The organism is Arthrobacter sp. NPDC092385 (genome assembly GCF_044755105.1).
Taxonomy (GTDB): domain Bacteria; phylum Actinomycetota; class Actinomycetes; order Actinomycetales; family Micrococcaceae; genus Arthrobacter_D.
Window position 1 is genome coordinate 112,976 of record NZ_JBIVQL010000009.1, and the last position, 84,156, is coordinate 197,131.

Genomic DNA, 84,156 nt, shown 5'->3' on the forward strand with positions numbered 1-84,156 from the left:
ACACACCTTCACCCACCAGCTGCGCGACTTCCTCACCTCCATCGGCACGGGCGAGGCTCCCCGGCCCTCCTTCGAGGACGGCCTGCAGATCCAGCGCGTCCTCGCCGCCGTCGAGGAGAGCGCGGCGGCCAAGAGTGCCGTCGTGCAGGTTCCCTCAGCCACCCACGACCAGCACTAGCCACACCTTCCAAGGAGCCTGAATGACCCGCAACTTCACCCTGTTCACCGGCCAGTGGGCCGATCTCCCCTTCGAGAAGGTCGCCGAGCTCGCCGGCCAGTGGGGCTACGACGGCCTGGAGATCACCGTTTCCGGCGACCACCTCGATGCGTGGCGGTGGGATGACGACGCCTACATCCAGGACCGGCTCGACATCCTCGAGCGCAACGGGCTCAAGGTCTGGGCCATCTCCAACCACCTGAAGGGCCAGGCCGTCTGCGACAACCCGATCGACTTCCGCCACCAGGCGATTGTCGGCCCGAAGGTCTGGGGCGACGGCGATCCCGAGGGCGTGCGCCAGCGTGCTGCGGAGGAGATGAAGCTGACCGCTCGCCTCGCCAGGAAGCTGGGCGTCGACACCGTCATCGGCTTCACCGGATCCTCCATCTGGCAGTACGTCGCCATGTTCCCGCCCGTGCCGTCAGCAGTGATCGACGCCGGTTACCAGGACTTCGCGGACCGCTGGAACCCGATCCTCGACGTCTTCGACGAATGCGGGGTCCGCTTCGCCCATGAGGTCCACCCCTCCGAGATCGCCTACGACTACTGGTCCACGCAGCGCACCCTCGAGGCCATCGGCCACCGCCCCGCCTTCGGGCTCAACTGGGATCCGAGCCACTTTATGTGGCAGCAGATCGACCCGGTGGCCTTCATCTCCGACTTCAAGGACCGGATCTACCACGTGGACTGCAAGGACACGAAGATGCGCATGGGCGGAGGCCGCAACGGCATCCTCTCCTCGCACCTGGCGTGGGGCGACCCCCGACGCGGCTGGGATTTCGTCTCGACCGGCCGCGGCGACGTGCCCTGGGAGGACAGCTTCCGCGCCCTGACGGCGATCGGCTACACCGGTCCCATCTCCGTGGAATGGGAGGACGCCGGCATGGACCGGCTGCAGGGGGCACCGGAGGCCCTGGCTTTCCTGAAGAAGTTCGACTTCGCGCCGTCGGACACCTCGTTCGACGCTGCGTTCAGCCAGTAGCTCGGGGGTGGGCGGACCGGACCGGCTGTGTGGTCCCGGTCCGCCGGCCGCCGGCCGGCCGATTTCGTAACCTTGTAGAAATGCAACGGGGGTAGCCTAGGGGCATGCGTGAACTCCAGGCACAGATCATCGAGGAAATGGGCGTCAAGCCGAGCATCGACCCGGCCGCGGAGGTCCGCCGGAGGGTCGGTTTCCTGAAGGACTATGTGAGGTCCACGGGCACCCGCGGCTTCGTGCTGGGTATCAGCGGCGGGCTCGATTCCACGCTGGCGGGCAAGCTCGCCCAGCTCGCGTGCGACGAGCTCCGGTCCGAGGGCGTCGACGCCGATTTCATCGCCGTGCGCCTGCCCTACAACGTCCAGAAGGACGAGGAGGACGCCCAGGCGGCCCTCGCCTTCATCCAGCCGCGGACGTCCAGGGTGTTCAACGTGGCTCCTGCCGTGGACGGCATCCAGCAGGAGTACGCGGCCACCACGGGCGAGCCCATCTCCGACTTCACCAAGGGCAACACGAAGGCGCGGGCCCGCATGGTGGCCCAGTACGCGATCGCAGGCCAGCACAACCTGCTCGTCGTCGGCACGGACCACGGCGCAGAGTCGGTGACGGGATTCTTCACGAAGTTCGGGGACGGCGGCGCGGACATCCTGCCGCTCTTCGGCCTGAACAAGCGCCAGAACCGCGCCCTGCTGAAGGAACTCGGAGCACCCGCTGCGCTCTACGACAAGATCCCGACGGCGGACCTGCTCGACGACCGCCCCGGCCAGGCCGACGAGCAGGAGCTGGGCATCACCTACGAGCAGATCGACGACTACCTCGAGGGCCGCGAGGTGGATCCGGACGCGGCGAAGTCGATCGAGCACCGCTACTGGATCACACGGCACAAGCGCACGGTGCCCGTGACGCTCTTCGATTCCTGGTGGCGGGAGTAAACACCGCCGTTGGTAACGTAGGGTCCGTGAAGATCGCCACCTGGAACGTCAACTCCCTCCGTGCCCGAGCCGACCGCGTCGAGGCCTGGCTGAACAGGTCCGACGTCGACGTCCTGGCCATCCAGGAGACCAAGTGCAAGGACGACAACTTCCCGTGGGAGCTGTTCGAGAACAGCGGTTTCGAGGTGGCGCACTTCGGTCTCAGCCAGTGGAACGGCGTCGCCATCGCCTCTCGCGTGGGGCTCGACGACGTCGAGCGCACCTTCCCCGACCAGCCGACGTTCGGCAAGCCCGGGACCGAGGCGGTGCAGGAGGCGCGGGCCATCGCTGCCACCTGCGGGGGCGTGCGCGTCTGGAGCCTGTACGTGCCGAACGGCCGCGCCCTCGACGATCCGCACATGCCCTACAAGATCGAGTGGCTCGAAACCCTGCGCGGTCACGCCGAGCAGTGGATCACCGAGGACCCCGAGGCGCAGATCGCGCTCATGGGTGACTGGAACATCGCTCCGCAGGACGAGGACGTCTGGGATATCGAGCTCTTCGTCAACGGCGGTTACACGCACGTGAGCCCTCCCGAGCGCGCCGCCTTCCAGTCCTTCCTCGACTCCGGCTTCGCCGACCTCGCGCGCCCCTTCACGCCCGGTCCCGGCCTCTACACCTACTGGGACTACAAGCAGCTGCGGTTCCCCAAGAAGGAGGGCATGCGGATCGACTTCGTCCTCGGCTCCCCCGCCCTGGCGGCGCGCGCGACCCACGCCTTCGTGGACCGCGAGGAACGCAAGGGCAAGGGCGCCTCGGACCACGCTCCCGTCATCGTGGAACTCAGCGGACCGTGAGCCGGATGGGCGGTGGCGCCCGGCCGTTCCCCTACGTCTCCTACCTCCGCGTCTACGAGCCCCTCGAGGCGTTCTCCGATGCGCAGCAGCTGGCGATCCTCGAGCAGCGGGCGCGTGAGCGGGAACTGACCGAGAGCATCGAGCACGAACAGTCGCTGCGACGCGTCCTGCGCTCGGTGTCCGATCCTTTCCCGCACCACGAACCCGACCTCGTCCGCGTCACACACTTCCCCAGCCTGAACGGCACGACGGCGCCCTACTACTGCCCCAACCAGCTCGCCGTCCGCACCACGCTGGCCGCGGAGTCCCTCGACCAGAGCCTGCGCGGACCCCTGATCGACGTCCTCGTGCCCGAGGTGGCCCGCGAGGCGCACCAGGCGCGGCTGGATCCGGACACGTTCGCCGACTCGGTCGCCAAGCTGTACACCCGGTCAGCCACGTGGGGCGTGCCGTTCGCCTGGTTCGCCCTGATCCACGAGGACGATCTCACCGAGGTGGTCGAGGACGACGGCCGGGTCACCACCGTCCGGATCACGGCGAGGATCGGCGACTGCATCGACCGCGGGCGGCGTTCGGTCGCCCAGCTCGCCATCGGGGCACCGGAGATGGACCTGCTCGACGAGCTCACCGAGATCGTCGAGTGGCTCGAGATCTTCCGCCGGGACGCCGTGGTCGAGGTCGACTACGGCCCGGTGGCGGACCGCGTCTTCCCGGACGACTCCCCGATGGACGTGCGCCTCGGCATCGAGAGCCTGGCCGAAGCCGACATGATGGGGGCGGCGGCGTCCTACCGGCGCCTCGCCTCCCGCTGGATCCCGATCCGCCAGCTCGCCCGGGCCTCCTGACGAGCCGGCCCCGCACTTCTCAGTCCCTGACGCGTCCCGTCGAAGCCCGTTCGACGAGCAGGTGGGGGCGCGACGGCGGATAGTCCGCCGGCTCGTTCCGCAGCAGCTCCCCGAGCAGGAGGTCCGCCGCAAAGGCGCCCTGGTCCTCGGGATCCTGGCGGATGGTCGTCAGGCCCATGGGCTCGGCGAACTCGTGGTCGTCGATCCCGATCACGGACAGGTCCCCCGGCACATCGATGCCGAGCTCCGCGGCGGCCCTGAGCACCCCGAACGCCATCTCGTCCGCGGAACAGAACACCGCCGTCGGCCGGTCCCCCGGATCGGCGAGCAGGGTGAGCGCGGAGACGCGGGACGTCGCGAACCGGAAGTCGCCGAAGGCCGACCAGTCCTCCCGTACCGGGAGTCCGTGGTCCTCCATCGTCTGCTTGAACGCCTGTTCCCGGAGCCGCGGCACCTCGAAATCGATGTCGAAGGACCCGCCGCCGCGCATGTGCGCGATTTTCGTGTGGCCGAGCCGGATGAGGTGCTCGACGGCGTCGCGGACGGCCTGGGAGTCGTCGATCCCGACATGGCGCACGCCCTCGACCGCCCCACCGACGACGATGTTGGGATATTCGAGTTGCTGCACCGCCTTCCGCTCCTCCTCGGTCAGGTGCATGCACATGACCAGCAGGGCATCGATGCGCTTGCGCAGGATGGAACGGTGGAAGACGCGGTCCCGGTTCACGCCCGCACCACCGAGGCTGAACACGATGAGGTCGTAGCCCGCCGCGCGCAGCTGGCGGTCGACGCCTTCGAGCACCGCGGAGAAGTACCACCGATCGATCACCGGGACGAGGACGCCCATCGCCATCGTGCGGCCGGACGCGAGCCCCGAGGCGGACGACGACGGGACGTAGCCGAGCTCCCTGGCGGTCGTGGTGACGCGCGCCCGCGTCTCCTCCGCGACGCCGGGGAGCCCGCGCAGTGCCCGGGACACCGTGGCCGTGGACACCCCGAGGGAAGCGGCGACGTCGTCGATGCTCGTCATCGGTCAGCCCTTCAGGCCGCCCGCCAGCAGCCCGCGGACGAAGTACCTCTGCAGCCCGAAGAACACGGCGAGGGGAACGATGATGGAGACGAAGGCACCTGCCGTCAGGCGCTGCCACTCGCCGCCCCTCGAACCCTGGATCTCGGCGAGGCGCTGGGTGATGGGTGCGACGTCGGCGCCGCCGCCCGAGAACACGAGGGCCACGAGGAGGTCGTTCCAGAGCCACAGGAACTGGAAGATGCCGAACGAGGCCAGGGCCGGGGTCGCCAGCGGGACGATGATCCGCCAGAAGATGGTGCTGTGGCCGGCTCCGTCCACGCGGGCCGCCTCGATGACCTCACCGGGGATCTCCGCGATGAAGTTGTGCAGGAGGAAGATGGCCAGCGGCAGCCCGAAGATGGTGTGTGCCACCCAGAGCTGGGCGTAGGTCCCACTCGGCAGGACCTGGAAGTCCCCGAACTTGAGCACCTGCGTGAAGAGCTGCAGGAGCGGGATCAGTGCCATCTGGAGGGGGACGATCTGCAGGGCGAAGACGAAGATGAAGAGGTTGTCCTTGCCCTTGAAGCGGCCCCACGCGAACATGTACGCGGCCATGGCCCCGAGCACCAGCGTGAAGATGGTGCCGGGTATGACGATCGCGAGGGAGTTCACGAAGTAGGACAGCAGGTTGGGAGACTGGCTCCCGCCCGGGCTCAGCACGTCGGCGTAGTTCTCGAGCGTGAACTGGCGGTCGGTGATGGCGTTCCACCAGCCGTTGCCCTTGATGTTGTCCTCAGGACGGAAGGACGAGATCAGGAGGCCGAACGTCGGGATGGTCCAGACGACGGCGATGATGACGGCGGCCGCCGTGGCGGTGCGGGACGTCAGCCTCTGCTTCACCCGCTTCTGCAGGGCGGGACGGGCCTCGGCGGCGTCGTCGTCGACGTCCGGAAGGAGGCTCTTGTTGTTCTCGAGGGGAACGGTGCTCATCGGATTTCCTTCTGCTTGCGGAGCAGCCGGGCGTTGTAGACGACCACGGGCAGCACCATCAGGAACAGGACCAGGGCCAGGGCGGCACCCCGTCCGGGCTCTCCTGCCCTGAAGGCCTGGGTGTACATCTCGTTGGCGACCACCGACGTCTCGTACTGGCCCGCGGTCATGGTCCGGACGATGTCGAAGACCTTGAGCGTGCCGATCGTGATGGTGGTGATCACCACGATCAGGGAGCCGCGGATCGTCGGGATGGTGACATTGCGGAACTGCTGCCAGGCACTCGCGCCGTCCAGCCTCGCGGCCTCGACGATCTCCGTGGGGATGCCCTTGATGGCAGCCGAGAGCACCACCATGGCGAAACCGGTCTGGATCCAGATCATGACGGCGATCAGGAAGAAGGTGTTCTCGGGCGCGTCGAGCAGGAACTGCTTGGGTTCCTGGCCCAGCCACACGAGGATCTGGTTGAGGAGCCCGATCTGGTCCTGCTCCGCGCCCTTGTAGGCGTAGACGAAGCGCCAGATCACGCCGGCACCGACGAAGGAGATGGCCATGGGCATGAACACGAGGGCCTTCAGCGCCTTCTCGCCGCGCGCGCGGTCGATGAACACCGCGTAGGCGAGGCCGATCGAGGATGCGAGCAACGGGACGAGGACGACCCAGATCAGGGTGTTCCTCAGGGTGACCAGTGCCTCCGGCTGCGTGAACATCCAGACGAAGTTGTCCAGCCCGATGAACTCGCCGTTGCGGTCCGTGAAGGAGAGGTACGAGGTCTGGAGTGCGGGGAAGACCAGCCCGACCGTCAGCAGGATGAGGGCCGGCGCCAGGAAACCGGCGACCTGGAGCTTCTCCCGCCCGGACTTCGGTGCCCGGTCCACCACCAGCATGATGAGGCCGATGATGGCGGCGAAGATGGCAAGCCCCACCACCACCTGTAAACCTTTTCCAGCAAAATCTTCCACAGCCCAGCCTCCTTGGTGTGCGTGATGAAAGTGATCTAGGGGAAGGGCGGCCCGAGGGGCCACGCCGCACCGCGCGGTGTGGCCCCTCGGCCGACGGCGGCCGGTGCCGTCACCCTCGAGGGGCGCCGGCACCAGCCGTCACTGCATCAGGACGCGGGCCAGCTGTCCTCGACGGTCTGCGTGACTTCCTCGGTGGAGGAGCCGTTGATCCAGTTCACGATGCCGCTCCAGAAGGAGTTGGCGCCGACGGCACCGGGCATCAGGTCCGAGCCGTCGAAGCGGAACACCGTATTGGGGTCCTGCAGCAGCTCGATGGACTGGCGGTCGAGGTCCGAGCCTGCGAGCTCCGGGTCCAGGCCCTTGTTGGCACTGATAGCACCACCCTGCTCCACGCGGGCGTTGGCGAACTCGGCGCTCGCCAGGAAGGACTGCAGCGCGACGACCTCGGGACGGTCCGAGTAGGCACCGACCATCTCGCCGCCACCGGTGATGGCCGTACCCGAGGCGGGGTCGACGGGAGGCGTCATGAACGCCCACACATCGCCGTCCTCGGCGACCTCGGTCCCCTCGGGCCAGTTGGCCGCCTGGAAGGATGCCTGGTGGTGCATGGCGCACTGGCCGTCGAGCACGGGCTGGCCTGCCTCAGCGAAGGCAGTGGACAGGATGGAACGAGAGTCGCCGAAGCCGCCGTTGACGTAGTCGTCGTTCTTGAGGATCTCGCCGACGCGGTCGAAGGATTCGACGATGCGCGGGTCGTTGAACGGGATCTCGTGGGCAACCCACTGGTCGTAGACCTCAGGGCCGTGGTCGCGGAGCACGGCATCCTCGACCCAGTCGGTTCCCGGCCAGCCGGTCGCCTCGCCGGATTCGAAGCCTGCACACCACGGCTTCATCTCTTCTTCCTCGCTGGCGATCTTCTCCGTCAGCTCGGTCATCTCGTCCCAGGTGGCCGGGACCTCCCAGCCCTTCTCCTCGAAGGTCGCGGGGACGTACCAGACGTAGCCCTTGATGTTCGCGAGCATCGGTGCCGCGTAGAAGGTGCCGTCGACCGTGCCGTACTTCTTCCAGTCAGGGGACCAGCCCTCGTCGACGAGGTCCGAGACGGCCTGCGGCGCCGGCTTCAGGTTCTCCGCCTGGGCGGCGAGCAGGCCCGGCTGCGGGAAGATCGCGAGATCGGGAGCGGTGCCACCCTGGGCACGCACGCCGATCTGGGTCTCGAACTCCTTGGACCCCTCGTAGGCCACCTCGACGCCGGTGCACTCCGAGAAATCGGCCCATGAGTTCTCGAGCAGCTCGGCCTCGACGTCGACGATGGTCGAGTAGACGCTGACCTCGGCGTCCTCGAACGTCCCGTAGGACTCGTAGGCCGCACAGTCGGCGTCGCCCGAGCCGCCTGCACTGTCGGATCCTTCGGACCCGCAGCCGGCGAGGGCGAAGAGGGAAACGCTGAGTGCTGCAGTGGGAAGCAGAAACTTCCGTGAGCGAATATTCGCCATTGAAACAGACTCCTTTGTCTTGCGGTACTTCCGTGGACCGGACGCACAGCCTCAAGAGCCGCTCGCCGGGGTTGTGCCGCCTCACTGAATGATGAAGTCAGCGTAAGCGCTTACAACGCCACTCGACAACCTCCCCGTCGCACCGCCGGGCTTTGATGCCCAATCGTGACCTGCTTCACAGGGCTAGCTGACGCGATCCGCCCTGGTGAAGCGGACGCGGGCCCCTGAACCGATACTGATGAGCACCGGCGCACGGTAGCCCGTCACGGCGTCGAGGGCTTCGACGAGGCGCGAGACCTCGTCGGCGACCGCATAGGGCGGAACGCCCTTCCGCGGGAACACGCGCACGCGCAGACCAGGCACGCCGCCGACCTGCCACGTGCTCACCGAGGCGCCCGCGAGGTCGGAGCGCTCGAGCAGCGCGGCCTTCAGGGCCTGCTCGGCGGCCGCCGCGGTGATCGTCACCGCCCCGGAGGCCATGCCGCCGTCGCCCCTGCGTACGGACGGTCCACCATCTCCTCCGCCGACTGCGGCGAAGAGCCCTGTGCGCCCCCTCCCCTGGGCGGCGATCCACAGGCAGAGCAGCACGATCAGGAGCAACAGGACTGCCGCGAGCACGATCCACAGCCAGGTGTCGGCCTGGCCCTCCAGGGTGGTCCGGTTCCGGAGGCCGTCGATGGCAGCAGCTGCCCGCGGCGCCGCTGCCCCCCACCACGAGGCGACGGCGGGCAGCATGAGGAGTGCGAGTCCGGCGCTTCCCGCGGCGAGGAGGAGGAGGCCGACGACGGCCAGGACGAGCCGGTTGAGCAGGCGCGGCGTGGTGTTCACTGCCCGATCACCCCCGACTCGGCGACCACGACGACGATCCTCGGTCCGGGTTCCACGCTGGAGCGCCGGAGATCGTCCGCGACGGCAGCACGCACGGCATCGGCGTCCACCGGGATGCCGGACGTCGGCCTGATCTGGACGGTGACGGAAGCACGGCCCACCGTGACGAGGACCTGCTCGGGAGCCACCCCGGCCACGATCCGCGCCCTCCGCGCCAGCGATGACGCCACCACTTCCGCATCGACGACGACCGCGGCGCGCCCGTTCGGGATGGTGTAGCGGGCCCGCCGCCCGGGCAGGACCGCGAGGAGGATGAGCAACACGCCGAGAACCAGCAGCAGGGCGGACGCGGAGCCGAGCAGGGAAGCGGGAGCCGCGCCGGGGAGGGCTCCGATCCAGGCGGCCGCAGCCTCGACATCGAGCAGGAACGGCTGGTCCCCCACGGCCTTCAGGACGGCTTCGAACAGCAGGAGCAGGCACCCTGCGATCAGGAGGACACCGGTGACCACCGAGGCGATGGCCCTCGACGAGTGCAGTTCCCGGCGCACGAGGCGGGCTGTGGAGACCGCTCCCGAACGGTCGCGCAGGTCGGCGCTCACAGTACCCTCGCACCCCTGGTGACGGTACTGCCGATGATCCGGATGTCGACCCGGCTCAGCCGTGCCCCGCTGAGCTCCTGCACCCGCGCGAGGATCGGCGTGCGTGCAGCCTCCGCACGGTCCAGGAGCGGACCGCCGAACGACGCGACGATCCCGGGTTCGTCGAGCACCCGGGACAGCGGTGGGACCGGCAGGGGCAGGGCGAGGAGCAGGGCGAGGAGGCCGTGGTCGTCCGAGAACGTCGCCCGGATCTTGGCGGGCTGCACACCGAGGATCTCGGCGGCGGCTGCTCGCGCCGTACTGGTCAGCGCCTGGGTGGTGATGCGGTTGTGCCCCGCGACGGGGACAGTGCTCCGGGTCTCGGAGACGCCGGCCATCGCGCGGATCGGTGCGGCCGGGACGGACTCGGTGGTCACGAGGACGAGCGTCGGCCGGACAGGGCGTCGAGGACACCGCGCAGGTCGAGCTTGCCCTCGACGATCCGCCCGGCGACGGCACCGCACAGCACCAGTACGAGGGTGAGCAGGAAGCCCCAGAACCCGAAGATCAGCGCTGCGAACGCGAGCACGGCGCCGGTGGCCATGCCGAGGGAGGTGGGGGTCATGGGGTCCTCACTCGACGGGTTGCCCGAGCTGGGTCGACCCCGCCGCAACCGGCCGGATGCGCTCCACGGTCTTCGACTCGGCCGGCTGCGGCAGGTGCACGTCGAGGATCTCGACGTTCACCTCGATGACCTCGAGCCCCACCAGCTCGGTGAGGGCGTCATAGACGGCCGCTCGCACGGAGTCTGCGAGGGCATTCAGGGCGAACCCGTAATCCGCGACGAGGCTGACATCGACGGCGAGCTGGGTCTGGCCCACTTCCACCTTCACGCCATGGGCCGGGTCGTTGGCCCCGACGGCGTCACGGATGGCCCCGAGGGCGCGTCCGGCACCCGGCCCCAGCGCATGCACGCCGGGCACGGCCCGGGCGGCGATGGCAGCGATCTTCACCGCGGCGGGGTCCCCGATCACGGTCCTTCCCGCAGGTGCGCCCTGGAGGACGGGCACCGGCCGCCCCGTGGGTTGCTCGATCATCGACGTCCCCTTTCGCTTGTGCCCAGCCTAAGCCACCTCGGCGGCAACCGGGCGGCACGGCGGGTGGAACGCCACCCGTGGTGGGCGCGGCGGTGCCGCAGGCGTCAGGAGCGGGTGCAGTGCTGTGCGAGCCACTCCTGCACCGGCACCATGGCGTGCCGGAAGGCCTTCTCATCGAAGGTGCCGGACCCCTTGGGCGGTGCTTCGACGGAATAGGCGAGCGTGGTGAAGTCGTCGTGCAGGTCCGCGGGCACCTTGTCCCGCAGATCCAGGATCTGCTGCTCCAGGGCGACGAGCTCGGCGGGATCGGAGTTGGAGCGGAGGCTCAGCGGCGCGAGCATGGCGGTGGTGACACCACCTGCGACGATCACGCAGTGCTCGGACGGTTCCGCGGCAGGCGCCTCGCCTGGCGCCCCACTGCCCAGGACGCCCCCTTCGGGATCCGCAGGCAGGGGCTCCTCGGACGGACCGCCGAGGCTGGTGGGTTCCACGGACGGGTTGACCGGCATGGTGAGCATGGGCTCCACGGGGGCGGAGGATCCCTGGCTGCATCCTGCGAGGACGGCCGTGAGCGCACAGAGGCCGGCAGCGGAATGCAGGAGTCTCACTGATGCCCTCTCGTCTCGGTACGGTGCCTCTGCCGTGATGCTACGGGCCGAACCACGGCATTGGCTGTGAGGCCGACTGCGGGCACACGGAAAAACCCCGCGCTCCGTGGGGAACTGCGGGGTTTTCGGTGGTGGCTCCGACCGGCGTCGATCCGGTGACCTTTCGATTTTCAGTCGAACGCTCTACCAACTGAGCTACAGAGCCTTGCGACCATCTCGAGGATGATCACCGTATCCAGCCTGACCGGAATTCCTGAGGGAATCCAGCCGCCTGAGCGACCCTGACGGGACTTGAACCCGCGACCTCCGCCGTGACAGGGCGGCGCGCTAACCAACTGCGCTACAGGGCCTTGCTAACTTTCCTTGCCTTTTGCAAGAGTTCCAGCCTACCAGCACTTTTCGCTCCGGTTGACCGCCCGTGAGGGCTTCTCCTGCGTACCCCCAACGGGATTCGAACCCGTGCCGCCGCCGTGAAAGGGCGGTGTCCTAGGCCGCTAGACGATGGGGGCCTGGACCACAGTTCGGGTTCCTGCGACCCTCCGGAAGGCAAGCATTTCCGGTGGATCATTCCCTGGCGTGGACCTATAAAACTATAGGGGCAGTTTCTCGATTACACAAAATCGTAGGCGGCGGGCTTCCCTCCGGGCAGCGGAGGATCGGAGGGGACCCCGACGGCCGGCACGGCACCGGCCAGCACGGCACCGGTCGATATGCCACCGGTCGGTACGATCAGGGCGTGCCATTCGAGATCACGCGCGAAGAGTTCGAGGAAGCCGTCGACGATGCGATCGACAGGATCCCCGACGACCTCGCCCGCGCCATGGACAATGTGGCGATCTTCGTGGTCGAGGAGTACGAGCCCGCTCCGGGCGAGGCTGCCGACACCGAGCTGCTGGGACTCTATGAAGGAACACCGCTCACCGAGCGGGACTCGTGGTGGGGCGCCGGCTCCCTGCCGGATCGCATCAGCATCTTCCGCGGCCCACTCATGCGACTGTGCGGATCCCGCGACGAACTGGTGGAGGAGATCCTCGTGACGGTGGTCCATGAGGTCGCCCACCATTTCGGGATCGACGACGACCGGCTGCATGAGCTCGGCTGGAGCTGAGGCGACGGACCGCGCGCCTAGCGGGTCGGCGCGATCATCGGCCCGAACGAACTCCGGTCCTCGAGCCGCGGATCCGCCTTGTCGGGCACGATCAGCACCGGCCCGCGGGCGTGGTGCAGGACGCCCTGGCTCGTCGAACCCATCAGCATCCCGGCGAACCCGCCGCGGCCGCGCGTCCCCACCACGAGCAGCTCCGATGTCGCCGACGCCTCGATGAGGATCTCGGCCGGGGGTCCGTCGACGAGGTCCACGCGGATATCCACATCCGGGAAATGGCTCTGGAGCCAGTCACGACCGGCTGCGAGCTGCACGGCGAGGTCTGCATGGAGCGCCTCCCGGTCGACGGGCGCCGGCACCCACGCGAGCGAGCCGTTGAAGGGCGCGACCGAGCAGATGACGCGGAGGGCGAGCCCGCGGGAGCGTGCCTCCTCGGCTGCCGCGAGGGAAGCCATCCGTGCCTGCTCCGAACCGTCGACGCCGACCACCACCACCGGTTCGACCGCGGCGGCGGGCCTGTCCTTGCCCTGCTTCCTGCCCAGTTCCGGATGACCGAGGCGCGCGCCCGTGCAGACGGGGATGACCGCCGTCGGGCACTTGGCGTGTGCGGGCAGGGCGCTGCTCACCGATCCGAGCAGGCGGCCGACGAATCCACCCCGACCCCGGGAGCCCACGACCATGAGTTCTGCCTCCTCGGAGAAATCCAGGAGCACGCCCGCGGCATCACCTGTCTCGACCCGGGGGTGCACGTCCACCGACATGCCCTCGAGCCGTGCCAGCGACTCGTTCAGCACCGACTGCGCGCTCTCACGCATGACGTCGTCGTCCACGGTGGCATACCCAGCATCCATGCTCGACGCCGCGAAGACCGGCACGGTGTAGGCGGTCACGACGTACAGCGGAGCACGCCGCCGCTCCGCCTCCCGCGCTGCCCACAGCAGGGCACACGTGCTCTGGTCGGACCCGTCCACGCCGACCACGATGCCGTGCTGTGCCAGTCCCTGCGACGAACCCTCTGCGTGTCCACTGCCCACGGCAGGCCTCCCTCGGTCGCGTGTCCAACCGCCTGAAGCGGCCGGTCCACCATTTGTAGCGCACCCACGGTCCCCGGTCCATCCGCGGCCTATCCATGGTCTGAAAAGTTATATAGGCTTCGATGACCCGTAGCGGGGGCAGGCCCCATGGGCTGGCTGCCCCTGTGCGTAGTGCTCTTGGCTGACCCGTTCGCAACCAAGAGTCCGTACGGCCCGGAAGAGGCGCCGGGCCGTACGGGACCAATGCTTCGTGTGGAGGTAACTCGGTGGATTCCTTGCCGCTCGACCCGGTCCGCTCTGCGTCCGTGGTGCCCGCATCCGCAGAGCATACGAGCACCGTGGTCATCGGTTCGGGGCTGTCCGGACTCGCCGTCGCCAGCGAACTGAGCCGCCGCGGCATCGACTCGATCGTCGTCGAGAGCCTGGAGTGCTTCGACTCGGGAGCGATGCGAACGGTCATGACGGACTCCGTCTCCCTCTCGGAACGCACCGAACTCATGCGGCTCCTCCGCGGCTACGCCGCGGCGCATCACCTCGACGTACGCCAGTCCACGGTGGCGGAGCACCTCAGCATCATCGGGCACCCCAAGCTCATCAAGGGTCTCGTGGGGCACAAGAAGTGGGCGGTGCAGACGGCCGACGGTGTCCTCCTGGCCGATCACGTGGTCCTCACGAAGTATCCGCAGAACGAGCTGCGGAAGTTCCTCCGCTCCATGGGCATCGCGATCGGACGGGACTTCAAGGCCGCGCTTCGCGCGATCGGCCTGCACCTCGTCGGCGTCGGGGAACTGCTCACCCCCACAACGCGCGAGATCGTGCGGCAGGCGAAGCTGGTCAGTGACGCTATCGTCGCCCAGGGACCTGCCGCCCTCAACCGCATCGCACCGCCCCACGCAGCCGTCTCGCCGCTCGGGACGTAACCGCGGCGGTAACCCGCTACTTGCCCGCGAGCCGCTTGCGCGCAGTGAGGGCGAGTGCGACGGCGATGGCCACCAGGGCCGCGATCATCAGCACGATGCTCCAGGGGAAATCACTCACGCCGGCCGCCTGGGTCTCGCTGGAGGGCGCTTCCTGCGTATCGACCGGGCCTGCGGTGCTCACCGAGTCGGGGACCGTCGTCGAGCCCTGCAGCGTGGTGAAGGCGAAGGTGCCCTCGATGGGATGCGAGTCCGAACTCACGACGCGCCAGTTGACGGTGTACTCCCCCGCCGGGGCGCCGACGCGCAAGGGTTGGGTCGCGGTGCGGTCGACGATCCCGACCGGCCCGTCCGCCCAGTCCGCTCCGGATTCGTCGAGGACCTGCACCTGGGCGCCGATCCCGGAGGGCACGTTCGTGAAGGTGAGCTCGAGGCTCGGCGGCAGCACCTCGATCTCGGCGCCCTCTGCCGGGTTGGTCCCGGTCAGTGCATCGTGCGCGTTCGCGGCACCACCTGCGCCGAGGAGCATGGCGAGCGCCAGCAGGACGGCGGTGAGGACGGCGACGCCAGGACGGGCCGGACGACGTCGGCGCGTGGTGGACGTGCGCTGTGCGAGCGGAAGGGGAAGGGCAGCCATGTCCCCAACCCTACGCGGAGACCCTGACGGGGCGCTGGGATGGGAGGGTCCGCGCCGGGGCACCGGGACGAACGTCACGAACCACTCCCCGCGGGCCACCGGGATAGAATCGCTGCGACTGCTCCCCGCCCCTTCCGCCCTAGGACCTCCCATGCTCAAAACCGGTTCCGTGCTGGATCGCTACTTCGACATCACGACACGGGGGTCGACGTTCTCCCGCGAGATCCGCGGCGGCCTCGCGACCTTCTTCGCCATGAGCTACATCGTGGTGCTCAATCCGCTCATCCTCGCCGGCGCGGATTCGTCGGGAGCCGAGCTCGGCTTCGAACGCGTCGCCGCCGTGACCGCCCTCGTCGCCGGCATCCTGACCATCGCCATGGGTGCGTGGGCCAAATACCCCTTCGCCCTCGCCACGGGCCTCGGCGTCAACGCCTTCGTGGCCATCACCGTGGCGACGAACCCCGGACTGACCTGGCCGGACATCATGGGACTGGTCATGCTCGCCGGCCTCACGATGCTCGTGCTGGTGCTGACCGGCTTCCGGACCGCGGTCTTCAACGCCGTGCCCGAGAGCCTCAAGACCGCGATCGTCGTGGGGATCGGCCTGTTCATCGCCCTGATCGGCCTGGTCAACGCGGGCTTCGTGCGCCGCGTGCCGGATGTCGCCAACACCACCGTGCCCGTGGGTCTCGGATTCGGCGGCGTCCTGATCGGCTGGCCCACCCTGGTCTTCGTCTTCGGCCTGATCCTGACTATCGCCCTGGTGGTCCGCAAGGTGCGCGGGGCCATCCTCATCGGTGTCCTCGCCGCGACCGTGCTCGCCGTCGTCCTCGAAGCCGTCGTCAACGTGGGCCCCAGCGTCTCCCCGGGCCAGGAACCGAACCCCGCGGGCTGGTCCCTGGTGGTTCCGGAGCTGCCCAGCGGCTCCTGGATCGGCGTGCCCGACCTCAGCCTCGTGGGCAACGTCAGCCTCTTCGGCGCCTTCGGTCACCTCGGCGGGACCGCCGCCGTCCTGCTGACCTTCACGATCCTCCTCAGCATCTTCTTCGACGCCATGGGCACCATGGTGGGCCTCGCCAACGAGGCGAAGCTCGTGGACGCCAAGGGCAACATCCCCGGCGTCAACCGCGTCCTCGTGGTGGACGCCCTCGGGGCTGTCGCCGGTGGGGCCGGTTCCGTGTCGTCCAACCAGATCTACGTCGAGTCGGGCGCGGGCATCGGCGAGGGCGCCCGGACGGGCCTCGCGAACGTGGTGACGGGACTGCTGTTCCTCCTCGCGATGTTCTTCACGCCGCTCATCAGCCTCGTACCCTTCGAAGCCGTGGCGCCGGCCCTCGTGGTGGTCGGCTTCATGATGGTGGCCCAGGTGGGACGCATCGACTTCGACGACTGGGGAGTCGCCATCCCGGCCTTCCTCACCTTCACGCTCATGCCGTTCACCTACTCGATCGCCAACGGCCTCGGCGCCGGCTTCATCGCCTTCGTGCTGATCCGTGCTATCCAGGGCCGCGGACGTGAGGTGCACCCCCTCATGTGGGCCGTGGCCGCGGCGTTCGTGGTCTTCTTCGGCATCGGGCCCATCGAGGAGCTCCTCGGGATCTGATCCGGCACAGCCCGCGGGGGCCGAGGGACGCTAGGACGAGCCGCCCCGCGGGCGGAGGCGGGTCTCCTCCACGTCGAGGATGCGCTGCGCCTTCGCCAGCACGCGCGAGGAGTAGGTGCCGCGCCCCCTGGCCGCCAGCAGTGCCTGCCGCTCGGCCTCGAGCACGGCCAGTCGGAGATCGCGGTACTGGCGGTGCGGTGAGCGCACCAGCTTCTGCTCGGGCAGGCGGGCCTTCTCCCATTCGAACTCGGACCGCATGCCCGTGTCCGTGCGCACGCGGTCCAGTACGTCCTGATCCACGTCGATGTCCTCGCCCACCACGGACTGCGGATCATCGAGCACCCGCAGCCCTTCGGTCCGGAGTTCGTCGAACAGCGTTGCCGACTCCTCGCGGTCGCTGTCGACGTCGGCTCCCTCGATCCTGAGGACCCGGATCAGGGCGGGCAGGGTGCTGCCCTGCACCAGGAGCGTGGTGACGGCGACGGTGAACGCGATCAGCACCAGCTGCTCACGGTAGGCGAATGATTCCGGCAGGGACTGCGCCGCCGCCAGTGTCACCACGCCGCGCATCCCGGACCAGCCGAGGACCGTTGCGCCCTTCCAGCCGAATCCCTCGCGCCGCTCGAGGTCGAGGTCCGCCTGGCGGCGCTGGTACATCCTCGTCAGCGCGCGTTTCCGCCGCTCCTGCCGCGCATCGAGGGTGTGCAGTTTCTTCAGGCGACCGAGCCCACGGCGCAGTTGCAGCGACCGGCGTTCCGCCCTGCTGGGCAGCCGTCGCATGAGCAGCACGAGGGGGAACACCCAGAGGAAGCGCAGCACGATCAGCACGAGGGTCGCGAGGAGGCCGATCAGCACCGTCCGGCCGACCGTCAGCAGCGACTCGTCGATGTTCTGCAGCAGGCCCCGGAGCTCCAGTCCGATCAGCAGGAAGACACCGTTCTCCAGCAGGAACTGCACCGTCCGCCAGTTCACGTTGTCGCTGATGCGTGCCCGTGCGTCGAAGTGGCTCGCGCTGCGGTGGCCGGTGTAGATGCCCGCCACCACCACGGCCAGCACACCCGAGGCGCCCAGTTCCTCCGCGGGGATGAAGGCGACGAAGGGCACGGCGAGCGACAGCGCGGTGTCCAGCACGGGGTCGTCGAGCTTGGAGCGGAGAAAGACCGTCACCACCCCGACGGCGTAGCCGACGAGCACTGCGCCCGCGACGGCGAAGGCGAAGTCGCCCACTGCCGAACCGAAGCCCGTCAGGGCTCCGGCCGACGCCGCGATGGCGCTGCGGAGCAGCACGAGCGCCGTGGCGTCGTTGACCAGCCCCTCGCCCTCGAGCACCGTGAGCAGCCGGGGCGGGAGGCCGAGCCGGCGCCCGATCGAGGTGGCCGCGACGGCGTCGGGCGGACTGATGACCGCGCCCAGCGCGACCGCCGCTGCGAGGCCGAGACCGGGCAGCAGGGCGTGGAGGAGCAGTCCCGTGACGAGGGCCGAGACGACGACGAGCGCGACCGACAGGCTCGCGATGGGGGTGAAGTTCCGGCGGAAGTCGGTCACGGGCGTCTTGATCGCCGCCGCGTAGAGCAGGGGCGGCAGGATGCCCGTCAGGATCCACTCGTCCGGGATGCTGAAGCTCGGCACCCCGGGCACGAAGGAGAGCCCGATGCCGACGACGACGAGGATCAGCGGGGCCGCGACCCCGACCCGCCTGGAGAGCACGGCGACGCCCACGAGGACCGCGATCCCGATGATGCCCAGCAGTCCCAGTTCCACGCTGCAAGCCTAGTGGCGGCCCGTGGCGCGGGCCGCTCCCGGTCCGCACCGGGTGCGCGGGTTGACGCGGGTTGACGCGGGCACCCGTTCGGACCGGCGGAGGGTACCGGCTCGGCGCCGTCAGTCCGTGAGGAGCTGGGCGCCCGCCGCGAAGGTCCGCACGCGGGCGTCCTGCCAGAGCTGCGCCGGGACGCCCCCGCCCAGCAGTTCGCGGGCCAGTCCCGGGTCCTGGCCCAGGGGCGCATCACTCCCGGCGATGATGACGTTGCCGTAGCGCCGGCCCTTGAGCATGGCGGGGTCGGCGATGATCGCGGTGTGGGCGAACTCCGCCCCGATCGTGGCGGCTTCACGCTTGGCCATCGCGAGGTTCGGGCTGTCGCCGCAGTTGACCACGTACACGCCGTCGGCCGCGAGGACACGCTTGGCTGCCTGGGTGAAGTCCCGCGTCGTCAGGGGTGCCGGGGTCACGGCTCCTGCAAAGACATCCCGGATGATGAGGTCGCGGCTGTCCTCGCTGAGCGACTCCGTCACGGCGCGGGCCTCGCCCACGCGGATGCGGACGAGCGGCGCGCGCGGGAGGTCGAACCACGTCCGCACCAGCTCGGCCAGCCGCCCGTCGAGTTCGACGACGACCTGGCGCGCCAGCGGATGGGAGGCGGCGAAGCGGCGTGCGAGCGAGCAGGCCCCTCCGCCGAGGTGCAGCACCCGGAGCCTGTCCGACGCCGACCAGCGGGAGTCGACAAGCGAGGCGATCCAGCGCATGTACTCGAAATCGAGCTGCAGCGGGTCCGCCAGGTCGATATGGGAGCTCGGCACGCCGTTGATGCGCAGGACCCAGCCGTTCGGGTTGTACGGATCGGGTTCGAGTTCGCACGTCCCGGTGTCGATGGGGAACTCTCCGATCTCGGGGCGCGGCCCCGCCGGCTTCGCCATCAGGTGTGTCCCCTCATCCCTGATCGCGGCGGTGCATGCGGAACATGGGCCGATGGTGCCACGTGGGACCGCAGAGCATCGAGGTGCCGTCCGGTTCGAAGCCGTTGCGGACATAGAAGCGCTGGGCCCGCGGGTTGTCGTCCAGGATCCAGAGGTAGGCGGCACGGGTGCCGATCGCGGTATCCAGGAGGCGCTGCCCGAGGCCCGTGCCCTGCGTGGAGCGCAGGGTGTAGATGTGGTGGAGTTCGAAGTCGGGACGGTCCTCGTCACGTCCCGGGCCGGACGTCGCGACGGCCACGGGTGCCCCGCCACCGTCGAACGCCAGCCAGCTCCGCGCACTGCCGGGCGTCCGTTCCGCTTCCTCGAAGGCCGCTCGCCGCCGCGCGATCATGCTGGGCAGCTCGGCGTCGTAGTACGCGTGGTACTCCGGCGGCATGATGTGCTCATAGGTCTCGTGCAGCCCGGCGACGTGCGTGCACGCGTACGCCTCGGCGTCGTCGGCCGTGGCCCGCCGGATCAGGTAGGGCAGCGTCAGCAGGGGCTGTGTCACCACGCCAGTTTAGTGTCCCGAGGCCACCGAGTGCGCTCGAGTGCGTCAGGAGTGGCCCTCGAACTGCTCCTGCTCGGCGAGCGCGGCTTCGAGCCGGTCCACCTTGCCGGTCAGTTCGCCGGTGCGGCCCGGGCGGATGTCCGCCTTGAGCACGAGGGAGACCCGGCTCCCGTAACGGCCGACGGCCTCGGTGGCGTTCTTGACGACGGCCATGACCTCGTCCCACTCGCCCTCGATGGTGGTGAACATGGAGTCGGTATGGTTCGGCAGTCCCGATTCACGCACGACGGCGACCGCGGCGGCGACGGCGTCGTGCACCGACCCGTCGGGGTTCTCGCGGGACAGATCGGAGGATCCGGACGGGGCGACGCTGAAGGCTACGAGCATGCCCCCAGTCTGGCATGAGCGCCCACCGCGGGTCAGCCTCCGGCAACCGCCTTGACGAGCTCGTTCGCGCCGAGGACGAGGAACACGATGGTCGTGATGGCGAGGAACACGTTCGACAGCCACTTGTTCCGCCACTGGCTCGCGAGGCGGGTGCTGTTCAGCAGGACGAGCAGCGTGATGGCGAGGAACGGCATGAAGAAGGAACCGAGGACCCCGTAGAGCAGGATCAGGAAGAAAGGGCGTCCGATGAGCAGCAGGACCATGGGCGGGATGGTCAGCCACAGCATGTAGGCACGGGCCGGCTTGCTGGTGGCACCGGGGGCGTCGTCGTCGGAGAGGTCGTCAGCCTTCTTGCGGAAGTTCGCCCAGAAGTCCGCGAACATGAGGCTCACGCCGTGCCAGACGCCCAGCAGCGAGGAGAACGACGACGCCCAGAAACCAACCAGGAAGACCTTCGCCCAGACGACGCCGTAGCGGTCCTCGAGCACCGCGCCCATGTCGAGCAGTCCGCGGTCACCCGTCTGGAGGGAGATGTTGGCGGTGTAGAGCAGTTCGGCGCCCAGGATGAGCATGCAGATCACGAAGATGCCGGTCACGGTATATGCCACGGCGTTGTCCACCCGCATGACGTTCATCCACTTGGGCCTGTTCCACCCTTTCTCCCGCAGCCAGTAGCCGTAGGCCGCGAGGGTGATGGTTCCTCCGACCCCGCCGGCGAGTCCCAGGACGTAGAACACGGAACCCGCGGGCAGGGTGGGCACCAGTCCGGTGAGCATCGCCGGGATGTTCGGCAGGGCAAGGACGGCGGACCCGACCACCGAGACGAACATGATGGCGATCATCACCGTCATGATCTTCTCGAAGAGCCCGTACCGGCCGAACCACACCAGGGCCAGGCCGATCAGGCCCGACGCCACCGCGAATACGTTGAGCGGGACCGCAGGGAAGAGGGCCTGGAGGGGCAACGCCGTCGAGCTCATCGCCGTCGCGCCGTACACGAAGCCCCAGATGACGATGTACGGGCCGAAGTACCAGCTGGTCCAGACACCGAGGGTCCGCCAGCCCTGGAAGATGGTCTTGCCCGTGGCAAGGTACCAGCGGCCGACGCCCTCGACGAGGATGATCTTGAGGACGCAGCCGATCACCGCCGCCCACAGGAGTGCGTACCCGTACTGGCTGCCCGCGATCAGGGTGGCGACGAGGTCGCCCGCGCCGACGCCGGTCGCCGCCGCCAGCAGCCCGGGCCCGACGATCCGCCATTTCGGCTTCTCGAGACCCTCCACGTCCGCCCGCACACCCTCAGCCACTGCCTGCCCCCTCGAAGTCGGAATGGTTCCGTCGGAAGCTTAGCAAGGGCCCTGAGCAGTTCCGGGCCGGTCGGCGGACACGACCACCCCGTCCTCCGCGGGCCGGAGGACGCACTAGGTTCTTTAGGGGGCGCACCAGGGCGGCCGCCCGTGGGGAGGGAGAACGGATGCTCGGACTGCTGGGCGGATTCGCCGTCGTCGGTGCCGTGATCCTCGTCGGGTACATCGCCGGGCGCCTCGTGATCGGTGGGCCGCAGGCCGGCTTCGCGCTCAACCAGGTGGCGTTCTTCGTGACCAACCCGGCCCTGCTCTTCACCGTCCTGGCGGATGCGGACCTCGCGGCGGTGTTCTCCGAGTACGTGCCGATCGCGCTCCTCTCCTCACTCGCCATCGCCGGGCTCTACGTCCTGGTCGGCAGGCTCCTGTTCCGCAGGGCCGCCGCCGAGACGGCGATCGGCGCCATGGCGTCGTCCTACGTGAACGCGAACAACATCGGCATCCCCATCACCGTCTACGCGCTCGGCGACGCCACGCTGATCGCACCCGTACTCCTGGTGCAGCTGCTGCTGCTGGCTCCGCTCTACCTCACGGTCCTCGACCTCACGTCCAGCCGGAAACCCTCGGTGCGCGCCGTCCTGACACAGCCCTTCCGGAACCCGATGATCATCGCGTCCCTGCTGGGCGTCGCAGTCTCCGCCACCGGGTTCCGCCCCCCGGCCCCGGTCTGGGACTCCCTGGCGCTCATCGGCGGCGCGGCCGTCCCCATGGTGCTGATCTCCTTCGGGATGTCCCTGCCCGGCAGCCGCCCGCTCAAGCCCAGCCCTGACCGGCTGCAGGTCCTCGCGGCCACGGCCCTCAAGACCGCCCTCATGCCGGTGGCCACCTACCTGATCGCCCGCTTCCTCTTCGGGCTCGACGGCGAGAGGCTGCTCGGCGCCGTCGTCGTGTCCGCCCTGCCTACGGCGCAGAACGTCTTCATGTTCGCCAGCAGATACGGGCGCGGAATCACCCTCGCCCGGGACACCGTACTGCTCTCCTCGGTGCTCGCCATCCCGGCGCTCATCGTGGTCGCGGCCCTTCTCGCCTGATCGGCCTGCGCCTCCACGGACAGGGCCATAAGCACCCTGCTTGTCACCACCGCCGCGGGCACCTACCATTCAGACCGTCGCCGTGCAGTTCACGGCCCCTAGATTGGATGGCCATGAACAGCAGGATCTCCCCCGAAGAACCCTTCCCCGCGGACCTCGGCCGGCTCCGGGACCAGGACGTCGAGGTCCTCAACAGCAAGGTCCACCGGGAGATCGACCACGAGTTCACGACCACCGGGGAGATCGACGCCGAGACGGCGTTCCGCAAGGACGAACTCGCCGACGAACTCGATGACCGCGACGCCGGGCCCCGCCTCTCGCTCGTCCCGCAGCAGGACGACAGCGGGGATGACACCGAGGAAGCCCCTGCCGGGAACGACGACGCCGGGGAGTCCGGCCTCCACGCGGGCGGGCACGGGCAGGCCCGCAGCTGAGGCGGAGGATCCGCACGGCAGGAATGTCATCGGGAGCCGCGGTGTTGAGGCAGTAGTCGAAGCCTTCACTAGGCTTGACCTCAGCACGCCCTTTCGGTCTCCAACGGTGCAGCCGGGGCTACGACCGCCGGAATCCCCATGATTGGTACCCCTTGTCTGTTTCCTCCCTGCCGGTGAAGACTGCCGCACCGTTTCCCTACGTCGGACTCCTGGCCCTCGCGGGGGCGATCTTCGTCTCCGTCACCAGCGAGTTCCTGCCGACGGGCCTCCTGCCGGCCATGGCCCGGGACCTCGACGTCGGCCTCTCGACGGCCGGCTACCTCGTCACGATCTTCGCGGGCACCGTCGTCGTCGCGACCACCCCGCTCGCCGCCATCACCCAGCGGTTCTCGCGGAAGTCGCTGATCGTCGTCGTGCTGCTGGTGATCGCGGTGGCGAACATCATCGCAGCCGTCGCCCCGACCTACGGCGTGCTCGTCGCAGCGCGCATCCTCGGCGGACTCGCGCACGGCCTGTTCTGGGCCGTGGTTGCCGCCTACGCCGCGCACCTCGTCCCGGCCCACCAGCTGGGCAAGGCCGTGTCCATCACGGCCGGCGGCGGTACGGCGGCGTTCGTGCTCGGCGTCCCGGTGGGAACGGCGATCGGCAACGCGCTCGGGTGGCGTGCCGCCTTCACCATCATCGGAGTGGTGGTCGCCGTCCTCGCCCTGGTGATCGTGAAGTTCCTTCCACCGGTCAACCACCACGTGGAACGGAAGGCCGGCGAGGAGCGCGTCCCGCTGCACCGGGATCCGAGCCTCAAGGCCGTCCTCCTGCTGTGCACCGTGATCCTCATCATCCTCACCGGACAGAACACGTTCTACACCTACATCGCCCCCTGGCTGACGGACGTCTCGTCCTTCGCGCCGGGCGGGATCGCGCTGGTCCTCTTCCTCTACGGCGGTGCAGGCATCATCGGTCTCGTCGGAGCCGGCTACGCCGCCGACCGTTTTCCCCGCAAGGCGTTCGTCGGCGTGGTCCTGGTGGTCATGGCCGCCGTCCTCACGCTCGCCCTCGCCACCACCAACACCGTCGTGGTCCTCATCGCCGTGATCGTGTGGGGGGCGGCCTTCGGCGGCATCCCTGCCATGCTGCAGACCCGCATGCTCCGGACGGCATCCTTCCGGATGCGTGACCTCTCCGCCGCACTGCAGACGACGGCGTTCAACGTGGGCATCGGCGGCGGCGCCCTCCTCGGCGGGCTCCTGCTCGACGGGATAGGCCTCGACGTCCTCCCGTTCGTGATGATCCTGCTCGTCGCCGTCGGGCTCGGGCTGAGCCTCGCCACCGACACGGTGAAGGATCGCAGGGAGCGCCACCGGCTCCGGGCCGGCTGACCCCGGGCGGCGTCGTTCCCGCGCCGTCCGGGCCCGAGAAGTGCGGGATTTGTCACATCGGGATCAGTTGACAGGCGGCCTGCGGGTCCGCAGGGCGGCTCCTCCGTCGGCGTCGGGCGCCGTGCCCCGCAGGGGAGGTCCGGACCCGCTGCGACACGGCGGGATCGCCGGAGGCGCGCGGAACAGGGGCAGTCACCGTGGTTGCGCATCCTCGGGTTCACGGCACCGAAGGCGGAAGCGCGACCCACCTGCAGCGAGCTTCGACAAGGACTCCTCGGGCCGGAATTCACCCGAACCCGGCCGGCGCCGCCCGCGTACCCTAAGCCATATGTCTAATTCCACCGAGCCCATTCAAGGATCACCGCCCAGCGAGGACACGCCCTTCGAGGCCCCTCCAGGAGAGGCGCCCGTGAAAGCTGCGCTGGACAAGCCTGTCCTCTTCATCTCACTCTCGATCGTCATCCTGCTGATGCTGGTGGCCGTCATCTTCCCCACGGGCTTCTCGAACATCACCACCTCCGTGTTGAACGGCCTCGTGAAGAACTTCGGCTGGGCGTTCGTGCTGACGGCCACCGGCTTCGTGGTCTTCGCGCTCTTCCTCGCCTTCAGCAAGTACGGGCGGATCCCCCTCGGCAAGGACGGCGAGAAGCCGGAGTACTCCAGGGCGTCCTGGATCGCGATGATGTTCAGCGCCGGCATGGGCATCGGGCTCATGTTCTACGGCGTCACCGAGCCCATCTCCCACTACCTGACGCCGCCGGTCGACGGCATCGCACCGGGCACCCCTGAGGCGGCGCGGCAGGCGATGAACTACACGCTGTTCCACTGGGCCATCCACCCGTGGGCCATCTACGCCGTCGTCGGCCTGGCGCTCGCCTACTCGGCGTTCCGCAAGGGCCGCGGCACCGGCTTCAGCGGCGCCTTCACCGCGCTCTTCCGCGGCCGTCCCACACCCAAGGCCCTGCGCGCCATCGACGTCTTCGCGATCTTCGCGACCCTCTTCGGTTCGGCGACGTCCCTCGGACTCGGCGTCCTGCAGATCAACGGCGGGCTCACGGAGGTCTTCGGCATGGGCAGCAGCCTGGCCCTGCAGGTCACCCTGATCGCCATCCTCACCGTCTGCTTCATCGTCTCCGCCGTCAGCGGCGTCAGCCGCGGCATCAAGTGGCTTTCCAACGGCAACATGATCCTGGCCCTGGCCCTGCTGTTCTTCCTGTTCGTCGTGGGACCCACCGTCTTCATCCTCGAGCTCATCCCGGCCTCGGCGGGCAGCTACCTGATCGGCCTCCCGCAGATGTCCTCCCGCACCGGCGCCTTCGGCGGCCACGAATGGCTCGCGGCGTGGACCATCTTCTACTGGGCGTGGTGGGTGTCATGGACGCCGTTCGTCGGGTCCTTCCTCGCGAAGATCTCGCGCGGGCGCACCATCCGGGAATTCATCATCGGCGTCGTCGGCGTCCCCAGCGTCATCAGCGTGATCTGGTTCGGCGTGTGGGGCGGTTCGGCCCTCAGCCTGCAGGACAACGGGGTGGACATCGCGGCAGCGAACGCGGAGAGCCAGGAGTCGGCGATGTTCGCGCTCCTCGCCGAGTATCCGCTGGCCTCGGTGACCTCGATCCTCGTGGTCATCCTCGTGGCCGTCTTCTTCATCTCCGGTGCTGACGCCTCGTCGATCGTGCTCGGATCGCTGTCCTCCTTCGGTGCAGCCGTCCCGCGCAAGTGGCTCACCATCATGTGGGGCGCGCTGACCGGCGGTGTCGCGGCGATCCTGCTGTCCGTGGGCAGCCTCGAGGCCCTGCAGACGCTGACCATCATCGCCGCCGCCCCGTTCCTGCTGGTGATGATAGGACTCTGCGTGGCCCTCATGATGGACCTTTCCAAGGACCCGCTGATCACCGGCGCACGGCGCACGGGCTCCCGCGTGGTGCGAAGGGCGGCCCAGCCGAGGTCCTGACACCGAGTGGCTGTGCCGGGCGGGGAACCCGCGGGGCAGAATGGTGCGATGCGCGCTGTCTGGTTCGACGAGTTCTCCGCCCGTCCCGTCCTCCGGGACGTTCCCGATCCCGTTCCGTCGCCCCGCGGCGTCGTCGTCCGCGTCGAGGCGACGGGCCTGTGCCGCAGCGACGTGCACGGGTGGCTGGGGCACGACGACGGCATCTCCCTCCCGCACGTGCCCGGCCACGAGCTCGTGGGCACCATCACGGTGCTCGGTGACGACGTGCACCGCTTCCGCGTGGGGGACCGCGTCACGACTCCCTTCGTCTGCGCGTGCGGCCACTGCCCCGAGTGCGTCTCGGGCAACGGCCAGGTGTGCCGGAACCAGACCCAGCCCGGCTTCACGCACTGGGGCTCGTTCGCGGACCTCGTGGCCCTCCACGACGCCGACACCAACCTCATCCCCGTGCCGGCTTCCCTCGATGCGGGTGCCGCCGCACTCCTCGGGTGCCGGTTCGCCACGTCCTACCGCGGGCTCGTGCACCAGGCGCACCTCGTTGCCGGGGAGTCGCTCGTGGTGGTCGGGTGCGGCGGCGTGGGGCTGAGCGCCATCATGATCGGCGCCGCCCTGGGAGCGGACGTGGTGGCAGTCGACATCGACGCTACGGCGCTGCGGCGCGCCGCCCGCTTCGGCGCCACCACGACGATCGACTCGTCGGGCCTGACCCGGGCCGCGGTCCTCGAGGCGGTGCGCGGAGCAGCGCCGTCGGGCGCCCATGTGTCCGTCGACGCCCTCGGGCGTGAGGAGACGGCCGCCGTCGGCATCCTGTCGCTGCGCCCCCGCGGCCGGCACGTGCAGATCGGACTCTTCCCCTCGGATCCGGTGATCCCCATGGGTACGGTCATCGGTAAGGAGCTCGCCGTCCTCGGCAGCCACGGCATGCCGGCGCAGGACTACCCTGGCCTGCTGGACCTCGTGGCCGCGGGCGAACTCCGCCCGCAGGAGCTCATCGAGCGGAGGATTCCACTCGAGGAGGTGCCGGACGCCCTCCTGGCGATGGCCGATGACCGCTCGGCGGGCGGAGTGACCGTCGTCGACGTCACGTCGTGCTGACCGCTGGATCGAGAAGACGGTCGGATCGAGAGGACGGGTCGGGGGCCGCGCTACCGGTTGCGCCGCCGGCATGGTGATACTGGGTCATGGAAGCTTCCTCCTCCCCCGCTGACACGGCGTCGAATTCGGTCACCCTGAGGTTCCTCGCCTCGCCCACCGACCTCGGGCACAGCGGGTCGGTGGACGCCGGGACCGTGCTCGAGTGGGTGGACAAGGCCGCCTATGCCGCCGCCGTCGGCTGGGCCAAGACCTACTGCGTGACGGCCTACGTCGGGAACATCCACTTCGCGGACCCGGTGGTCGTCGGCGACCTGGTGGAGGTGGAAGCCACGATCGTCCACACCGGCACGTCCTCCATGCACATCCGCACCGTGGTCTCCTCAGGCTCGGTGTCGGGGAACGACGGCGGGAAGCGCAGTGAGTGCCTCGTGATCTTCGTGGCGGTGGCGCCCGACGGCAAACCGGTGCCCGTCCCCGCCTTCGAACCACGGACCGATGCCGAGCGGCTGGAGAGCGATCATGCCGTGGCGCGCATCGACGTCCGGAAGCGGATCGTCGAAGAGATGCGTCGCCAGGAATACACGGACGCGGGGACCGCGGACCGTACGGTCCTCCGGTTCCTCGCCGCTCCCACCGACGTGAACTGGGGTGGGAAGGTGCACGGCGGGACGGTGATGGACTGGATCGACGAGGCCGCGTACGTCTGCTCCGCGCGCTACTGCGGGCTCGACACGGTCGCCGTGTTCTCGGGCGGCGTCCGGTTCCTCAAGCCGCTGCGCATCGGCGATGTCGTCGAGGTGGAGGCGCGCCTCGTCTACACGGGGCACAAGGGCATGCACGTGGCGGTCCACGTGCGCTCCGGCAGCCCCAGATCACGGGAGATGGACCTCACCACGACGTGCCTCACGGTGATGGTGGCGCGGGACGAGGAGGGGACGGCCGTCCCGGTGCCGCCCTGGGTGCCGCGCTCGGAGGAGGACCAGCGCCTGCACGAGCACGCCCGCAACCTGCAGCTCATCCGCAGCGGCGCTCCCGGGAGCGTCCTGCCCACCCACCTCAGGGCGGTTCCGGACGGCGGATGAGGCAGCTACGGGTCCCTGCGGATCCGCCCCGGGATCATTCCGTCCGGGCCCGCGCGCCTGCGATCCGGTAGGACTCCTCGACGAGTTCCGTCAGCTCGTCATGGCCGATACGGCCGAGTCGCACGAGCACCAGCGATTCGTACTGCTCGTGGTGCGGGTGGATCAGGAAGGCGCCGGGCTGCGCCGCGAGGAGCGCGTCCCGCTCGGTGGTCTTGACCGTCAGGACGGTGTCGTCCCACATGCGCGCGAAGAGGGTCCGCGCGAACCAGGCGGGCCGGTTCCAGCTCAGCCGTTCGGAGGTACCGGGCAGGGCGAGGCACACGGACCGTACGTCGTCTTCGGTGACCATCAACCAACCATGGCACCGGGCACGGAGGCCGTCCAGCGGTTTCGGTCAGCCCCGGAAGAGCCGCTCGAGCAGGTCGACGGCGATGACCAGGGCGTCCTCGTCGATATCGAACCGGCGGTGGTGGTGCGGGGCCGGGTTGGCCGCCCCCACGAAGATGTACGTGCCGAGCCCTCCGGCCTCCTGCACGTCGCGGATGAGCAGGTGCGCGTCGTCGCTGCCGCCCCCGGAGGCGCCCTTGGGCGTGAAGGTGCTGATGGCCGGCACACCGTCCGCCGCGCGGGCCACGTCGGTGAGCAGCGCCTCGTCGGGCTGGGACACGGCCGCCCGCCCATAGACCTTCGTGGCGGCCGTGACGCCGTACATCTGCGCCGCCCCCTGCACCGCGGCCTCCGCCCGGCGGTTGAGGTCCTCGAGGACCTCGTTCGACGTCGACCGCGTCTCGTAGGTGATCGTGGCGAGCGCGGGGATGATGTTGGCGCTGCCGTCGGCGTGGAAGGTCCCCACATTGACCCGGGTGTCCGCCGCGGCGAAGCGCGTGAGCCCGAGGATCGCGAGGGTTGCCTGCGCGGCGGCCGCGAGCGCGTGCCGTCCCTTCTCCGGGGCGGCCGCCGCGTGGGCGGCCTCCCCCTCGAACCGCGCCGTCCACTTCGTGGTGGCCATCGCATCCGTGACCCCGCCGACGACGGTCCCGGTGGGCAGGTCACCGCCGAGGTGGACGGCGAGCATGCGGTCGACGCCGCGCGTGACCCCGGCATCGATCATCGGCTGCGCACCGCGGACACCCTCCTCCGCCGGCTGGAACATGATGCGCACGCGGCCGGGGAAGTCCCGGTCCCGCAGCCGGTCCGCGAGCGCCAGCCCGATCGCCGCGTGCCCGTCGTGTCCGCACGCGTGCATGAACGGCGTCGTGGACCGGAACCCGCCGGCCACGGGCGCGTGGCCGGCGTCTGTCTCCTCGTCGACGGGCAGGGCGTCGATGTCCACCCGGAGCCCCCACGTGGGGCCGTCCCGGTTCCCGTCGAGCTCCGCGATGACGGCGGTCCCGTGCTCCTGGAAGTAGGCGACGTCGTCGGGCGCCGCGCCCGCCTCGACGGCCCGCCGGCCCCACTCGTCCTTCTCGGCCTGCGTGGGTGGAAGGGCGATGCGCCCGACGTCGATGGCGTCCGCCCCGGTGGTGGCCCGCACGCCCCGTTCGGCCAGTTCGGCGAGGATCACGGACGCCGTCCGGTACTCGAGGAACCCGGGTTCGGCATGGGCATGGAAGCGGCGGCGGAGGGCGATGATCTGATCGGGCTGCATCCTCCGACCCTACGCATACCCGTGCGCCGCGCACCATGCCTGCCCTGCTTCGGGGAGGGCGGACCGGGGGAAGCCCGGGGCCGCAGCGTCACGATCCCATCACCACGCGGTCACGGTGTGCGCACGGATCAGCAACGATGCGAGGGCTCTACAACGATCCTGTTGCGACGCTGGTGCGTCCCGTACGCGGGCGCCACCATGGAGCGTCGACCCACGCTACGAAGGAGTAACCATGGGTACCTCAGCCACCCCGGCACTGGTGTCAACAGGGGCACTGTGCCTCGCTGTCCTGCTGTCCTCCTGCGCCGGCACCGATGCCGGCGGCTCCAGCACGCAGGAGGCCCGGCCCGCGGCCGCCACGTCCCCGGCGGAATCCGCCGCCCCGGCGGCGCCCACTCCCGCCGCTACGCCCACGCCGTCCACCGCACCGGCCACGGAGTCCCCTGCCCCACCGGCCGCACCAACTGCGGACGGCATCTGGACCACGTACACGACGACGGACGGGACGTTGGCCTTCGATCATCCGGCGGACTGGACGGTCGCCGACGCACCGGAGACTCCGCCCGACGGCATCTTCGTCGTCGTCGAAGACCCGGCCGGCAGGCGGCTCGCAACCCTCCGGACGAACCTGGTCACGGGGGCCGTCTGCCCCGCGGAACTCCCGTACGCGCTCCTCGACTCCCAGGCCCTTCCGGCGCTGGCGCAGGATTCGGGCACACCGAGGTTCACCTTCGAGGGGCGAACCGACCCGGCCGTTTCTGATCCGGTCGCGGCGTCCATCCTCGCCTACGGCATCACGTCCGCGCCGGAGCCCACGGGAGAGTCGGCCTGCCCGATCTCGCACTTCTTCACGTGGCCACCGTCGGGAGCGGCCTTCGGCGGCGTCTACGATCCCTTCGAGATCTACCCCGGGAAGCCCCAGCACGTCGACACTCCCGAGGCCTACATGGAGACGGAGGAGTACCAGGACCTCAGGACGATGATCACGTCGCTGCGTCCCGCAGGCTAGCTGCCTGCGATGACGGACGATCGCCGCACGCCGGGATCGGGTAGGAGGAACGCGCGGATCGCCGCGGCGATCTTGACCCCGCCCTGCACGGAGGGCTCGATCGGGTTCGCGTAGTCGCCGTCGTCGTCGCACACCAGGCGGAGGTCGACGACGGACACGCCGCGGGCGAAGGCTGCGCGCGTGATGCAGTCGTTGAAGAACGAAAGCGCTGTGCGGATGACGGCATAGCCCGGCTCCGAGGACGGCGTGTCGTAGATCGTGCAGACGGCGAGGGGCAGGCCTGCCGCTGCGACGCCGTCGATCATCGCCTCGTAGCCCTGCGCGAAGTCCTGCTGTGCGGCGGAGAAGGCCAGCAGCGCTTCGGCGGCGCCGCGCACCGGCCGCTGCAGCAGGTGCTGGTAGCCGAGGGCGTCGTTCCCTCCCACGCTGACCACCAGGTGGGTGGCGTCCGCCGGCAGCGAGTGCAGCTGGCGGGCCACGCCGGAGGTGACGTCGCCGTCGACCGCCAGCAGCGTGGCCCTCCAGCCCTCCGGCAGGGCCCCGCGCACCTGCCGGACGACGTCCGGCCCGTCGACGTACCGTCCATTGTCGAAGATGGAATCCCCGAGCAGCACCACGTGTCCCATGCACCCTCCTGGTCAGGTCGATCCCACCATCGTCACCGGGAGCTCGCCCGTGAAGCCAGTCCTCCATCCGGTGGCAGGGGAGGGCAGGATGGAGTACAAGGACAGGGCCACGAGCGGCCCTGGAGGAACGGACAGGACGGACATCACGTGAGGCCGATCGTCGCCACCGGAGTGCGGGACCTCGTGTCCCTCCTGCCTCCCCCACCGCCTGACGGGCGCCGGCTGATCGGGATCACCGGCACACCCGGCTCGGGCAAGTCCACCGTTGCGGCAGCGCTCGCCGCGCTCGATCCGGCGGCGTGGGCACAGGTACCCATGGACGGATTCCACCTCGCCGACCGGGAACTCGTGCGCCGGGGCCTCCTGCAGCGGAAGGGCGCCCCCGACACGTTCGACGCCCACGGGTACGCGGCGCTGCTGGCTCGCGTGCGGAGCCGTCCGGACCACACCGTCTACGCGCCGGCCTTCGAACGCGACCTCGAGCAGCCCCTCGCGAACGCGCTGCCCGTCCCTCCCTCCGTATCGACGGTCGTCACGGAGGGCAACTACCTGCTGGTCGACGGGCCCGGCTGGCGGGATGCGCGCCGGCAGCTCGACGAGGTCTGGTTCATCGACGTCGACCCGGTGCTGCGGCGCAGCCGGCTCGTGGCGCGGCACATCGAGTTCGGCAAGTCACCCGCTGCCGCCGAGGAGTGGGTGCTCCGGGTCGACGGGGCGAACGCCTCCCTCGTCGAGGCCACGAGGGAGGCCGCGGACCGGATCCTCGACTGCTCCTCGTGGGTACTCCCCTAGTCCGCCAGGAACCAGTCCCGCGCGGGATTTCCGACGTCGGGCGCGGCGCGGGCCACGCCGGGCTGCGCCACCCAGTCCACCCCGTTGGCGAGCACGCGCTGGATCTGCGGGTGGTGGTAGACCGGGTATTCCTGGTCGCCGGGGCTGAAGTAGAAGATCCGGCCCTTGCCACGGGAGAAGGTCACGCCCGAGCGGAACACCTCGCCGCCGGCGAAGGAGCTGATGAAGATGAGATCGTCCGGCTCGGGGATGTCGAAGAGTTCGCCGTACATCTCCTGCTCCGGGATGACGATGGGGCTCTCGATGCCCGCGGCGATCGGGTGTGACGGCTTGACCGTCCAGACCAGCTCGCGTTCGCCGTCGTTCCGCCATTTGAGGGAACACGTGGTGCCGAGGAGCCGCGTGAGGATCTTCGAGAAATGGCCCGAGTGCAGCACCACGAGGCCCATGCCTCCGAGGACGTGGCGCTGCACGCGCTCGACCACCTCGTCCGAGACCTCCCCATGGGCGATGTGCCCCCACCACAGCAGCACGTCTGTCCCGGCGAGGCGCTCCTCCGTGAGCCCGTGCTCGGGATCGGCGAGGGTCGCCGTCGTGATGTCCGAGCCGGGGAAGTACCCGGCGAGGGCCTCCGCGACAGCCCCGTGGATACCGCGCGGATACATCTCCCCGATGGTCGCCGGTTCGTTGCGGGCCTCATGGACGCCCTCGTTCCAGACGAGGATGGTGGGCTTGGTGTCGAATGCCATCAGAGATGGACCTCCCGGTGCTGGGCTGCGGATGCGTAACAGGCGTCGATGATGCGGGCCCGGTCGAGCGCGAGCGAGCCGTCATGCCGTCCCCACTCGGCTGCGCCCGCGCGGATGGCTGCGAGGAAGTCGTCGACGACGCCACGGTGGCCGAGGGACGGGCCGACCTCCGGCTCGTGGTCGCCCTTCTCGGTGAAGACGCGCAGCGTCTCGACGGCGTCCTGCGGCCCGCCGACCCGGCTCAGCGCAGCACCGCCGTCGGTCCCGTAGACCCGGAAGTCCATCAGGTCCTCGGGTTCCCGGTAGGCGGCCCAGCCCGCCTCGACGAGGAGGGTTGCACCGCCCTCGAGGCGCATGAACGCGGAGGCGAAGTCCTCCACCTCGAAGGCCGAGCCCGCGGCCTGGGCCCCGTAGGTCCCGCCGCCACGGCCCTGCGGACCGAGTTCCGAATAGGCCGACGCCGAGACCGAGAGGACCTTGGGCTCGCCGAGCAGGTGCAGTGCGTAGTCGATCACGTGCACGCCGATGTCCGCGAGGGGGCCGCCGCCGGCCATGTCCCGGTTGGTGAACCAGCTGCCGAGGGACGGGATGCCGGAGCGGCGCAGCCAGGAAGCCTTCGCGTAGTAGGGGCGGCCGAGTTCGCCGTCGTCGATGACCCGCTTGAGCGCCGTGATGTCGCCGCGGCGGCGATGGTTGAAGGCGATCTCGAGGACGCGCCCGGCCCTGCGTGCGGCGTCGACCATCAGCTGGGCCTCGTCGCCGTTGCGCGCGATCGGCTTCTCGCTGAGGACATGGAGGCCTCTGGCCAGGGCCGCGACGGTGATCGGGGCGTGGAGGAACGTGGGGACGGCGACGCTGACGGCGTCGAGCCCCTCGAGTGCGATCAGGTCCTCCCAGCGGGCCACCGCGTGCGGGACGCCGTACTCGTCGCGGAGTTCGGCGAGGAGGTCCGGCTCCATGCCGGCCACCCCGATGATCTCGACGTCGTCCCTGCCCGCGTACGCGTCCAGGTGCTGGCGCCCGGCCCAGCCGATCCCCACCACACCCACCTTCAGGCGGGACCGGCCACCTGCCGGGGTCACGTCGCCCACCTGCCCGCTCGTCGAAGGCGGGTCGCCCGCCTTCTCGTGGCTCACGTGCTCATCCAAGGGTGCGGTCCTTCGCTGTCGGGTCCGGCGGCTACGGTGTGAGCCCCTCCAGCAGTCCTACCGCCTTGATGCGCGTCCTGTCCACGGGTTCCCCGCCGCCCCGCGATTCCTCCTGGCCGGGAAGTATCCCGGCACGGCCCGGGTTACCGCCTGTAGCCGCACCGCACGGGTGCCCGAACAGGAGGACACACATGACCATCGTCATCACGGGAGCCACAGGCCACCTCGGCCGCCAGGTCATCGAACAGTTGCTGGCCCGCGGCGTCGACCCGTCCACCATCGTTGCCGGCGGCCGCAACGAGGACGCCCTGGCCCAGCTCGCCGGGAAAGGGATCCGCACGGCGCGCGTCGACTACTCCGACCCGTCCACCCTGGACGACGCCTTCGTCGGCGCCGAGAAGGTCCTCCTCATCTCCGGCAACGAGATGGGCAAGCGCTCGGTGCAGCACAAGGCCGTGATCGACGCGGCCCGCAAGGCGGGAGCTTCCCTCGTGTACACGAGCGCGCCCAAGGCCTCGACCTCCGCCCTCGTCCTGGCCCCGGAGCACAAGGCCACCGAAGGGCTGCTCGAAGGATCGGGCCTCACCTACACCGTGCTGCGGAACAACTGGTACACCGAGAACTACGACGACACCATCCGCCAGGCGGCCACCACGGGATCCATCCTGACGAGCACGGGCCGCGGGAAGATCGCGAGTGCGACGCGCAGGGACTACGCCGAGGCCGCCGCCGTCGTCCTGCTCTCGGACGAGTACGCTGGCGAGATCCTCGAACTCGGCGGCGACGAGCCGTGGGACTTCGACGAGCTGGCCGCGACCGTCTCCGAGGTCGCGGGAAACCACGTGACCGTGAACCAGGTCTCTACCGAGGAGCACATCGCCGCGCTGAAGGGCTTCGGGCTCGACGACGGCACCGCCGGTTTCGTCGCGGCGCTCGATGCGAACATCGCCGAGGGCCTCCTCGCCGAGAGCGACGGCACGCTCTCGCGCATCATCGGCCGCCCCACGACGCCGCTCCGGCAGTACGTCGGCGACCTGCTCGGCGCGTAGCCTCCAGTGGCGCTGTGCCCCTGCTGCGGGCTGCGGGGCGGCGGGGCGGCGGCCCCTGCTGCGGCTTCGTGCACGCGCTTGACGCGGAAGAACCGTGTCGCAGCGCAACACGCCGAGGAATCGGGCCGACCGAGAACCAAGGCCGTGCAGGAAGCCGCAGCACTGCGTCCCATGCCGCGCAGGGAACGACGGCGCCCGCGCGCCCGCAGCTACGCTGGCACGACGACGGCGGCATGCGCCGGGAAGGAGCACCCGTGCCGAATGACCAGGACCTCTCGGTCGGACAGCTCGCTGCACGCAGCGGCATGAGCGTCTCCGCCCTGCACTTCTACGAGCGGCAGGGCCTCATCTTCAGCCGCCGGACCTCCGGGAACCAGCGCCGGTACGACCGTTCGATCCTGCGGCGGGTCGCCGTCATCCGGGCCGCCCAGCGCGCGGGCATCCCCCTCGCCACGGTGGCCGGGGCCTTCGCGGAGCTGCCGAAGGACGGCGTCCCGGACCAGGAGGACTGGCAGCGACTGTCGGCTGCCTGGCAGCAGGAGATCGAGAAACGCATCGCGCAGCTCGAGCACCTCCGGGACCGGTTGGGCGGCTGCATCGGGTGCGGATGCCTGTCGCTGGCCACGTGCGGCTTCGTCAATCCGGACGACGCCGCCGGGCGCCGCGGCATCCCTTCGACCCTCCTCGACCCGTGAGGAGCCGATTTGACCTCAAGCTTTGTTGAGGTTCTAGCGTTGAGGGCATGACAGTCCCAACGGGTCACGCAGCACCCACCGCCGAGCTCTTCAAGGACGCCTTCCGCGCACACCCCGCGGGGATCGCCGTGATCACGGCGCAGGGACCCGACGGCCCTGTCGGCCTGACGGCGTCGTCCGTCTCCTCGGTCTCGGCGGAGCCCCCCGTCCTCGCCTTCTCCGTGTCGACGGCATCGCCATCGGCGGCCGCCCTCGTCCAGGCGGACACGCTCGTGGTGCACCTGCTCGGCGCGGACCAGCTCGGCATCGCCCGGCTGTTCGCGGCGCGCGGCGCCGACCGGTTCGGTGGCGCCGCGGACTGGCACCCGCTCCCCTCGGGCGAGCCCCTCCTGGCCGATGCACCGTGGGCGCTGCGCTGCCGCATCCTGCACCGGCTGCCGGTCGGCGGTTCCATGATCATCGCCGCCGAGGTCCTTTCCATCGAGCAGGGAACGCACGACGACGTCGCGCCGCTCGTCTACCACAACCGTTCCTACCATCGGCTGGGCGACCAGTCGCTGCTGGGATGACACCACCACAACGAGGAGCATTCGATGAGCGAATACGTACTGCCGGATCTTGACTACGACTACGCGGCCCTGGAGCCGCACATCTCGGGCCGGATCATGGAGCTGCACCACTCCAAGCACCAGGCCACCTACGTCAAGGGCGCCAATGACGCCCTCGCGCAGCTCGCCGAGGCCCGCGCCACAGGCCAGTTCGGGACCATCCCGAAGCTCTCCAAGGACCTCGCGTTCCACGTCGGCGGCGTGATCAACCACAGCATCTTCTGGAAGAACATGTCCCCCGAGGGAGGCGACAAGCCCGAGGGTGAACTCGCCGCGGCCCTGGATGACGCGTTCGGGTCCTTCGACGCGTTCCGCGCCCACTTCACCGCTGCCGCGACGTCCCTGCAGGGCTCGGGCTGGGCGGTGCTGGCGTACGAGCCGCTGGGGAAAAACATCGTGATCGAGCAGCTCTACGACCAGCAGGGCAACGTGCCCGTGGGTACCGTGCCGCTGTTGATGCTGGACATGTGGGAGCACGCGTTCTACCTGGACTACGTCAACGTCAAGCCCGACTACGTCAAGGCGTGGTGGAACCTGGTGAACTGGGCCGACGTCCAGACCCGCTTCCAGGCCGCCCGCACCGGGGCCTCCACCCTCATCACCCCCGGCCTCTGACACCCGGCCCCTGACAACCGAATGCGAAGGGCGGCCCTCCTCGAGGGCCGCCCTTCTGCGCGTGACTCAAGGCACCAGCACCAGCCGGAGTGCGTCATGCCTCCGTCCATCAGGATTAGTTGCTTAGGCAACCTAAGGAGTAGGCTGGATCGTCATCGTCAGAAGGAGCAACGTCGTGCGTGAGGCCCTGCAGCGGCTCGGATCCTTCACGATCGTCGGCACGGTCGCCTTTCTCGTGGACATCTCGGTCTACAACATCCTGGCCTCGGGATTCGGGATCGGCCCCATCACCTCGAAGGTCGCCTCCGTGACGCTCGCGACCGGCGTTTCCTGGCTCGGCAGCCATTACGTCACCTTCCGGGAGTTCGCAGGCCGGCCCAAACGCGAGGAGGCCATCCTGTTCGGCCTCACGAACCTGGTGGGGCTCGGCATCGCCGCCGCCTGCCTCGTCGTGTCGCACTACCTCCTCGGCCTGACGAGCCCCCTGGCGAACAACATCTCGGCCAACGTGGTCGGTGTCCTCCTGGGCAACGTCTTCCGCTACGCCGCCTACCGGTTCTTCGTCTTCCGCCCCGCACCGCCCGCGGCAACCGCCGCACCCGCGGTGCCCGCCGCACCCGCGGTACCGACCCGCGAGCCCTGCGTCGCCGGGTCCTGACCGGCGAGCCGCGCCCACGCAAGGGCTGCCGGGACAGCGCCAGGGGCTCGGCACAGCCTGCGTCCCCCACGTAGGATGAGTATCGATCATCAGCACGCTTCCGAGCTGCCGCACGCTTCCCCGGAAAGACTCCGCCATGCGCGTCCCCGCCGCCCTCACAGCCCTGGCCCTCAGCAGCGGACTCTTGCTTGCCGCGTCCGGACCTGCCACCGCCAACTCCCCCCAGCCGGCGACGCGAACGACCGGACAGGTGACCCCGGTCCTGCCCGAGCCTGAAGAAGCGATCGTTTCGCCGTCAACCACCCCGGATGCACCCGTCACCCCTCCAGAGCAGACCGACCCGGCTACGCAACCCGGCACCCTGCCTCCGGACACTCCCACCGAACCGGGTACCCTCCCTGCCGAGCCCGAACCGTCCGATACGGCAGGCGTCACACCCGATCCGGCCCCCTCGTCACCCACCGCCACGACGGACGCCGATCCCGGCACGGCCTCCCCCACCCCCTCACCGACTGCATCGCCCTCCGAGACCGGCCCGCAGTCGTCGGAGCCGTCGGATCCGTCGGAGTCACCGGCCGCTCCCGCGGGCGTGCCGGCCGGGAACAGCGCCGTCAGGATGGGCGGTGCCGCGGTGCCCGCACCCGTGCCGCCGTCGGCTGTTCCGTCTTCCCGCGGCGCCAGGACTGTGCCCACGGACGCCGCTACGCTGCAACCCCAGGCCGACGAGGTGATCGCGGCTCCTAAGGTTCTGACCAGCGAGGGACTCTCCGCGCGCTACGTCGCGGCCGGCATCCTGAGCCTTGTCGCCGTCGCACTCACCCTCGCGATCGCCGTCGTCTCCCAGCCGCGGCGCAGGCGGCGCACGCACTAGGACCCGCAACAGACGCTGAACGCAGAAGGAGCCGGGAGTTTCCTCCCGGCTCCTTCTGCGGTCTGGGCTAGCGGACCTGCAGGGTCAGCATGCCCGTCGAGTTGGACTGCACGACCTCGATCTTCGTGCCCGTGCCGGCGACGACGACGGAGCCCTGCGGGTTCGCGGCGTCGTAGTAGGCGTTGGGGTTCGTGTCATCGAAGACGGCGACGCCGGGCTGCGACGGCGCGGTGAGCGTCGCCATGCCGGCCGCAGTCTCGCGGTGGAGGCTGAGCGCATCCGTCGCCTGCTTGCCGAAGGTGGCGTCGAAGCTCTGGATGCGGTTGCGGACCATCGTGCCGTCGGACCAGGTGAGGGCCTTCGGGTGTGCGTCCACGGGCAGGGCCAGGCCGGCGCCGGGGTGCTGGCGCGTGTTGTTGTTGCGCTGCGCGGTGTTCCAATAGGTGATGCTCAGGCCGTCCTGGTAGGCGTAGTGCTCGACGGCGTCGGGTGCGGTGACGCCCCAGCCGAAGTTGTACGGGCCGGTCGCGAGCGTCGCGTCGTAGCCGCCGTACACGCGGTTCTCCGCGATGTAGAAACGCCCGTTGCCGGCGGCGTCCTTCGGCAGGTTCACCACGACGGCCTGCGGGGCCTTCGTGGCATGGAACGACGGGCCGATCTTGTGGGTCGACTTCACGCCGGCGATGGCGACATCGTAATCCAGCCAGCCGAGCTGAAGCTTCTCCCAGGCGCCCATGTGGTTCGGGGTGGTGCCGATGGAGCCGTCCCCGTGGCCGAGCCATGAGCCGGAGCTCATGAGTGTCCAGAAGCCCGTGCCGTTCTCGCCGCCGCTCGTGTCGTACAGGTCGGGCAGGCCCAGGTCGTGGCCGTACTCGTGCGCGAAGACGCCGAGGCCGCCGTTCTCGGGTTCCGTGGTGTAGTCGCGGATCCAGATGTCGGAATCACCGATCTTGATGCCACCGTAGGGGTTGGCTGCGGGACCGGACGTGCCGCGCCCGGCCTGGCCGACGGCCCAGCGGTGCGACCAGATGGCCGACGACGCCGCGCCGGCCTCCTCGCCCTCGCCCGCGTGGATGGCCTGGAAGTGGTCGATGTAGCCGTCGGCCTCGTCGAAGTCGCCGTCCTTGTCGAAGTCGTAGCGGTCCCACTGGTCGAAGCTCGCGAGGTACGCGTCGATCTCCGCGGCGGTCTTGCCCGCCGCGACCTGCGAGTCGTACCAGGCGTCCGCCGTGTCCTGCACGAAGCGGGTCATGTCCGCCTGGCTCTCGGTCTCGCCGTAGCTCGCCGAGTTGTAGGGGATGGTGACCCAGTCGCTGACGTCTCCGTCGACCGTGTACCGGCCGCTGGACATCTCCTCGTACACGCCCTTCAGCGATTCGCCCTCCTCGCTGAAGAACATGTCGAGGTAGTGCTCGCGGTCGAAGGTGTCCGACCAGTAGGTGGAGTTGTCCACCGCGCGGTTCGGCTCCTTGATGGTGTTGTGCGTGGGGCCGGCCGTGGAGGTCGGGAACCGCGGGTCCACCTGGTCCCCGAAGTCCACGAGGAAGGACAGGATCTGGTCGCTGTCCTGCAGGCCGTACTGCGCCCACTGGCCGGGGGCGACCTTGACGGCCTTGGAGCCGCCGCGCTCCTCGACCGTCGCCTCGCCCGAGAGGACCTTCGCCACGGCCTGCTGGTTCAGGTCGCGGCGCGCTTCGGCGGCGGGATCGGAGCGGTCGTCGAGCTTCTCCGCCGCGCCGTCGGCGCTGGGTGAGGAGGTGGAGGACGACGGCGTGGCGGTGGCCGAGCCCGGCGCGGTGCCGGTGGTGGCCTGTGCGCTCACGGGAGCGAGCACGACGGCGCTGGTCACGGCGAGCGCCATCGCGCACCGCAGCCCCCGTGTACGTGGAGTGAGATTCAAGGGTTCTCCTTAGTTCAAATATCCCAGCGGATGCAGAGCACCCTCAGGTTAGGTGCCTGAGGTTACGAACATGTTGCCTGAGTCACACGTTCTGGCTCGCACGCTAGCACCGGCCACGGACACTCGGGGAGACGGTTGCGTTCTGTGAACCACCTTCCGCCCGGCCTCTGGCGCACCCTGGGGAGGAGACCTATAGTGGGCCCCTGCACCCAGGAGCGGGGCGCGACTACACGAACCGCGCCAGCACGCCCGCAGCTTCCCCCAGCACGTCGGACCGGGTGGTCGCGTGGACGGAGAGCCGGATGCGGTCCTCGCCGTGCACGGTCGCGGAGATGTCCGCGGCCGTCAGCGCCTCGTGTGCCTCCGCCGCCCGCCCGGGAAGTCCCGCCACCACGATTCCCGCCCGCCGCTCGCGTTCCCGGGGCGAGAGGACCGGCACCCCGACGGCGTCGAACTCCTCGGTCAGGGCTGCGGCATGCGTCGCGACGATGCCGTCGATCGCCGCGACCCCTACCGATTCGACCAGTTCGAGCGCCTCCGCGAAGGCTCCGGTCGCGTAGGGCGAGAGGTTCGAGACGGAGAAACGCTGGGCGCCGGGCAGCGGCGGGTGCTCCTCGCCGTCGTACCGGCGGGAATCCGTGACGCCCGTCCACCCGGTGAGCAGCGGTTCGATCCGGCCGATGCCCTGCGGCGAGAAGGCGAGCGCCGCGACGCCCCATCCGCCGCGGACCCACTTCTGCGCGCCGGCGATCAGGACGTCGGCCGCGGTCCAGTCCTGGTCCACGATGCCGAACCCCTGGATCCCGTCCACCACGAGGAGGCGATCGGGCCCGATGGCGTCGCGGATACCCGCGAGATCCGCCCGGTAGCCGGTGCGGAAGTCCACGGCGCTGACGCTCACCGCGACGGTGTCCTCCGTCAGCCCGCGGGCGACGACGTCGGGGGTGACCAGCGTGCCGGGCCCTCCGACGAGCTCGACGCGGGCCCGTCCGAGGTCGCGGGTGCGCAGCCAGGGGTAGGTGTTCGAGGGGAACTCGCCGGCGCTGACGAGGACGGTTCCAGCGCCCAGGCCGAAGGCGACCTGGAACAGCCCGAGGGAGGTGCTGCCCGTCAGCCCCACGTTGTCGAGCGGGAAGCCGCTCAGCCGGGAGAAGGCTTCCCGTGCGCGGGAAGCCTCGCCCTCGAGCGTGGCGCCCGCCCCGGTCTCCGCCGCGCCGGCCGTCTGCATGAGGTGTGCCACCCGGTCGCGGACCCTGCTCGACGGCGGCCCGTAACTGGCGAAGTTCAGGTACCCGGGAGACTCGGAGAAAGCGTCCTGGTAGGACGCGAAGGCGGCTGCGTCGTCGTTCTCCGGACAGGTCATGCCACCCTCCATGCTTCGCGCTCCTGCTTTCGGCCATGCCTCGGTCTGGCCATCTTCTGGCAAGGGTAGTCAAGGTTTCGCACTGAGGCCCGCGCGGAGGCATTCGGCCGCGGAAGGAAGATCCCGCGACAAGCGGCCCTGGCGTCCGAGCCGCCAGAGGTCAGCGCCGCTTGTTCCTGCCCTTGATGATCGCATTCGCACTGTTCCGCTTGATGTTCCCGGAGCGCTGGCCTGCGCTCCGGACTCGACCGCCGGGCGTACCGCCGGCACCGACGCCGGGATCATCCGTGGACGTGCCGGCACCGGTCGTGTTTCCGCCGAGATCCGGGATCTCCCGGACGTTCGTCGCAATACGTTCTTTCCGCACCTCCTCGGTGACCGTCGCCCTCCCGGTCACCGTGGCCGTACCCAACCGCACCCGCTCGACGGGCACCGTCTCCTTCCGCACCACCGCGCGCTCCTCGCGGCCCACGAACTCGATGACCTCCTCCTGGAAGAGCGAGTCCCGTGCCGCACTGTCGAGCGTCGTCGTCGTGATCGGCTCGCGCTCGATCCGCAGCTCGTCCCGTGTGAGGGGCACCGTCTGCGTGGCCTCCTCGGTGATGACGTACTTGCGCAACCGGACGCGAGCGGCCTCGTAGCGCTCCGTTCCGACCCGGAGCCGCTCCTCCGAGCGAATCATCCAGGGTTCGCCGCCGTCGGGCTCGCGGGTCGCTGCCGCGTCCGTGTCGGCGACGGCCGAGTCGGTGTGGGTGTCCGCCACCGTGTCAGTGACGGCCGAGTCGGCGTCGCGGGTCACCGCCGCGTCAGTGACTGCCGCCGCCGAGTCAGAGTCGGCGACCGCCGCCGAGCGGACCAGGCCGTAGTGGGCGTACAGCCCACTTTCATCCTCGGGACGGAGGTGGCCGTCGCGCTCCGTCGAGGGAGCATGCTTGATCAGCTCGCGGGGGTACGTCACGACGAGGTGACCGCCCTCCACCGAGGCTCCCAGGAGCGGGACGAAGGACTCCTTGGTACCGAACAGTCCGGTGTGGACGGTGACCCAGGTCGGCTCTTCGGTGACGTCATGCAGGTACACCTCACCGATCGATCCCACCTTGTCCCCCTCGCTCGTGACGACCGCGCTGCGGCGGCGGAGAAGGGGAGCGAGATCGTGCATGGTGAGCATGGGGAGTCCTGTCATCGGTTCCGTCCACGGGAAACAGTGGGATGACGTCACAGTAGGGCGACACCCCGCCGAATGACAAGTGTGCTTACTATTTCGGGGCCACTAGCCATCAGGCGGATTGACTGCTGCTCCCGGCAGCAGCCTATGGCGCCGCCAGTTCCGCGAGCAGCTCATCCGAACGGGCCTGCGCCTCGAGGTCGAACGCCCCGCCGCTGACCAGCAGTTCGTCGGCGCCCGTCCTCGCCTGCAGCTCGGCGAGCTGCCGCCCGACGTCGGCAGCGGTCCCGTGGACCGCGGTGGCGAGCGATTCCTCGACGTAGCCCTCCTCCCGCGCGGACAGCGGCTGGTCCCCGACGGCCTCGAGTGGCGGGAAGGAGCCCCTGGTCCGCGAGACGGCCATCGCCCGTGCTTCCGGGAGGAGGAGCTGACGCGCCTCCGCCGTCGTTCCTGCGACGGCGACGTTCAGCGAAGCGGTGACGTGGGGACGGTCCCACCACGGTGAGGGGCGGAAGGACGAGCGGTAGCGCTCGAGCGCGGGATTCCGGTCCCGGAACAGGGCGGGCCCGCCGAGCACGACGGCGAGGCCGGCCTGCGCCGCGATGTCCACGCCGTGACCCGTGGCGAGGACGAAGACGGGCGTCCGCCCGGCATCCTGCGGCCGGGCGGTGATCGGGGCCGTGCCGCCGAGGAAGGCGAGCAGTTCGGCGATGTCCTCACCGAACCGGTCCGCCTCCTCCTTCCCCGTCCGCAGCGCCGACCGCACGGCCTGCGTGAACCCGAGGGAACGCCCGAGCCCGAGGTCGAAACGGCCGTCGAACAGCGCTGCCAGGGTAGCCGCCTGCTCGGCGACCACGAGGGGCTGGTGGTTCGGCAGCATGATGCCGCCCGTCCCCACCCGGATGGTCGCCGTCCGCGAGGCGACGGCCGCCGCGAGCACCGCCGGCACGGACCCCGCGATGCCCGGCACGCCGTGGTGCTCGGCCACCCAGAAGCGCCGGTAGCCCAGCCGTTCGGCCCGCTGCGCGCGTTCGATCACGTGCTGCAGCGTCTCCGCCTCGGAGGAGCCGAGCCGGGACTGCGCGCGGTCGAGGATGGACACGCCGGAGAAGGGAAGGGTCATATCGATGGAACCGGCGACGGTCCGGTGTGATTCCGCCCGGCCGCCGCGCCGACGCGGGAAGGGCGCTCAGCCGCCGAGCACGAGGGTCCCGTCGATCCGACGCGGGATCCCGAGCGGATTCGATTCCTTGAGGGCGTCGGGCAGCACGTGCTCCGGCGCGTCCTGGTACGCGACCGGGCGCAGGAAACGCCGCACCGCCGTCGCCCCCACGGAGGTGAACTGCGTGTTCGTGGCGGGCCACGGGCCGCCGTGATGCTGGGACCACGCCACCGCGACACCCGTGGGCCACCCGTCGAAGAGGACCCGACCCGCCAGTACCTCGAGCCGCTGGACGAGAGGAGCCACATCCTCGCCCGGCTCCGCATGCACGGTCGCCGTGAGGCTTCCGTCCAGGTGGTCGAGGGCCCTGGCCAGCTCGTCGTCGCTGCCGTACCGCACCAGCAGGGTCACGGGCCCGAAGACTTCCGCGAGCAGTTCCTCCGGGTGACGCACGAGGGTTTCGACGTCGGTGGCCAGGACCACGGCCGGCACGCCGTCCTGGACCGGCGTGGTGGACCCGGCGACCTGCTCGACGCCGGAGACCGACAGCAGCCTGGAGATCCCCTGTCCGAATCCGGAGGCGATGGATTCCGAGAGCATGGGGGTGGCCTGGGGACCGACCAGCGACGGCAGCGCTTCTTCCAGCCTGGCCCCCCGGGGGAGGAAGACCACACCCGGTTTCGTGCAGAACTGGCCGGTACCGAGCGTGAAGGACCCCACGAGCCCCTGTGCGAGATCCGTGCCCCTCGCGGCGTCCGCGGCCGCACTGACCACCACGGGGTTGATGCTGCCGAGCTCCCCGTAGAACGGGATCGGCACGGGCCGGGCCGCCACGAGGTCGGCGAGCGCCCGCCCGCCGGCCACCGAGCCGGTGAAGGCGACGGCGGCGATCTCGGGATGCTGCACGAGCTCGATACCGGCGTCGTATCCCTCGACGAGGGCGAAGAGCCCCCGCGGAGCATCCACCGAGCGGAGGGCCCCCGCCACGATCTCGGCGGTTCGCCGCGAGAGTCGCGCGTGCGCGGGATGGGCCTTCACGATCACCGGACATCCGACGGCGAGTGCGGACGCCGTGTCCCCTCCCGCCACCGAGAACGCGAACGGGAAGTTCGAGGCCGCGAACACCGCCACCGGACCGATGGGGCGGAGCATCCTGCGGAGGTCCGGTTGGGGAGGTGCTGCATGGTCGATGGTGGCTTCCAGGTAGGAGCCCTCCCCGACCACCGTGGCGAACAGGCGCAGTTGCGCCGTCGTACGCGCCACTTCGCCGACGAGTCGCTGCTCGGGCAGGTGCGTCTCCTCCATCGCCGTCTGCACGAGTTCGGTGACGGCGGCATCGAGGGCGTCCGCGATCGCCGTCAGCCACCGCCCCCGCTGGGCCTCCGGGGTCCGCGCCGAAGCGGCGAATGCCTCCCGCGCACGGCGGGCGACGCCGTCGATTTCCTGCGTCGTCGTGTCGGCGGTCAAGGTCTCATTCATCGTCGTCCTCCGTTGTGTTCCGCATTATGCAAAATCGAAGCCGAGCCCGGGGCGGGTCACGCCGCTGATGCGCCCGTCGCTGATCGTCATCCCCGTCGGACGCCGGAGGGCGCCGAGGTCCTCGAACCCGGCGTCTTCGACGTCCTCGACCCATGTCGTCTCCGGAAGGGCGAGTGCTAGCTGCCCGGACAGTTCAGGAAGCAGGTGCGGCGCGAGTTCGGCGCCGTACTCCCTGGCCAGTGCCACGATCCGGAGGAACGGCGTGATGCCGCCTACCCGGACGACGTTTGGCTGCACGATGTCGCAGGCACCCGTCTCGAGGAGATCGCGGAACCGGTGGACCGTGTGGGCGTTCTCGCCCAGGGCGACCGGGATGTCCGTCTGCCTGCGCAGGGCAGCATGTCCCTGCGTGTCATCGGCCCGCAGCGGCTCCTCGAGCCAGCGGAGGCCGAACGGGCTCAGACCCTCCGCCGCCGTGACGGCGCGCCCGAGATCCCAGCGTTGGTTCGCGTCGACCATGAGATCCACGTCCGGCCCGATCAGGTCCCGCACCATGGCCACCCGGTCGATGTCCTCCGCGAGCTCGGGCTTGCCCACCTTGATCTTGACCGCACGGTGACCGGCCGAGAGCCAACGTTGCACCTGCTGTCCCAGCTCGCGCTCGGAGTAGTGCAGGTTGACTCCGCTGCCGTAGGTGGGCTGCGAGCCGTGCGCCCGGCCGAGGACGTCGGTCAGCGAGCTGTCCCGGCTCCGGCAGACCAGGTCCCAGAGCGCGAGGTCGAGACCGGCGAGCGCGATGGTGGAGATCCCGCCGCCCCCCGCCTCGTGCACCCTCTCCCACACCTGCTGCCATACCTCGGGGTAGGCGGGCATGCCGATGACGAAGGGCGCGATATCGTACCGGAGGAAGGCCTCGACGGCTTCGGCTCCGATGGTCGGGGTCCAGGAGAAGCCCTTGCCGACGGACCCGTCCGCCGCTGTCACGACCACCTCGATGATCCCGACATCGACCACGTCGACGGCCCAGGGCCGTTTCAGCGGAACACGGAGGAGACGCGTGTCCACCGACCCGATCAGGGGTCCGGTCATGAGGCCAGTTCCTGCCCCCGGTCGATCAGCTGCCGCAACCGCTCCAGCTGCTCCGGGTCGGGGTCGACGAGCGGCGCCCGGACCGACCCCACGGGCAGTCCCTCCAACTGCACGCCAGCCTTGACCAGTGACACCGCGAAACCGGGGACCTCGTCCCGCAACTGGACCAGCGGTGCGTAGAACTCGCGCAGGAGCTTGCGCTGGCGTCCTTCGTCACCGTCCGCGTAGGCGGCGTAGAAGGCGTTCGCCACGGTGGGCGCCATGGCGAAGACGGCCGAGGAGTAATGGGGGACCCCGATGGCCCGGTAGGCCGCCTGGCTCAGCTCGGCCGTGAGCAGACCGTTGAAGAACAGGACGTCCTCCCGGCCCGAGCGCTCGGCAGCGAGCACGAACTGCTGGGCCAGGGCGATGTCCCCCACGCCGTCCTTGAATCCGATGATGCGGGGATTGCGCAGGAGGACCTCGACCGTCGCCGGCGTCAGGGCTGCGTTGGCGCGGTGGTAGACGATCAGCGGCAGCTCCGTGACGGCGGCGATCGCCTCCACATAGGCCACCAGACCCGCCTGGGGCGCCCCGACGAGGTAGGGCGGCAGGATCAGGAGCGCGTCCGCGCCGGCATGTTCGGCCTCCACGGCGACCTGCCGGGCATGGCCGAGCGGGCCTCCGGTACCTCCGACGACGGGTACGCGCCCGTCACTGACGGCCACCGTGGTGTCCAGCACGTCCCGGTACTCGCCGACCGTCAGGGCGTGAAATTCGCCGGTACCGCACGCCGGGAAGATGCCGGCGGGAGCGTGGTCCAGTCGCGTCCGCAGATGCTCGGCGAGGAGGTCGGTGTCCACCCGGTCCCGGTGGTCGAAGGGCGTGACCGGGAAGAAGAGCACTCCCCGGGGGTCTGTTAGCTCAGGCAAGGGACACACCGTTCGTCGTCGGGTCAGAGAGGCCAAGGGCCGCGAGTGTGGACTGCGGCAGTTCGGTCCGCCAGCTCCGCCGCGCCCGCCAGCCGAGCAACTGCTCGGCGCGGTCGGAGCTGAAGACGGGCGCCGTGCCCGTCAGTCCGGCTGCGAGGCCGCCGATGTTCGGGACGTGCTCGGGCAGCAGTGTGTCCATGGGGCCGAGCGCGAGCGCGTCCGCCGCGCCGACGAAGAAGCAGCTCCCGTTCGGCACGCTGTAGGACCGCCCGGTCCACGCCACCACGAAATCCCCGGCATCCCGGGCGTCGACGTAGTTGAAGAGCGCGACGGCGGACAGCGAGGGGTCCTCGAGGCGTTCGCGGACGGTGTGGCCCTGCTGGGTGGGCGCGCCGTCCCATTCCTCCGGTGCTATGACGAAGCACGGACGGAAGAGTCCGAAATCGACGGCGCGCCCATGGGCCCTCGCCGCCATGGCGATCAGGTGCTCCACCGCCTCCTTCGAGGCCGCGTACCCGTTCCAGGGCGTGATCGGATGGTCTTCGTCCAGCGGCAGGTACTGCGGCGCCCACCCCTGCGGAGATCCATAACCCACCACAGTGGGGCTGCTCGCGACGAGGAGCTGCGTGGCCCCGGCGGCCACGGTCGCCTCGATGACGTTGTACGCGAGGCCGGTGTTGGTCGCGAAGATCACCGGATCGGGGGCGCTGAAGGGCACGGAGATCGCGGCCAGGTGCACGACGCCGTGCGGGCGGAGCTCCAGGAAGAGGTCCCGCGTCGCCTCCGCATCCCTGAGGTCATGGATGATCTGGCGGGCGGCAAGGCCGTCGCTCGCCTCCCGATCGACGGACAGCACCTCATGGCCCGCCCCCGCCAGCGCCTCGATGACGCTGGCTCCCAGCCTGCCCGAGCCGCCGGTCACCACGTAGCGGCTCACAGGGCCTGCTCCGCCCGCAGCGGCTGGAGCGCCAGGTCGGCCACCAGGACGGCCTGTCCCGTCTCGAGCGACCGGTTCCCGGCCAGCCCCACCGACACGGCACGGACGCCGTCCCGCCAGCTCGCCGCGTGCCGCAGGGGATCCTCCGCGGCACCGACGAAGAGATCGTGCAGGAGCCTGGCGTCACCACCGCCGTGTCCGCCGTCGGCCTCGGGGATGGGTACCCGGCGGGCCGGGGAGAAATGCTGCTGCACCGTGAGCGTCTCCCCGCCCGGCCGCCCGTCGTCCTCCGTGACGCCGTCGGGCCTCGCACTCGGGTCCACGAGCACGGCGCCCTGCGCATCGAGCAGCACGGCTCCGCGTTCGACGACGGTGAGCTCGGCCCGGCCCCTCGTGCCGTTCACCGAGACGACGTATCCCTCCCACGGGGAGTGGGCGTTGAGCGAGTAGGACATGCTGGCGCCCGCGGCGTAGTCCACCACGAGGGAGAGGTTGTCCTCGATGGTGATCCCCGCGTCGAAGACGTCCTGGTCGCGCCGGTAGCCGTCGTGGTGCTCCTGGTCGAGGTAGAGCGCCTTCAGCACGGGGTCCTGCCGGAGGTCGAGGCTGAAGGCATCCTTCAGCTCCGAATCGATGCTGCCCCGCTCGGGGCGCTCCCCCAGCCCTCTGCGGCCAGCATTGTCCGCTCCGTAGAACCGCAGCCCTCCACTCGCGAAGACCCTGGTGGGCGTGTCGTCCAGCCACCAGTTCACGAGGTCGAAATGGTGGGACGCCTTGTGGATCAGCAGTCCGCCGGAGTTCGCCTTGTCCCGGTGCCACCGCCGGAAGTAGTCCGCGCCGTGTGCGGTGTCCAGCACCCACTCGAAGTGCACGCTCGTGACGTCACCGATGGTTCCGTCGGCGATCACCTGCCGCAGCGCCGTGTTGCGCGGTGAGTACCGGTAGTTGAACGTCGTCGTGACGCTTCGCCCTGTGCGTTCGACGGCTTCGGCGATGGACCTGACTCCCTCCACCGAGATCGTCAGCGGCTTCTCGACGATGACGTCCGCCCCGGCGTCGAGGGCCGTGACGATCAGTGCCGCATGGGTGTGGTCGGGGGTCGTGATAATCACCCGGTCGACGGCGTTCTCCGCGACCGCTGCGGTGAGATCGGAGGGTGCGAACCGGTGCGGCCTGTGCTCGTGGCCGAGGGACTCGAGGTGCCGCTCGTAGTAGTCCAGCCGCCCTTCGTTGCTGTCGGACCACGCCACCAGCTCAGCGGTATCGGCGTGGGGGCCGGTGATGGCGTCGATGTACATCTGGGCCCGCGAGCCGGTGCCCACGAGGGCGTACGTGTGCCTGTGCGTCATGGAGATGGCCGCTTTCTACTTGATCCCGGTGGTTGCGATGCCCTTGATGAGGTAGCGCTGGCCGATGAGGAACGCGATGAACAGGGGGAGGAGGGAGAGGACGGACATGGCGAACATGCCGCCGAAGTTGGAACTCGACGAGGAGTCCAGGAATCCGCGCAAGGCGAGGGAGACGGTCCAGTTCTCCTGCTTGGTCAGGTAGATCAGCTGCCCGAAGAAGTCGCTCCAGGTCCAGATGAACGTGAAGATGGCCGTCGTGGCGAGGGCTGGGACCATGAGCGGCAGGATGATCTGGAAGAAGATCCTGATGTGACCGGCGCCGTCGATCCGGGCCGCCTCGTCGAGCTCCTTCGGGATGCCGCGGATGAACTGCACCATGAGGAAGACGAAGAAGGCATCGGTGGCCAGGAACTTCGGCAGGATCAGAGGGATGAACGTGTTCACCCAGCCAAGCTGGGAGAAGATCACGTACTGCGGAACGATGATCACGTGGACCGGCAGCATGATGGTGGCCAGCATGGCGGCGAAGAAGAGGGTCTTCCCGCGGAACTTCAGGCGCGCGAAGGCATAGGCCGCGAGGGAGCACGAGATGAGGTTGCCCAGGATCGACCCGAGGACCAGGAGCCCGGAATTCTTGAGGAAGTGGCCGAAGGCGAATCGTTGCGCATTCCAGCCCTCCACGTAGTTGTCGAGGCTGATGTCGGTGAACACCAGTCCCTGGTCCCGGAAGATCAGCTCCGTGGGGCGGAACGAGCTGAGGAGGAGCCAGATCAGCGGGTACACCATCACGAGGGACAGCGCGATGAGTCCGGCGTGCTTGAGCAGGCTTATGAGGCGCCTGCGCCGCGCCCTCGCCCGGATGCGGTCGGAGTCTTCGGTGGACGCCCGCGGCGTCGCCGGCGTGGGAGCTTTCATGGGTGTCGCGGTGGCCATGGTCTCGCTGGTCCTTTCAGGGGAGGGGGTACCGGGATACGGCTCGATGGCCGCCAGCGTCAGTCCTCATAGAAGACCCAGTACTTCGAGAGCCAGAAGTTGAGGGCCGTGAAGGCTGCGATCACCAGGAGCAGGAACCACGCCATCGCCGAGGCGTACCCCATCTGGAAGTTCGTGAAGCCCTCCCGGTACAGGTACAGCGTGTAGAACAGGGTCGAGTCGCTCGGCCCGCCGGTGCCACCGGAGACGATGTACGCCTGCGTGAAGGACTGGAAGGCGCCGATGATCTGCAGGACGAGGTTGAAGAAGATGATCGGGCTGAGCAGGGGGAGCGTGATCGAGCGGAACGAGCGCACCATCGATGCACCGTCCACCTCGGCGGCCTCGTAGTACATGCGGGGGATCTGGCGGAGCCCGGCCAGGAAGATGATCATCGGTGAACCGAAGGTCCAGACGTGCAGGAGGATGATCGTGCCCAGTGCCGTGTCCGGGTTGGAGATCCAGCCGGGGCCGTCGATGCCGAACAGGGCGAGGAATGCGTTCACGATCCCGTCGGAACCGAAGACCTGGCGCCAGAGGATCGCCACGGCCACCGACGCGCCCAGGAGGGAGGGTAGGTAGAGGATGGACCGGTAGAGCGCCAGCCCCCGCAGTCCCCTGTCGAGGAGCAGGGCGATTCCCAGTGCCAGTATCAACTGAAGCGGCACCGAGACCACGACATAGGTGACGGTGACGCGGAACGAGGCCCAGAGGCGGCTGTCGTCCATCATGTCGATGTAGTTCTGGAAGCCGATGAAATTGGGCGACTGCAGCAGGTTGTAGTCGGTCATCGAGAGATAGAGCGAGGCGATCATTGGCCCCACCGTGATCAGGAGGAGCCCGAGCATCCACGGGAGGAGGAAGAGATAGGCCACCTTGTTGTCGCGGTAGTTCTCCCGTACCTTCGGGCCGTTCTTCCGCGCGGACCTGCTGATGTTCCGCAGCTCACCGAGACTACTCACCGTTGACCTCCTCGTCGTGACACGGTGCCCGCCCCTTCGTTGGTGAAAGCGGTTTCACGTGCGCTGTACGATTATTACCGACGCCTATGGGATCGTCAAACATCGGCGGAAATGCCGTAAGGGATATCGTGGCGACTACTGAAAGGAGCCCACGTGGCACGACGATCGGGCGCGGCGACCATCGCCGAGGTGGCGCGCCATGCGCGGGTGTCTCCTGCAACCGTCTCCAGGGTCATGAACGGGAACTTCCTCGGTGAACCGGCGATCGCCGAACGCGTGCGCGCATCGGCCACCGAACTCTCCTATGCACCGAACCACCTGGCCCGAAGCCTGGCGCTCGGGGAGACGCGCACCATCGCCTTCGTGGTCCCGGACCTGGCCAACCCGACCTTCCAGACCGTGCTCTCGGGCCTCAGCAAGACGGCGGCACGCGACGGCTACCGCGTGCTGGTGGCGGATTCGGCCGAATCCCCCGCCGACGAGCCGCTCCTGGCCACCGAGATCCGCCGTCGGTGCGACTCCATCGTGCTCTGCGCACCCCGCATGCCCGAGGACGACCTCGTGGCACTGGCGCAGTCCCTGAATCCCCTCGTCCTGATCAACCGCACCACGCCGCGCATCTCGGCGCCGTCGCTGTCGATCGACTACCGCACCGGCATCCAGAACCTGGCCCAGCACCTCTACAGCCTCGGCCATCGCCGGCTCGCCTACCTGCAGGGGCCGGCCGAGAGCGTCTCCAACGCCCATCGGATCAGGGGCCTGGCCGAGTTCGAGGGCTTCGTCAAGGATGCGACCGTCGAGGTACTGCCGGGCGGCGTGAGTTCCGACGAGGGCTATGCGAGAGCCTCGGACGTCATCAGGAGCGGCGCCACTGCGATCCTCGCGTACAACGACCTCGTAGCGGTGGGCCTCATGAACGGCCTCGCCGAACTCGGGGTCTCCGTGCCGGCCGACGTGTCCGTCACGGGGTTCGACGACATCCCCTTCGCTAGGTACACCGCTCCGGCCCTCACCACCGCGTCCGTCCCCCACGAGGAGCTGGGGGTGCAGGCGTGGTCACGGCTGCGCGCCCTGATCCGCGGCGAACGCCCGAGCCACGACGTCGTCTTCCAACCGCGCCTCGAGCTCCGGGGATCCACCGCCCCCGTCCCGGCAGGCTGAAGCCGAACCGTTCGGGTGCATCCATTGACAGCCCCCACCCCCGGTGCTAATTTTCGTGAAAGCGGTTTCTCAGGCCATCTCGGTGGCGGGCAACCACAACAGAAGCGGCACCACGCATTGGTACCCTTCCCAGGCACGGGTGCAGGGCACCCCAAACCGAAATGAGGCGCAATGACGCGTACACCAGCAGGAAACAGCAGGTTCCGCGCGGTCATCGGCACTGCCGCCGTCGCGGCCCTGCTCCTGACCGGCTGCAGCGGGGGCGGCAGCGGCAGCGACAGCGGCAGCGACGGCGGTACCGAGGCCAGCGAGGAGAACCCGGTCACCATCCGCTTCTCCTGGTGGGGCAGCGACACGAGGGCGGCACTGACCGAGGAAGCAATCGCCGGCTTCGAGAAGATGCACCCCGAGATCGACGTGGAACCCGAGCCGAGCGCGTTCGACGGGTACTTCGACCGCCTCGCCACCAGCACGGCGGCCGGGGACGCACCGGACGTGATCACCCTCGGCGGCGCCTATCCGCTCGAGTACGCGGCACGCAATGCGCTCCTGCCCCTCTCCGATGTCTCCGAGGAGCTGGACACGTCCAAGTTCGCACCGTCCATCCTCACCAACGCCACGTACGAGGACGAGCTGTACGGCCTGCCGACCGGCGCCAACACCATCTCGCTGGTCGCCAACCCCCGCATCTTCGAGGAGGCGGGCGTCCCCCTGCCCGATGACGACACCTGGACCTGGGACGATTTCGTCGACATCGCCAACGAGATCTCCGAGAAGGCACCGGAGGACGCCTACGGCTACGAATCCCAGCCGGACGACATGGACCGCGTCTTCATCGCCCAGCGCGGAGAGCCGATGTACAGCGAGGACGGCAAGCTCGACGTCAATGCCTCCACCATGGAGGAGTACTGGGAGATGATCACCGAACTCCGCGACGGCGGCGGCATGCCGTCCGCGGAACTCACCTCTGAGGTCGTCGCGGCGGCACCAGAGCAGACGCTCATGGGCCAGGGACGCAGCGCGATGATGCCTGCGTACTCCAACCAGCTCGCCACGCTGGCCGGTGCCTCGGGTGACGAACTGGTCCTCCTGAAGTTCCCCGGAGAGTCCGAATACGAGCGCCCGGGCATGACGCTGCTTCCCAGCCAGTACTTCACCATCTCGGCGGCCACCGAGCACCCGAAGGAGTCGGCGATGCTGATCGACTACCTGCTCAACTCGACCGAAGCCGGAGAGATCATGCTCACCGACCGCGGAATGCCGGCCAACCCCGATATCCGCACCGCCATCAGCGACAAGCTGGACGCATCGCAGCAGGCCGAGCTGGAGTTCATCGACGACGTCGACGCCTCGGCGGGCGAGGGCCTTCCCCCGCAGCCCGCGGGCGCAGGCATCCACAACGACCTGACGATCCGTCTCGAGAGCGATGTCCTCTTCGACCGGCTCACCCCGGCCGAGGCCGCCCAGCAGTGGGTGGACGAACTGACGAACGCCATCGGCAGCGTCTGACACAACCACCGCAGGGTAGGGAATGGGCGGCGTCCGGGACTGGGGATGCCGCCCATTCTTCGCGTAACAGGAAGATGACCGTACATGACTGAAACTGTTCCGGCACCAGGGCGGATCGACCGCTCCGCACTCCTGGCCCGCCACCGCCCGCGCGTCACCGGCGTCGATCCCCGGTCACCACTCACGGTAGGCAACGGCGAGTTCTGCTTCACGGCCGATGCCACAGGTCTCCAGACGTTCCCGGAGGCCTACCCCGTGGAGGGCCGCTACGGCGAAACCGTAGGAACCCTGCTCGGCACGATGTCCCAGTGGGGCTGGCACTCCACTCCCGCCGAACGACCGCACGATCTCGCCGACGCCACCCGGACCTACGACTCGCCCCACGGCCCGGCGTCCTACGTGGACCTCGGGGGTGAATTCTCGATGCACGAGCAGTCGGGCCAGAGCGAGACCGAGGAGTGGCTGCGCAACAATCCGCACCGCCTGGATCTCGGCCGGGTGGGCCTGTGGCCCGGTGGAGCCACCCTTGGTCCGCAGGACCTCGACGACGTCGACCAGGACCTCGACCTGGAGACCGGACTGCTCTCGAGCCGCTTCACGCTCGCGGGCCGGCGGCTCTCGGTCCTCACCGCCGTCCATCCCGACCAGGACGCCCTCGCCGTCTCGGTCACGGCGGACGACGGCGGCGAGGTCGGCCTGTGCATCCGCTTCCCCTACGGATCGGAGGCGTGGGGCAACGCGGCGGACTGGAGCCGGCCGGAATCCCACTCCAGCGACGTGGCAGCCGCGGACGACGGCTGGAACATCCTCCGCACCCTCGACGACACGGTGTACTCCGTCAGCATCTCGTCGCCCGGAGCTTCCCTCGCGCGCATAGGGGCTCACGAGTTCGCCCTGACCGCGGTGGCAGGCCTCGAAGTGGTCCTCGGATTCGCGCCCGGGGCATCCCGCACTGCTGCCGGCCCTCCCATCGACGTCCGCGCGGCGAGCGCGAACCACTGGCGGTCCTTCTGGCAGTCCGGGGCAGCTATCGAACTCACCGACAGTGAGGACGGCCGCGCCCATGAGCTCGAGCGCCGCATCGTCCTCTCGCAGTACCTCACCGCCATCCAGTGTTCGGGCACCATGCCACCGGCGGAAACCGGACTGACCCTCAACTCCTGGCGGGGGAAATTCCACCTCGAGATGCACTGGTGGCATGCAGCCCACTTCGCGCAGTGGGGACGCTCGGAACTCCTCGAGAGGAGCCTGCCCTGGTACGAGGGCGTGGCGGAGAAGGCCCGGGAGACGGCACGGTCCCAGGGCCTGTCCGGTGCACGGTGGCCCAAGCAGGTGGGCCCGGCGGGCGAGGAGGCCCCGAGCAACATCGGCCCGTTCCTCGTCTGGCAGCAACCCCACCCCATCTACCTCGCCGAGCTGCTCCACCGGGCGGGGAGCGGGGACGAGGCACTGAGGCGGTGGGCACCGATCGTCTTCGAGACCGCGGAGTTCATGGCGTCCTTCGCCTCCCGCGGCCCCGATGGATTCGATCTCGGCCCGCCCATCATCCCCGCCCAGGAGTCCTATGCGGACCAGCGTGCGACGGCGAAGAATCCCACTTTCGAGCTCGCCTACTGGTCCTGGGCCCTCGACGTCGCCTGCCGGTGGCGCGAACGGCTGGGCCTGGACGTGCCGGAGCTCTGGCGTGAGGTGGCGACCACCATGGCCCCCGCGCCCGTGCGGGACGGAAAGTACGTAGCGCTCGCCACGGAGCCGTACCTCGTGCGCGACGACCATCCCAGCATGCTCGCGGCGCTGGGTATGGTGCCGCCGACGCCGGTGATCGACCCCGCGACGATGCGTCGCACCCTGGCGGACGTCCTCGGGGACTGGGACTGGGATTCGGCCTGGGGCTGGGACTTCCCTGTTGCGGCCATGACGGCCACCAGGCTGGGCGATCCGGACCTCGCGGTCGACGCGCTGCTCATGGACCGCCCGAAGAACACGTTCCTGGCCAACGGGCACAACCGCCAGAACGCGAGCCTGCCCATCTACCTCCCCGGCAACGGAGGCCTGCTCTTCGCGGTGTCGCTCATGGCCGCCGGCTGGGACGGCGGGCCTTCGACGCCAGGCTTCGGTGCCGGCTGGACGGTGGCGCACGAGGGACTCGTACGCCACCCTGCCTAGCCCCCGGGTCAGCCTCGGAGGTGCTCTCGCAGCACCTCCGAGAGCCCCACCCGTTCCGCTGTGCGGTCGAAGCGGAAGGAGGAGGCCAGGGTGCGCGCCTGGTCCGGCGACACCCCGGCGAAGCGGTCGCCGAAGCGCTCGGCGAGTGGCTCCGCCAGCAGGATGTGCCGCACCAGGACGGCGATGTGGGGCTGGCGGCCCCAGGGGTAGGGAGCGTAGCCGGGGAACTCGCGGTCGAACACGGCGTCGATGGGATCCAGGATGTCGCGGACACCGGCGTCGGAGCCTCCCCAGGAATCGATGCCGAGCCGCTGCTTGGTCTCGAGTTCGGGCTGGATGAGGGACACATAATCACTGTCGGGAGTCGCCGAGACCAGTCCCTGGAGGCCGATGTCCTTGTAGGTCCACAGCGCCCAGCTCGCCCCGTACTCCCGGTAGATCTCCAACTGGTCCTGCAGCAGCTGGTAGCGCCACGGGTCCTGGGATCGGTCATCCGAGTAGACGGGGCCGAACTCACCGATCCAGATCGGCGTCCCGGTCTTCCTCATGTACTCGGTCCGCCGGAGGAACGTCTGCTCGACGACGCCCCGGTCGAAGTACTCGCCCCGCGTGACGCCGGGGTATTCCTTGGCGCTCGTGATGCCTGGGAGGGCGTAGTCGTGCGCGGTGTAGACGGTATTGGGCAGTGGCTCGCTGCGCCTCTCGAAGGCGCTGAAGTCGGTGGAGTACCGGTTGCCGTCGAGGAAGAGGATGTGGCGGGGATCGATGGTGCGGATAGCCTTCTCGAGCCGCTCGTAGAAGGGCAGCAGCACCTCTCCCGAGGGGTCGGAGGGCTCATTGATCGGGTTGAAGCCCGCCACCTCGGGGCGGTTCTTGTAGCGCTCGGCCAGCGCTTCCCACAGGTGGACCACGCGGTCCTGGAAATGCGGGTGGTCCCAGAAGGTGGCGCGGTGCGTCGGGTTGTCGCTGTGCCAGTGCTGGTTCTGGTACCCGGGCAGTGCATGGAGGTCGAGGATCGAGTAGATGCCATGGCGGGCGAGCAGCGTCACGACGCGGTCGAGCCGTCGGAAGCCCTCCTCCTTGAGCTCGAACGGACGGGCGTCGTCCTCGAAGTGCCGGTAGTTGAACGGGATGCGGACTGAGTTGAGGCCGAGGGAGGCCAGGTGCGCGGCGTCGGCCTCGTCGAAGAAGTCCTGGTAGAAGCCCTCGAAGAAGGCGTCGTAGGCCTCGCTGCCCATCCGGTCCAGGAGCACCCTGCGGATGTCGGCCTCGTTCCCCGGGTAGCCGGTGATGAAGTTCTCCATGTTCATCCAGCCGCCGAGGCCGACGCCGCTGAGCACGATCGGCGTGCCCGATTCGTCGACCAGCCGGTCTCCGTCCACCGTGATCCAGGACAGCTCCGTCATGTGGTTCTCCTTCTCGTAGGGTTCGTACTTTCCGTTCCGGACGCGGCGTCGCAGCAGCGGGTCAGGGTGCTAGGGTGACAGGCCTCGGGATGCCGCCCACAGGCTCCGTGGGCCAGCGCGGATCGACCGTCAGGACGTCGATCCCGGCGTCGGTCAGCAGCGCGGTGTCCTCGACCTTCACGCCCGGTGCGGTCGGGTTCCAGGCGAAGGCCTGGTTCTCCACGAAGCTGCCGGAGGTGGTGGGCGTCAGTTTGGGATCCCGCCCCAGATAGCCCGTGGGGCCGCCCTGGTGGTGGCGCGTCCACTCATCTGCGGCGAAGCCGTGGGCGGGGTAGGCGGAGGCGATGTCGTCGAAGACCTGCACGAAGGTCCGGCCCACGCGCGTGGCGCGCAGGATCTCGGCCTCGACCTCGAGGATCCGCTGCTCGCTGCCGGCGATGTCCGCCGTCGGCCGCCGGAAACGGATACGGCGCGTCAGGTTCGCGATCATCCCCCGACGGCGGGCGCAGAGGACGAGGGTGGCTTCCCCTCCCACGAGGGCGTCGGTGGGGAGCGGGTGGCGGTGGTGGCGGCGGGATTCCCCGGCAACCAGGACCACGAGCGGCTCCCCTCCCATCGCGACGATCCCGCCGGCAGCGGCTGCGGCGATCTCGCGCTCCAGCGCATGCGGTGCCGCCTGCCCGAGGACGTCGGTGGCGAGGGCTGCGAGGTCCGCGCAGAGCGTCCGGTAGTGGGCCAGTTCCTGGGGCAGCAACGAGGCACGTGCCGCGCGCAACTCCCCGGCGATCTGCTGCTCGGACAGGATGCTGGTGCCCGCCCTGCCGGCCAGGAGGTCCGTGGACCACGGGACGGCCTCCACCTGCAGCCCCTCGGGCAGCTCTTCGGCCACCATGCGCTCGGCTTCGTTGGACAGGCAGTGGATGGTTTCCGCTGCCCTGTCGAGCTCCAGCGCGAGGACGGGGGCGCCCCCGATCGGCACAGTCACCCGCGCGCCGTCGAGGTACCAGGCCAGTGATTCGGCGCTGGTCAGCACCAGTGCGTCCGCCTCCGGATGTCCGGCGAGAATCCGGCGGAGCCGGGCCGTCTTCACGATGCGGTCCGGGACGTCGGCATGGGCTGGCGGGGCGGCAGGGCCGAGAAGCGTCATGGTGTCGGATCCATCGTGTCGTAGTGGCGGAAGGAGGTGCCCGGTCTTGCGAACAGTGCCACGAGGGCCACGATCAGGAGGCCGCCGAGGACGGGCGGGAACCACAGCGCCGCGATCGTGGCGATGGATCCCATGAAGACGTCGCCCAGGCGGGGGCCGGCCGTGAGCAGGACGGTGAAGAGACCCTGCATCCGGCCGCGGACGTCGTCGGGTGCGGCGGTCTGCAGCATGGTGGTGCGGAAGATACCCGCGACATTGTCCGCCGCACCCCAGGCACACAGCAGCACGGCGGCGAGCGCGATCGCCGGGATATTGGGATCGCCCGTGCCGTTCCCCGGCGCCAGGGTGACGAGGAGGATCCCGAGGGCGGAGATCGCGAGGCCGGCGCAGCTCGTCGCCCGGATGATGCCGAGCCCCTGCCGCCGGACTGTGCCGAGCGGCCGGGACAGGGCACTGCTCAGGAGCACCCCCACCGCGCCGGCTGTGGTGAGCAGCCCCACGGTCAGCGCTCCCCCACCCAGCAGCGTGGCCCCGAGGGCCGGGAACAGGACCTGCGGCCGCCCGAAGGACATGGCGACCATGTGCAGGAAAAAGGCCATCCTGATGTTGCGCGCAGCCAGGAGGAACTGGAACCCCGAGCGGACGGCGGCCAGTCCGAAACGTGGAGCGTCCCTGGCCGGGGGGATCGCCGGGAGGCTCACGATCCCCAGGATCCCCACGACGTACAGGAGGACGTCGACGGAGTAGGTCCAGGCGAACCCGACCGTCGCGACCAGGATCCCCGCCATGGCCGGGCCGATGGTCGCCTGCAGCCCTGCACTGATCCCGCTCAGGGCGGCCGCCGCGGGCAGGAGTGGCCGGACCACCAGCCGGGGATGGATGGCGAACCGGGCGGTGCCCACGAGCGTGGAACTCGCCGCGCTCAGGGTGGTCAGTGCGTAGTAGGGGGTGGTGTCCCGGACGCCGAGCCAGGCGACGACCGCCAGGCCCACGGTGCTTAACCAGGCGATGACGGAGACGATCACCAGAACGCGGCGGCGGTCGAAGGCGTCCACGACGGCGCCGCCGAAGATCCCGACGAGGATCATGGGCCCGAGCGCGAAGGCGCCCACCAGTGCGACGGCGAACGTGGACTGAGTGAGGTCGTACATGTGGATGCCCACGGCCACGATCGTCGCGTTCGACCCGATCCCCGAGATCACGCCGCTGAGCCACATACGGGCATAGGCCGGGCTCTCGCGGAGCGGCGCGGTATCGACGAGCCAGCCTGCGCGGGACTTGCCGGGCGGAACGGTGGGCATCGCCTGTTTCCTCGTGTCCTCGTCGTCGTGAAAGCGGTTTCACGATCATATCCCGTCGAGTAGAGTGCGCAAGATGGAGTTGCAGAAGCTGTTGACGCAATGAGGATCGGCAGTCACGAGGTCGGCGTGCTGGGCCTGGGCACGGCACACTTCGCGTTCAGGGAGGATCTCGATGCGGAGCTGTCCATCGCGGCGATACGCACGGCGGTCGACCAGGGCGTACGGCTCATCGACACGGCGCTCGCCTACTCCCGGCGGGACGCGCCCGGCTATGCCGAGGCGATCGTCGGACGCGCGCTGGCCGGCGCCACGGCCGGCCCGGAGGTGCTCGTCGCGACCAAGGGTGGGCACTACCGCTCCGGTGAGGACTTCCCGGTGGACGGCAGGCCGGAGGCACTGCGCTCCCACTGCGACGCGAGCCTCTCCGCCCTCGGCGTCGAGAGGATAGGGCTCTACCAACTGCACTGGGTGGACCCGGCCGTGCCGCTGAGCGAGAGCGTGGGTGCACTCGCCGAGCTGCAGCGGCAGGGCAAGATCGAGATGATCGGCCTCTCCAACGTGGACCGGATGCAGCTGGAGGAGGCCCAGGCCGTCACGGCTATCGCCTCCGTACAGAACCGGCTCTCGATGGACCGCCCGGAGGACCTCCCCCTGGCGAAGCTGTGTGCCGCGACCGGGGTCGCCTACTTGGCCTACATGCCCCTGGGAGGAGCAGCCGCGGCCCACGCCGACAGCGGAGTTGCCTGCGCGGCGGTCACCGCCCGCCATGGCGTGAGCTGGCAGCAGGTAGCGCTGGCCTGGCTCCTGCTGCAGCCGAACGTCGTCCCGATCGTGGGGAGCAGCCGGGCGGAGACGATCCTCGACTCCCTCCGAGCCGGCGAGCTCCGCCTCCTCGAGGAGGACCTCGCGCTGCTGCCGCCCGGGTGAACGGCGGGTAGCGCCCTCGGATCCGGGACCCCCGCGTGCCCGGTTTCCGATAATGGGGGTGGCGCCCGTCAGGATGGGACTTCGCCGCCGGCCGCCCCGTAGCCGGCGTGGTCTCACCGAGAGGACTTCCCGCCATGATGGGCGCCCACCATGCTGCCTGCGGCGCCGCCGCCTGGGTCGCCGCCACCACGCAGATCGAGGTTCACCCGGGCCTCCTGCTGCCGGCCCTCCCGGAGTCCGTCACCCTCGGGCTCGGGCTGCTGGACGTCAGCCCGGTCGGCGTCGTCACCGGCGCCCTCGTGACGGCGGGTGCCGCGCTCCTGCCCGATGCCGACCATCACAGTGCCACGATCGCTCATTCCCTGCCGCCGCTGTCCAACCTGTTCTGCGCGGGCGTCGGCGCGATCTCGGGTGGTCATCGCCGCGGCACCCACTCGCTCCTCGGTGTCGCCGCGTTCGTCGCCGTCGCGTTCGTTGCAGGACTCTGGACCGTGGAGACGGTCGAGTTCGGCACCATCTACCCGGGCGCCGGCCTGCTCACGGTGCTGCTCGTCTCCTTCGCGGCGAAGGCCCTGAAGATCATCCCGGACAGCATGCGGAGGTCGCCGTGGGCCGTCGGCCTGACCGCCGGGGCCTTCGTCACCGCGTTCGCGCCGGAGGAGCAGTTCTGGTTCCCGCTCGCGGTGGGCATCGGCGTCGTCGTCCACATCCTCGGCGACATGCTGACCACGGGCGGCTGCAACCCCGTGTACCCCTTCCGCATCCGGCGCCCGCGGAGCCTCGCGAAGCTCCCGGTGGTCGCGCAGGTGTGGCGGCCCAACGGGAACATCGCGGTACCCGTCCTCGGCAATGCGGGATCGGCCCGCGAGTGGTGCCTCCTGGTGCCCGTCTCGCTCTACGCGATGGGCGGCATCGGCTGGGCCATCACCCGGATCGACGACGGCGGCGCGGTGGTCGCGCGCCTCTCCGGTCTCGGGTGACCTCCGGGCGCGACGAAAAAAGCCGGAAACACGGCGGCGCTACTGTCGGGAGTACGTACCGACAGCTGGAGGAAGTCCCATGCACCGCGACGGTTTGTTCTTCGATCCCCTGCAGGACGAGGCGGCTGCGCCGATCCTGCCCGAGCCCGAGCCTGCGCGGCACCGGCGGCCGGACCCGGAGGAGCTCCGGGCCCAGCGCCTCACGGAGCTGGCGCGTGTCCAGGACGAACTGAAGAGGATGGCGCGGGGTTCCTCGCGGCGCTGACCGCCGGCGCGACGGCGGGCGAGGCGACCGCCGTCGTTCGGTGCCGGATAGCTAGCAGCCGTCCGGGCCGCAGGCGGGGCCGTCCGCGGACGGCGTGAGCGAGACCAGCGGGTGGGATTCCTGCCACGCCTGGTCGAGTGCCTGCCGGAAGAGCTCCGTGGGCTGGGCGCCGGAGATGCCGAACCTGCGGTCGACGACGAAGAACGGCACGCCCTGCACGCCGAGCGTCCGGGCCTCCTCGATGTCGTGACGCACGTCCGCAGCGAACCGGTCACTGGTCACGGTGTCGCGGATCTCGTCCTCGCCGAGGCCGATGCCGGTGCCGAGGGAGACGAGGACGTCGACGTCGGACGTATCCAGGCCCTGCTCGAAGTGGGCCGACAGGATGGCTTCCTTGGCGGCGTCGCCCCGGCCCTGGGACTTGGCTAGGTGCAGGAAGCGGTGTGCGGTGAAGCTGTTGCCCACCACGATCCGGTCGAAGTCGAAGTGCAGTCCCTCCCCCTCGGCCTGCTGGGCGAGGTGCTGCCACATCTGGGTGACCTGCTCGGGGGCAATGCCTTTGCGCTCAGCGAGGTACTGCTGCTCCGTGCCGTCATAGTGGTCGGGCAGGCTCGGGTCGAGCTGGTAACTCTTCCAGATGACCTCGACGCTCTCCCTGTGCGGGAAGCCGGCCAGGGCCTTCTCGAAACGGCGCTTGCCCACATAGCACCACGGGCACTTCACATCGGACCAAATCTCAATCTGCATGACTGGTGCAACGGCAAAGAACTCGGGCCCTATTCCCCACGGGGAACAGGGCCCGAGCGTCTTGCTAGCGGCGGTTGAGCAGGTTGCGGAGGATACCGCCGGTCTTGCCCGAGGGGACCGGAGTGCCCCTGCGTCCGCCGGCCAGTCCGCCGCCCACTCCGCCTGCCTTGGTGCGCCCGGTGGTCGGCGTGGTGCCGGTGCCGGACCTGCCGAGGTAGCGGCCCGCTGCGTTCTTGACCATGTTGCTGATGCCCATGAAAGTCTCCTTTGATCGTCCGCCTCTGCACCCGAAACATCAGGTGGCTTACTAGTTTAGGTGCGAGCGGGTCCGGTGGCTAGGACAACAGCAGGACGACGCCGTTCCGGTCCGGGCGTACGGTGGATGAATGAGCGTGCCTACAGATTCCAAGGTCACCTTCGGTCACCGCTTCGCGCAGGAACTGCCCGAGATGGCAGTCTCCTGGCAGGCGGAACAGGCCCCCGAGCCCCGGCTCCTGGCCCTCAACGAGCCCCTGGCGGCCGAGCTCGGCTTCGATCCCGGGTTCCTCCGCTCCCCCGAAGGACTGGCCCTGCTGGTCGGAGCCACCGTACCCGGCGGCGCGACACCGGTGGCGCAGGCCTACTCCGGCCACCAGTTCGGCAGCTTCAACCCGCGCCTCGGCGACGGCCGGGCGCTGCTGCTCGGCGAGATCACGGACACGGAGGGGCGCCTGCGCGACCTCCACCTCAAGGGCTCCGGCCGCACACCCTTCGCGCGCGGCGGTGACGGGCTCGCCGCCGTCGGCCCCATGCTCCGCGAGTACATCGTCAGCGAGGCCATGCAGGCACTGGGCATACCGACCACGCGCTCGCTCGCCGTCGTCGCCACGGGGCGCGAGGTGCGCCGCGAGACGATGCTGCCCGGCGCCGTCCTGGCGCGCGTCGCGAGCAGCCACCTGCGCGTGGGCAGCTTCCAGTACGCCGCGGCCACCGGCAACCAGGATCTCCTCAAGCGCCTCGCGGACCAGGCGATCAGCCGCCACTACCCCGACGCCGCCGCGGCCGAGCGCCCCTACCTGGCGCTGTTCGAGTCGGTCGTGAGCGCGCAGGCCACGCTCGTGGCGCAGTGGATGCTCGCGGGCTTCATCCACGGCGTGATGAACACGGACAACATGACCATCTCGGGCGAGACCATCGACTACGGGCCGTGCGCGTTCATGGACGTCTTCGACTACGCCACGGTCTACAGCTCCATCGACCGCGGCGGCCGCTACGCCTACGCCAACCAGCCGCTGATCGCCGAGTGGAACCTCGCCCGCCTCGCCGAGACGCTGCTGCCCCTCATCGACGAGGACCAGGAGCGGGGCGTCACGACCGCCGTCGCAGCCCTCGAGGCCTTCCGCCCGCAGTACAGCGGCGCCTGGCTCACCGGCATGAAGGCCAAGCTGGGCCTGGCCGACGACGTCGACGACGAGGTCGCCTCTCCGCTCGCCAACGACGTCCTCACCCTCCTGCAGGAGAACCACGTGGACTACACGTCCTTCTTCCGGGGACTCAGCTCCGCTGTGCGCGGCGACGCGCGGCCCGCGCGGGACAAGGTGCTCGACGTCGCCGCCTTCGACGCCTGGGCCGCCCGCTGGCTCGCGCTGGACCCGGACGCCGACGCGATGGACCGCGTCAATCCCGTCTACATCCCCCGGAACCACCTTGTGGAGGAGGCCCTCGACGCCGCGACCGCCGGCGACCTCGAACCGCTCGAGCGGCTCGTCGACGTTGTGACCAGGCCCTTCGAGGAGCGCCCGGGGCTGGAGCGGTACGCCGCCGGAGCGCCGGAGGACTTCGGGAAGTACACCACCTACTGCGGCACCTGAAAGCTTCGGTCTGACCTGCAGGAGTAGGCCTCCACGTAGTCGGGAGCGTGAAGGTGAGTAGTGCCCGAAATTAGTTGCGTATGGAGCACTATGTCCTGTGCAAACTAATCTCCCTACCTTTGGGGTGGCGACGACGCCGTTTTCAAGCCCACCCAGGAGTATCCGTGCCCAGCAGCAACGCAAGAACCCTTCTCACGCGCCGCCTTGCGAGCGCGGTCCTCCTGCCCGGGCTCCTCGGCGGCGCCCTGGTCTTCGCCCCGCAGGCATCAGCGACCACCGGGCCCACGTCCGGGGTCTGCAACGGCGTCGTGAACCAGCTGGCACACCGGGGCACGGTCCAGGAGAACCTCCTCAAGTCTGCGGCGAAAAAGAATGCCGACGTCATCGCCAAGCTGCAAGCCGATCGAGCGGCGCTCCAGGCGACTGCCACCGGCCTGAAAGCGGAGATCGACACCGCGAACAGCGCCCTGACGGCCCTCATCGCGCAGGAAGCCCAGCTCGAGACGGCTTCCGACAAAGCCACCGCGGACATACAGGCGTTGACCGAGCAGCAGGCGAAGACCACGGCGGAGGTCACCGAAGCGCAGTCGCAACTGGCGAAGCTCCAGTCGCAGCAGAGCGCCGTCGTCGAAGCGTTGGCGCCGCTCCAAGCCGAGCTGGACGCCGCCGTGGCTGACGAAGCGGAGCTCGAAAAGCAGCAAACCGCCGCGGCCGCCGAGGTCGAGGCCACGAGGAAAGCACTCCGTATCGCGGCTGACGATCTCCTCGGCCTCCAGGCCACCGCAGCGCAGACCACGGGCGACATCGAGAGCCAGAACGCTGCGATCACAGCGGCGAAGAGTGAGCTGGCAGCCCTCACCACGACGGCGGAGGAGGCGGCCACGGCGGTCGGCACAGCCGGTCAGGCTGTGACTGCCGCCGAAACCGAGCTCGCCCAGCTGATCGCGGATGGCGTCACGGCCCAGGACACCCTCGATGCCCAGCGGACGAAGATCGAGGCCGCTGCCGCGACCCTCACAGCGCAGCAGCTGGAAGCCGCGGCGGCCGCTGATGCCGTCATCGCGAAGAACACAGCCATCGCAGCCGCCCAGGCCGAACTCCTCACTGGCGAAGCCGCTGTCTCGCGTGCTGCCGATGCAGTCACGGCGCAGCAGGCCGTGGTTGCCACCGCCGAGGGCGCCCTCGTGACACTTCGGGCGGACGCCACGAAGGCTGCCGACGCCGTCACCGCGAACAACACGCGCATCAGCACCGTCAGCGCTGAGATGTCGCAGCTGGAAAAGGACATCGCCGCCAAGAACACTGAGATCACCGCCGAGCGAGCTGCCCTGACGGCCTTCCAGCACGAGCTGACCGCGCTGCAAAGCCGGAAGACGACGCTTGAGGGGGAAATCGCGGATCTCAAGACCCAGTTCAGCCAGATCAAAGGGAACAATGCCGCGCTCAAGAAGACCTTGACGGAACAGCGGGTGGCGAAGGAAAGCGAACTCGCAGCCGTGAACACCCAGATCGAGGACAAGAACTCGCAGATCTCGGGCCTGCAAGGCGACCTCAACACCCTGCAGGCCCAGGTGAATTCACTCAATGCGCAGTTGCTGGCCAAGCAGACCGAGAGCAGCAATCTCCAGAAGGAAGCCGCTCCCCTGCAGTCCTCCCTGACCGTGGCGAATGCTGCCGTGGCTACCAAGGAGGCGGAGATCAAGACGCTCCAGGGCCAGCTCCCCGCGCTGCAGACCGCCCTGACCGAGGCGAAGACCGCGGTAGGCGTCCAGCAGAAGGACCTCGACATCCTGCGCGGTGAACTGCCGGACCTCGTCGCAGCAGCCGATGACGCCCGTGGCGCAGCGGCGGCGCAGGAGCGCATCGTCGCCGACCTCGAGGCCGCCCTGCCAGGCCTCGTTGACGGAGTGGAAGCGGCGAAGGCCGATGCCGCCGAGCAGAGGGGCCTGCTGGACGGGTTGCGCAAGAACCTGACAGACGCCGAAGCCCGGCTGAAGGCCGCTGACGCAGCAGTGGCAGCGAAGGCTGCGGACCTCGCGGGGCTGCAGGATCGGCTGCCCGCACTCCAGGCCGCGGCCGACCGTGCAGCACAAGCCGTGACGGACAAGCAGGGGCAGATCTCCACGCTGAACGCCGACATGGACAAGCTGGTAGCGGCACTGACCGGTCTCAATACCCGGATCTCGACGAAGGAAACAGAAGTGCTCGCACTTCAGGCTCGGGTGGCTCCACTACTCACCCAGCTGGATGCACTCAACGGCGAGATCAGCGCCACGGAAGCCACGCTGAAGACCCTGCAGGGGCAGCTCACGACGCTCGACAAGCAGGTCACCGATGCACAGACAGTGCTCCGCGGACTCGAAGCGCAGAAGAAGCAGAACAAGGACGCCATCACGGCACAGCGCGCAACAGCGAAGACCCTCGAGGACAAGCTCGGCGCCGTCCAGGGCCAGATCAAGACCATCGATGGCCAGATCCTGCTCGGCGGCTGCGTGGCCTGACGGCCTGGAACAGGCAGGATCAGCACCAACCCTGCACACTCCTGACGGACGAGCCCCGACCCGCCTGCCGGCGCGTCGGGGCTTTTCCGTGCGTCGCGTCGGTACGGTGGCGCGGATCAGCGCCGCTCGGCGAATCCTGACGATCGAGCGGCCGGGAGGTCGAGCGGCCGGAGGGCTGGTGGCGGCGAAGCCCTACCGCACCCCGGCACGACGACGGCGGTCGTTGCCCGAGCGCAGGTCCCGGTTCAGGCGGCGGTCGCCGTGGTACAGGATCGCCTCCCAGTCGGCCTCGGCCGCGGTCTTCGGAATCACCTTCGACTCCTCGACCTTCTTCTTCCGCGGCGCCACGTACAGCCAGTTCATGACGCCGAGCCCCATGTCCACCACGGAGTTCTTGATCCCGATGTAGGCGCGGATGGCGCCGGCCGCCAGAACGGCGTTCAGCCCCGCGAAGACGGCGTTCCCCCAGTTCTGCTCCATCACGTCGCGGGCGAGGGTGAGCAGCGAGAACGCGACGATCGCGTAAGGGATGACCACGTAGAGGCCCGGCGCCGCCGTCCTGTCCTTGACCTTCGGCGTGCGGACGAACGGGATCTTCTCCCCCGTGAACGCCTGCTGGATGGACTTCAGCACGCCGGCCAGGTTCACCGGCAGCAGCACCAGGTTGAAGCCGTAGATCCGGAAGATGTCGGAGAAGCGGTGCCCGCAGTCGCGGAGGTCGCTGCCCATGGCGAGGAAGTACGGCGCCGCGGCGAGGAACACCACGGGGCTCAGGAGCCGACTGTCGTACGGGTAGGCGAGGAGGAACAGCAGCCCGAAGCTCGCCCATGCGATCGACGCCATGTAGTTGACCCGCAGCAGCACCTCGCGGAACAGGACCTGCTCGCGGAGGTGGCGCCGTCGTCGTAATTGGTTCCACAGCTTGGGCAGGATCAGCAGCCCGCCGTTCGCCCAGCGCCGCCGCTGCACCACGAGGGAGCCGAAGTCCGGCGGCGTGGCGCTGTAGCTCAGGCGCTCGGGGTAGTTCATGAGCGTCCAGCCGTGCGTACCGAGGTCCACGCTGGATTCGGTGTCCTCGATGACGGTGCGGTCCTGGATGTAGGTCTTGATCTCGAAGCCGCCCACGTCCTCGACCTCGACGATGTCCTCCACCGCCCGCTTCCGGATCACCGCGTTGGCGCCCACCCAGAACGTGGCCCCGTAGTAGGACATGCCCTGGTGCAGGATGTGCTGGATGTCCGTCGTCGCGCCGGCCACCCGCTCGATGCGCGTGGGCGCACCGCGGAAGGACGAGTACGGCGTCTGCGTGACCGCGATCCGCTCGTTGCCGGGCGATTCGAGCAGGTGCACGAGCCGCACGCAGTAGTCGCGCAGCAGCAGGGAATCGGCGTCGAGCGTGAGCAGGTAGGTGGAATCGGGCACGTCGAGGACGTCGCCGTCCGCGGCCTGCCCGGGAGCGAGGGGCCGCAGCACCGTGCCGGTGGCCACGTGCTCCTTCTGCCACCGCTGCCCCATGAGCGAGATGTAGGCGTTGAGGTTCATGGCCTTGTTCGCCTCGTGCGAGAGGGACGCGTAGGCCTTCCGCTCGAACGTCTCGAGCCGCGTGGAGAAGATCCGGACCAGCCGCACGTACAGCTCGCGGATGCGGTCCGGCTCCGGGCACTGCCCCTGCGCCAGCGCGGCGTCGAGCGCGTACATGGTCAGGCGCAGCTCGCGGGCGAGTCCCATGATGACGAGGTCCACGAAGAACTCGTCCACGTGGTCGTCCACCTTCTCGGCGTCGGCCATGTCCTCGAGCCACACGGCCGCGGACTCGTACGCCGCGATGAGGGGCGGCAGGTCATCGCACGACGACGGCGCGCCGACACCGCGCTCTGCCAGGTGCGCCTCGAAGGCGGCCAGCGCCGCGGCTGCACGCGTGGAGGGTTCCAGCAGCGCCGACTCGATCTGGAAGCTGAGCGCGCGGGTAGCCTCGAGCCGCTCGCGGATGGCCGGATCGGTGGGGTGGGGCGGATCGTCGAGGAGCAGCACCACCCGGATGTTGGGGAACTCCTGCAGCGCCGCGGACCACAGGGTCGCGCGGACCACCGCCGGTTCCTCCGCGTAGGAGGGCACCAGGACCGTGATGCCCTCGTTGTGGTGGGCGAAATGGCGGTCCAGCTCGCCCCGCGGCACGCGCGTGTGGTCCCGGAACCGGTACAGCGCACCCTGGCGCGCCAGCAGGTACATCAGCGCGGAGAACGTCAGGAACGTGACCACGATCAGGTACGACGTCGCCTCCACTTGGAACCGGAACCCCGCGTTCGGGTTGTTGGCGAACTGGCGCAGGATCGTGGTGACGATGTAGGTGATCCACGCGAGCACCGTGGTCACGATGGCGAGCCTGCCCAGGGCGATCTTCCGCGAGGACGGCGTCGGGTGCACGATCGAGAGCGGTTCCGAGCGCCGCTCGGCGCCCCACTGCCGTCGTCGTGCCGGTGACGTATCGGGCGCGGCCGGGTTCAGGACGGCGGCCGACGGCAGCACTGCCGCCCCCGGCGTGGCCGGCGGGACGTCGGAGCGGTTGCCGTCGGACGACGGCGCGGTGGTGGTGCGGTTCTTGGACATGGCTACCCCAGCAGTTGGCGGAGGACGCCCGTGAGCGTCCGTCCGTGAGACCCGATTGTGCCCACTACCGCCCTGCGTACAAAGTGATGCATCCGCGCGAACCGTATGTGACCCGGGTAACAGTATCATTTAAGGTTCAAGCAGCTGAGCGCCTTCTCATGCGCTGTTCCTCACGCTGCGACTTTCATGATCTGGGGTTCCTGTGTCTGCACGTTTTCCTGGCCGGAAGCTGTCCGTCCTCCGCCTGGCCGTCCTGTCCGTCGTGATCGGCGGCGTCACCGTCGGTGGCCTCACCGGCTTCAACCGCTGGGAGGACGCCCGCGTTGCCGAGAGCACCGGTGCGTTCTTCGCGGGGTACGTGGACGTCACCGCCACGCCGTCCTACGCCTTCGAGGATCCGGCGGTGGAGACAGGCGGGAGCGTGGTGCTGTCCTTCATCGTCGCGTCGAAGACCGAGCCCTGCGAACCGTCGTGGGGAACCTTCTACGGGCTGGACGAGGCAGAAGCCGCGCTCGACCTCGACAGGCGCGTGGCCCGGCTGGTGCAGGACGGCGGCGAGGTCATCGTGTCCTTCGGCGGCCTCCTCAATGACGAGCTCGCCACGGCCTGCGAGGATCCCGAGGACCTGAAGGACGCCTACGCCGCCGTCGTCGACCGCTACAGGCTCTCGACGGTGGACCTCGACATCGAGGGCGAGAACCTCAAGGACACCGCGGCCGGCCAGCGCCGGGCCGAGGCCCTCGCCGCACTGCAGGCCGAGCGGGCCGGCACGGACACGCCGCTCAACGTGTGGCTGACCCTGCCGGTCGCGCCGACCGGCATGACCGCCGAGGGGACGGCCGCCGTCACGCAGTTCCTCGAGGCCGGCGTCGACCTCGCCGGGGTGAACGTGATGACCATGGACTACGGCGGAAGCCGCCCCGAGGGCACGAGCATGCTGACGGCGTCCCGGAACGCCGCCGATGCCACGCACCGCCAGGTCCAGGTGCTGTACCAGCGTGCGGGCATGGAGCTCGGCCCGCAGGCCGCCTGGCGGAAGATCGGCCTCACGCCGATGATCGGGCAGAACGACGTCAAGGGCGAGATCTTCACGCTCGACGACGCCGAGGCCTTCAATGCGTTCGCCGCCGAGCGCGGCGTCGGCCGGATGTCCCAGTGGTCGCTGAACCGGGACGCCACGTGCAGCGAGAACTACACCGACACCACCGTGGTGTCCGATGCCTGCAGCGGGGTCGACCAGCAGGGCCTCCTGTTCGCGCCTCTCCTCGGCGCGGGCTTCGAGGGACGGGCCGCGACGCTCGCCGAGGAGCCCCTGGCCCCGGAGGAGCCGCAGGAGCTCGTCGAGGACGATCCGGAGACGAGCCCGTACCCCATCTGGTCCGACGTCGGCACGTACCGCGAGGACGACCGCGTGGTGTGGCACGGCAACGTGTACACGGCGAAGTACTGGACGCAGGGCGACCTGCCGGATGATCCCGTGCTGCAGGCGGAGGAGACCCCGTGGACGCTGCTCGGTCCCGTGCTGCCGAACGAGCGGCCCGCCCCCGTGGTCACCGCCCCGGCCGGGTTGTACCCGGAGTGGGACGCGAAGGCGGTCTATGAGCGGGGCGATCGGATCCTCGTGGACGGCCGCGTGTACGAGGCCAAGTGGTGGAGCCAGACCGACAGCCCCGAGGCGGCGGTGCAGGGCTCGGATGCTTCGCCGTGGCAGAAGCTCGACGACGCCGCGGTGCTGAAGATCGTCGAGGAGAAGTCGGGCTCCTGACCTGCTGTCCGACCCGGCGTCGCGTGGCTACGCTGTGCTGAGCACCGCCCACCTACAGGAAGTGAGCGCCATGATCGAGCGCCTGCCCTCGAACCGACCGCCGGAGCGCTTCTACCGCGGCGGGGCACGCATCTCGGACTTCCGCGGCGAGCCGGCTGCGGCCGAGTTCGAGCCGGAGGACTGGATCGGCTCCACGACCACGATCTTCGGCGAGGAGGAGCTGGGGCTCACCCGCCTGGCGGACGGCGCACTCCTCCGGGATGCCGTCGCTGCGGATCCCGGGTATTGGCTCGGGGAGGAGCACGTTGCCCGCTGGGGTAGCGACGTCCGGCTGCTGGTGAAACTGCTCGACGCCGGCCAGCGCCTGCCCGTCCACGCCCACCCTGACGACGCCTTCGCCGCCCGGCATCTCGGGCACGCCCACGGCAAGGCCGAGGCCTGGTACATCCTCGAGGCCGGCACGGTGCACCTCGGGCTCACCCGCGACGTGAGCGGGGCTGAGCTGGCGGCCCTCGTCGAGGAGCAGGACGTCGACGCGCTTCTGGGTCTGCTGCACGAGGTCCACGTGGCACCGGGCGACGTGGTGTTCGTGCCGCCGGGCGTGCTGCACGCCATCGGCGCGGGTGTGCTGCTGCTGGAACTGCAGCAGCCGGAGGACCTCTCGATCCTGCTGGAGTGGCGGGCCTTCGCGCTCGACGGCACCGCCGACGGTCATCTGGGCCTCGGCTTCGAGCTGGCCCTGACCGCCGTCGAGCGGACCGCGCTTCCCCGGGAGTCGCTCGGCGGCCTCGTCCGCACCGCACCGCCGTCGGGATCGGTGTTCCCGCCCGACGCCGACCAATTCTTCCGGCTCGAGCGCGTCCCGGTCGAGGGGACGCTCTCCCTCGATCCCGGTTTCGCGGTGCTGGTCGTCAGCGAGGGCGCTATCACTGTCGAAGGCCGGGCCGCCCCCCGCGGTAGCACGTGGCTGCTGCCGGCCGGCGCCGACAACGTGACGCTCGACGGCGCCGGTGAGGTGCTGCTGGCGCGGCCGCCGGCGGCCTGAACGGGAACGCCGATGAATTCGGGCGGCCGGTCCCGTCTACCTTCCGTCAGGCACACGTAGTACCGGAGCGACGCCACATCACGTGGCATGAGGAGTACAGGATGACGTCACCACAGGTCTACATCAGCTTTCCCGGGACCGCGCGGGAAGCGCTGGGCTTCTACGCGGAGGTGTTCGGCGGCACCGTGTCCCTCTTCAGCTACGGGGACTTCGCCAGGACGGACGGGCCGCCCACGGCGGTGGCGCACGGGGTGCTCGACGGCGTCGTCGCCCTCGGGGGGTCGGACGCTCCCGCAGGGGAAGCCACCGTGCGCTGCGAAGGGCTGATGCTCTCGCTGCTCGGCACCGCCGAACCGCCCGTCCTGCACGAGTGGTTCGACAGGCTCTCCGCGGGAGGAACCGTCGTCGACCCTCTGGCGCCCAAGCCGTGGGGTGGGTCGGACGGCCAGGTCATCGACCGCCACGGGCTGCACTGGCTCATCGGCTACGAGCCGTCGCAGCAAGACGGGGGCGCGCGATGACCCCCGCCGGCGCCGCACGCGGCTTCACCCTCACCCGCGACCTCCGGGCTTCCCGCCGGCAGGTGTTCAGGGCCTGGACCGAGCCGGAGCACCTCGCGTGGTTCTACAACCCTGCGATGCCCACACCTACCGCGCCGATCGAGGTCGACCTCCGGGTCGGCGGAACGTGGCGCCAGCACATGTCCGTCACCGAGGATCTCCAGTACCCGACCGGCGGGGTGTACCTCGAGATCGTCCCGGACGAACGGCTGGTCTTCCGGTGGGGCGCAGCCGGAGGATGGCCGGACCTTGCCGGCACGCGTGAGCAGGAGGCACCCATCGTGACCCTCGACCTGCGCGACACCCCGGAAGGTACGCGCCTGGAACTCGGCGTCGCGTTCTCCGATCATCTCGATGACGAGGAAGTACGCAGCCTCATCGAGGGCGGTACCCGCGACGGCTGGGGCGCCACGATCGACCGCGTCGCCCTCAGCACTGCCATCCCGTCGCCGTGAAGCACTGAGCTTCTACTCGCTCTCCACCAGTTCGCGGTCCTTCTCGGCGTCGTCGCCCCGGGTCTTGAGCAGGCTCGCGACGGTGGCGACCGCGATGGTCGCCGCGATGAACAGGAGCGAGAACCAGATGGGGATCTCGGGCACCCAGAGGAGCGGTTCGCCGCCGTTGATGAAGGGCAGCTCGTTGACGTGCAGGGCGTGGAAGACGAGCTTCACGCCGATGAACGCGAGGATGACGGCGAGTCCCTGGGCCAGGTAGACCAGGCGTTCGAGCAGGCCGCCGATGAGGAAGAACAGCTGGCGCAGGCCCATCAGCGCGAAGGCGTTGGCGGTGAAGACGATGTACGCCTCGTTGGTCAGGCCGTAGATCGCGGGGATGGAGTCGACGGCGAAGATGAGGTCCACGAAGCCGATCGCGATGATGGTCAGCAGCATCGGGGTGACGAAGCGCGTGCCGCCCTTCTTCACGGTGAGCCTGTCCTCGTGGTACTCGTCGGTGACGGGCAGGACACGGCGGACGAGCTGCATGAACTTGCCGTTGGCCGGGTTGGAGTCGTGGCTGCCGAACGCCTGCTTGTAGGCCAGGACGAGGAGCAGGGCGCCGAAGATGTAGAAGATCCAGGAGAAGTTCTCGATCAGTCCCGCGCCGATGGCGATGAACCCGCCGCGGAGGATCAGGGCGATGATGATGCCGATCATCAGCACCTTCTGCTGGTACTTCTTCGGCACCGCGAAGCCCGTCATCACGATGAGGAAGACGAAGAGGTTGTCGATCGAGAGAGCCTTCTCGGTCAGGTATCCGGCGAAGTACTCGCCGCCGAACGTCCAGCCCGAGACGACGCCGATGCCTACCCCGAACAGCAGGGCGAGGCCGATGTAGAAGGCGGACCACCGGGCCGATTCGCCGATGGTGGGCTCGTGGGGTTTGCGCACGTGCGCGAAGAATTCGTAGACGAAGAAGAGGATGGTCACGGCAATGGTGATCAACCAGATGGTGGGGGTGACCTGCATGAGGGGTGCTCCAAAGGGTAGGCGTCGGACATAGGCGCCAAGGTCTCCTCCGCCCGGATGGAACCGGAACCGATGGGCCCGGAATGCAGCAGTGCATCCGTATTGACGGGCCGATCACAGACGGGAGTACTCCCCTTGATACGGAAAGCCTAACGCATGCGTGCTCGACTCGATTCCCGCACGCCCGGTACCGCCCGCAGGGTGGCTAGGCTGGGTGGATGGCCACAGTTATCCTCGTGCGGCACGGCCGCACCACAGCGAATGCCTTCGGACTGCTGGCCGGACGGGCCGACGGCGTCAGCCTGGACGAGGTCGGGCGGGACCAGGCGGCCGCGGCGGGAGCCCGGCTCGCGGCGGTGCCCGTCGTCGGGGTGGTGTCGAGCCCCCTCGAGCGGTGCCGGCAGACCGCCCAGTTCATCCTCGACCGGCAGGCCGGCACCCCGCACGCGCCGCTCGAACCCGGCATCACCGAGTGCGACTACGGCCAGTGGCAGGGCCGCACGCTCGCCGACCTGGCGAAAGAGGACCTGTGGTCGGTGGTGCAGTCGCAACCGTCCGCCGTCACCTTCCCCGGTGGCGAGTCCATGGCGACGATGCAGGCCCGGTCGGTCGCGGCGATCCGGCGCCACGATGCGGCCTTCGAGGCCGAGCACGGGCCCGGCGCCGTGTGGGTGGCGGTGAGCCATGGGGACATCATCAAGTCGGTCCTCGCGGACGCGCTCGGCATGCACCTGGACCTGTTCCAGCGCATCAACGTGGGCCCGGCCTCCGTCTCGATCGTGCGCTACGGCGCGAGCCGGCCGAGCGTCTTCGCGACGAACACGGACGCCGGGGACCTGTCGTGGCTGGCGAACACTGCCCCCTCCGGCGATGCACCCGTGGGCGGTGGCGCAGGGCACACGGCGCCTCCGACCGCATGAGCCTAAGGTAGTTCCATGCCTACTACTGTTCACGAGTTCGAGTGGCCCGACCGGGTCGTCATCGGAACCATCGGCGTTCCGGGGCAGCGCACGTTCTACCTGCAGGTGCGCACGGGAAAACAGATCGTGAGCATCGCGCTGGAGAAGCAGCAGTCGGCCCAGCTCGCCGAGAAGATCGACGAGATCCTCGACCAGCTCGTCACCCTCGAGGGCAACCCCTTCAGCGTTCCCACGAGTACGCCGATCGAGCTCGTCGACAACGACCAGCTCGAGACGGTCGAGGAGCAGTTCCGTACCGGCGTCATGAGCCTGGGGTGGGACCCGACGACGGCGCAGATCGTCATCGAGGCCTACCCGCTCGCCGATGACGACGCCGAGGACGAGACCTTCCCGGATGACGACGACGCCTCCGAGCTGCTGCGGGTCCGCATGCCCGTGGGTACCGCGCGTGCCTTCGCCAAGCGCACCCGGGAGATCGTGGGCGCCGGGCGTCCCATCTGCGTGATTTGCGGCCAACCCATCGACGCCGACGGACACACCTGCACCCTTCCCGAGGCCTGATGCCCGCGCCCGACCTGGTGACCGACGAGCTGACCCTCACCGGCCGCATCACGACGGCGTCCAACGCCACGTTCCTGGGCAGCATCGGCGACGCGGCCGTCGTGTACAAGCCGATCAAGGGCGAGAAACCGCTGTGGGACTTCCCCGACGGCTACCTCGCCCACCGGGAGGTCGCCGCCTACCTGGTGTCCGAGGTCCTCGGCTGGAACATCGTGCCCCGTACCTGGCTGCGGGACGGTCCGTTCGGTGAGGGCATGGTGCAGCTCTGGCAGGAGACGGACCCGGACCAGGATGCGGTGGACCTCGTCGCGGCGGACGACGTGCCGGAGAGCGGCTGGAAGCAGGTCCTCGAGGGTCAGGACGAGAAGGGCCGGATCGTGGCCCTGGTGCATGAGGACACGGCGGCGCTTCGACGGATGGCGGTGTTCGACGTCGTAGTCAACAACGCCGACCGCAAAGGCGATCACATCCTCGCGATGGGCGACGGGCACCGGTACGGCGTGGACCACGGGCTGACCTTCCACAGCGACCACAAGCTGCGCACGGTGCTGTGGGGGTGGGTGGGCGATGCGCTGACCGCCGAGGAGCTCGAGGGCATCGACCGTGTCCGCTCCGGTCTTGGCGGTGAACTGGGCCAGAGCTTGGCAGACCTCCTCACCGCCCAGGAGATCGCTTCACTCGCTGCTCGCTGCACCGCCCTGCGAGCGACCGGGCGGTTTCCGGCTCCGCGCGGGGAGATGCCGGCGGTGCCCTGGCCGCTGTTCTGAGGCGACTTCCGCTACGAGCTCTGACGCGTAGCACCGAAGGCGCCCCGCACCCTGCGATGTAGCGGAACCTGCCCGAGGCGAGCAGAAGTGAACATAGATTGTGGCACTGAGTATCGCTACGCGAAAGGGTGTCGTCTACGCCAATCAGCGGCGTCGACAAGGGGTGTAGCAAATACGTTCGTATGTGGTGTTTCCGATCCGACGAGGACTGAGAGATGTCGTTCAGGGGGGAGCAGGTCGGATGATGCCCTGGCATGTCGTCACGCGGAGGAGAGTCTTGGCGATACATTGAGTTCGACGAGGCTTCAACGATAGAAATCAAGGTGGGGGAACTGGTGATTATCCGCCTATGTGTCGATTCCGACCTCGAAGATGTGGTTGAGCTAGGTAACCAGTTCAAGAAGTACCTCGGCCTGTATCCCCCCACTGCCTATCGCGAATCTATTGAGAAGGGGTGCGTCCTAGGCGCGTTCATTGATGACAACCTAATCGGGTACGTCCTTTTTGACCTGCCATACGCTGACATCAGACTCATTCACTTGTGCATCAGCCCTGAGTACCGCAAGACAGGCGTGGCACGGCTGCTAGTTGATGAGATCCAGCGAAACCACAGCGATCGCCAGGGAATCCGACTGAAGTGCCGACGTGATTACCCTGCACACGGAGTCTGGCCCAAGCTTGGCTTCCAAGCGGAAAGCTTCGCTGAAGGCCGAGGCAAAGACAAAGCCGAGATGACCGTTTGGCGCAGATCCTTCGGCCACGACACCCTGTTCTCGTCATCCTTAGCCTCTGACACTCGACTCCACGTAACGCTTGATACGAATGTGATCCTTGATCTGCTGTTAGGACGGAACCAAGAGACAGAGGACTTCTTGAACTCTCCGATACTGGAGGGAGAAGTGACCTACTGTGTTTCCCGGTCAGTCAGGAATGAACTATCGGAACTCAGGTCACCGGACGAACGACGTCAGGTAATGCTGCAACTAGGTCAGTTCGAGGAGCTATCAGCCGAACTGACCGTTGCCGAAGCGCTACAACGTGAGCTACTGGCAAGCATCTCAGCCACAGAACTAAGCAGAGACTTGAGCCTCAACCCGGACTCCCGACTAGTAGCGGAGACTATCGTCGGCGGCGCTGATGTGATGATCACCAATGATGAAAACGCGGCCAAGGTCCTTCGTCCCCTTGCTCAACGGCATGGCGTCGATGTCCTGCACCCCTCCCAACTCGTTGTCATGATTGACGACCTCAAGGGGCTTTATCGAGATGGAGCAGGTCGCATTCAGAACACCGAGCTAGTACTCGACCGAGCCCCTGCTGGCAGCGACCGAGAACTAGACCATCTCATCAGCTCGCATAGTGGCGAAACAAAGGCGCAATTCAGGACGAATCTCCGCTCCAAGGCATCGTCGACACTCCAGACCGTGCACACCGCTGAAAGCGGGCTGGCTGACGGACTCCTCATGACCCGAACCACCGATGACACCCTGGAAGTCGAGCTTCTTCGAGTACGCCCTGCACGCGGAGGATCCGCACTCCTCAAGCAACTCCTCTTTCAACTACGACACGAGGCGCTACGTAAGGGAATGGCCCGAATAGTCCTCACAGACCCAGCGCCAGGAGGCGGTGAGAGTCCCGCACAAATTCTCGAGCAGGAAGGTGCGATCCTCATCAAGGGACGGTGGACGATGGAGGTTGTTGACGCTCAGCTCAGCGTTGATCAGCTGCGATCACCAGATCTGAGTCCTTGGCAACTTGCTCCTTGGATCGACCGCACCATCGAAAGCCCCGAAGACTTTGCCAAGCTGGAGCGGCATCTATGGCCTTTGAAGATTCGGGAAGCACCGCTGCGATGCTTCGTCGTACCCATAAAGCAGACGTTCGCGAGCGAGCTCCTCGGTTATGACACTCCGCTTCTCACTCGGCAAAAAGACCTCGGCATAAGCCGTCGGCATGTCTACTACAAATCTGCCCCCTACCAACCATCAGCACCGGGGCGGATCCTCTGGTACGTCAGTGGTCGAGGGGGAGGATCTGTAGTTGCCGCGTCTCAACTTGTGTCATCCCATCGCGGCTCCCCGAGCACGCTGCACAGCAGGTTCCGGAAGTACGGCGTCTGGTCAGAAGTCGACATCAAATCTCACGCGAGAGGAACGGGAACGGCGGTAGCCCTCCGCTTCGGTGAGACCGAGATCTTCCGCTCTTTTGTGAAGCTGTCGGACGCAGAGGCTACCGTCAAAACGTACGGTCGAACACTCACTACAATGCCCACAGTCAGGGAGATCCCTGAAGCGGCCTGGCAAGAGATCTACAGCAAAGGGATGCAACCATGAGGGATGAGCAGTCGGCTCAGCCAGCAGAGCTGGCGGATGCTGTCCTCATATCGATCAGGACGCGATTTGTTGAATCCATTCTTGCTGGCACTAAAACCTTCGAGCTTCGGAAAAAGATTCCTCGGGCGCCGGTAGGCAGGGTCTTGGTTGTGTACTCCTCAGGCGAAGACCGCGCAATCACCGCGTACGGCAAAGTGTCTGGCGTGACATCAGGCACACCGGCCGCGGTCTGGAACAAGCACAAGAAACATCTCGGCGTTAGCCGCGAGGAGTTCGAAGCCTACTTCGAGGGCTCATCGACGGCGTATGCGCTCCACCTAGAGGATATTGCTCCGATACCCCGTCGCCTCACGCTGAAGGAACTACGCACTGAGCACGGTTTGGAGCCCCCTCAGAGCTGGCGATACCTCTCGCAGAAGTTGTGCCGGCAACTGCTTGAGGCACTCGAGCCAAGTGACAAGTCATCGGTCGGAGTGATCCGCGATCTAGCCCTTCGTCCGCACATGGGGCCTTAATCGGGCACTAGCTCGAAGAAGCCTTACGAGAATTGGCCCGCCCAGCGCTGATTGGGCTGTCCCGCTGCCTCGACGTCGGTCATCGGTGTCCCAACGGCGCACCCCCTAGGGACGCTTCTACCTTTGCTCAGTGTTCTGCGGCCTACGGTTGTCGCTGCTTCGCTTCGGTAGGGGTTTAGTCAACGGGCTCGACACCGGTCAGGCGTTGTTCTTCGACGTCGAGGCGGGTCTGGAATTGTCGGGCTATGGCGTCGTCGACGACGCCGTTGCGGCGTAGATTCAGCAGTACCTGACGTTTGCGATCGAGGATGGTTAACCGCAGGCGTGTTTCGTCAGTGCGGTGGTCGTTGTGTCCGGTGGGCGCGTTGTGCTGTGTGGCCGTCTCATAGTGGGTGTTGAGCTGATCGCGGCGGGCTTCGTATTCGCGTAGCAGCAGCTCGCGTGCTTCCGCGACGCGTGTCTGTCCCGTTGGTGAGACGTTGTCGTCTTCGTCTTTCATGTCGTCGGTGTTGTGGAGGACAGAGAGGGCCGCGTCGTTGAGGGCCTGTTCGGTCAGGCGAATTTCGTCCTCTGTGGTGTCCGTAGGGAGGTTCGCCCAGCGTACGATTCGCGGCAGTAGAGGTCCTTGTATGAGCAGGGTGAGCACGATGACGCCGGCGGTGATGAAGACGATGTCATTGCGGCCGGTGAGGGCTTCCCCGTTGTCCATCGTCAGGGGCACGGAGAGTGCGATGGCGAGGGATACGGCTCCGCGGAAGCCTGCGGCGGCGCTGACGACGCGCGCCCGGTAGCTCATCCGGCGTTCTCGTTGGGAGGGTCGTCGGTCAAGAACCCGGATGATGATGACCAGCAGGGTCTGGAAGGTGAACCGAACGACGAGGAGTGTGAGCCAGACCGCGACCGTGGTGATCAGGAGGCGGGCGAGGTCGCTGGCGTCGATGTCGTGGGCGATGGCCTGGACCTGCAGGCCGATGAGGACGAACAGGGCTCCGTTGAGCAGGTACGAGCCAAGCGGCCAGGTCGACTCGGTCTGCCGGCGGGATGCAGCGGTGCTGATTCGGGCGGAGGTGAACGAGACGATCAGGCCGGCGACGACGACGGCTAGGACCCCGGATGCGTGGATGAGTTCGGCGGCGAGGAACGCGGCGAACGGGGTGATGAGCAGCGCGATGTTGGTCAGGAGAGCGTCGGTGAGGCGGCGCATCACGAGGTAGGCGATGCCGGCGATGACCGTTCCGGCGGCCGCTCCCCCGATGTAGGACTGGGCGATGAGTCCGGTGATGCTCCAGGGCGTGTAGCTGCCACCGACGCTGATCCCTACCGCGATCCCGTATAGGACGAGGGCTGTTCCGTCGTTGGTGAGGCTTTCGGCTTTGAGGAGCATGAAGTTGCGATGTGGGAGTGTTCGGCCGAGGGCTGCGACGGCGGTGGCGTCCGGTGGTGCCAGGGCAGCGCCGAGAATGAGAGCCGCGTTCCAGGGAAGCCCGAGCAGGTGGGCTACGACGGCGACACCGAACGCTGACGCCACGACCATGAGGGTGCTCATCAGCACGATGCCGCGGAAGTCCCGTCGTATGGAACGAAGCGATGTGGTGAGGCTTTCCCAGAACAGCATGACGGGCAGGAAGATCAGCAGCACCGTTTCCGGGGGCAGTTCTACCTCCTGCAGGTTCGGGACGAATCCGAGAGCTAGGCCGAAGACCAGCAGAAGCAGGGGTGCTGCGACACGCAGGCGCGGTGCGAGGATGGCGCCCGCGAGCACCGCGACCCCTAACAGGACGACGGTTTCGAGACCTTCCATAGCCAGCTCCCTCGGGTTCGCTACATGTTCACATGGTCGAGTCCGATGCCATGTCGGGTTTTTTCGTCGATCACCAGCTCACCCGCTCATCCAGTAGCCGACAGGGGATCTGATGACTGGGTTAATCGGCGGGCCGGGATGTGGGCAGGACGCTGTTCTTGCCTCGTTCGCGCCCTGGTCCGCACCAGCACATGGTGGTGCGAACCAAGGTTCCAGGGTCACTGAAATCCGGTGGGCTTCTTCGGGAAGTAGGGCGCTTCGAGGACGGCGATCTCGTCGTCGGTGAGGTGAACATCGAGGGCGGCCACAGCATCCGCGAGGTGGTGTTCCTTGGTGGCGCCGACGATGGGGGCGCTGACCACGGGGTTGCGGAGTACCCAGGCGAGGCCGACCTGCGCCATGGGGATGCCACGGTCTGCCGCGATCTTTTCGACGGCGTCCGCGATGGGCTTGTCATCGTCGCTGAACGCGGCGTCTCCGACGGGGTCGTTGGAGGATCGGGTGGTCTGCTGGCCCCAGGGGCGCGCGACACGACCCTTGGCCAGCGGACTCCAGGGGATGCTGCCGACGCCCTGGGCTTCGAGGAGACCGAACATCTCGCGTTCCTCTTCGCGCATCATGAGGCTGTACTGGTCCTGCATGGATACGAACCGGGTCCAGCCGTTGAGGTCCGCGGCGTGCTGCATGGAGGCGAACTGCCAGGCCCACATGCTCGAGGCCCCGATGTAGCGGACTTTGCCGGCCTTCACGAGATCGTGCAGGGCCTCCATCGTTTCCTCGACCGGGGCTTCGGGGTCGAAGCGATGGATCTGGTACAGGTCGACGTAGTCGGTGCCGAGCCGGGTGAGGGAAGCATCGATCTGTTCCATGATGGCTTTGCGTGAGAGGCCGGCGCCGCCGGGACCGTCGTGCATTTTGAACATCACCTTGGTTGCCAGAACGATGTCTTCCCGACGGGTGTACTTCGTGATGGCGCGTCCGACGATTTCCTCGGAGGAGCCGTAGCCGTAGATGTTCGCGGTGTCCCAAAAGTTCACGCCAGCTTCAATGGCCTGCCGGAAGATGGGCTCGGCGCCCTCGTCATCCAGGGCCCACTGCGAGAAGCCTCTCGAGGTGTCTCCGAAGCTCATGCAGCCCAGCGCGAGGCGGCTGATTTTCAGGCCGGAGCGGCCCAGACGTGTGTATTCCATGAGTGTTTCCTTTCGGTGGCGCCGTGGATGTATCGGCGCCGTGGTGTCCGTGGAGGGACTGGTCCTGTGATGTGCCGGCGGATTGCTGCAGTGCCGGTTACTGCAGTGCCGGGTTACTGCAGTGCCGGTTACTGCGGGGCCGGGTGCTGCGGGGATTGCCGGCCGCGTCCTAGATGTACTGACCGGACACGTTGATCGATAGACAAGTCGCCACTTGTGACAGAAGGCCACGCTTGTCTATAGTGTGGGTATGACAGTTTCACTGGATG

The 84,156-nt window shown here is 68.7% G+C and carries 81 protein-coding genes and 3 tRNA genes (1 of these 84 running past the window's edge); 39 read left to right on the plus strand and 45 right to left on the minus strand.

Going from position 1 to position 84,156, the window contains the following annotated elements:
* The 5 genes from ACIQCY_RS12930 to ACIQCY_RS12950 all read left to right on the plus strand — a co-directional run.
* Positions 1-178, plus strand: the end of a protein-coding gene (locus tag ACIQCY_RS12930; RefSeq protein WP_400484296.1) for a Gfo/Idh/MocA family protein. 1,013 nt of this gene lie to the left of the window's left edge; only the last 178 of its 1,191 coding nucleotides appear in the window; the start codon falls outside the window, past its left edge; it ends in the stop codon at positions 176-178.
* A gap of 22 nt (positions 179-200) precedes the next feature.
* Positions 201-1,199, plus strand: coding sequence for a sugar phosphate isomerase/epimerase family protein (locus ACIQCY_RS12935; protein WP_400484297.1), 999 nt, complete (start codon positions 201-203; stop codon positions 1,197-1,199).
* Between the two features lie 104 nt (positions 1,200-1,303).
* Positions 1,304-2,128, plus strand: coding sequence for an ammonia-dependent NAD(+) synthetase (gene nadE / locus ACIQCY_RS12940; RefSeq protein WP_400484298.1), 825 nt, complete (start codon positions 1,304-1,306; stop codon positions 2,126-2,128).
* Between the two features lie 26 nt (positions 2,129-2,154).
* On the plus strand, positions 2,155-2,964 hold the full coding sequence (locus ACIQCY_RS12945) for an exodeoxyribonuclease III (RefSeq protein WP_400484299.1): 810 nt from the start codon (positions 2,155-2,157) through the stop codon (positions 2,962-2,964).
* A 5-nt stretch (positions 2,965-2,969) separates the two neighbouring features.
* Positions 2,970-3,809, plus strand: coding sequence for a hypothetical protein (locus ACIQCY_RS12950; protein ID WP_400484377.1), 840 nt, complete (start codon positions 2,970-2,972; stop codon positions 3,807-3,809).
* Between the two features lie 19 nt (positions 3,810-3,828).
* Here the strand turns inward: ACIQCY_RS12950 and ACIQCY_RS12955 are convergent, their stop codons facing one another.
* The 13 genes from ACIQCY_RS12955 to ACIQCY_RS13015 all read right to left on the minus strand — a co-directional run bounded on the left by ACIQCY_RS12955 (position 3,829) and on the right by ACIQCY_RS13015 (position 11,886).
* Positions 3,829-4,839, minus strand: a complete 1,011-nt coding sequence (locus ACIQCY_RS12955; protein ID WP_400484300.1) for a LacI family DNA-binding transcriptional regulator — start codon at positions 4,837-4,839, stop codon at positions 3,829-3,831.
* A 3-nt stretch (positions 4,840-4,842) separates the two neighbouring features.
* The gene (locus ACIQCY_RS12960) at positions 4,843-5,808 is read right to left on the minus strand and encodes a carbohydrate ABC transporter permease (RefSeq protein WP_400484301.1); all 966 of its coding nucleotides are present in this window, start codon (positions 5,806-5,808) and stop codon (positions 4,843-4,845) included.
* Positions 5,805-6,770, minus strand: coding sequence for a carbohydrate ABC transporter permease (locus ACIQCY_RS12965; protein ID WP_400484302.1), 966 nt, complete (start codon positions 6,768-6,770; stop codon positions 5,805-5,807). The genes ACIQCY_RS12960 and ACIQCY_RS12965 overlap by 4 nt, the downstream gene beginning before the upstream one ends.
* Positions 6,771-6,916: 146 nt before the next feature.
* Positions 6,917-8,266: an ABC transporter substrate-binding protein gene (locus ACIQCY_RS12970; protein WP_400484303.1), complete on the minus strand. Its 1,350-nt coding sequence runs from the start codon at positions 8,264-8,266 to the stop codon at positions 6,917-6,919.
* Between the two features lie 183 nt (positions 8,267-8,449).
* Positions 8,450-9,094, minus strand: a complete 645-nt coding sequence (locus ACIQCY_RS12975) for a hypothetical protein (RefSeq protein ID WP_400484304.1) — start codon at positions 9,092-9,094, stop codon at positions 8,450-8,452.
* On the minus strand, positions 9,091-9,693 hold the full coding sequence (locus tag ACIQCY_RS12980; RefSeq protein WP_400484305.1) for a DUF6286 domain-containing protein: 603 nt from the start codon (positions 9,691-9,693) through the stop codon (positions 9,091-9,093). The genes ACIQCY_RS12975 and ACIQCY_RS12980 overlap by 4 nt, the downstream gene beginning before the upstream one ends.
* Positions 9,690-10,070 (minus strand): hypothetical protein, encoded by a 381-nt coding sequence (locus ACIQCY_RS12985; protein ID WP_400484378.1) that lies wholly within the window; start codon positions 10,068-10,070, stop codon positions 9,690-9,692. The genes ACIQCY_RS12980 and ACIQCY_RS12985 overlap by 4 nt, the downstream gene beginning before the upstream one ends.
* A gap of 35 nt (positions 10,071-10,105) precedes the next feature.
* Positions 10,106-10,297 (minus strand): DUF2273 domain-containing protein, encoded by a 192-nt coding sequence (locus ACIQCY_RS12990; protein WP_400484306.1) that lies wholly within the window; start codon positions 10,295-10,297, stop codon positions 10,106-10,108.
* 7 nt (positions 10,298-10,304) lie between these two features.
* The gene (locus ACIQCY_RS12995; RefSeq protein WP_400484307.1) at positions 10,305-10,769 is read right to left on the minus strand and encodes an Asp23/Gls24 family envelope stress response protein; all 465 of its coding nucleotides are present in this window, start codon (positions 10,767-10,769) and stop codon (positions 10,305-10,307) included.
* A gap of 104 nt (positions 10,770-10,873) precedes the next feature.
* Positions 10,874-11,377, minus strand: coding sequence for a hypothetical protein (locus ACIQCY_RS13000; RefSeq protein WP_400484308.1), 504 nt, complete (start codon positions 11,375-11,377; stop codon positions 10,874-10,876).
* Between the two features lie 129 nt (positions 11,378-11,506).
* Positions 11,507-11,582: transfer RNA gene (locus ACIQCY_RS13005), tRNA-Phe, on the minus strand.
* Positions 11,583-11,653: 71 nt separating this feature from the next.
* Positions 11,654-11,727 (minus strand) — tRNA-Asp (locus ACIQCY_RS13010).
* Between the two features lie 86 nt (positions 11,728-11,813).
* Positions 11,814-11,886: transfer RNA gene (locus ACIQCY_RS13015), tRNA-Glu, on the minus strand.
* 227 nt (positions 11,887-12,113) lie between these two features.
* Between ACIQCY_RS13015 and ACIQCY_RS13020 the strand changes: the two genes are divergently transcribed.
* A complete protein-coding gene (locus tag ACIQCY_RS13020; protein WP_400484309.1) occupies positions 12,114-12,485 on the plus strand; it encodes a metallopeptidase family protein in 372 nt (123 codons plus the stop codon).
* Between the two features lie 17 nt (positions 12,486-12,502).
* Here ACIQCY_RS13020 and ACIQCY_RS13025 read toward each other — a convergent pair whose 3' ends face one another.
* Positions 12,503-13,516: a universal stress protein gene (locus tag ACIQCY_RS13025; protein WP_400484310.1), complete on the minus strand. Its 1,014-nt coding sequence runs from the start codon at positions 13,514-13,516 to the stop codon at positions 12,503-12,505.
* 266 nt (positions 13,517-13,782) lie between these two features.
* Here ACIQCY_RS13025 and ACIQCY_RS13030 point away from each other — a divergent pair, with 266 nt between their 5' ends.
* The gene (locus ACIQCY_RS13030; protein ID WP_400484311.1) at positions 13,783-14,436 is read left to right on the plus strand and encodes an FAD-dependent monooxygenase; all 654 of its coding nucleotides are present in this window, start codon (positions 13,783-13,785) and stop codon (positions 14,434-14,436) included.
* 16 nt (positions 14,437-14,452) lie between these two features.
* On the opposite strand, the gene ACIQCY_RS13035 is transcribed toward ACIQCY_RS13030, so the two are convergent.
* Entirely contained in the window at positions 14,453-15,070 is a 618-nt protein-coding gene (locus tag ACIQCY_RS13035) for a copper resistance protein CopC (protein ID WP_400484312.1), read from the minus strand.
* Positions 15,071-15,221: 151 nt separating this feature from the next.
* Here ACIQCY_RS13035 and ACIQCY_RS13040 point away from each other — a divergent pair, with 151 nt between their 5' ends.
* Positions 15,222-16,673: an NCS2 family permease gene (locus ACIQCY_RS13040; protein WP_400484313.1), complete on the plus strand. Its 1,452-nt coding sequence runs from the start codon at positions 15,222-15,224 to the stop codon at positions 16,671-16,673.
* A 30-nt stretch (positions 16,674-16,703) separates the two neighbouring features.
* Here ACIQCY_RS13040 and ACIQCY_RS13045 read toward each other — a convergent pair whose 3' ends face one another.
* The 5 genes from ACIQCY_RS13045 to ACIQCY_RS13065 all read right to left on the minus strand — a co-directional run bounded on the left by ACIQCY_RS13045 (position 16,704) and on the right by ACIQCY_RS13065 (position 21,611).
* Complete coding sequence (locus tag ACIQCY_RS13045) at positions 16,704-18,434, minus strand: cation:proton antiporter (RefSeq protein WP_400484314.1); 1,731 nt, start codon at positions 18,432-18,434, stop codon at positions 16,704-16,706.
* A gap of 120 nt (positions 18,435-18,554) precedes the next feature.
* Positions 18,555-19,367, minus strand: a complete 813-nt coding sequence (locus tag ACIQCY_RS13050; protein ID WP_400484315.1) for a spermidine synthase — start codon at positions 19,365-19,367, stop codon at positions 18,555-18,557.
* A 13-nt stretch (positions 19,368-19,380) separates the two neighbouring features.
* Positions 19,381-19,917, minus strand: a complete 537-nt coding sequence (locus ACIQCY_RS13055; protein ID WP_400484316.1) for a GNAT family N-acetyltransferase — start codon at positions 19,915-19,917, stop codon at positions 19,381-19,383.
* A 45-nt stretch (positions 19,918-19,962) separates the two neighbouring features.
* Complete coding sequence (locus tag ACIQCY_RS13060; protein ID WP_400484317.1) at positions 19,963-20,304, minus strand: MTH1187 family thiamine-binding protein; 342 nt, start codon at positions 20,302-20,304, stop codon at positions 19,963-19,965.
* A 32-nt stretch (positions 20,305-20,336) separates the two neighbouring features.
* Positions 20,337-21,611: an Nramp family divalent metal transporter gene (locus tag ACIQCY_RS13065; RefSeq protein WP_400484318.1), complete on the minus strand. Its 1,275-nt coding sequence runs from the start codon at positions 21,609-21,611 to the stop codon at positions 20,337-20,339.
* Between the two features lie 167 nt (positions 21,612-21,778).
* On the opposite strand from ACIQCY_RS13065, the gene ACIQCY_RS13070 reads away from it, so the two are divergent.
* The 6 genes from ACIQCY_RS13070 (at position 21,779) to ACIQCY_RS13095 (ending at position 28,640) form a co-directional block, all read left to right on the plus strand.
* Positions 21,779-22,699, plus strand: a complete 921-nt coding sequence (locus ACIQCY_RS13070) for an AEC family transporter (RefSeq protein ID WP_400484319.1) — start codon at positions 21,779-21,781, stop codon at positions 22,697-22,699.
* Between the two features lie 113 nt (positions 22,700-22,812).
* The gene (locus tag ACIQCY_RS13075) at positions 22,813-23,133 is read left to right on the plus strand and encodes a hypothetical protein (protein WP_400484320.1); all 321 of its coding nucleotides are present in this window, start codon (positions 22,813-22,815) and stop codon (positions 23,131-23,133) included.
* Positions 23,134-23,306: 173 nt separating this feature from the next.
* Complete coding sequence (locus ACIQCY_RS13080) at positions 23,307-24,509, plus strand: MFS transporter (RefSeq protein WP_400484321.1); 1,203 nt, start codon at positions 23,307-23,309, stop codon at positions 24,507-24,509.
* A gap of 328 nt (positions 24,510-24,837) precedes the next feature.
* Positions 24,838-26,463 carry a BCCT family transporter gene (locus tag ACIQCY_RS13085; protein ID WP_400484322.1) on the plus strand — a complete coding sequence of 542 codons (1,626 nt, stop codon included), beginning with the start codon at positions 24,838-24,840 and terminating at the stop codon, positions 26,461-26,463.
* 48 nt (positions 26,464-26,511) lie between these two features.
* Positions 26,512-27,558, plus strand: a complete 1,047-nt coding sequence (locus ACIQCY_RS13090; protein WP_400484323.1) for an alcohol dehydrogenase catalytic domain-containing protein — start codon at positions 26,512-26,514, stop codon at positions 27,556-27,558.
* A gap of 86 nt (positions 27,559-27,644) precedes the next feature.
* Entirely contained in the window at positions 27,645-28,640 is a 996-nt protein-coding gene (locus tag ACIQCY_RS13095; RefSeq protein WP_400484324.1) for an acyl-CoA thioesterase, read from the plus strand.
* Between the two features lie 34 nt (positions 28,641-28,674).
* On the opposite strand, the gene ACIQCY_RS13100 is transcribed toward ACIQCY_RS13095, so the two are convergent.
* Together ACIQCY_RS13100 and ACIQCY_RS13105 are read right to left on the minus strand one after the other, a co-directional pair.
* Positions 28,675-28,989, minus strand: a complete 315-nt coding sequence (locus ACIQCY_RS13100) for an MmcQ/YjbR family DNA-binding protein (RefSeq protein ID WP_400484325.1) — start codon at positions 28,987-28,989, stop codon at positions 28,675-28,677.
* Positions 28,990-29,034: 45 nt separating this feature from the next.
* Positions 29,035-30,288 carry an amidohydrolase gene (locus ACIQCY_RS13105; protein ID WP_400484326.1) on the minus strand — a complete coding sequence of 418 codons (1,254 nt, stop codon included), beginning with the start codon at positions 30,286-30,288 and terminating at the stop codon, positions 29,035-29,037.
* Between the two features lie 232 nt (positions 30,289-30,520).
* Here ACIQCY_RS13105 and ACIQCY_RS13110 point away from each other — a divergent pair, with 232 nt between their 5' ends.
* On the plus strand, positions 30,521-31,297 hold the full coding sequence (locus tag ACIQCY_RS13110) for a hypothetical protein (RefSeq protein ID WP_400484327.1): 777 nt from the start codon (positions 30,521-30,523) through the stop codon (positions 31,295-31,297).
* Here the strand turns inward: ACIQCY_RS13110 and ACIQCY_RS13115 are convergent.
* Positions 31,294-31,923, minus strand: coding sequence for an SGNH/GDSL hydrolase family protein (locus tag ACIQCY_RS13115; protein ID WP_400484328.1), 630 nt, complete (start codon positions 31,921-31,923; stop codon positions 31,294-31,296). The genes ACIQCY_RS13110 and ACIQCY_RS13115 overlap by 4 nt on opposite strands.
* Before the next feature lie 147 nt (positions 31,924-32,070).
* Here ACIQCY_RS13115 and ACIQCY_RS13120 point away from each other — a divergent pair, with 147 nt between their 5' ends.
* On the plus strand, positions 32,071-32,715 hold the full coding sequence (locus ACIQCY_RS13120) for a nucleoside/nucleotide kinase family protein (protein ID WP_400484329.1): 645 nt from the start codon (positions 32,071-32,073) through the stop codon (positions 32,713-32,715).
* On the opposite strand, the gene ACIQCY_RS13125 is transcribed toward ACIQCY_RS13120, so the two are convergent.
* Positions 32,712-33,464 (minus strand): ThuA domain-containing protein, encoded by a 753-nt coding sequence (locus ACIQCY_RS13125; protein ID WP_400484330.1) that lies wholly within the window; start codon positions 33,462-33,464, stop codon positions 32,712-32,714. The genes ACIQCY_RS13120 and ACIQCY_RS13125 overlap by 4 nt on opposite strands.
* On the minus strand, positions 33,464-34,546 hold the full coding sequence (locus tag ACIQCY_RS13130; protein ID WP_400484379.1) for a Gfo/Idh/MocA family protein: 1,083 nt from the start codon (positions 34,544-34,546) through the stop codon (positions 33,464-33,466). The genes ACIQCY_RS13125 and ACIQCY_RS13130 overlap by 1 nt, the downstream gene beginning before the upstream one ends.
* A 257-nt stretch (positions 34,547-34,803) precedes the next feature.
* On the opposite strand from ACIQCY_RS13130, the gene ACIQCY_RS13135 reads away from it, so the two are divergent.
* The 6 genes from ACIQCY_RS13135 to ACIQCY_RS13160 all read left to right on the plus strand — a co-directional run bounded on the left by ACIQCY_RS13135 (position 34,804) and on the right by ACIQCY_RS13160 (position 39,108).
* Entirely contained in the window at positions 34,804-35,661 is an 858-nt protein-coding gene (locus tag ACIQCY_RS13135) for an SDR family oxidoreductase (protein WP_400484331.1), read from the plus strand.
* Between the two features lie 254 nt (positions 35,662-35,915).
* The gene (gene soxR / locus ACIQCY_RS13140) at positions 35,916-36,356 is read left to right on the plus strand and encodes a redox-sensitive transcriptional activator SoxR (protein ID WP_400484332.1); all 441 of its coding nucleotides are present in this window, start codon (positions 35,916-35,918) and stop codon (positions 36,354-36,356) included.
* Positions 36,357-36,403: 47 nt separating this feature from the next.
* Positions 36,404-36,925 (plus strand): flavin reductase family protein, encoded by a 522-nt coding sequence (locus tag ACIQCY_RS13145; RefSeq protein ID WP_400484333.1) that lies wholly within the window; start codon positions 36,404-36,406, stop codon positions 36,923-36,925.
* Positions 36,926-36,949: 24 nt separating this feature from the next.
* A complete protein-coding gene (locus ACIQCY_RS13150) occupies positions 36,950-37,579 on the plus strand; it encodes a superoxide dismutase (RefSeq protein WP_400484116.1) in 630 nt (209 codons plus the stop codon).
* 175 nt (positions 37,580-37,754) lie between these two features.
* Positions 37,755-38,237 carry a GtrA family protein gene (locus tag ACIQCY_RS13155; protein ID WP_400484334.1) on the plus strand — a complete coding sequence of 161 codons (483 nt, stop codon included), beginning with the start codon at positions 37,755-37,757 and terminating at the stop codon, positions 38,235-38,237.
* Positions 38,238-38,373: 136 nt separating this feature from the next.
* Entirely contained in the window at positions 38,374-39,108 is a 735-nt protein-coding gene (locus tag ACIQCY_RS13160) for a hypothetical protein (protein WP_400484335.1), read from the plus strand.
* 67 nt (positions 39,109-39,175) lie between these two features.
* Here the strand turns inward: ACIQCY_RS13160 and ACIQCY_RS13165 are convergent, their stop codons facing one another.
* The 11 genes from ACIQCY_RS13165 to ACIQCY_RS13215 all read right to left on the minus strand — a co-directional run bounded on the left by ACIQCY_RS13165 (position 39,176) and on the right by ACIQCY_RS13215 (position 52,397).
* Positions 39,176-41,008 carry an immune inhibitor A domain-containing protein gene (locus ACIQCY_RS13165; RefSeq protein ID WP_400484336.1) on the minus strand — a complete coding sequence of 611 codons (1,833 nt, stop codon included), beginning with the start codon at positions 41,006-41,008 and terminating at the stop codon, positions 39,176-39,178.
* Positions 41,009-41,234: 226 nt separating this feature from the next.
* Positions 41,235-42,371 (minus strand): aminotransferase class V-fold PLP-dependent enzyme, encoded by a 1,137-nt coding sequence (locus tag ACIQCY_RS13170; RefSeq protein WP_400484337.1) that lies wholly within the window; start codon positions 42,369-42,371, stop codon positions 41,235-41,237.
* 160 nt (positions 42,372-42,531) lie between these two features.
* The gene (locus ACIQCY_RS13175) at positions 42,532-43,554 is read right to left on the minus strand and encodes a PRC and DUF2382 domain-containing protein (protein WP_400484338.1); all 1,023 of its coding nucleotides are present in this window, start codon (positions 43,552-43,554) and stop codon (positions 42,532-42,534) included.
* Positions 43,555-43,681: 127 nt separating this feature from the next.
* Positions 43,682-44,659 (minus strand): MsnO8 family LLM class oxidoreductase, encoded by a 978-nt coding sequence (locus ACIQCY_RS13180; protein ID WP_400484339.1) that lies wholly within the window; start codon positions 44,657-44,659, stop codon positions 43,682-43,684.
* Between the two features lie 66 nt (positions 44,660-44,725).
* Entirely contained in the window at positions 44,726-46,177 is a 1,452-nt protein-coding gene (locus tag ACIQCY_RS13185) for an aldehyde dehydrogenase (NADP(+)) (protein ID WP_400484340.1), read from the minus strand.
* 24 nt (positions 46,178-46,201) lie between these two features.
* Positions 46,202-47,266 (minus strand): mandelate racemase/muconate lactonizing enzyme family protein, encoded by a 1,065-nt coding sequence (locus ACIQCY_RS13190; RefSeq protein ID WP_400484341.1) that lies wholly within the window; start codon positions 47,264-47,266, stop codon positions 46,202-46,204.
* A complete protein-coding gene (locus tag ACIQCY_RS13195; protein WP_400484342.1) occupies positions 47,263-48,177 on the minus strand; it encodes a 5-dehydro-4-deoxyglucarate dehydratase in 915 nt (304 codons plus the stop codon). The genes ACIQCY_RS13190 and ACIQCY_RS13195 overlap by 4 nt, the downstream gene beginning before the upstream one ends.
* Positions 48,170-49,114 carry an NAD-dependent epimerase/dehydratase family protein gene (locus ACIQCY_RS13200; RefSeq protein ID WP_400484343.1) on the minus strand — a complete coding sequence of 315 codons (945 nt, stop codon included), beginning with the start codon at positions 49,112-49,114 and terminating at the stop codon, positions 48,170-48,172. Before ACIQCY_RS13200 ends, ACIQCY_RS13195 begins: the two co-directional genes overlap by 8 nt.
* A complete protein-coding gene (locus ACIQCY_RS13205; protein WP_400484344.1) occupies positions 49,111-50,463 on the minus strand; it encodes a Gfo/Idh/MocA family protein in 1,353 nt (450 codons plus the stop codon). The genes ACIQCY_RS13200 and ACIQCY_RS13205 overlap by 4 nt, the downstream gene beginning before the upstream one ends.
* Before the next feature lie 15 nt (positions 50,464-50,478).
* Positions 50,479-51,378 carry a carbohydrate ABC transporter permease gene (locus ACIQCY_RS13210; RefSeq protein WP_400484380.1) on the minus strand — a complete coding sequence of 300 codons (900 nt, stop codon included), beginning with the start codon at positions 51,376-51,378 and terminating at the stop codon, positions 50,479-50,481.
* Positions 51,379-51,455: 77 nt separating this feature from the next.
* Positions 51,456-52,397: a carbohydrate ABC transporter permease gene (locus tag ACIQCY_RS13215; RefSeq protein WP_400484345.1), complete on the minus strand. Its 942-nt coding sequence runs from the start codon at positions 52,395-52,397 to the stop codon at positions 51,456-51,458.
* Between the two features lie 153 nt (positions 52,398-52,550).
* Between ACIQCY_RS13215 and ACIQCY_RS13220 the strand changes: the two genes are divergently transcribed.
* The 3 genes from ACIQCY_RS13220 to ACIQCY_RS13230 all read left to right on the plus strand — a co-directional run bounded on the left by ACIQCY_RS13220 (position 52,551) and on the right by ACIQCY_RS13230 (position 57,233).
* The gene (locus ACIQCY_RS13220) at positions 52,551-53,558 is read left to right on the plus strand and encodes a LacI family DNA-binding transcriptional regulator (RefSeq protein WP_400484346.1); all 1,008 of its coding nucleotides are present in this window, start codon (positions 52,551-52,553) and stop codon (positions 53,556-53,558) included.
* A 171-nt stretch (positions 53,559-53,729) separates the two neighbouring features.
* Entirely contained in the window at positions 53,730-55,067 is a 1,338-nt protein-coding gene (locus ACIQCY_RS13225) for an ABC transporter substrate-binding protein (RefSeq protein WP_400484347.1), read from the plus strand.
* Positions 55,068-55,151: 84 nt separating this feature from the next.
* Positions 55,152-57,233 (plus strand): hypothetical protein, encoded by a 2,082-nt coding sequence (locus ACIQCY_RS13230; RefSeq protein WP_400484348.1) that lies wholly within the window; start codon positions 55,152-55,154, stop codon positions 57,231-57,233.
* A gap of 8 nt (positions 57,234-57,241) precedes the next feature.
* Here ACIQCY_RS13230 and ACIQCY_RS13235 read toward each other — a convergent pair whose 3' ends face one another.
* The 3 genes from ACIQCY_RS13235 to ACIQCY_RS13245 form a co-directional block, all read right to left on the minus strand.
* On the minus strand, positions 57,242-58,639 hold the full coding sequence (locus tag ACIQCY_RS13235) for a glycoside hydrolase family 5 protein (RefSeq protein ID WP_400484349.1): 1,398 nt from the start codon (positions 58,637-58,639) through the stop codon (positions 57,242-57,244).
* A gap of 61 nt (positions 58,640-58,700) precedes the next feature.
* A complete protein-coding gene (locus ACIQCY_RS13240) occupies positions 58,701-59,786 on the minus strand; it encodes a M24 family metallopeptidase (protein ID WP_400484350.1) in 1,086 nt (361 codons plus the stop codon).
* Entirely contained in the window at positions 59,783-61,087 is a 1,305-nt protein-coding gene (locus ACIQCY_RS13245) for an MFS transporter (protein WP_400484351.1), read from the minus strand. Before ACIQCY_RS13245 ends, ACIQCY_RS13240 begins: the two co-directional genes overlap by 4 nt.
* A 99-nt stretch (positions 61,088-61,186) precedes the next feature.
* On the opposite strand from ACIQCY_RS13245, the gene ACIQCY_RS13250 reads away from it, so the two are divergent.
* From ACIQCY_RS13250 to ACIQCY_RS13260, 3 genes are all read left to right on the plus strand, one after another.
* Positions 61,187-62,014 carry an aldo/keto reductase gene (locus tag ACIQCY_RS13250; protein WP_400484352.1) on the plus strand — a complete coding sequence of 276 codons (828 nt, stop codon included), beginning with the start codon at positions 61,187-61,189 and terminating at the stop codon, positions 62,012-62,014.
* Between the two features lie 134 nt (positions 62,015-62,148).
* Positions 62,149-62,994, plus strand: a complete 846-nt coding sequence (locus ACIQCY_RS13255) for a metal-dependent hydrolase (protein ID WP_400484353.1) — start codon at positions 62,149-62,151, stop codon at positions 62,992-62,994.
* A gap of 79 nt (positions 62,995-63,073) precedes the next feature.
* Positions 63,074-63,259 (plus strand): hypothetical protein, encoded by a 186-nt coding sequence (locus ACIQCY_RS13260; RefSeq protein ID WP_400484354.1) that lies wholly within the window; start codon positions 63,074-63,076, stop codon positions 63,257-63,259.
* A 51-nt stretch (positions 63,260-63,310) separates the two neighbouring features.
* On the opposite strand, the gene ACIQCY_RS13265 is transcribed toward ACIQCY_RS13260, so the two are convergent.
* The gene (locus ACIQCY_RS13265) at positions 63,311-64,006 is read right to left on the minus strand and encodes a DsbA family protein (RefSeq protein WP_400484355.1); all 696 of its coding nucleotides are present in this window, start codon (positions 64,004-64,006) and stop codon (positions 63,311-63,313) included.
* Between the two features lie 64 nt (positions 64,007-64,070).
* The gene (locus ACIQCY_RS13270) at positions 64,071-64,262 is read right to left on the minus strand and encodes a hypothetical protein (RefSeq protein ID WP_400484356.1); all 192 of its coding nucleotides are present in this window, start codon (positions 64,260-64,262) and stop codon (positions 64,071-64,073) included.
* Between the two features lie 130 nt (positions 64,263-64,392).
* Here ACIQCY_RS13270 and ACIQCY_RS13275 point away from each other — a divergent pair, with 130 nt between their 5' ends.
* Both ACIQCY_RS13275 and ACIQCY_RS13280 read left to right on the plus strand, forming a co-directional pair.
* Entirely contained in the window at positions 64,393-65,856 is a 1,464-nt protein-coding gene (locus ACIQCY_RS13275) for a YdiU family protein (protein ID WP_400484357.1), read from the plus strand.
* Between the two features lie 164 nt (positions 65,857-66,020).
* Positions 66,021-68,357, plus strand: coding sequence for a chromosome segregation ATPase (locus ACIQCY_RS13280; protein WP_400484358.1), 2,337 nt, complete (start codon positions 66,021-66,023; stop codon positions 68,355-68,357).
* 192 nt (positions 68,358-68,549) lie between these two features.
* On the opposite strand, the gene ACIQCY_RS13285 is transcribed toward ACIQCY_RS13280, so the two are convergent.
* The gene (locus ACIQCY_RS13285; protein ID WP_400484359.1) at positions 68,550-70,964 is read right to left on the minus strand and encodes a glycosyltransferase family 2 protein; all 2,415 of its coding nucleotides are present in this window, start codon (positions 70,962-70,964) and stop codon (positions 68,550-68,552) included.
* Between the two features lie 202 nt (positions 70,965-71,166).
* On the opposite strand from ACIQCY_RS13285, the gene ACIQCY_RS13290 reads away from it, so the two are divergent.
* From ACIQCY_RS13290 to ACIQCY_RS13305, 4 genes are all read left to right on the plus strand, one after another.
* The gene (locus tag ACIQCY_RS13290; RefSeq protein WP_400484360.1) at positions 71,167-72,729 is read left to right on the plus strand and encodes a chitinase; all 1,563 of its coding nucleotides are present in this window, start codon (positions 71,167-71,169) and stop codon (positions 72,727-72,729) included.
* Between the two features lie 70 nt (positions 72,730-72,799).
* On the plus strand, positions 72,800-73,774 hold the full coding sequence (locus tag ACIQCY_RS13295) for a class I mannose-6-phosphate isomerase (protein WP_400484361.1): 975 nt from the start codon (positions 72,800-72,802) through the stop codon (positions 73,772-73,774).
* A 101-nt stretch (positions 73,775-73,875) separates the two neighbouring features.
* Positions 73,876-74,295, plus strand: a complete 420-nt coding sequence (locus tag ACIQCY_RS13300) for a VOC family protein (RefSeq protein WP_400484362.1) — start codon at positions 73,876-73,878, stop codon at positions 74,293-74,295.
* On the plus strand, positions 74,292-74,789 hold the full coding sequence (locus ACIQCY_RS13305; protein ID WP_400484363.1) for an SRPBCC domain-containing protein: 498 nt from the start codon (positions 74,292-74,294) through the stop codon (positions 74,787-74,789). The genes ACIQCY_RS13300 and ACIQCY_RS13305 overlap by 4 nt, the downstream gene beginning before the upstream one ends.
* Positions 74,790-74,801: 12 nt before the next feature.
* Here the strand turns inward: ACIQCY_RS13305 and ACIQCY_RS13310 are convergent, their stop codons facing one another.
* Entirely contained in the window at positions 74,802-75,800 is a 999-nt protein-coding gene (locus tag ACIQCY_RS13310) for a TerC family protein (RefSeq protein WP_400484364.1), read from the minus strand.
* Between the two features lie 218 nt (positions 75,801-76,018).
* Between ACIQCY_RS13310 and ACIQCY_RS13315 the strand changes: the two genes are divergently transcribed.
* From ACIQCY_RS13315 to ACIQCY_RS13335, 5 genes are all read left to right on the plus strand, one after another.
* Complete coding sequence (locus tag ACIQCY_RS13315; protein ID WP_400484365.1) at positions 76,019-76,720, plus strand: MSMEG_4193 family putative phosphomutase; 702 nt, start codon at positions 76,019-76,021, stop codon at positions 76,718-76,720.
* 15 nt (positions 76,721-76,735) lie between these two features.
* Entirely contained in the window at positions 76,736-77,281 is a 546-nt protein-coding gene (locus ACIQCY_RS13320) for a DUF3090 domain-containing protein (RefSeq protein WP_400484366.1), read from the plus strand.
* Positions 77,281-78,048 carry an SCO1664 family protein gene (locus ACIQCY_RS13325; protein WP_400484367.1) on the plus strand — a complete coding sequence of 256 codons (768 nt, stop codon included), beginning with the start codon at positions 77,281-77,283 and terminating at the stop codon, positions 78,046-78,048. The genes ACIQCY_RS13320 and ACIQCY_RS13325 overlap by 1 nt, the downstream gene beginning before the upstream one ends.
* Positions 78,049-78,302: 254 nt before the next feature.
* Entirely contained in the window at positions 78,303-80,381 is a 2,079-nt protein-coding gene (locus ACIQCY_RS13330) for a GNAT family N-acetyltransferase (protein WP_400484368.1), read from the plus strand.
* Entirely contained in the window at positions 80,378-80,896 is a 519-nt protein-coding gene (locus ACIQCY_RS13335; RefSeq protein ID WP_400484369.1) for an ASCH domain-containing protein, read from the plus strand. The genes ACIQCY_RS13330 and ACIQCY_RS13335 overlap by 4 nt, the downstream gene beginning before the upstream one ends.
* Positions 80,897-81,071: 175 nt before the next feature.
* Here ACIQCY_RS13335 and ACIQCY_RS13340 read toward each other — a convergent pair whose 3' ends face one another.
* Complete coding sequence (locus tag ACIQCY_RS13340) at positions 81,072-82,697, minus strand: Na+/H+ antiporter (protein ID WP_400484370.1); 1,626 nt, start codon at positions 82,695-82,697, stop codon at positions 81,072-81,074.
* A 218-nt stretch (positions 82,698-82,915) separates the two neighbouring features.
* On the minus strand, positions 82,916-83,887 hold the full coding sequence (locus ACIQCY_RS13345; RefSeq protein WP_400484371.1) for an aldo/keto reductase: 972 nt from the start codon (positions 83,885-83,887) through the stop codon (positions 82,916-82,918).
* Positions 83,888-84,156: the final 269 nt, after the last annotated feature.

What these genes read in the sequence shown, in the direction of transcription:
- ACIQCY_RS12935 (WP_400484297.1), top strand. Translation starts at nt 201, where the DNA reads ATGACCCGCAACTTCACCCTGTTCACCGGCCAGTGGGCCGATCTCCCC.
- nadE (WP_400484298.1), top strand. Translation starts at nt 1,304, where the DNA reads ATGCGTGAACTCCAGGCACAGATCATCGAGGAAATGGGCGTCAAGCCG.
- ACIQCY_RS12950 (WP_400484377.1), top strand. Translation starts at nt 2,970, where the DNA reads ATGGGCGGTGGCGCCCGGCCGTTCCCCTACGTCTCCTACCTCCGCGTC.
- ACIQCY_RS12955 (WP_400484300.1), bottom strand. Translation starts at nt 4,839, where the DNA reads ATGACGAGCATCGACGACGTCGCCGCTTCCCTCGGGGTGTCCACGGCC.
- ACIQCY_RS12960 (WP_400484301.1), bottom strand. Translation starts at nt 5,808, where the DNA reads ATGAGCACCGTTCCCCTCGAGAACAACAAGAGCCTCCTTCCGGACGTC.
- ACIQCY_RS12970 (WP_400484303.1), bottom strand. Translation starts at nt 8,266, where the DNA reads ATGGCGAATATTCGCTCACGGAAGTTTCTGCTTCCCACTGCAGCACTC.
- ACIQCY_RS12985 (WP_400484378.1), bottom strand. Translation starts at nt 10,070, where the DNA reads ATGGCCGGCGTCTCCGAGACCCGGAGCACTGTCCCCGTCGCGGGGCAC.
- ACIQCY_RS12990 (WP_400484306.1), bottom strand. Translation starts at nt 10,297, where the DNA reads ATGACCCCCACCTCCCTCGGCATGGCCACCGGCGCCGTGCTCGCGTTC.
- ACIQCY_RS12995 (WP_400484307.1), bottom strand. Translation starts at nt 10,769, where the DNA reads ATGATCGAGCAACCCACGGGGCGGCCGGTGCCCGTCCTCCAGGGCGCA.
- ACIQCY_RS13035 (WP_400484312.1), bottom strand. Translation starts at nt 15,070, where the DNA reads ATGGCTGCCCTTCCCCTTCCGCTCGCACAGCGCACGTCCACCACGCGC.
- ACIQCY_RS13040 (WP_400484313.1), top strand. Translation starts at nt 15,222, where the DNA reads ATGCTCAAAACCGGTTCCGTGCTGGATCGCTACTTCGACATCACGACA.
- ACIQCY_RS13050 (WP_400484315.1), bottom strand. Translation starts at nt 19,367, where the DNA reads ATGGCGAAGCCGGCGGGGCCGCGCCCCGAGATCGGAGAGTTCCCCATC.
- ACIQCY_RS13060 (WP_400484317.1), bottom strand. Translation starts at nt 20,304, where the DNA reads ATGCTCGTAGCCTTCAGCGTCGCCCCGTCCGGATCCTCCGATCTGTCC.
- ACIQCY_RS13070 (WP_400484319.1), top strand. Translation starts at nt 21,779, where the DNA reads ATGCTCGGACTGCTGGGCGGATTCGCCGTCGTCGGTGCCGTGATCCTC.
- ACIQCY_RS13075 (WP_400484320.1), top strand. Translation starts at nt 22,813, where the DNA reads ATGAACAGCAGGATCTCCCCCGAAGAACCCTTCCCCGCGGACCTCGGC.
- ACIQCY_RS13085 (WP_400484322.1), top strand. Translation starts at nt 24,838, where the DNA reads ATGTCTAATTCCACCGAGCCCATTCAAGGATCACCGCCCAGCGAGGAC.
- ACIQCY_RS13090 (WP_400484323.1), top strand. Translation starts at nt 26,512, where the DNA reads ATGCGCGCTGTCTGGTTCGACGAGTTCTCCGCCCGTCCCGTCCTCCGG.
- ACIQCY_RS13095 (WP_400484324.1), top strand. Translation starts at nt 27,645, where the DNA reads ATGGAAGCTTCCTCCTCCCCCGCTGACACGGCGTCGAATTCGGTCACC.
- ACIQCY_RS13100 (WP_400484325.1), bottom strand. Translation starts at nt 28,989, where the DNA reads ATGGTCACCGAAGACGACGTACGGTCCGTGTGCCTCGCCCTGCCCGGT.
- ACIQCY_RS13105 (WP_400484326.1), bottom strand. Translation starts at nt 30,288, where the DNA reads ATGCAGCCCGATCAGATCATCGCCCTCCGCCGCCGCTTCCATGCCCAT.
- ACIQCY_RS13110 (WP_400484327.1), top strand. Translation starts at nt 30,521, where the DNA reads ATGGGTACCTCAGCCACCCCGGCACTGGTGTCAACAGGGGCACTGTGC.
- ACIQCY_RS13115 (WP_400484328.1), bottom strand. Translation starts at nt 31,923, where the DNA reads ATGGGACACGTGGTGCTGCTCGGGGATTCCATCTTCGACAATGGACGG.
- ACIQCY_RS13125 (WP_400484330.1), bottom strand. Translation starts at nt 33,464, where the DNA reads ATGGCATTCGACACCAAGCCCACCATCCTCGTCTGGAACGAGGGCGTC.
- ACIQCY_RS13135 (WP_400484331.1), top strand. Translation starts at nt 34,804, where the DNA reads ATGACCATCGTCATCACGGGAGCCACAGGCCACCTCGGCCGCCAGGTC.
- ACIQCY_RS13145 (WP_400484333.1), top strand. Translation starts at nt 36,404, where the DNA reads ATGACAGTCCCAACGGGTCACGCAGCACCCACCGCCGAGCTCTTCAAG.
- ACIQCY_RS13150 (WP_400484116.1), top strand. Translation starts at nt 36,950, where the DNA reads ATGAGCGAATACGTACTGCCGGATCTTGACTACGACTACGCGGCCCTG.
- ACIQCY_RS13160 (WP_400484335.1), top strand. Translation starts at nt 38,374, where the DNA reads ATGCGCGTCCCCGCCGCCCTCACAGCCCTGGCCCTCAGCAGCGGACTC.
- ACIQCY_RS13170 (WP_400484337.1), bottom strand. Translation starts at nt 42,371, where the DNA reads ATGACCTGTCCGGAGAACGACGACGCAGCCGCCTTCGCGTCCTACCAG.
- ACIQCY_RS13175 (WP_400484338.1), bottom strand. Translation starts at nt 43,554, where the DNA reads ATGACAGGACTCCCCATGCTCACCATGCACGATCTCGCTCCCCTTCTC.
- ACIQCY_RS13180 (WP_400484339.1), bottom strand. Translation starts at nt 44,659, where the DNA reads ATGACCCTTCCCTTCTCCGGCGTGTCCATCCTCGACCGCGCGCAGTCC.
- ACIQCY_RS13185 (WP_400484340.1), bottom strand. Translation starts at nt 46,177, where the DNA reads ATGAATGAGACCTTGACCGCCGACACGACGACGCAGGAAATCGACGGC.
- ACIQCY_RS13190 (WP_400484341.1), bottom strand. Translation starts at nt 47,266, where the DNA reads ATGACCGGACCCCTGATCGGGTCGGTGGACACGCGTCTCCTCCGTGTT.
- ACIQCY_RS13205 (WP_400484344.1), bottom strand. Translation starts at nt 50,463, where the DNA reads ATGACGCACAGGCACACGTACGCCCTCGTGGGCACCGGCTCGCGGGCC.
- ACIQCY_RS13210 (WP_400484380.1), bottom strand. Translation starts at nt 51,378, where the DNA reads ATGAAAGCTCCCACGCCGGCGACGCCGCGGGCGTCCACCGAAGACTCC.
- ACIQCY_RS13225 (WP_400484347.1), top strand. Translation starts at nt 53,730, where the DNA reads ATGACGCGTACACCAGCAGGAAACAGCAGGTTCCGCGCGGTCATCGGC.
- ACIQCY_RS13230 (WP_400484348.1), top strand. Translation starts at nt 55,152, where the DNA reads ATGACTGAAACTGTTCCGGCACCAGGGCGGATCGACCGCTCCGCACTC.
- ACIQCY_RS13235 (WP_400484349.1), bottom strand. Translation starts at nt 58,639, where the DNA reads ATGACGGAGCTGTCCTGGATCACGGTGGACGGAGACCGGCTGGTCGAC.
- ACIQCY_RS13240 (WP_400484350.1), bottom strand. Translation starts at nt 59,786, where the DNA reads ATGACGCTTCTCGGCCCTGCCGCCCCGCCAGCCCATGCCGACGTCCCG.
- ACIQCY_RS13245 (WP_400484351.1), bottom strand. Translation starts at nt 61,087, where the DNA reads ATGCCCACCGTTCCGCCCGGCAAGTCCCGCGCAGGCTGGCTCGTCGAT.
- ACIQCY_RS13250 (WP_400484352.1), top strand. Translation starts at nt 61,187, where the DNA reads ATGAGGATCGGCAGTCACGAGGTCGGCGTGCTGGGCCTGGGCACGGCA.
- ACIQCY_RS13255 (WP_400484353.1), top strand. Translation starts at nt 62,149, where the DNA reads ATGATGGGCGCCCACCATGCTGCCTGCGGCGCCGCCGCCTGGGTCGCC.
- ACIQCY_RS13260 (WP_400484354.1), top strand. Translation starts at nt 63,074, where the DNA reads ATGCACCGCGACGGTTTGTTCTTCGATCCCCTGCAGGACGAGGCGGCT.
- ACIQCY_RS13265 (WP_400484355.1), bottom strand. Translation starts at nt 64,006, where the DNA reads ATGCAGATTGAGATTTGGTCCGATGTGAAGTGCCCGTGGTGCTATGTG.
- ACIQCY_RS13270 (WP_400484356.1), bottom strand. Translation starts at nt 64,262, where the DNA reads ATGGGCATCAGCAACATGGTCAAGAACGCAGCGGGCCGCTACCTCGGC.
- ACIQCY_RS13275 (WP_400484357.1), top strand. Translation starts at nt 64,393, where the DNA reads ATGAGCGTGCCTACAGATTCCAAGGTCACCTTCGGTCACCGCTTCGCG.
- ACIQCY_RS13285 (WP_400484359.1), bottom strand. Translation starts at nt 70,964, where the DNA reads ATGTCCAAGAACCGCACCACCACCGCGCCGTCGTCCGACGGCAACCGC.
- ACIQCY_RS13295 (WP_400484361.1), top strand. Translation starts at nt 72,800, where the DNA reads ATGATCGAGCGCCTGCCCTCGAACCGACCGCCGGAGCGCTTCTACCGC.
- ACIQCY_RS13300 (WP_400484362.1), top strand. Translation starts at nt 73,876, where the DNA reads ATGACGTCACCACAGGTCTACATCAGCTTTCCCGGGACCGCGCGGGAA.
- ACIQCY_RS13305 (WP_400484363.1), top strand. Translation starts at nt 74,292, where the DNA reads ATGACCCCCGCCGGCGCCGCACGCGGCTTCACCCTCACCCGCGACCTC.
- ACIQCY_RS13310 (WP_400484364.1), bottom strand. Translation starts at nt 75,800, where the DNA reads ATGCAGGTCACCCCCACCATCTGGTTGATCACCATTGCCGTGACCATC.
- ACIQCY_RS13315 (WP_400484365.1), top strand. Translation starts at nt 76,019, where the DNA reads ATGGCCACAGTTATCCTCGTGCGGCACGGCCGCACCACAGCGAATGCC.
- ACIQCY_RS13320 (WP_400484366.1), top strand. Translation starts at nt 76,736, where the DNA reads ATGCCTACTACTGTTCACGAGTTCGAGTGGCCCGACCGGGTCGTCATC.
- ACIQCY_RS13325 (WP_400484367.1), top strand. Translation starts at nt 77,281, where the DNA reads ATGCCCGCGCCCGACCTGGTGACCGACGAGCTGACCCTCACCGGCCGC.
- ACIQCY_RS13330 (WP_400484368.1), top strand. Translation starts at nt 78,303, where the DNA reads ATGTCGTCACGCGGAGGAGAGTCTTGGCGATACATTGAGTTCGACGAG.
- ACIQCY_RS13335 (WP_400484369.1), top strand. Translation starts at nt 80,378, where the DNA reads ATGAGGGATGAGCAGTCGGCTCAGCCAGCAGAGCTGGCGGATGCTGTC.
- ACIQCY_RS13340 (WP_400484370.1), bottom strand. Translation starts at nt 82,697, where the DNA reads ATGGAAGGTCTCGAAACCGTCGTCCTGTTAGGGGTCGCGGTGCTCGCG.
- ACIQCY_RS13345 (WP_400484371.1), bottom strand. Translation starts at nt 83,887, where the DNA reads ATGGAATACACACGTCTGGGCCGCTCCGGCCTGAAAATCAGCCGCCTC.